Here is a 110361-nt window from a genome sequence, read left to right on the forward strand (position 1 = left end):
GCACCACGATCAGCTGGGCGATGCGCTCGCCCACGTCGATGGTGAAGTCACTCTTGCCGCGGTTCCACACCGAGACGAACAGCTGCCCCTGGTAGTCGGAGTCGATCAGGCCCACCAGGTTGCCCAGCACGATGCCGTGCTTGTGGCCCAGCCCGGAGCGCGGCAGGATCATCGCCGCCAGCTCCGGGTCGTCGAGGTGGATCGCCATGCCGGTCGGCACCAGCTCTGTCTGCCCCGGGGACAGGGTGAGCGGCGCCTCGAGACAGGCCCGCAGGTCGAGACCGGCGGAGCCGTCGGTGGCGTAGTCGGGGCGGGGAATCTCGTGACCCAGTCGCGGGTCGAGCCATTTGACCTCAACGCGATGCATGCTTTTCCTGTCGAATCTGTTGGTAGGTGTCGAGGACCTCGCCGGCCAGCCGCGTCTTGTCGGCGGTGGGCAGGTCGCGCTCGCCGCCCTCCCAGAGGAGGAGCAGCGCATTGTCGGGGGTATCGAAGCCGAGGTGCTCGCCGACCCGGTTGGCACAGACCAGGTCCATGCCCTTGGCGCGGCGCTTGGCCTCGGCATGCTCGGCCAGCCGCTCGGTCTCGGCGGCGAAGCCGATCACGAACGGACGATTATCGCGCGCCGCAACACCCTGAAGGATATCGGGGTTGCGGACCAGTTCGAGGCTCAGGGTCTCGCCCTGCTTCTTGAGTTTGTTGCCGGCAGGCGTGGCGACGCGGTAATCGGCGACCGCCGCGGCGCCGATGAACAGGTCCATGGTCTCGATCGCCTCGACCTCGGCCTGCATCTCGGCGGCCGTCTGCACGTCGACGCGGCTCACGCCGGACGGGGTGGGCAGTGCGGACGGCCCGGCGACCAGGGTGACGTCCGCGCCGCGACGGGCGGCCTCGGCAGCCAGCGCGAACCCCATCCGCCCCGAAGAGCGGTTGGCGATGAAACGGACCGGATCGATCGGCTCGCGGGTTCCCCCGGCGGTAACAACCACCTGCTGGCCGACCAGCTCGCCTGATGCCGCATCCGCCAGCACGGTGGCGGCGATCGCCTCGGGCTCCATCATGCGTCCGGCGCCGGTCTCGCCGCAGGCCTGCGACCCCTCGTCCGGGCCGAGCAGGCGCACGCCGCGTTTGACCAGCACGTCGCGATTGGCCTGGGTGGCCGGGTGTGCCCACATCTGCCGATTCATCGCCGGGGCGAGTTGAACCGGCGCCTCGCTTGCAAGACAAAGCGTGGTCAGCAGGTCGTCGGCCATGCCGGCGGCCAGCCGCGCCATCAGGTCGGCGCTGGCCGGTGCGATGACGATGCGCTCGGCCCAGCGCGCCAACGCGATATGATCCATGCCGGACTCCGCCTCGGCGTCCAGCAACGTGGTGCGCACGGGTTGGCCACTGACGGCCTGGAAGGTCAGCGGAGCGACGAACCGGGTCGCGGACTCGGTCATCACCACGCGCACTTCCGCACCGGCGTCGACCAGGCGACGGACCAGCGTCACGGCCTTGTAGGCCGCGATGCCGCCGGAAACACCGACGAGAATGCGTTGCTTGCTGGATGACGAGGCGTTCATGAGCGCAGTTTACCAGCGCCGACCATTCGACGCTGCGGCGCCCGACACACCCCACCGACCGGAACGACCGATGGCAGAAGCCCCCGAACCGACGACCAAACGCAAACGCCGCCTGCCGCGCTGGGCACGCTGGACACTGGAGGGCATGGTCTTCATCGCCGCCCTGCTGGCAGTCCAGGCCTGGATGGGCCCGGACCTGCCGGAGGGCGAGATCCCCGGCATGAACGTCACGACCCTAGACGGGGACTCGGTGACCATCGGCGGCACAGCACAGGAGCCCGCGGTGGTGGTGTTCTGGGCCACCTGGTGCGGTTACTGCGAGCTGGAAATGCCCTGGCTGGTCGACATGGTCGACGATCACCGCGTCATCACCGTCGCGATGCAGTCGGGCGATGCCGCAACGGTACGCGAGTACCTGGCCGAGAACGATCTGGAGGCCCTGCCGGTGGTCAACGATCCGACCGGCCGACTCGCGAAGAACCTGGGGGTTGGCGTCACGCCGACCTTCCTGTTCTTCGACGAGAACGGACACGTGGCGCACAGCACCACCGGGCTGACCAGCCCCTGGGGCATCCGGCTGCGGCTGTGGTGGCTGGGCCGCGGCTGACCGGTCAGCTCTTCTCGATCGCCTCGAGCAGGTCGTCGAAGGCCGCCTGGAACTGGTCGATGCCCTCGTCGAGCAGCTGGTCGCGTACCGCGCCGTCCATGTCGACACCCAGATCGGCAAGCGCCTCCCAGACCTCGCGATCGTCATCAATGCGCGGCTTCAGGGTCGAGGCGATCTTGCCGTGGTCGGCAAAGGCCTCGAGCGTCGCGTCGGGCACGGTATTGATCGTGCGCGGCGCGATCAGGTTCTCGACGTAGAGCACGTCGGAGTAGGCCGGGTTCTTGGTGCCGGTGCTCGCCCACAGCAGGTACTGAGGCCGGGCACCCAGCTGCTCGAAACGCCGGAAGTCGTCGTTGTTCTCGAACACCTCGAGAAAGTGCTGATAGGCCATGCCGCCGAGTGCCAGTGCCGCGCGGCCCTTGAGCGACTCGGCCCGTTCGCCGCCAATCGCGTCGAGCTTCTTGTCCACCAGGGTGTCGACCCGACTCATGAACAGGCTGGCGACCGCCCGCACCTCGGCCGGCTTGCCGCCATTCTTTTCCAGCTGCTCCAGCCCACGCCGATAGGCGGCGAACACGCGCTTGATCTGGTCAAGCGAGAACAGCAGGGTGACGTTGACGCTCACCCCCGCGGCGATCAGACGCTCGAAGGCCTCGATCCCCTCGACCGTCCCCGGGACCTTGATCAGCACATTGGGCCGGTCGACCAGCTTGCGCAGGTGATGGGCCGCCTCGACCGACTGGGCGGCATCGTGGGCAATGCCCGGGGATTCCTCCCAGGACACCCAGCCGTCCTCGCCGTACGAGGCGTCCCAGACGGGACGCAGCAGATCGCAGGCGCGCTGGATGTCACTGACGACCAGGTGCTCGTAGACCGACTCGATCTCGTCGTAGCGGCGTTTGCACGCGGCCAGGTCGTCCGTGTACAGATCGCTGCCGACAATCGCCTTCTTGAAGATCGACGGATTGGAGGTCACACCCCGGATGCCGTACTCGGCGATCAGTCGCGGCAGGCCATCATCCTCGAGCAGCTTGCGCGAGAGGTTGTCCAGCCACAGGCTCTGGCCCTGCGATTCGTGGAGTTCGGTCAGCGCGTGCGCCGTCATCGTCACTTCCTCCTGGTTGCATTCGCGCGCCGCGCGCGGCGGCGTTTCGAAAAGCTAACAGGAGCTTAGACTCTCAACCGTTGATTGCTCACTGATGGCGGGGGTCGTAAGGCATGGAGGCGCGCATTTCCTCGTAGAACTCGCGCGCCTCGTCGGTCTTCGCCGGCGGGGTATGGATCATCAGCACCAGGTAGAGATCGCCACCGGCAAAACCGCGCTTGGGGATCCGCAGCTTGCGTCCCGACTGCGACCCGGCCGGAATGCTCATGCTGATGCGCTTGCCGTCGGGCAGGGTGACCGGCACCTTGCCGCCCAGCGCCGCCTCCCACGGGGTGACGGGCAGTTCCTGGAGGATGTGATTGCCGTCGACGCGATCGCGATCCTCGTCACGCAACACCAGCTTGAGATAGAGGTCGCCGGCCGGGCCGCCCAGCGGGCTCGGCTCGCCCTGACCGGAGAGGCGGATGCGCCGCCCCGGGGTCGAACCGGCCGGCACGCTGACCTTGAGCGAGCGCGTTCCGCCACGGCCATCGGCCAGCCGAATGGTATGACTGCCGCCCTGGACCAGCAGGTCCAGCGGCACCGGCGCCTCGGCTTCGACATCCTGGCCCTTTGCGCTGCGAGCCCGGCCACCGGCACCACCAGCGCCCGCGCCGCCGAAGCCGCCACCGAAGAACTGGGCAAAGAAATCGGAAAAGCCGCTGCCGGCGAAGTCCTCGGCACCGAAACCGCCACCGAAGCCGCCGGGACCACCGGGGCCGGCACCGAATTCGTCGCCGTCACGGTAGCCCGCGCCCAGGGCATCGTAGCGGGCGCGCTTCTGCTCGTCGCCGAGGACCTCGTAGGCCTCGTTGATCTCCTTGAACTTGTCCTCGGCCTCGTCGCTCTGATTGCGATCCGGGTGGTACTTCTGCGCGAGCTTGCGATAGGCGCGCTTGATCTCGTCCTGCGAGGCGTTGCGCGCCACACCCAATGTTGCGTAATAGTCGTGATATTTCACGCCTGCACTCCTCCGAGTGATGTTCTGTTATCCGCGGCGTCTCGAAAGCCCGCCATGCCTCGGGCGCGCTTTCGGGACGCCCGCGGGAGCGCCTTTTTAAAAGGCGAAAAGCCCGGGGCCGCCGGGCTTTTCGCAGGGTTCCGGGGCCGGGCGGCCGAACCGGATCAGCTGACCTCGATACGTCGCGGCTTGGACGTCTCCGCCTTGGGGATCGTCACGGTCAGCACCCCGTGCTCGGAGCTGGCCTTGATGCCCTCGGCATCCACCTGCTCCGGTAGGGTGAAGCGGCGATAGAAACGGCCGTAGTTCCGCTCGATGCGCGAATAGCCGTCCTGCGACTTCTTCAGCTCCGAATTGCGATCGCCCTTGATCTCGAGCACGCCGTTGTCGGCGGTGATCTCGACCTGCTTGGGATCGATGCCCGGCAGGTCGACGTGCAGCTCGTAGCCGTGCTCGTTTTCCTTGATGTCGACGGCCGGGGCCCAGTCGGCGATCTCCAGCTTACCTTCGTCGCGCCCTTCGGCGAGGTCCGGCTCGAACAGCGAGTTCATCTCGCGGTAGAGCTGGTCGAGCATGCCCCACGGCTGGGTCCGGCTCTGACCTTCTGGCTTGTAACGCACGATAGCCATTGCAACACCTCCCTTCGATGTCTGGTTAATGACCGATCAACGTGTCGTTCATGCCTGTGTATGTAGGTCAGGCGCGGCGATTTTCAAGAGCCTAGGGATTCCCTGAACGCAACGAGGCCCCGCGATGGCGGGGCCTCGTGTCACGCGATAAGACCTGCCGGCGACTCAGCGCTGGCGGGCCTTGAAACGCGGGTTGGTCTTGTTGATGACGTAAACCTTGCCGCGACGACGAACGACTTGGCAGTCCTTGTGTCGCTTCTTGGCCGACTTGAGAGAAGACAGAATTTTCATGGACGCCCCTTTTCGCTAATCCGCTCGGTTCCACATAAAGCGCGGCACTATAGCGGCTTTTCCCGCTCAGGGCAAGCCGTTAGCGCAACCGGTGATTCCCGGGGCGCTGCATTCGCCGCGACTTGCGAGTATCCTCGCGGACCGGAAAAGCCACACGCACGCGGAGCCCGCATGATCGACATCGTGATCGCCACCAACAACGACGGCAAGATGGCCGAATTCGAGGAGATGCGACGGGTGCTGGCCGAAAGCCACCCGACCCTCGTCCGGCTGCGATTCGTCTCCCAGCGCCAGTGGAACGTCGCCTCGCCGGTGGAGGATGCCGACAGCTTTCGCGGTAACGCCCTGATCAAGGCACGCCATACCGCCGCCGAAACGGCCCGTCCGGCGATCGGCGACGATTCGGGGCTGAAGGTCGACGCCCTCGACGGGCGGCCGGGCATCTTCTCCTCGCGTTTCGCCGCTGAGGGCGCGAGCGATGCGGAGAACAACGCCAAGCTGGTCGACGAGCTTGCCAAGCGTCCGGATACGCCGCGCACGGCCCGCTTCGTCTGCGCGCTGGCCTTCGTTCGCGATGCCGAGGATCCCGAACCGATCGTGGTCGAAGGCACCTGGGAAGGCGAGGTGCTCGATGCGCCCCGCGGCGAGCGCGGCTTCGGCTACGACCCGCTGTTCTTCTCGCCGGAGCACGGCATGAGCGTCGGCGAGATGGACCCGGACGAGAAGCACCGCGTCAGTCACCGCGCCCGCGCCCTCCAGCAGCTGATCGAATGTCTGGCCGACGTGGAGCTCGACTGACGCCATGGCCCTGCTGCAGTTCACCGACAACCCGCCGCTTTCCCTCTACATCCACCTGCCCTGGTGTGTCGAGAAATGCCCGTACTGCGACTTCAACTCGCACGGGCTCAAGGGGCGCGACCTGCCCGAGGCCGAGTACGTCGACGCCCTGCTGCGCGACCTCGAGCCCGAACTGCCGCTGACCTGGGGGCGGCCGATCGAGACCATCTTCCTCGGTGGCGGCACCCCGAGCCTGTTCTCGCCCGAGGCGCTCGACCGGCTGATGTCGGGTCTGCGCGCGCTGCTCGACCTGCGGTTCACCCGCGAGGTGACCCTCGAGGTCAACCCGGGCACCGACATGGCATCAAGGCTGGCCGAATACCGGGCGATCGGCTTCAACCGGGTCTCGATCGGGGTACAGAGCTTCAATGACCGCTCGCTCGAACGGCTCGGACGCATCCACGACCGCCGCGCGGCCTGGCGGACCATCGAGGCGGCCCACGATGCCGGGCTCGACAGCTTCAACATCGATCTGATGCACGGCCTGCCGGGTCAGACCGAAGCGGACGGGCTGGCCGACGTCGAAACGGCCCTCTCGCTGGAGCCGCCGCACCTGTCCTGGTATCAGCTGACCATCGAGCCGAACACGGCCTTCGCCTTCAGCCCGCCGGCACTGCCACCCGAGGCCACCCTCGACCGCATCGGCGAGGCGGGCCGGGATAGGTTGATCGGCGCGGGCTACGAACACTACGAGATCTCGGCCTTCGCCCAGCCGGACCATGCCTGTCAGCACAACCTCAACTACTGGCAGTTCGGCGACTATCTCGGTATTGGTGCCGGTGCGCACGGCAAACTGACGCTGCCGGCGGAGAACCGCATCGAGCGGCGCGTGCGCAGCCGCCATCCCAACCAGTATCTGGAACTGGCCGGGCAGTCCGCCAACATCGACGCCCACGACATCAGCCGCCAGGATCTGCCGTTCGAGTTCATGCTCAACGCCCTGCGACTGACCGAGGGCTTTCCGGTCAGCCTGTTCCAGGAGCGCACCGGGATGCCGATCGCGGTGGTGTCGAAGACCCTGCGCGGCCTGGAAGACGACGGCCTGATCGAATGGGACATCCAGACGATCCGGCCGACCGACCAGGGGCTACGCTTTCTCAACGACGTGCTGGGCCGCTTCCTGCCCGACGGCGACTAGCTCGCGCTCAGTCGCCCTTCTTCTGCGGGCGGCGCCAGCCGTCGATCTCGCTCTGGCGCGCTCGGGCAACGGCCAGCCGCCCTTCGGCCACGTTGCGCGTGATGGTCGAGCCGGCGCCCACGGTGACGTCGTCGCCGAGCGTGACCGGCGCGACCAGCTGCGACGCCGAACCGACGAACACCCGGTCACCGATCTCGGTGTGGTGCTTGTTGGCGCCATCGTAGTTGCAGGTGATCGTGCCCGCGCCGAGATTGCAGTCGTCGCCGACCCGCGTGTCACCCACGTAGGACAGATGGTTGACCTTGGAGCGCTCGCCGATGCGCGCGGCCTTCACCTCGACGAAGTTGCCGATCTTCGCGGCCGTGTCGAGCGCGGCACCCGGGCGCAGCCGGGCGTAAGGACCGATCGCATTGTCGCCGGCGGCGACCACACCATCGACATGGCTGAACGCCTCCACGGTCGAGCCGGAGCCGATCTCGCAGTCGCGTAGCACGCAGTGCGGGCCAATTCGCACGTTGTCGCCCAGCCGCACCTCGCCCTCGAACACGCAGCCGACGTCGATCGAGACATCCGTGCCGCACTCGAGCGTGCCACGGATGTCGAGCCGGGTCGGGTCGGCGACCGTGGTGCCGGACAGCGCCAGTGCCTCGGCCTGCCGCTCCTGATAGACCCGCTCCAGGCGGGCCAGCGCGAGCCGGTCGTTGACGCCGGTCACTTCCCAGGCATCCCCGGCGATCACGGCGTCGACCGGCTTGCCTTCGCCCGCGGCCATCTCGACGATGTCGGTCAGGTAGAGCTCGCCCTGGGCGTTGCCGGCCTCGAGGCGATCCAGCCAGCTGACCAGGTCGCCGTAGCGTGCCATCAGGATGCCGGTATTGACCTCCTGGACCTGTCGCTCGGCCTCGGACGCATCCTTCTGCTCGACGATGCGGCGAACGCTGCCGCTCTCGTCGCGCAGGATCCGGCCGTAACCGGTCGGGTCATCCATGTGCACGGTCAGCAGCGAGACCACCGCGTCGGTGGCGGCCAGCTCGCGGAGCGTGTCACCGCCCAGCAACGGCACGTCGGCATACAGCACCAGGACCCGGTCGTCCGCAGCCGCATCCAGTCCCTCGATGCCCAGTTGTACGGCGTGTCCGGTCCCGTTCTGATCGTGCTGCCAGACCCACTGCACCTCCCGGTCGGCCTGCGAGGCGAGCACGGTCTCGCCCTCGTGACCGATCACCACCCGTATGCCGGCGGGATCGAGACCGCTCGCGGTATCCAGGCAGTGTGCCAGCATCGAGCGGCCGGCGATCTCGTGCAGCACCTTCGGGGTCGCCGAGCGCATGCGCGTGCCCTTGCCGGCGGCCAGCACCACGACGTGCAGCTTCCCTTTTGCCGAATCATTCATGTGACGAGTTCCTCGTGTTTCGTGCCGCCCATCGACGGCGGAAACAAAAAAGGAGCCCCGGGGGCCCCTTTCTTTACCGCGTTACGACGCTCGCCTCAGTGGCGGCTCGCACGCATCGACTTGATCCACTTGAGACGTTCTTCCGCCTCGACCATGATCATCTCGGCCGAGGTGAAGTCGAGCTGCCCACGCTGCTCGTACTCCTGAACGTACTCCTCCTCTTCACCCATGCGGGCTTCGAGCTCGTTGGGATCCAGGCTCTTCGCGTCCTCTTCCGTCAGCGCCCAGTCAGCGATGATGCTGACGACGTGGGGCTGGACTTCGACCACCCCGAAACCGACGAAATAGCGCACGATCGAGCCGTCGTCCTGATGCACCCGGACTTCGCCCGGACGCAGTACCGACAACGTCTGCGTGTGGCGGGCGGTCACGCCCATTTCGCCGGCTTCGGTCGGGATGGTGACGAACGTCGCCATCCCGCTGAAGATCGGCTTTTCCATGCTGACGATGTCGACTCGGGTAGTCATAGCCATGGTCGACCTCCGTTATCAGGCCTTCTCAGCCATCTTGTTGGCCTTCTCGACGGCTTCGTCGATGGTGCCAACCATGTAGAACGCCTGCTCCGGCAGGTGGTCGTATTCACCGGCCACGATGCCCTTGAACGCGCGGATGGTCTCCTTCAGCGGCACGTAGCGGCCCGGCGCACCGGTGAACACTTCGGCCACGAAGAACGGCTGCGACAGGTAGCGCTGGATCTTACGAGCACGGGAGACGATCGCCTTGTCGTCGTCGGACAGCTCGTCCATGCCGAGGATGGCGATGATGTCCTTCAGCTCCTTGTAGCGCTGCAGGGTGGTCTGCACGCCGCGAGCGGTGTTGTAGTGCTCTTCACCGACAACCTGCGGGTCGAGCTGGCGACTGGTGGAGTCCAGCGGATCGATCGCCGGGTAGATACCCATGGCGGCGATGTCACGTGCCAGTACGACGGTCGCGTCGAGGTGGGCGAAGGTGGTCGCCGGAGCCGGATCGGTCAGGTCGTCCGCCGGTACGTAGACCGCCTGGACGGAGGTGATCGAACCCGTCTTGGTCGAGGTGATGCGCTCCTGCAGAACGCCCATTTCCTCGGCCAGCGTCGGCTGGTAGCCCACCGCGGCCGGCATACGACCCAGCAGTGCGGAAACCTCGGTACCCGCCAGGGTGTAACGGTAGATGTTGTCGATGAACATCAGGACGTCACGGCCCTCGTCACGGAAGTACTCGGCCATGGTCAGGCCGGTCAGCGCGACGCGCAGACGGTTGCCCGGCGGCTCGTTCATCTGGCCGTAGACCAGGGCGACCTTGTCGAGGACGTTGGAGTCCTTCATCTCGTGGTAGAAGTCGTTGCCCTCACGGGTACGCTCGCCCACGCCGGCAAATACCGAGTAGCCGCTGTGCTCAACCGCGATGTTGCGGATCAGCTCCATCATGTTGACGGTCTTGCCCACGCCGGCGCCGCCGAACAGGCCGACCTTGCCGCCCTTGGCGAACGGGCAGAGCAGGTCGATGACCTTCACGCCGGTCTCCAGCAGCTCGGTACCCGAGGACTGCTCGTCGAAGGTCGGCGCCTTGCGGTGGATGGACCACTTCTCTTCAGTCTCGACGTCACCGGCCTCGTCGATCGGCTCGCCCAGGACATCCATGATGCGACCCAGTGTGCCCTTGCCGACCGGTACCGAGATCGGCTTGCCGGTGTTGCTCACGGCCAGGCCGCGCTTGAGACCGTCGGAGGTGCCCATGGCGATGCCACGAACGATGCCGTCACCGATCTGCTGTTGAACCTCGATCACCAGGCCGTTGTCGTCAACGCGCAGCGCGTCGTAGACGGAAGGCACCTGGTCATGCGGAAATTCGACGTCGATCACCGCCCCGATGATCTCGACAATTTTTCCAGAACTCATGTGTGTTCCTCTTTCAATTCGAAAAATGGGTTGGTGCCGTCGTCACACGGCGGCCGCGCCGGATACGATCTCGGAAATTTCCTGAGTGATCGCCGCCTGACGCGCCTTGTTGTACTGCAGCTTCAGGTCCGTGATCATGTCGCTGGCGTTGTCGGACGCGTTCTTCATCGCGATCCGACGGGCCGACATTTCGCAGGCCACGTTTTCCACGGCTGCGGACACGATCAGGCCGGAGATGTAGCGCTTGAGCACCGCGTCCAGGACGATCTCCGAGTCCGGCTCGTAGATGTAGTCCCAGTGGTGCTTGAGGCTCTCGTCCTCCTGGTACTGAAGCGGTGCGATCTGTTCGACGGTCGGGTTCTGGGTCATCGAGTTGACGAACTCGTTGCGCGCCAGCTCGATGCGATCCACGTCGCCGTTCTCGAACGCTGCCAGTGCGGCGTTGATCGCCTTGCGCATCGCAGCGTAGCTCGGCTTGTCGCCCAGACCGGTCACGGAGGTCAGCACGTTGCCCCCGTAGCGGCGGAAGAACGCACGGCCCTTGCTGCCTACCGGGATGACGTCGACCTCGACACCATTCTTCTCGTATTCACGGATCGTCTCGCCGACGCGCTTAAGCAGGTTGACGTTCAGCCCGCCGCACAGGCCACGATCCGTGGTCACCACGATCATCAGTACGCGCTTTACCTCGCGCTCGACCATCAGGGGATGGCGGTACTCAGGATGCGCGTTGGTGATGTGCCCGACTACCTCGAGAAACTTCTCGGCGTAGGGACGCGTCGCCTCCATCGCTTCCTGGGCGCGCCGCATCTTGGATGCGGCGACCATTTCCATCGCCTTGGTGATCTTGCGCGTGTTCTGAACGCTCTTGATCTTGGTGCGAATCTCTTTGCCTACGGCCATGATTTCGCCCCCCGGTTAATAGACGCCTTTGGCCTTGAAGTCCTCAACGACCTTTTTCAGCTCGGCGGCGATCTCATCGCTGTAGTTGCCTTCGTCACCGATCTTCTTGGCCAGCTCGCCCGCGTTGTCGGACGCGTAGGCGTGCAGGGCGGCTTCGAAGTCGTTGACCTTCTCGACCGGCACGTCATCGAGGAAGCCCTCGTTGGCGGCGGTGAGAGACAGGGCCATCTCGGTGACCGACAACGGCTTGAACTGCGGCTGCTTCATCAGCTCGGTAACGCGCTTGCCGCGCTCCAGCTGCTTGCGGGTCGCCTCGTCGAGATCGGAAGCGAACTGCGAGAACGCCGCCAGCTCACGGTACTGGGCGAGGTCGGTACGGATACCGCCGGCCAGCTTCTTGACCGCCTTGGTCTGCGCCGAGCCACCGACACGGGATACGGAGATGCCCGGGTTGATCGCCGGACGGATGCCCGAGTTGAACAGGTCGGTCTCGAGGAAGATCTGACCGTCGGTGATCGAGATGACGTTGGTCGGAACGAACGCGGAAACGTCGCCGCCCTGGGTCTCGATGATCGGCAGCGCGGTCAGCGAGCCGGTCTTGCCCTTCACTTCGCCGTCGGTGAACTTCTCGACGTAGTCCTCGTTGACGCGCGAAGCACGCTCCAGCAGACGCGAATGCAGGTAGAAGATGTCACCCGGGTAGGCTTCGCGGCCCGGCGGACGACGCAGCAGCAGGGAGATCTGACGGTACGCCCAGGCCTGCTTGGTCAGGTCGTCGTACACGATCAGGGAATCCATGCCGCGGTCGCGGAAGTACTCGCCCATGGTGCAGCCGGCGTAGGCGGCCAGGTACTGCATGGCGGCCGGGTCGGCAGCGCTCGCGGACACGATGATGGTGTATTCCAGGGCACCGTGCTTCTCGAGCTCGCGTACCACGTTGGCCACGGTGGACGCCTTCTGGCCCATCGCGACGTAGACGCAGTAAACGCCCTTGCCCTTCTGGTTGATGATGGTGTCGATCGCGACAGCGGTCTTACCGGTCTGGCGGTCGCCGATGATCAGCTCACGCTGGCCACGGCCGATCGGCACCATCGAGTCGATGGCCTTGATACCGGTCAGGATCGGCTGGTCGACACTCTGACGATCGATAACGCCCGGGGCGATCTTCTCGATCGGGGCGGTGGTCTCGGCGTTCAGCTCGCCACGACCGTCGATCGGCTGACCGAGGGTGTTGACGACGCGACCCAGGAGCTCCTTGCCGGTCGGGACTTCCAGGATGCGCTGGGTGCACTTGACCTGGTCACCTTCCTTCAGGTGCTCGTAGTTGCCGAGAACCACGGCGCCGACGGAGTCGCGCTCGAGGTTCATGGCCACGGCGAAGGAGCCGCCCGGCAGCTCGAGCATTTCGCCCAGCATGGCTTCGCTCAGGCCGTGGATTTTGATGATGCCGTCGCCCACCGAGACGATGGTGCCGACGGTTTGCGCTTCCGCGCCGGCATCGAAGTTTTCGATGCGCTCTTTAATCAGACTGCTGATTTCAGACGGGTTGATCATGGAAGATCTCCTTAGCGACTCATTTGTACGGCAAGATGCTCGAGCTCTCCGCGCATCGATCCGTCGATCACCAGGTCACCGGCGCGGATGATTGCGCCGCCGATGAGGTCTTCGTCGACGGTAGTTTCGAGCTCTACGGTGCGATCGAGTCGCTTGCCGAGCGCTGTTTTGATTTGGTTCGACTGCTCGTCGGTCAGAGGCTTGGCCGAGACGACGGAGGCCACGATGCGGCGTTCCGCCTCAGCGCGCATTTCCTCGAATGCCGCGGCAACTTCCGGCAGCAGGTCGAGGCGATCACGCTCGCCGAGCAGGCGCACGAGGTTGAGCGCCTTCTCGTCGACTTGGTCCTCGACCACCTTGACGAAACCGGCAAGCCGGTCGGCACGAGAGCGCGACTCGTCGCCGAGAAACGCGACCATGTCGGCGTTCTGCGCGACGGCAGACAGCCCGGCAAGCGTCTCGGACCAGTGCTTGGCCTGCGCCGCATCGGCGCAGAGATCGTGCACTGCCTTCGCGTACGAGATGGCGACTGTGGTGTGGTCAGACATAGGGCCTCCGCTTGTCTTAGATCCGAGCGATCAGATCTGAGATCGCGGATTCGTGGTCCTTGTCCGTCACCTCGCGCTTGAGAATGCGCTCGGCGCCGGTCGCGGCCACATCGGCCACCTGGGCACGGAGCTCTTCCTTGGCGCGATTGACCTCGCGGTCGATCTCGGCGTTGGCCTGGGCGACGATGCGCTCGGCCTCGGTCTTGGCGTTGGTACGCGCCTCTTCCAGGATCTGGTTCGAACGCGTGTTCGCCTGAGCGATGATGTCGTTCGCCTTGTCCTTGGCCTCGCGCAGCAGCTCCGAGGAGCGCTCCTGGGCCAGTTTCAGCTCGTGCTTGCCGCGCTCGGAAGCGGACAGGCCGTCAGCGATCTTCTTGCGACGCGCTTCCATCAAGGCGGAAAGCGGCGCCCACAGGTATTTGTTGACCAGCCAGATCATTGCCACGAAGGCGATCAGCTGGGCAACCAGTGTGATCGAAATACTCACAATGTCCCCTCGCGTATCTACGGATTGGGTTTCCGGTCAGCATGACGCGGCGGGATGACCCGCCGCGTCAGCCGGACCATGGTCACGAAGACGCGATTTAGAGGGCGCCGATCGCGCTGGTCAGGGCACCAACGAACGGGTTCGCGAACAGGAACCACATGGCGAACGCGAGGATGATGAACGGGAAGGACTCCATCAGACCTGCGAAGATGAACATGTTGGTCATCAGCTGCGGACGCATCTCCGGCTGACGCGCGATGCCCTCGAGGGTCTTGGAACAGATCAGGCCCCAGCCGATGGCCGAACCCAGGCCGGCGGCGGCAAGGATTACACCAACGCCAACAGCGGTGTAGGCATAGATCGTGGCGAGCATATCGGGGGTCATGGCTTCTTCTCCTAATCAATAAAACAAAGGGTCAAAGGAAACTCGGGTCGGTGTCTCAGTGGTCGTCCTGGGTATGCGCCATACCGATGTAGACGATGGTGAGCACCATGAAAATGAATGCCTGCAGCGTGATGACCAGGATGTGGAAGGCAATCCACGCCATGTCCAGCACGACCTGCAGCGGGAACCAGATGAGCAGGCTGGCACTGATGCTGGCGCCCAGGGTCAGCAGGGCGATCAGCAGGAAGACCAGCTCACCGGCAAACATGTTACCGAACAGACGCAGCGCGAGGCTGATCGGCTTGGCAAGCTCGTCGATCGCGGTCATCACGATGTTGATCGGGATCAGGAACTTGCCGAAGGGGTGGAACAGGAACATCTTGATGTAGCCGCCTAGCCCTTTCACCTTGATGCTGTAGTAGATCGTCAGGATGAAGACGAACAGCGCCATGGCCAGCGTGGTGTTCAGGTCCGTGGTCGGGACGACCTTGAGGTATTCGATGCCGAGGCCCGACGCGATGGCCGGCAGCAGGTCAACCGGGATCAGGTCCATGAAGTTCATGAGCCAGACCCACAGCAGGATGGTCAGGGCCAGCGGGGCGATGATCTTCGGCGCGCGGCTGCCGAACGAGTCGCGGATCTGCTCGTCGACGAACTCCAGGATGCCCTCGGCGGCATTCTGCAATCCGTTGGGGGTCTCCGCACGCAGGCCGCGGCCGATGCGCATGGCGACGAACACGATCAGCGCCCCCAGCAGGATGCTGAAGAACAGCGTGTCGATGTTCAGCTGCCAGAAGCCCTCGCCAACGTGGAGGTTGGTCAGGTGATGCTGGATATATTCAACCGGGCCGCCGCCCGCATTCTCCGTAGCCACTGTCTCTAACTCCTCAAGCTTGAAATCAATCTGTTGTCTGGCGGGTCGGGCGGCCCGAATCCTGACCGCGGGCCGCAAGAACGCCGCCGATCATGGCGACCACGAAGGCCCCGACCATGAAGCGCGCGTCCAGGCCGAACAAACCGAGCCCAACCGCCATCAGGGCAAGCAACGCCACAAAGCGCGTTGCCGCCCCGAGATACATTGTGTTCATGCTCTGCTGCGGTGACTCCACCGCCAGCTCCGTTGCCCGCGCCATCGTCCGGCGCAGCATCCAGGCGAGCACCATGGCAACCGCCACGCCCGCCGCGGCCGAAAGCGCCGCGTGCGGGGAATAAAACCAGGCCGCGACGACGGCGACCGCCAGCACGATCAGCTGAACGGTCAGCACACGTCGCCCGCGACGAGTGATCGCATCGGCCATCCGGCTCATGAGCGATCCGAATCCCGCGGTTCGTCGTCGCGACCGGTGGCCAGCAGGGAGTTGCGCGCATTGCGCATCCCGCCGATGAACCCCAGGGCCCCGACGATCAGCATGAAGATCGGCGCGGTGTCCAGCCAGCTGTCCAGCGCGAACCCGATCACCAGGCCGGCGATCACGCTGGAGGCGAACATGTTGCCCGCACCCACCTGCAGCAGCCCCTTGAAGCGCGACTGCCAGTAGCCACCGCCGGCCTTGCCGCGGCCGGCCTCATCGGGCTTGTTGTGCAAATCGGTCATGTTCGGGGCCCAAAAATTGGCGGCCAGTGTAGCGACTCGCTCCCCGGACGACAAGCAATTATGCCTTGCCTCGCTAAGGAAGCGCCCGCCCGCATGCGCTGCGGCGGAAGTCGGCCCGCGATCAGTCGACCGCCGGGCGCCCCGCATCCGCCGGGCCGGCGAGACGGTCGATCAGACCGTCGAGCTGGTCGAGGCTGTCGAAGGCCAGCGTGACCTTCCCCTTGCCGCGGCGATTGGCCTGGATGCTGACCGGCGTGCCCAGCGCCTCGCCAAGGCGGCGCTCGAGGGCGCGCGTGTCCGGATCGTCGTCGCGGGTTTCCGGCGTGCCCGACTGCTTGAGGTAGCGGCTGACCATCGACTCGACCTGGCGCACGGTCAGGGTGCGGCTCACCACCTTGTCGGCGATGCCGGCCTGCTCCTTTTTCGGCAGGGCGGCGAGGCTGCGGGCGTGCCCGGCCTCGATGCGCCGCTCGCGCAACAGCTTCTGCACCGGCGCAGCCAGGTCGAGCAGCCGCAACGCGTTGCTGACCGCCGGGCGCGACACGCCCAGCACGTCGGCCACCTGTTGATGGGTCAGCTCGAACTCCTTGATCAGACGCTGCATCGCCTGTGCCTGCTCGATCGCGTCGAGGTCCTCGCGTTGCAGGTTCTCGATCAGGGCCATCGCGGCGGCCTGATCGTCATCGATCTCGCGAATCACCGCCGGAATGTGATCAAGCCCCGCCTTCTGGGCCGCACGCCAGCGGCGCTCGCCGGCAATCAGCTCGTACTCGCCGGAACGGCGGCGCACCACCACCGGCTGGATCACGCCCTGGGCGCGAATGGAGTCGGCCAGCTCGGTCAGGGCCGACTCGTCGAAACGCTTGCGCGGCTGGAAGGGGTTGGGGCTGATCAGGTCGACGGCCAGTTCGCGCAGCTGCGCGCCTTCTTCCTGCTCCGGCCGGTCAGCCGTGCCCAGCAGGGCGTCGAGCCCGCGACCCAGTCCCTTTCGTTTCGTGCTCATCGTCTACCCCTGTGTTCCCTGCGCTCAGCGGCGCTCGGTGGCCCGGCCCTGACGCAGCGCCGCGGGCTTGGCCAGCTTGCCGCGCTTGCGCGCCCGCTTGATCAGTTCGCGCGCGACGTCGCCATGGGCCTCGGCCCCGGTCGAGCTCTTGTCGTAGAACATCGCCGGCAGGCCGTGGCTCGGCGCCTCGGCCAGACGCACGTTGCGCGGCACCAGCGCATCGAACACCCGCTCACCGAAATGCTGTCGCAGCTGCTCGCTGACGTCCTGTGCCAGCCGGTTGCGCGCATCATACAAGGTGCGCAGCACCCCGGCGATGCCGAGATCCGGGTTCAGTGCCAGGCGCACCTGCTCGACCGTATCCAGCAGGGCGGAGAGCCCCTCGAGCGCGAAATATTCGCACTGCACCGGAATCAGGATGTCGTCGGCGGCCGCCAGGCTGTTGATCGTCAGGGTGTTGAGTGCCGGCGGGCAGTCGATCAGGACGAAGTCGTAGTCGTCGACCAGGGGCGCCAGTGCCTGGCGCAGCTTGGTCTCGCGGCCGATGCGGGTGACCAGCTGGAATTCCGCGCCGGCCAGGTCGATGGTCGCCGGCAGCAGATCGAAACCGCCCGGGTCGGTGGGCAGAAGCGCCTCCTCGGCGGAAATCTCCTCGAGCAGCACCTGGCCGATGTGCCGCTCGACCGCGTTCTTCTCGTAGCCCGCGCTCACCGTGGCGTTGCCCTGCGGGTCCATGTCGACCAGCAACACGCGCCGACCGAAGGCCTGCAGCGCGGCGGCCAGATTCACCGCGGTGGTGGTCTTGCCGACACCGCCCTTCTGGTTGGTGATCGCGATCACCCAGCTCATGCCACCGCCTCCCGGTCGATCACCAGCAGGTGACGCTCGGCATCGAGACCGGGCACGTCGAGCGCGTGACGGGCCGTGACGGCAAAGCCCTCGGGCAGCGCGCCGATCTCGTCGGCATCCAGCCGCCCCTTCATGGCGAACAGCTGCCCCCCGTCGGCCAGCAGCGGCGCACCCAGGCGAACGAAGTCGGCCAGCGAGGCAAAGGCGCGCGAGATGATGCAATCGAAGCGCGCCTCCGGGTCGAGCTGCTCGACGCGTTCGCGGCGCACGCTCACGTTCGCCAGCCCCAGCTCGCGCCGAGCGGTGGCGGCAAAACGCGTCATCTTGAGATTGGAGTCGACCAAGGTGACCTCACTGTCGGGGCGACAAACCCCGAGGATCATACCCGGTATGCCGGGACCACTGCCAATGTCGAGCAGGCGAGGGCAGACAGGCAGGTGCGGCAGGACCGCCAGCGAATCGAGCAGGTGGCGCGTGACCATGGCCTCGGGGTCGCGCACCGCAGTGAGGTTGTAGGCACGGTTCCAGCGCGCGAGCAACTCGAGGTACTCGATCAGGCGCGCGCCCACGTCCCGATCGATCTCGATGCCGAGCCGGGCCGCGCCGTCGAACAGCTGCCGCTCGAGTCGTTCGCGCTGCTCGCCGGATAGCGCCGCGGGCATGCGGTCAGGCCGAGCGGGCCAGCTGGCCGCGGCGCTTTAAGTGCACCAGCAGCAGGGATACGGCGGCCGGCGTCACGCCCGGGATGCGCGCGGCCTGTCCGACGGTGGCCGGACGCTGGGCGGCCAGCTTGTCGCGCACCTCGTTGGACAGCCCCGCGATGTCGGCGTAGTCGAGATCATCCGGGATCGCCTCCTGCTCCTGCTTGACCGAGCGGGCGACCTCGTCGCGCTGCCGGTCGATGTAGCCGGCATACTTGGCCTCGATCTCGAGCTGCTCGATGACCGCCGGGGCCGGCATGGTCTCGGGTGCCAGCTCGTCGACCGCGGCGATCGCGGCGTAGTCGAGCTCCGGGCGGCGCAGCAGGTCGAGTGCGGTGACGTTGCGCGACACCGACCCCTCGAGCTTGTCGGCGGCCGGGTGCCCCGGGTGGACCCAGATGTCCTTGAGCCGGCCGCGCTCGGCCTCGATCGCCTCCATCTTCTCGTTGAAGGCACGCCAGCGATGCTCGCCGACCAGACCGAGCTCGCGGCCGATCTCGGTCAGGCGCTGGTCGGCATTGTCCTCGCGCAGCATCAGGCGATACTCCGCCCGGCTGGTGAACATGCGATAGGGCTCGAGCGTGCCCTGCGTGGTCAGATCGTCGACCAGCACGCCGAGGTAGGCCTGGTCGCGGCGCAGGGTGAGCGGATCGCGGTCGAGCACGCGCGCCGCGGCGTTGGCGCCGGCCATCAGACCCTGGGCGGCGGCCTCCTCGTAGCCGGTGGTGCCGTTGATCTGCCCGGCGAAGAACAGCCCCTCGATGCCGCGGGTCTCGAGCGTAGGCTTGAGACCGCGCGGATCGAAGAAGTCGTACTCGATCGCATAGCCCGGCCGGGTGATGTGCGCGTTCTCGAAGCCACGGATCGAGCGCACCAACTCCAGCTGCACGTCGAAGGGCAGGCTGGTCGAGATGCCGTTCGGGTAGACCTCGTGGGTATCGAGGCCCTCGGGCTCGACGAAGATCTGGTGCGAGGCCTTGTCGGCGAAGCGGTGGATCTTGTCCTCGATCGACGGGCAGTAACGCGGACCGATGCCCTCGATGTCGCCGGTGAACATCGGCGAGCGGTCCAGTCCACCGCGGATGATCTCGTGGGTGCGCTCGTTGGTGTGCGTGATGAAGCACTCGACCTGGCGCGGATGCTCCTCGGCCGAGCCGAGGAAGGAGAACACCGGCGTCGGGTCGTCGCCCGGCTGCGCCTGCATCACGGAAAAGTCGAGACTGCGACCGTCAAGCCGCGGCGGGGTGCCGGTCTTCAGGCGCGCCACACCCAGGTCGAGCGAGCGCAGCGTGTCGGCCAGCTTCTTCGCCGGCGGATCACCAGCGCGACCGCCCTCGGAGCGCTCCAGCCCGACGTGGATCTGGCCGGCGAGGAAGGTGCCGGCAGTCAGCACCACCGACTCGCCGTAGAACTCGATGCCGCCGGCGGTACGCACGCCGACCACCCGCTCGCCCTCGAGGATCAGGTCGTCGACGCCCTGCTGGAACAGGGTCAGGTGCGGCTGGTTCTCCAGCATGTGGCGCACAGCGGCCTTGTAACGGACGCGGTCGGCCTGGGCACGGGTGGCGCGCACGGCCGGGCCCTTGCGCGCATTGAGGATGCGGAACTGGATGCCGCCGCGGTCGGCAGCGTGGCCCATTGCCCCGCCGAGCGCGTCGATCTCCTTGACCAGGTGGCCCTTGCCGATCCCGCCGATGGCCGGGTTGCAGCTCATCTGACCGAGGGTCTCGATATTGTGGGTGACCAGCAGGGTCTCCACGCCCATGCGCGCGGACGCCAGCGCCGCCTCGGTGCCGGCGTGTCCGCCGCCGATGACGATCACGGGAAATCGATCTGGATAACGCATGGGAACCTCCTGCCGGACCTCCGGCCAATCGACCCGCCGGGATTAAAAACAGAAATGGGCGCGACACCGCTCCCGGGGGCGCGGCAGTATAACGGAAACCGCTGTCAAATCCAGCAGTTATCGAGCCTCGCCACCGGCAACCGCAACCTCGGGATCGCCCCGTTCGAAGGCGCGGCGCAGCCGGCTCACCCCGCCGCGGAAGGCACGCGCGTCGAGACCGGCCCGTTGCATGCGCTCGGCGAGTACCGGCGCGTTCGCCCCGCGCAGGCAGTAGAGCAGATACGAGCGGTCCTTCGGCAGCGACTCGTAACGGCGCGCCAGCTCGTCCGGCGGGAGATTGGTCGCGCCGGGCAGATGCCAGTCGCGAAAGCGACGCGGCGGCTGGCAGTCGATCACCTCGGCATCCGCCGCAATGGTATCGGTCAGGACGTCCGGCTCGATCAGATCCTCCTCGGTCAGGCCGACCAGGTCGATCTCGCGTGCCTCGGCCACCGCCCGCTCCAGGAGACTCGCGTCGAGCTGCTGCTCCTCGCGATCGATCCGCCCGCGACGACTGGCCACCAAGGGCTTGCTCAGCGACAGGGCGCAGAATTCTGGCACCCCCTCGGACAGCTCATAGGTACCGATCCGCCGGGCGAGCTTCATGATCTCGGTCTTGTCGAAGCCGATCAGCGGCCGCAGCACCGGCAGATCGGAGGCCGGATCGATGCTGTTGAGATTCGACAAGGTCTGCGAGGACACCTGCGACAACGCCTCGCCGGTGACCAGGGCCTGGGCGCCGATGCGCCGCGCCACGCCCTCGCCGGCCCGGTACATCAGGCGCTTCAGGACCACCTGCCAGACCTCGCCAGGCAGCCGGGCACGCATGTCGGCGACCACCGGCAGGAAATCGACCACGAACAGCCGCGGCCGGTCACCGATCGCCCACTCCCGGGTGAGATGGTGGGCGATACGCGTGACCATGTTCTCGTGCGTCGCCCCGCCCAGGTTGCAGAAGACGTAGTCGGTGCCCACGCCGCGACGCATGGTGTACCAGTCGGCCACGGCCGAATCGAAGCCGCCAGACATCAGGGTCACCGCCCGGTCCTGCACGCCCAGCGGCACGCCCCCCGGTCCGGGCCGGCGCTGAGTGAACACCCAGGCGCCTTCCTCGACCAGATCGATCTCCACGCGCACATCCGGCTCATCGAGATTGACCGTGCCGAAGGGATTGAGCGCCGCCCCCACCTGCTGCTCGACCTTGCGCGTCGACAGACGCACGCCCCCGTGACGCTTGCAGCGCACGGCGTAGCTCCGGCCACGGATCACGTCGGCAAAACGGGACCGGGCTGCTTCGCACAGGGCCTCCACGGTCGGCTCGATCACCGCGTCGACCGGCGAGTAGGAAGCCACGCCGAAGACATGCTCGATGCGCTCGGCGGCCGCATCGACCTGCGGGGTGCGCAGTAGCAGCCGCCCCTGATCGACACGGATCTCGTTCGGGATGCCGTCGAGAGCCGTCCGCAGGTTGTTGATCAGGATATTGCGGAAACGACGGCGCGTGTGCCAGGACTTGAGCTGCAATTCCGGGGCGGGCCGGATGATGATCAGCTCGGGCGATTCGGAGTGGGGCATGGCGGACAGCGGGGTAAGCGTGAATGAACGGGCCCGGTGACCCCGACATGGGGCCGGGGCGGGGATTTTCAACGAAACCAGGGGAAAGCGTGCGCGCGACTAGACGTCGCCCAGGGCCTCGCGCATGAACGGCGGCGTGGCCAGCAGGCCGCGGTGCAGGTCCGTGCTGTAGAAGCGGGTGGCGATGCCATCGGCCAACGGGCGGATCTCCTCGAGCGAGGCGTCCTTGCGGGCGAGCGTGCCGGTGATCGAGCCGCCGGGGTAGACCGGTTGCGGGAACAGCAGCGAGCGGCGCTCGGCAAAGCCCGCCGCGGCCATGGCGCGGTGGTAATCGATCATCAACGGCATGTGGTAGAACGGCGACTCGCTCTGACCGACCATGATGCCGTCCTCGCGCAGCACGCGGTGGCAGTCGGCAAGGAAGTCCGGGCCGAACAGGCCGGTGCCCGGGCCGATGGGATCGGTGGAATCGACGATGATCACGTCGACGCTTTCCGAGTCGGCATTGCGCATCCAGGCCACCCCGTCCTCGAACCGGAGCGATACGCGCGGGTCGTCGTTACGGGCGGTCAGTTCCGGGAAGAAACGTTCGGCGGCGCGGGTGACCGCCTCGTCGATATCGATCTGGACCACCGACTCGACCTCGACGTGCTTGAGCACCTCGCTCAGGGTGCCGCAGTCGCCGCCACCGATGATGACGACGTTGCGTGGCGCGGCATGGGTCTGCAACGCCGGGTGGGACATCATCTCGTGGTAGATGTAGTTCTCCAGCGAGGAAAGCATGATCACCCCGTCGAGCAGCATCAGGTTGCCCCAGTGCTCGGTACGCCAGACCTCGAGGTGCTGGTAGGGCGTTTGCTCGTCGAGCAGCTTCTCGGTCACGCGGATGCCGAAACGCGCGCCCATCTCCTCGACTGTCTCGTAGACCCACTCGCCGTGCTTGCCGGACATGCCGCCCCCTCGTTTCTGTGATCCGCGCCGGCCCGCCCCGAGCGATGCCGGGCATCAGGCCGATGGCAAATGTGACAGAATACCAGCCGCCCGCCTGTCTCGTGACCCGTCGTGGCCCGGCCCGACTATCCTGCCGGCGCAGACCCCGCGGACGGCGGGTCGTGGTCCGAGGCCACGCGGCGATCCCGGCTTACTGAATCTTGCCGGGACACTCCCGGGTGCCCGGCGCGTCCGGCATCGCAAGACCGCTACACGACATCACACAACCAGAACGGAACAAGACCAACCCTATGAAAACCTGGCAGGACTCCCGACTCACCGCCTTCCTCGTCACTCTCGGCCTCGCCATTATCGGTGCGCTGGCCATCGGCCAGATCTACGACTACCTCGACCAGCGCCCGGCACAGTTTCTCGCCTCAGCCGCGGTCATTCTCGTCATTGCCCTGCTCGCCGCCCGGCTGACCCAGCGCCCCGCCAAGCCGAGCCTGCGCCCCAAGGAGGTCGCCGTCGAACACGATCCGGTGCGCGAGACCGGCACCGTTAAGTGGTTCAACGTCGACAAGGGCTTCGGCTTCATCATCCGCGAGAACGGCGAGGACCTGTTCGTCCACTTCCGCGCCATCAGCGACGGCGGCGCCTCGCGCCTGACCGAAGGCCAGAAGGTCGAGTACCAGATCGGTCAGGGGCGCAAGGGCCCGCAGGCCGAGGAAGTGCTCATCCTCGACTGACCGGCTCGCCGGCCGGCAACGGCTGGCAGCAGGCGGGCAGCGTCTCGCGGATCGAGCGCGCCAGCACGGCGACCGCCTGTGGGCGGGAGAACCGCCTGCGACTGGCCAGCGCGATGTCGCGAGCCGGGATGTCGCGGCCGAAGGGCAGATAACGCACCAGCGTCCGCGTCCCCGTCGCTTCGCTGTTCTCGGTCGAGGCGCAAGGCAGCACGGTGATGCCGGCGCCGCTCGCGACCATCATGCGCATGGTCTCCAGCGACCCGCCTTCGAGCGTGCGTTGCAGGCGGCCGAAGGTCCGGCCATCGTTGCAGCGTGGACAGACCCCCAGCACCTGATCGCGAAAGCAGTGGCCGCGGCCAAGCAGCAGCAGGTCGTGCTCGGCCAGCTGGTCGGGTTCCACGGCATCCTGCTCCGCCAGCGGATGGTCGGCCGGCACGGCGACCGTGAATGGTTCCCGGTAGACCGGCTCGACCGTCACGCCCGGCGCCTCGAACGGCAGCGACAGCACCACCACGTCCAGCTCGCCGTGCTCGAGCTGTTCGGCGAGATCGGCCGTCATCCCCTCGGTGATCTCGATCGGCATCCGCGGGGCCAGTTCGTGCAGGCGGCCGATCAGGTGCGGCAGCAGGTAGGGGCCCACGGTGTGGATCAGCCCGACCCGCAGGGGCGCGGCCAGCGGATCGCGGCGGGTGTGGGCCAGGTCCTCGAGGCGCTCCATCTCGCCAAGCACCCGCTCGGCCTGCTCGATGATCGCCCGACCCTCGGGGGTGACCTGCACCTCCGAACGGCTGGCCCGCTCGAAGATCTGCACCCCCAACGACTCCTCCAGCCGTTTGACTCCGACGCTCAGCGTCGGCTGGCTGACGAAACAGCGAGCGGCGGCGCGGCCGAAGTGCAGCTCGCGCGCGACGGCAACCACGTAGCGGAGTTCGGTCAGTGAGGCCATGCAGAAGGGTTTCTCTTTGCGTCAGCGTGAGGGGCGGGCCATACTCGGAGAATTCTGCCGAGCAGGCTCGGCCGATCGCCGGCAGAATAGCACTGCGGGGCGCATCCGCTTGAAATGCGGCGTCCAGGGATGAACAATTGCCCGACAGGCATTAACAGTCACTGATATTTAGGAGTCATGCCGTGAGCGACAACATCGTCTACGTATCCGATGCGGATTTCGAAGCCCAGGTCATCAACAGCGACCAGCCGGTGCTGGTGGACTTCTGGGCCGAGTGGTGCGGCCCCTGCAAGATGATCTCGCCGATCCTCGACGAAGTCGCTGCCGACTACGCCGGCAAGCTCAAGATCGCCAAGGTCAACATCGACGAGAACCCGGAGACCCCGCGCCAGAACGGCATTCGCGGCATCCCGACCCTGATGCTGTTCAAGAACGGCAAGGTCGAGGGCACCAAGGTCGGCGCCGTCTCCAAGTCGCAGCTGACCGACTTCATCGACTCGGCACTGTAACGACGGGTCACGCCAACCGGCGAGCAGGCGGGGCTGCACGGCCTCGCCCGCATCACGAAAAAAGACCTTGACATGTTTGGCAAGCAGCCGGTTCTGTGCCAAACTCCCGCCAGCTAACGACGACACGCCCCTTCTGTCGTCCGGTCGCACCTCGGCGACCTTCCGATCTCAGCAGTTGATTTCACCCTTCGACATCCCGTTGATTATCCATCTGTGGCCCGCCTGGGTCCCCACGACGAATCCATCCGAATGAACCTAACCGAACTCAAGAGCAAGCCCGTTCCGGAACTCATGGAGCTGGCCCAGTCGATGGGACTGGACAACATCGCCCGGACCCGCAAGCAGGACGTGATCTTTGCCCTGCTCAAGGCGCACGCCAAGACGGGCGAGTCGATCCACGGCGACGGCGTACTGGAAATCCTATCGGACGGATTCGGCTTTCTGCGCAGCGCCGACGGCTCCTACCTCGCCGGCCCGGCCGACATCTACGTCTCGCCCTCGCAGATTCGCCGCTTCAACCTGCAGACCGGCGATACCATCAGCGGCACGATCCGCCCGCCGAAGGACAACGAGCGCTACTTCGCGCTGCTGAAGATCGAGAAGATCAACCTTGAGAAGCCCGAGGCCTCCAAGACCAAGATCCTGTTCGGCGACCTCACGCCGCTGCATGCCGAGAAGCGCATGCGCATGGAGCGCGGCAACGGCTCGACCGAGGACCTGACTGCGCGGATCATCGACATCGTCGCCCCGATCGGCAAGGGCCAGCGCGGCCTGATCGTCGCCCCGCCCAAGGCGGGCAAGACGATGCTCTTGCAGAACATCGCGCAGAGCATCACCGCCAACCACCCCGAGTGCGACCTGATCGTCCTGCTGATCGACGAGCGCCCCGAGGAAGTCACCGAGATGCAGCGCACCGTGCGCGGCGAGGTGGTCGCCTCGACCTTCGACGAGCCGGCCCCGCGCCACGTGCAGGTCGCCGAGATGGTGATCGAGAAGGCCAAGCGCCTGGTCGAGCACAAGCGCGACGTGGTGATCCTGCTCGATTCGATTACCCGTCTGGCGCGCGCCTACAACACCGTCGTGCCGTCCTCGGGCAAGGTGCTGACCGGCGGCGTCGACGCCAACGCCCTGCACCGGCCCAAGCGCTTCTTCGGCGCGGCGCGCAACGTCGAGGAGGGCGGCAGCCTGACCATCCTCGCCACCGCGCTGGTCGACACCGGCTCGAAGATGGACGAGGTGATCTACGAGGAATTCAAGGGCACCGGCAACATGGAGCTCCACCTCGACCGCCGCATCGCGGAAAAGCGCGTCTACCCGGCGATCAACATCAACCGCTCCGGCACCCGTCGCGAGGAGTTGCTCACGGACACCGAGGAACTGCAGAAGATGTGGATCCTGCGCAAGTTCCTCCATCCGATGGGCGAGCTCGAGGCGGTGGAGTTCCTGCTCGACAAGCTGCAGCAGACCAAGACCAACAACGAGTTCTACGACTCGATGCGCCGCGGCTGACACGCCGCCGCCCCGGAACGAGAAACCCCGGCCATGTGCCGGGGTTTTCTTTTGCCTGGGATGCGTTAGCCGCCCTGCAATGCCTCGAGGTCGTCGAGCACCTCCTTGACGTGCTCGTCGGGGTCCACCTTGCGGTAGATCCGCGCGATGTTGCCGTCGGGGCCGATGATGAAGGTCTGACGCTTGGCAAACCTCACCACCAGGAAATCGCTCAGCGCCCCGTAGCGCTCGACCACCTTGCCCTCCGGGTCGGCCAGCAGCGGGAAGGGTAGCTCGTACTTGGCGGCGAATGCGGCATGGCTGGCGACATCGTCCATGCTCACCCCCAGCACCACGGCGTTCTGCGCGATCAGCCGGTTGATGTTGTCGCGGAAGCTGCAGGCCTCGGTGGTGCAGCCGGGGGTGTCGTCCTTGGGGTAGAAGTAGAGCACCACCCAGTCGCCACGATAGTCGGCAAGCGAGCGGGCCTCGCCGTCCTGATCGGGCAGAACGAACCCCGGTGCGGGGTCGCCCACCGACAGGTCGCCGGCCTGGGCCGTGCCGACAAGCAGGAAAGACGCGAGCAGAGGAAGAAAGCGACGCATGAGATGTTCACCGTGACGGGCTATCCGGACACGGAGTAAAGCAGCTTTTTCACCGATGGCCAGTCACGCCATGCGTCGATATGCCAATCAGCCTCGGCCGATCGCCCGCCAGCCGATATCACGGCGGCAGAACCCGCCCTCGAAATGGACCTTGTCGACCCCGGCGTAGGCGGCCTGCTGCGCCGTCTCGACGGTCTCGCCCAGCGCGGTGATGCAGAGCACCCGCCCGCCGTTGGTGACGACACTGCCGTCTTTCTCGGCCGTGCCGGCATGGAAGGCCTTCACGCCTTCGGGCAGCTGGTCGAGGCCGGTGATCACGTCGCCCTTCGAGGAGCTTTCCGGGTAACCGGCCGAGGCCAGCACCACGCCCACGGCCGCATCATTGCGCCACTCGGCGCGGGTCTTGTCGAGCCTGCCGTTGACGCCGGCCTCGACCAGGTCGACCAGGTCGCTGTCCAGGCGCATCAGCACCGGCTGGGTCTCCGGGTCGCCGAAGCGGCAGTTGAACTCGAGCACCTGCGGCTCACCGTCGGAACCGATCATCAGGCCGGCGTAGAGAAAGCCGGTGTAGGGCAGGCCGTCGAGGGCCATGCCCTTTACGGTCGGCTCGATCACCTGCTCCATGACCTTGGCGATCATGGCCTCGTCGAGCACCGGGGCGGGCGAGTAGGCGCCCATGCCGCCGGTATTGGGCCCCTTGTCGCCCGCGTCGCGGGCCTTGTGGTCCTGGCTGGAGGCCATCGGCAGGACGTGTTCGCCGTCCACCATGACGATGAAGCTCGCCTCCTCGCCCTCGAGGAACGACTCGACCACGACGCGCGCACCGGCCGCGCCGAACTGACCACCGAAGATGTCGCGGATGGCCGCCTCGGCCTCCTCGATGCTCTGGGCGACGATCACGCCCTTGCCGGCCGCCAGGCCGTCGGCCTTCACTACCACCGGCGCACCGTGTTCGTGGACGAAGTCGATCGCCGGGGCGGCCGTGTCGAACACCCGGTAGGTGGCCGTGGGGATGCCGTGGCGCTCCATGAAGTCCTTGGCGAAGGCCTTGGAGCCCTCCAGCTGGGCGGCCTTCTGGGTCGGGCCGAAGATGGCGAGACCGGCGTCGCGGAAGGTGTCGACCACACCCTCGACCAGCGGCGCCTCGGGGCCGACCACGGTCAGGTCGACCGCATTGTCGGCAGCAAAGGCGACCAGTTCGGCGACGTTGGTCGCGGAAATCGGCACGTTGCGGCACTTGGCCTCTTCGGCGGTGCCGGGGTTGCCGGGGGCGACGAAGACCGTTTCCACCCGCGCGGACTGGGCGATCTTCCATGCCAGGGCGTGCTCGCGGCCGCCTCCACCGATAACCAGTACCTTCATGTCGTCACCTCTTGCATCGATTCGTCTGGGCGCGGGGCGCTCGGCCCCGGCCGGATGCGGCCTATAATGCCAAAATGCCATCGATCATGCTGTTCGAACCGGAAATCCCGCCCAATACCGGCAACCTGATCCGGCTGTGCGCCAACACCGGCTCGGCGCTGCACCTGGTCGAGCCGCTGGGCTTCTCGCTCTCGGACAAGGCGCTGCGTCGCGCGGGGCTCGACTACCATCAGCTCGCCCACGTGCACCGTCATGCCGATCTCGAGCAGGCGCGTGCCGCGGCGCCCGGGCGGATGCTCGCCTTCTCCACGCGCGGCACCACCCGCTACGACCGGATCGCCTACCGGCCGGACGACGTGCTGCTGTTCGGCCCGGAGACCCGCGGCCTGCCCGACGCGGTGCTCGAGGGGCTGCCGGAATCGCAGCGACTCTACCTGCCGATGGTGCCGGACTCGCGCAGCCTGAACCTCGCCAACGCCGCCGCGGTGGCCTTCTTCGAGGCCTGGCGACAACTCGACTTCACGGGGGCCACATGAGCCAACACTGGGAAATGGCGCCCATCGGCCACATCGAGAGCCCCTATCGCGAGGGGTTCGGCATTCCGCGCCAGTCGGGCATCGTGCCGGCGGCCACCGGCGTCCTCGTCCCTGCCGATGGGTGGAACGAGCCGAGCGCCTGGCAGGGCATCGAGGCGTTCTCGCACCTGTGGCTGGTGTGGGTGTTCCACGCCAAGCGGCGCATGCAGGCGGGCGACAGCAAGGCGGTGCGCCCGCCGCGGCTGGGCGGCAACGAGCGGGTGGGGGTGTTCGCCAGCCGCGCCCCGGTAAGACCCAACCCGATCGGGCTGTCGGTGGTGCGGCTGATCGACGTCCAGCGCGGTGAGGACGGCGTGCGGTTGCATCTCGGCGGGCTCGATCTGCTCGACGGCACCCCGATCCTCGACGTCAAGCCGCACGTGCCTTACGCCGACTGCCCGGCGGACAGTCGCGGCGGCTGGGCGAGCACGCCGCCGGAGCGGCTGGCGGTGATCTGGGGGGCGGCCGAACCGTGGCTGGAACGACTGAGCGCCGATCGGGTGGCGCTGATCGAGCAGACCCTGGCACAGGACCCGCGTCCGGCCTTCCACGACGACCCGGAGCGGGTCTACGGCATGCGGATCGAGGACATCGACGTGCGTTTCGTGGTGCGCGAGCACCGCGCGGAGATCCGGGAGATCGTCCCGGCGGAGCCGGGCGACTGATCAGGTCTCGTCGTGGCCCTGCTCGCGGGAGAGCAGCTCGCTGACCGCCTCGCGCGCCGGCAGTCCCTCGTAGAGGACGCGGTAGACGCACTCGGTGATCGGCAGCTCCTGACCACTCGCCTGCGCCAGCCGGCGTCCCTCGCGCGCAGCGCTGATGCCTTCGACGGCCTGGCCGATCGCGGCGACCGCCGCGTCCACCGACTCGCCGCGCGCCAGACGCAGGCCGAACTGGCGATTGCGGGAGTGGTCGTCGGTACAGGTCAGCACCAGGTCCCCCAGGCCGGCCAGGCCGAAGAAGGTCTCGGCCCGGGCGCCCATCGCCTCGCCCAAGCGCATGATCTCGGCCAGACCCCGGGTGATCAGGGCCGCCCGGGCGTTGGCGCCGAAGCCGAAGCCGTCGGACACGCCGGCGGCGATCGCCAGCACGTTCTTCAGGCCGCCGGCCAGCTCGATGCCGATCACGTCGCTGCTCGGATAGCAGCGGATGTGATCGTTTCGCAGCCCCTCGGCAACCGTCTCGGCCACCCGGCGGTCGCGGCTGCCCACGGCCAGCGCGGCCGGTCGGCCGTGGGCCACCTCGATGGCGAAGGTCGGCCCGGAGACGACCGCGAACGCGACATCGCCGAGCGCATCGGCGACCAGTTCGTCGATCCGCCGCCCGGTGCCCGGTTCGAAACCCTTGGATGCCGTGACGTAGACCGCCGAGCGCGGCAGGGTCTCGCGATGCTCGTCAAGGAATTCGCCCAGGATCTTGGTGGGCAGCACCAGCCAGACCTGCTCGGCACCCTCGACCGCCTCGGCCAGGTCACAGCCGGCCTGCAGCGCGTCGGGGAGGTTCACCCCGGGCAGGTAACGCGGGTTCTGGTGCTGACGGTCGATGGCGGCCGCCTGCTCGCAGTCGCGCGCCCACAGGCGCACCGTTGCGCCGTTGGACGCCAGCAGCCCCGCCAGCGCCGTGCCCCAGGAGCCGGCGCCGAGAACCGCGATCCGTGTGGGTTGCGCCTCGCTCATGCGTCGACGATCAGTTGGGACGGGCGTCGCCGGCACCTTCGGCCTGCGCCGCGCGCTGCTGCTCGTGTTGCGCGTACAGGGCGTCGAAGTTGATCGGCTGCAGGACCATCTGCGGGAAGCCGCCCTTCATCACCAGATCGCCAACCGTCTCGCGGATGTAGGGGAAGATCAGCGTCGGGCAGTAGGCGCCCAGCAGCTGGCGACGGGTGGCGTCGTCGAACCCCTTGATGGTGAACACGCCCGCGTACTCGACCTCGGCGAGATAGATGGTCTTCTCGTCGTGCGTGGCGGTGACGGTGATCGTCAGCTCGGTCTCGAAGGTGTTATCGCTCAGGCGAGTGGCGTTGTTGCCCACCTGGACGTTGATCTCGGGCTTCCAGTCGTCGCGCGTGAAGATGTCCGGCGCCTGCGGCGACTCGAACGACAGGTCCTTGAGATAGACCTTCTGCACGAAGAACTGCTGCTGGTTTTCCTCGCCTGCCTGGCCGTTGCCGGCGGCGTTGTTCTCACCTTCTGCCATGTCGGTGTTTCCTGATCGTCGTAATGGATGGTGTTCAGCGGATGCCGTGCCCGGCGAGCCATTGCGCGAGCTGCGCGGCCGGCAGGGCGCCGGAAAGGCGGTCGATCTCGCGACCGCCGGAGAAGAGGATCATCGTCGGGATGCTGCGGATGCCGAAGCGCGCCGAGACATTCGGTGCCCGCTCGGTCTCGAGCTTGGCGACCACCAGCCGGCCGCGGTAGTCGTTCGCCAACTGGTCGAAGGTGGGCGCCATCATCTTGCACGGCCCGCACCACTCGGCCCAGAAGTCGACCAGCACCGGCAGGTCGTTGCGGCCGACGTGGCGGTCGAAGCCGGCCTCGTCGAGCGTCACCGGCCGGCCGGGAAACAGCGCCTGGCCGCAGCGACCGCAGTTGCCGCCGCCCAGCCGCTCGGCGGGCAGGCGGTTGACCGCCCCGCAGGCGGGGCAGACCACGTGTTTCGAGTCACTCATCGCGGGAAACCCTCTCCTTGATCCCGGTCGTCATGATAGCGCGCCGGGCGAGCAACGGGAGGCTTCAGGCTCCGTCGACGGGCGGCTCGCCAGTGGCGCGGCGGGACTCGAGCTCTACCAGCGGCATCAGCTTGTCGCCGCGATCCAGGGCGGCAAGCTCATCGTAACCGCCGACATGGGTCTCGCCGATGAAGATCTGCGGCACCGTCAACCGCTTGGCCCGCTGGATCATCTCGTCCTTCTTCGCCGCCGACAGCTGGACGTTGATCGACTCGAACTCGAGCCCGCGCTTGTTTAGCAGGCGCTTGGCGAAATGGCAGAACGGGCAGAGCGGACTCTGGTAGACAACGATGGGCGGCTGGTCGACCGCCCGAGAGGTATCGCCGGTCATGAGGCGTCTTACTTGCCCTTGGCGACCGGGTAGTTCTGGCCTTCCCAGGCGATGATGCCCCCGCCGAGATGGCTGACGTTCTCGAAACCGCCCTTGACCAGGATATTCGCCGCCGTCGCCGAGCGGTTGCCCGAGCGGCAGTAGAGCACCACCTCGTCGGGGTTGTCGCTCTTGATGTCACCAAGCTTGTTTTCCAGCTTGCCCAGCGGGATGTGCTGCGCGCCCTTGATGTGGCCCGCCTTCCATTCGTTGTCCTCGCGCACGTCGATCAGGGCCACACCGTCGCGCCCCGCCTTGCGGGCAACCTCGGCGGGATCGAGTGTCTTGAACTTCTGCATGCGTCGCGACAGTTCGTTGCTGATAAGCAGGATGATCAGGACGATCGCCACGGTGGACAGGACCCAGTGGCGAGTGAGGAAATCGATGAAGGATTCCATGAACGGTTCTCGGGGTTCTTCTCGAAAGTCGGAGACGAGGGATGCTGCGCCATACAATGGCCGGGGCGCGCAAAAAATTCAAGGCACCGTCGGCGCAGAGCCGATGCGGTGCCTTGCGGAGAGCAGGCCCGGCATCACCGGGCTTGCCTCGTCTTCAGCAGGCGCGGCGCACGCCCATCTTGGCCAGAATCGAATCCAGCGGGCAGAAACGCGTGATGCCGCTCTGGAACAGGTTCAGTCCGATGAACGCCGTGAACCACAGCCAGGAGACCTGGCTCAGGTCGGCCTGCCCCATGAAGTGGGCGAGTGCCAGCGTGGCCAGAATCATCAGGCCGGCGACGATGCGCACATAACGATCGGTAGTCATGGATGCCCTCCGCGAAATCAGTACAAGAAGGACGCGCCGGAACGATTCGGCGCACCCGAATAGAATTATTTTATTCTATCCTAATTAAGCGGGCAAAAAACTTCCTGCATCATGCCGATCAGGCGCAAGGTCCGCGCATCCGACACCCGGTAGAACACCCGGTTGGCGTCCTTTCGCGACGCCAGGATGCCCTTGTCGCGCAGGATGGCCAGGTGCTGGGAGATGTTGCTCTGCGTGGTCCCGACCGCCTCGACGATCTGCTGCACGCTGAGTTCGTTGTCACCCAGCACGCACAGGATCTTCAGGCGCAGGGGGTGCGACATGGCCTTGAGCGACCGTGAGGCGCGCTCGATGTCCTCGGAGCGGCCCATCAGCCGGGTGGCAGGATATTCCTCGGTTTCCAAATTCATGGCTCGACCCACGTGCTGGTTGTGCGGTGACAGGGCCGGCGAGGTTCCCGATCGGGGATGCCCCTGCCGGACACCGGGCGAAAACCCTTGTTGCTTCCGTATACTACCGCTTTTCCGACATTTTGTTGCAGCGAGCTGTCCGCTCCTGCCCGACGGGCCGTTGCGGACCCTCGCCGAACCACCCGTCATCACCACCGGTCAGGGGGTTTCTTGCCACAGTCATCACGCGCCCAATGCCCCTTGCGCTCGTCGTCGCTCGCCAGCCGTCGCGGCACCGTCGCGCTTTTCTGGCTGGCCCTGTCGGCCATGCCGGCGGCGCTGGCAGCCGAGCCGATCGAAAAGCGCATCGATGCGCAACGTGAGGCGATCGCCTCGACCCAGGCCGAGCGCGATGCCGCTCACGAGGCGCTTTCAGCGCAGAAGAAGCGCCTCGCTTTCCTGGAGAAGAAGACCGCCGAGCTGGACGCCGAGCGACAACAACTCGAGCAGCGCCAACAGACCCTCGACCAGCGAGAGGCACGGCTGCGCGAGGAATTGGCACAACGACGGGCCGAACTCGAACGACGCCTGCGTGCGGCCTACCCCCTGACCCGCGGCAGCGCCCTGCAGACACTCCTGGGCGATGGCGACGCCCTCCAGGCGGAGCGGGACCTGCACTATCTGCGCAACCTGATCCATCCGGTGCAGGAAGCCCGGCGCGCGCTGGAGGCAAAGAGGGCGGAACTGGCCGACAACCGGGAGGCCGTCGCTCGAACCGAGCGCGAACTTGCCGAGGCCGGCGACCGACTGGATGCCCACTACCGAGACGTGCGCGAGAACCTCGACGAGCAGCAACGCCTGCTGGCCCGGCTGGGCGAGACCCTCGACGAACAGCAGCAGTCACTCAAGTCGATGCTGGAACGCAAGCGCCGCCTCGATCGCGAAGTGGCCGCCGCCCGGGCCGCCAGCAAACGGCAGGCAGAGCAGAAGCCGTCGGCAAGCGCGCCGCCCCGTACCGCGGCCGTGAAAACGGATGGCATTCCCGTGACCGGCTCGATCAAGCGCCGCTTCGGCGAATCGCTGCCTCAGGGAAAAATGCGCAACGAGGGGGTCGAATTCCGCGCAGCGGCCGGCACGCCCGTCCGCGCCGTGACCGACGGCCAGGTTGCCTATGCCGGCCCGCTCAAGGGCTGGGGCAACCTGATCATGCTGCGTCACCGGGGTGACTACCTCAGCCTGTACGCACATTGCCGCTCGCTGGCCGTATCGAAGGGGCAGAAGGTCTCCCGGGGCCAGACCCTGTGCGACTCCGGCGTGATCGACGCCAACCGCGAGGGACTGTACGTAGAGGTGCGGCGGGGCAACCGGCCTATCGACCCGAGCCGCTGGCCGGCATGGAAAAAGGCCGTAGGCGGCTGACGGAGCCGCTTCGGGATCACCGCGACCGTCGCCAACCCGCCTGCCATGCCCTATGATTCCCGGGAGCAACCCGCAAGGGGCCGGGGTCGCGGCGCCCCCCCTCACCGTGGCATAGTGGAAGCCTTATGAACCGGGCCCTTGATTGCCCGACGGACGCCCCCACGATGCAGGCAACAAGACATCGCCCGACGGGCGCCTCAAGCCGACGAACATGCCTAGAGAGAACACCATGACCAGCTGGATCCGCAAGGCCTCGAACCTCGGCGTCGCCGCCTTCTTCGGTTTTGCCATTGCCATCGCCATCAACGCCGTGGCCGAACGACCGGCCGAGACCGCCGGTGCCGCCGACGTCCCGCTGGAGCAGCTGCGCACCTACTCCGACGTCCTCGATCGCGTCCGCTCGGACTACGTCGACGACATCAGCGAAAGCCAGCTGATCGAGAATTCCATCCGGGGCATGATCTCCGAGCTCGACCCCCACTCGGGCTACCTCGACGACGAGGAGTTCAAGAGCCTGCGCGAGTCCACCAGCGGCGAGTTCGGCGGGCTGGGCATCCAGGTCGGCATGAAGGACGGCGTGCTCACGGTCATCGCGCCCATCGACGACACTCCCGCCAAGCGCGCCGGTCTCGAGGCGGGCGACAAGATCATCCGCATCAACGACGAACTCACCCAGGACATGGACCTGGAAGAGGCCGTCAAGATCATGCGCGGCAAGCCGGGCACCGACATCGACCTGACCATCGCCCGCGAAGGCGAGAAGAAGCCGCTGGAATTCACCATCACGCGCGCGATCATCAAGACCGAGTCGGTCAAGCACGAGATGCTGGAGCCGGGTCTGGGCTACATCCGCGTGTCGCAGTTCCAGTCACGCACGGTCGAACAGATGCACGACGCCCTCGACGCGCTGGCCGAGGACAACGACGACAAGCCGCTCAAGGGCCTGGTGCTCGACCTGCGCAACAACCCCGGGGGCGTGCTCGACGGCTCGGTGGAAATGGTCGACGCCTTCCTCAACAAGGGGCAGATCGTCTACACCAAGGGCCGGGTCGCGGACGCCAAGATGAGCTTCGAGGCCAGCAATGGCGACCGTCTCGACGGGGCGCCGATGGTCGTGCTGGTCAACGGTGGCTCCGCCTCCGCCTCGGAAATCGTCGCCGGCGCGCTGCAGGACAGCGGCCGCGCGCTTGTCATCGGCGAGCGGACCTTCGGCAAGGGCTCGGTCCAGTCGATCATGCCGCTGGCCAACGGCGGCGCGCTGCGCCTGACGACGGCGCGCTACTACACCCCGAGCGGCCGTTCGATCCAGGCCGAGGGCATCAAGCCCGACGTCACGGTCCACCAGCTCAAGGTCAGCGACATCGAGGAGGTGTTCTCGATCTCCGAGGCCAGCCTCGCCGGCCACCTGACCAACGGCGAGTCCGAGACCGAAGGCGAGAAGCAGAACAAGCCCGAGGCGAAGGAAGACGACGGCGAGCCGCTGGTGATCCGCGACTACCAGCTCTACGAGGCCCTGAACATGCTCAAGGGCATGGTGATCGTCAGCAAGAACGGCAACCGCTGAACACGGCCCGCGACGAGGAGGAAACGACGCAATGGCAAGCAAGGCAATGATCGTGCTGGCCCCCGGGTTCGAGGACCTGGAGGCCATTACCACCATCGACATCCTGCGCCGCGCCGGCGTACAGGTACATACCCTGTCGTTGCGCGAGCACGAGGCATCCGGTTCTCGCGGCGTCACGGTGGTCACGGACAGCAACCTGGGCCTGGTGGACGAGACCAGCACCTACGATGCCATCGTCCTGCCCGGTGGCCAGCCGGGGGCGAACAACCTCGCCGCCGATCAGCGCCTCCTCAAACGCCTGCAGGACCAGTCCGCCGCCGGGCGCTGGATCGCCGCGATCTGTGCCGCACCCAAGGTGCTCGCGGCGGCGGGAGTGCTCAAGGGGCACCGGATCACACATTTCCCGGGCGCGCTCACTGAAGAGGAATCGCGGGGCGTCGAGATCTGCGACGAGGCCGTGGTGGTCGACGGCAACCTGGTCACCGGGCGTGGCCCGGGCGTGGCCCTCGACTTCGCCCTGGCACTGGTCGAGCAGCTCGAGGGCCGCGAGACCCGCGACGAGGTCGAAGCCAAGCTCGCGCGCTGACGAGACCAGGCTCAGCCTAATCACTGCCCACGCCTGCCCCTGCGGCAGGCGTTTTCCGTTGTTGCCCAGGTACCTGCCCGTGTCCCAGCAAGCCCGACCGGAATCGTTCTTCACGCCCGCCAACACCATCGAGCGGGAGCTGGAGGTGAAGAAAAGCCGTTTCATTGCCCGTGCCGGGATGGTGGCTTCTCGCGACGAGGCCCTCGCGTTCGTCGAGAGAACACGTGCCGACTACCCGGATGCGCGTCACCACTGCTGGGCCTATCTGATCGGCAACCCGGCCACGGACGCCAGTGCCGCCATGAACGATGACGGCGAACCCAGCGGCACGGCGGGCAAGCCGATACTCAACGTCATTCAGCACAAGGGAATCGGCGACCTGATCGTGGTGGTCACGCGCTACTTCGGCGGCATCAAGCTGGGAGCCGGCGGCCTGGTACGTGCCTATTCCGGGGCAACCCAGAAAGTGCTGGCCGACCTTCCCCTCACCGAGCACCGCCCGCGACGGGCGTACCGGTTGCGGTTCGACTTTCCCCGCGAGCAGCCGCTGCGCCACTGGGCCGAGCAGCATCAGGCCGAGCTGCTGTCGATCGAGTACGACCAGCAAGTCGGCGCCCGGCTGGCGGTGCCCGAGGAGCATGCCGCGTCATTCGAGGCATTCCTCGGCGCTCAGGGCATCGCCGTCCTGGACCGGACCGACGACTGATTCGAACAACGGACCCGGCAACGAAAAAAGGCCCGGGCTTTCGCCCGGGCCTTCGTCCCTCTCGGCACATCCGTTGTGCCGTTACATCCTTTCAGTGCGTCCTTACTTGTTGGTGAACTCGGGGTACGCTTCCATACCGCACTCGGCCGAGTCGACACCTTCTTCCTCGTCTTCCTCGCTGATGCGCAGACCCATGACGGCCTTGAGGATCAGCCAGACGATCAGGCTGGCGACGAAGACGAAGCCACCGATCAGGGCGAGGCCGGCGAGCTGACCGCCCAGGGTAGCGCTGTCGTTGGACAGCAGCACCGCGAGCACGCCCCAGATGCCGACGACACCGTGGACCGACAGGGCACCGACCGGGTCGTCGATCTTGATCTTCTCGAAGCCGAGGATCGAGAACACGACGATCACGCCACCGATCGCACCGATGATGGTGGACAGCAGGGCAGACGGCGAAGCCGGATCAGCGGTGATCGCGACCAGGCCAGCCAGGGCGCCGTTGAGGACCATGGTCAGGTCAACCTTGCCGAAGGTCAGCTTCGAGACGATCATCGCCGCGACCACGCCACCGGCGGCAGCCAGGTTGGTGTTGGTGAACACCTGGGCAACGGCGTTGGCGGAACCGACGTCGGACACCTTGAGCTCCGAGCCGCCGTTGAAGCCGAACCAGCCCAGCCACAGGATGAACGTACCCAGGGTGGCCAGCGGCAGGTTGGCACCCGGCAGGGCGTTGACCTGGCCGTTCGGGCCGAACTTGCCCTTACGCGGGCCAAGCAGCAGGACACCAGCCAGAGCGGCGACCGCACCAGTGAAGTGGACGATGCCCGAACCGGCGTAGTCGGAGTAACCCAGCTCGCTCAGGATACCGCCACCCCAGCTCCAGTAGCCCTGGATCGGGTAGATCAGCGCGGTCAGGACCACGGTGAAGGCGAGGAAGGCCCACAGCTTCATCCGCTCGGCGACCACACCGGAAACGATCGACATGGCGGTGGCCACAAACACGACCTGGAAGAAGAAGTCGGCCATGTTGGAGTAGTAGATGTCGCCACCACTCGCCGCGACTTCAGCCGCCGTGTTGTCCGCGCCCAGGAAGAACGACAGACCCGGGATGATGCTGGAGACGCCGTCGCTGTACATGATGTTGTAGCCCACCACCATGTACATGATGCAGGCGATCGAGAACAGCGCGATGTTCTTGGTCAGGATCTCGACGGTGCTCTTCGAGCGGACGAGACCGGACTCCAGCATGGTGAAGCCCGCCGCCATCCACATGACGAAGGCACCGGCGATCAGGAAGTAGAACGTATCGAGCGCGTAGCCCAATTCGATGACTTGTGTTTCCACGGTGAAATCCTCCGCTTAAAGGGCGTCCGCGCCGGTCTCGCCGGTGCGAATGCGAATGGCCTCGTCGACGGACGAGACGAAGATCTTGCCGTCACCGATCTTGCCGGTGCTCGCGGCATTGGTGATCACCTCGATCACCTGGTCGGCCAGACCGTCGTCAATAACCATCTCGAGCTTGACCTTGGGCAGGAAGTCGACCACGTACTCCGCGCCCCGGTAGAGCTCGGTGTGGCCTTTCTGCCGACCGAAGCCCTTGACCTCGGTCATCGTGATGCCCTTCACGCCGACGCCGCCGAGCGCTTCGCGCACGTCGTCAAGCTTGAAGGGCTTGATGATTGCAGTAATCAGTTTCATGGATCTCTCCTAGGTGACAGACCGGCCAAAGGGCCGGCCCGTATACCAGTGGTTAGAGGGTTGCTTAGAAGCTCTTGGACCAGCCGACCCAGACCTGCAGGTCATCGTCAGTCGAGACGTAGTTGGTGTCGTCCACGTCAGCCATCTCGAAGCTCATGGTGAACGAACCGAAATCGCCTGCGTCCTTGGCGACCGATGCGGTCCAGTGGCCGTAGTCCATGTCGCCGTAGCCGGCATCACCGTCGTCATCGAAGGTGTAGTAGCCGTAGTACAGGCTGCCGGTGTAGCCGGACTCGCCGAACGGCACGTCAACACCGGCGTAGTAGTACAGGTCACCCTCGGTGAACGGACCATCGTCAGCCTGGCCGTTGACCGTGTACGCCAGACCGGCAGTCAGGTAGCTGTACGTCAGCGAGCCGTAGAGCTCACCGAAGTCGATGTCGCTCGGCGCGTCCGGGTAGGCGTAGTAGACGTAACCAACGTCGTAGCTCAGGTCGCCTACGCTGCCACCGTAGCCGGCGTACAGGTCGATCTCGTAGCTGGTGTCATCGCCGAAGTCGACGGTGGACGCCCAGGTGCCGGCGTAAAGACCGGATTCGTGGGCGTAATCGAGACCGCCCTGAACGGCAGCGCTGTCCTGCGTCTGGGTGACGCCACGGAAAAGGTAGTTGGAAACCACACCGATATTGGCCGAAACCTCGGCGGAGGCCACGGACGGCAGGGTGAGAGCCGACAGGCTAACGGCCGAAGCGATGCTGGTTGCGATAAGGGTCTTTTTCATTTCTCTGTGCTCCATCAAGTGAACGTTCGGGTTCGCCCCTGCAGAAGCATTGGCCGTGCCAACTCCATTTATCACTTTTGTTTCAGTCGGTTATCGCGTTTTTGTCCTGAGCCGCCGAAACCCGTCCACGACCCCCTCCCCAAATTGGGGACGGGATTTTTCCCTACTGCTCCAGCATGGTGCACCGAGATGGGGCATGCAACGCGCAGCCCGCCCCCGTGGGTGAATTTGCATCTGCGGAGGGCATACCCAACAATCGGGAGGCCGTCGACGACGAACCACACCGAGGTAGCCAGATGTCCATCAGCCACACGATCGAAGAGATCTCCCAGCGGATCGAGCAGGCAATGCCCGAAAGCCTGCGCGAGGGGAAGCAGGAGTTCGAGAAGGCGGTGCGCCAGGCCGTCAGCAACGGGTTTTCCCGCATGGATCTGGTCACGCGCGAGGAATTCGACGTCCAGACACAGGTTCTGGCGCGCACGCGCGCGAAGCTGGAGGCGCTGGAACAACGCGTGACCGATCTGGAAAAGCAGCTGGATGGCCGGCACCGCCCGTCGGAGCCGGAAGAGGGCGACATCGCCACCTGACCCGCGCCGTCGCCGCGGACACGGACGCCCGCGCGACACCAGCCACCCCTACCGAGGCATATGGACATGCCCATCGCCAAGATCCACAGCCGGGCGCTGCTCGGCATCGATGCGCCTGCCGTCACGGTCGAGGCGCACGTCGCCCCTGGCCTGCCGGCCTTTACCCTCGTCGGCCTGCCGGAAACCGCCGTACGCGAATCGCGTGACCGTGTTCGGGCCGCAATTCTCTCGTCGGGCTTCGAATTCCCGCCGCGCCGGCTGACCGTCAACCTCGCGCCCGCCGACCTGCCCAAGGAAAGCGCCCGTTTCGATCTGGCCATCGCTCTGGCCATCCTCGCGGCCACCGGCCAACTGCCGGCCTCGGCGAGCGAACGCCTGCGTCAGGTCGAATGCCTGGGCGAACTGTCGCTCGACGGCGCTCTGCGCCCCATTCGCGGCACCCTGTCGGCTGCCCGCGCGGCCCGCGACGCCGGCCGGGAGCTGCTGTTGCCGGCCGAAGGCCGCGCCGAGGCCGAACTGATCCCGCGGGTCGCCGGACGCGCACTCTCACACCTCGCCGAGGCGGTCGGCTATCTGGCCGGCGAGCAGAATCCCGACTGCCTGCGGCATCGCCCGGCGCCACCGAGCGATCCGGCTATAGACGGCGATCTGGCCGACGTGCGCGGCCAGCCACGCGCCAAACGGGCGCTCGCGATCGCGGCAGCCGGCGGACACAATCTGTTGCTGATCGGTCCGCCCGGTGCCGGCAAGAGCATGCTCGCCCAGCGCCTGGCCGGGATACTTCCGCCGCTGACGGAGAACGAATCCCTGGCCGTGGCCGAAGTGGCCGCCGTGAGCCCAAACGGCTTCGACCCGACCCGTTTCGGACGACGGCCGTTCCGTGCACCGCATCATTCCGCCTCGGCGGTCGCGCTGATCGGCGGCGGCTCGCAACCCGGTCCCGGCGAGATTTCGCTGGCTCACCACGGCACGCTGTTTCTCGACGAGCTGCCCGAATTCGACCGCCGCGTGCTCGAGGCCCTGCGCGAACCGATGGAAGTCGGCTCGGTGATGATTTCGCGAGCCGCACGCCAGGCCACCTTCCCGGCCGACTTCCAGCTGATCGCGGCCATGAACCCCTCGCCGCAAGGCACCGAGGTCCACTCGCGTGCCGCTCAGCGCTATCGCGCCAAGGTCTCCGGCCCGCTGCTCGACCGGATCGATATCCATCTGGAGATACCGCGTGTACCGGCCGCCGAGCTCGATCGACCCGCCGAGCCGGGGGAGGACAGCGCCACCATTCGTGAACGGGTGATCAACGCGCGGCGATGCATGCTGAAGCGCCAAGGCGTGGTCAACGCGCAACTCGACGCGCGCGGCGTCGCCGACCAGGTACCCCTGGCCAAGGCAGAGCGCGACATGCTCAACCAGGCGATCGAGAAACTGCAGCTATCCGGGCGGGCCCGCGAGCGCATCCTCAAGCTCGCACGCAGCATCGCCGACTACGACGAACGCACCGCGATCGACAGGAGCGTGCTGGCCGAGGCTATCGGTTACCGAAATCTCGATCGGCTGTTTGCCGGCAGTTAGAGGGTGGCTCAGCCCGGCCGGCGGGCGGTGATGATGGCCCGCCGGGGAGCTGGCAGGCCTTCGCGGGTGCGGGAGGGATCGTCGGGGTCGAGGAAGTCGACCAGCGACTGGCGGTCGCCGAACCAGTCGGTGCGGTGCTGTTCCTCGGCCGTGGTCACGGTCACGTCGACCAGCTCGGGGCGGGTGAAGCCCATGCGCCTGAGCCAGCCGATGACGGCGTCGGGACTGGGCAGGAACCAGACGTTGCGCATGCCGGCATAACGGTCGGCCGGCGTAAGGATGGTGGTGGCGTCGCCCTCGACCACCAGGGTCTCCAGCACCAGTTCGCCGCCGGGGCGCAGGCAGGCCTTGAGTTCGCCGAGGTGCGTAAACGGATCACGGCGGTGGTAGAGCACCCCCATGGAGAAGACGGTGTCGAAACGCGGGCGCTGCGGAAAATGTTCCAGGGTGGTGGGCACGATGCCGGCGCGCGTCTCGCCCAGCAGATGCGCCACGGCATGGAATTGCGCCACGAACACCCAGGTGGGATCGACGCCCAGCGCGAAGTCGGCGCCCGCTCCCAGCATGCGCCAGAGGTGATAACCGTTGCCGCTGCCGATATCCAGCACCCGCCGACCATCAAGTGGCTGGATATGGTCGACCAGCCGGTCCCACTTGAGGTCCGAGCGCCACTCGGTATCGATGGTGACGCCGAACAGCTCGTAGGGCCCCTTGCGCCAAGGGATCAGATCGCGCAACGCGTCCTCCAGCCCGGGCAGGGATTCCTCGGCACAGGCGGTGATCGCGGCACGGTCGAGATGATTGACGGCATCGGCTGGGCGCTCGGGCAGCCGGCCGACGGCGGCCAGCCATCGCGGCCAGTCGCCGTGGTTCACCGCGGCCCAGTCGAAGGTCCGCCAGCCCTCCATCGGCATGCGCCGGGGAAGGTGGCCAAGCGCGGCGCGTGTCTGCCGGGCGATCCGCTCGATGCCGAGCGCGACCGACCGCTCCGTCGTCGCATCCGTCATGGGCCGATCAGAAACGGTAGCCGAGACCGACGGCAAACAGGCCGGTGCGCTCGTCGTAGAACCGGATGTCCGAATCGCGCTCGGACCAGACGCCGTAGGCGTTGACCGACCAGTTCGACCAGCCGAACGGCTCGGCATAGCGCACCCCCGCCATGACACCCATCTGGTTGCCGTCGCGGTATTCGTCGTAGATCGGCTGACGGGCATCGTAGCGGTCGACGCCGTAGTAGCCCGTCATCGAGAACTGCCAGCGCGCGATGTCGAGCTGGGCGGAAAGTTGCGGTCGAAGCAGCCAGCCGCGGTTGGCCGCTCCGTCGGCGTCAAGTCGACGGTATTGCACGCCGGGGGTCAGGCTAAGGTGATCGCTGATGGCAAGCCGGTAATTGAGATCGAAACGGTGTTCGTTGCCGTCACGAGCCAGCCGGCGGCGGTCGGCCGGCGATAGGCCAAGCGCCACGCCCGAGCGTTCCTCGTCGACGTTGCGGCGATAGAGTCGATAGTCCACCGACAGCCCCGTACCGGCAATGCCCGCGAGACCGAGACGCAGGCCCCGGCGGTCGACATCGGTGGCCTCACGCGGCACATCCACCACGAACGGATCCGACCAGGCCTCGCTGTCGGTCACCGTCACGGGGATGACCGCCGCGGTCAGCAATCCGACCCGATCAACCAGATAGCGCGTTCCCAGTTCGAGCGCGATCTCGCCATCGGCGAGCGCCGAACGGGGCGTACCGGCATACAGTGACAGTCGACGCGGCACGAGCGTGTAATCGACCTGCCCGAGCACGCCGCCAATCATGCGCGTCTCGCGGGAAGACAGGCTGTAGAGGGAACCGATACGTTTCTGGTCGCTGGAAACCGCGAGATTCGACCGGCTCGACACCACACCGCCCAGCGGCATGACCTGGCCGGACAGGCCGGTCTCGTCCGCGATGGGGCTGGCATGCGTGGTCTGACTCACGCCGAGCGCCAGGGCGATCGGGGCCAGGGACACGAGGGCCGCTGCCACGTATTTCTCAAACAGTTTCATCGGTTCCGTTCCTGTTGTTCGCTTGCCACAAGGGTCGCGACCGTCCGGCGCGGACGATACAGCTTAGGTAATAAGTCCCCCGCCGCCATGCGGGGTTCCCTCGCGGCAGCGATCAATCGACCTCGGATGTTGTTTTTTCGCATCGTTGCGCCAGCCAGAGACAGAACCCGTAGTGGCGCGACAGCATCACGACCTCATCGAAGCCGGCCGCACGCAGGCGCGCCTCGTGCGTCTCGACCGTCTCGGTGCGCAGCACGTTTTCCAGCGCCTGACGCTTGCCGGCAATCTCGAGTTCCGAGTAGCCGTTGGCTCGCTTGAAATCGTGATGCAGCTCGGTCATCAGCGCCTCGGCACCGGCATCCGCTTCGTGCACCTTTTCTGCCAGCACCAGCACGCCCCCGGGGTGCAGGCCGTCATGGATGCGACCGATCACCGCCGCGCGCGCCTCGGGCTCGACGAACTGCAGCGTGTAGCCCAGCACCGCCATGGAGGCGTTCGTCGGCTCGATCTGGGCCAGGTCGGCACAGACCAGTTCGGTCCGGTAGGGGGACTGGAACGCGGCCAGCTGCGTGCGGGCCCGCTCGATCATCGCCGGCGAATTGTCGACACCGATCAGCTCGACGCCGGCGGGACGCTCGGCCATCCCGGCAAGCGCCGAACGGATCGAGAGCGTCATGGCGCCCAGCGAGCACCCCAGGTCGTAGACACGGGTATGGGGTCGGACGTGCCGGCGGGCGATCGCCGCGACCAGCTCCAGGTTGAAGCGGTAGCCCGGCACCGAGCGGGAAATCATGTCCGGAAAGACGGCCGCGACCGCCGCGTCGAAGCGGAAGGCGGCGGGCGGATGCGGGTCGCGATAGAGATCGTCACGACCACTGGAGACGGGCTGTTCTCGCGAATCCGGCATGACAGGCTCGGGCTGACTTCGGGCCGCGAAGTCTACCGCGACGCGGGCAGGGGTAACAGTCTCAGATCGGACGCTACGGACGCAGGCCCCGGCGGGCGAGTTCCTCGGCCACCGCCTCGGGCGGCCCGCTGAAGACGATCCGCTCGCGCTTGTTGGCCAACTGGTAGTCGTACATCGGATCGTAGTAGTCGACCAGCATGACGCGGATCAGCTCGCGCAGCCCGTCGAGGTCCTCGTGCCCGTACCAGGCGTCGAGCGCCTCCTCGGCCAGGCCACGCACCTGAGCATGGCGGGCGCCGCCCAGACGCTTTGCCACCCGGTCGATCGCACCGAGGATGTGCTCGCGCACACGCGTGCTCGCCCCGTCCGCGTCGGTGGCCAGCACGCGCCGGTAACCGGCCTCGAGATCGATGATGTAATCCTTGAGGCTCTGCTCGACCCGTTCATCGAGTGGCCGCTCGATCACCACCAGCGGCGAGCGCGACATGCGCTCGAACAGGGCCGGCGGCACCTGGCGGGCACCGACCATCTTGCCCTCGTCCTCGACCAGGATGGGTTCGTCGGGCGCGCGATTGCGCAGCCGAAGCAGGTCGATGGCGACCTGGTTCTCGAAATCGATCGGCGTGGGCTGCGGTTCGGGCTCGCGGCCGAAGGCCGAACCCTTGTGGCGGGCGCGGCCCTCGAGGTCGATGTGACGCTCGAATCGGTGCAGGAACGGGGTTTTCCCCACGCCCGTCCGCCCACCGAGCATGATCAGCGGGGCATCGGCCGACTGGGTCTCGATGGCATCGAGCAGGAAGCGCCGCATGGCCTTGTAGCCGCCGGCGATGCGCGGATAGACGATGCCGGTTTCCTCGAACAGCATCCGCTGGGTCAGCCGCGAGCGCAGACCGCCGCGAAAGCAGTACAGCAGTCCCTCGGGGTACGCCTCGGCGAACGCTCGCCATTGGGCGACGCGGCGCGCCTTTTCCTCGGCGTCGACCAACTCGTAGCCGAGCGCGATCGCCGCATCCTGGCCGGCTTCCTTGTAACGGATGCCGACCTGGCGTCGCTCCTCGTCGGTGAGCAGGGGCACGTTTTCCGCGCCCGGGAAGGCGCCCTGCTCGAATTCGACCGGAGCGCGCAGATCCATCAGCGGCCGGTCCTCGAGGAAGACCGAGGCGATATCGGTAAATACCGGCAGGTCGGAGCGACCGTTCACGATGCCTCTCCCTCCTCGAACACCACGCGCGGGCCGTCGGCCTCTTCCCGCATGGTGCCGATCGGTGCGGCATGCAGGCCGGCCTCGGCGAGCATGGCGGCGACCTCGTCGGCGGCATCGGGCCGGACGGCCACCAGCAGCCCGCCGGAGGTCTGCGGATCGCAGACCACGGCGCGGGCGAACTCGCTCATCTCGCCGAGATCCGCGCCATAGCTGGCAAAGTTGCGACCCGTGCCGCCGGGCATCTGGCCGGCGGCGATGTAGTCGGCCACCGACTCGATCAGCGGCAGGGCGGCGACGTCGATTGCCGCACACAAGCCGCTGCCACGGCACAGTTCGAGCAGATGCCCGCCCAGGCCGAAGCCGGTCACGTCGGTCATGGCGGTCACCGCCTCGATCGCGGCCAGATCCCGGCCGATGCGGTTCAGGCGCATCATGCTCTCGGGAGCGAGATCGGCATGCTCCTCACGGAGCACGTCATTCTTCTGCGCGGTGCTCAGCACGCCCACGCCCAGCGGCTTGGTCAAGAACAGCCGGTCACCGGCACGCGCCGTGTCGTTGCGCTTGAGCCGGTCGAGCTCGACCCGACCGGTGACCGCCAGCCCGAAGATGGGCTCGGGGGCGTCGATCGAATGCCCGCCGGCAAGCGTGATGCCCGCATCCAGGCAGGCGCTTCGCCCGCCGTCGATCACCGCCGCGGCAATTTCGGGACCCAGCTTGTCGATCGGCCAGCCGAGAATGGCGATCGCCAGCATCGGTTCGCCCCCCATGGCATAGACGTCGCTGATGGCGTTGGTCGCGGCGATCCGACCGAAAGTGAAGGGGTCGTCGACGATCGGCATGAAGAAATCGGTGGTCGAGATCACCGCACTGCCGTCGCCGAGGTCATAGACCGCGGCGTCGTCGCGGGAGTCGTTGCCGACGATCAGTCGGGCATCCGGCCGGCTCGGTGTCAGGGTCGAGGCAAGCATGTCGTCCAGCAGGGCGGGCGAGATCTTGCAGCCGCAGCCAGCACCGTGGCTGTACTGGGTGAGTCGGACGGGATCGGTCGAATCGGGCATGGTCTTCGGTATCCGTGGTCAAGCGAGCGGCCGAACCGGAGGGTGCGCCGGATCGTTCGGTTCGACGGGCCGCCGGCCCGTTGGTTCAGGGCAGATGCGGGTCGGGCAACGACTCGAACGCCGGCCTGGCGAACCAGTAGCCCTGGAAGAGCTGGACGCCGTACTCGCGCAGAGTCTCGTACTCGGCACGGGTCTCGACGCCCTCGGCGATCAGGCGGATGTCCATCTCCTCGCACATCACCGCCGTCGAACGAACCACTGCCTGGCGGCTCCTGTCGGTGTCGATACCGCGGACCAGGTTGAGGTCGATCTTGACCACGTCGGGCTCGAGTTCGATCAGGTGATTGAGCCCGGCGAAACCCTCGCCGTAGTCGTCGATCGCCCGCAGCAGCCCACGTTCGCGATATTCGTCAAAGATCGACTTGAGATGATTGCGATCGACGATTTCCTCGGCCTCCGTCACCTCGAATATCAGCTTGTGCGGATCGATGCCGTAAATCTCGGCCGCTTCCATGGTCGCGCGAATGCAGGCCTGCGGCTTGTAGACCGCGTTGGGCATGAAGTTGATGCTCAGGCGCGTCTCGATATCGAGTTCGGCGGCCAGTCGAATCGCCGTGATCCGGGCGGCCTGGTCGAAGTAATAGCGATTGCGATCGTTCACCTGCGAGAGCACCGAGCCGGCACCCTCGCCATTGGGCCCGCGCACCAGCGCCTCGTACGCATACACGCCGCCCTGATCGATGTCGACGATGGGCTGGAAAGCCATCGAGAATTCGAAGCCGAGGCTGTTCTTGGCATCCTGAAGGCAGTCCCGGCAGGTAACCTGCCGAACCCCGTCGGGGAAGATCTCGACGTCGTTGAGTTCGGGAACGTGTTCGGACATGGACAGAAACTGCCTTCAGGACCGCGGCAATCGCGCGGATTCGTACCAAGGGGCGTCAGTCTAGCAAAAGCGCGTTGAGCGCCGTGCGCTCCATGATGTAGTCGTCCATGACGTAACCGCCACCGATCGGCAGGCAGTCGCTCGCAATGATCGAGAAGCCGGCACGACCGTAGGCACGGATCGCGGCACGATTGTGACGGTTGACGCGCAACCGGGCGACATCGTGCCCCGCGATGGCAATCTGCCGGCAGGTCGCCTCGATCAGCCAGCGGCCCAGTCCGCAGCCGTGCAGGGCGGGCAGCAGGTAGAGCTTGTCGATGAATGCGGCATCGACCCCTCCCTGCCACGCGGAAAAACCCGCCGGGTACGGCCCCAGATACAGCAGCGAGAACCGGGTTCCCGCTTCTCGTGCCGAGCGCAGTGACGGCAGGGCGTAACCACGGCCGAGCATGTAATGCACCTGCGCGGCACCGATAATGGGCGGGTAGACCTGCCACCAGATGCGTTCGGCCAGCGCGGCGATGGTCGCGAGATCCACGTCAGCAGCGGGCACCAGTTCGATCCCGGCGACGCCAAAGGCGGATGCGGGAAGCGATGCGGTAGTGCTCGCCGCGAACGGAGGGGTCATGCCCGCGCCGAGAGCACCATCTGCTGCAGGGTGTCGTAACCGCGCCGATGCACGAAGCGGTTCATCACGTCGATTGCCGGTCGAAAGCGCGCCTCGCCGTCGCCGGAGGCCTTCTGTTCGGCGGCGCGCATGTCGGCGAACAGCGTCTCCCACTCCGGCACCAGTTCGGCGCGGGGCAGGAACCGGGCCGAGGTATAACCGCTGGTCTCGCCGTTCTTGCGAATCGGTGCGACCCGGGTGAGCACCCAGTAGTGATCGCCGTTCTTGCAGCGATTCTTGACGATGCCGAAGAATTCCTCGTCGGCACGAATCGTCTGCCACATCAGGTAGTAGATCGTGTCGGGGACGTCGGGGTGGCGCAGGATGTTATGCGGCTGACCGATCAGCTCGTCGACCTCGAAGCCGGAGATCTCGGCCAGCGAGCGACTCGCCTGGGTGATTATCCCCTGGCAATCCGTCTTCGACTGCAGCGCCCGGTGACTGCCCAACCCGACCACGCGGCCGGTGACCTGACGAATGTCGATCGGTGGCTGGTACTCCATCGACAGCATGGCGACGCTCCTCCCCAAGAAAAATCGATCGGGTATTAAAGCCCGGAGCCCTTGTCCCTTCAACCAAGCATGACACTTGGGTTAGCTCGATTCACTTGCCGATGCAGAAACTGCCGAATATCTCGCCGAGCAGGTCGTCCGCCGTATAGCGTCCGGTAATCGCTTCCATCGCCGACTGGGCGCGGCGCAGCGACTCGGCCGCCAGTTCGCCGGCACCCAGGTCGAGGGCGCCGGCCGCCTCGACCAGGCTCGCCTGCGCGGCCTCGAGTGCCTCGAGGTGACGACGACGGGCAATGAAGGGATCCTCCGCCCGATCGGACAGCCCGGCAAGCTGACGCAGCTCGTGGCGCAGCGCATCGATGCCCGCGCCGGTGCGCGCACTCAACCGCAAGGTGCCGTTCTCGACCCGCTCGGAGGCGGTGCCGTCGATCAGGTCGATCTTGTTGATCACCGTGAGCAGGGGCTTGTCCGGCAGGCGCTCGAGCGTGTCCTCGTCCTCGGCCGAGCGACCGCGGGCGCCGTCGATCAGCAGCAGGATGAGGTCCGCCCGCTCGACCTCCTCCCAGGCACGTCGAATGCCCTCCTGCTCGATCGGATCCTCGCTCTCGCGCAGGCCAGCGGTGTCGATCACGTGGATCGGCAAGCCATCGAGCATGATTTCCGCCCGCAGGACGTCGCGGGTGGTGCCGGCGATCTCGGTGACGATGGCCCGCGACTCGCCCGCGAGCTGGTTGAGCAGACTCGACTTGCCGGCATTCGGCTGGCCGACGATCACCAGCTGCAACCCTTCGCGCAGTCGCACCCCTTCGCCGGTGCGGCTCAACAGATCGGCCAGTTCGGCGCGGAGATCGGCCAGCTGATCGCGCAGGCGGGTGTCGGAAAGAAAATCGATCTCCTCTTCGGGGAAATCGAGTGCCGCCTCGATATACATGCGCAGGTGGATCAGGTGCTCGACGAAGGCATCGACACGCTCGGAGAACACGCCGGTCAGCGAGCGCCGGGCCGCGGTGGCCGCCTGGGTGGAACCGGCCTCGATCAGATCGGCGACCGCCTCGGCCTGAGCGAGATCCATGCGGCCGTTGAGAAAGGCTCTCTCGGTGAACTCGCCCGGCCGGGCCATGCGCGCCCCGCAGCCGATCATCTCCTCGACGGCGGCATCCAGGAGCACCGGGTTGCCGTGCCCCTGCCACTCGACCACGTCCTCGCCGGTGTAGGAATGCGGTCCGGGAAAGTAGAGGACGATGCCGTCGTCGAGCACCGCGCCGTCGGCGCGGCGTTTCAGATCGGCGTAGTGGGCATGCCGCGGGCGGGGCGCGACGCCCGTCAGGCGCTCGATGATCGCGCCGGCCTCCGGGCCGGACAGACGCACCACCCCGACGCCCGCCCGACCAGCGGCGGTGGCCACGGCGCAGATCGTCTCGACGGGGGGTTGGCTCATCCGGCTCCGCTCGCGTTGGCCGTCAGAAAGGCCGATGTTTCACGGGAAACACCGGTGCCGGTCAGGAGGCCCCTTTCTTGGCCGCCATCTGCTTCTCGACCCGACGGGTGATGATCGCCTGCTGGACGATCGAGAGCAGGTTGTTGACGAACCAGTACAGCACCAGGCCGGCCGGGAAGAAGGCGAAGAAGACCGTGAATACCACCGGCAGCCACTGGAAGATCTTCTTCTGCATCGGATCGACCGGTGCCGGGTTGAGCTTCTGCTGCAGGAACATCGAGGCGCCCATCAGCAGCGGCAGGATGAAGTACGGATCCTTCTGGGTCAGATCGTTGATCCACAGGATCCACGGCGCCTGGCGCAACTCGACCGACTCGACCAGCACCCAGTACAGGGCGATGAAGACCGGGATCTGGATCACGATCGGCAGACAGCCGCCCAGCGGATTGATCTTCTCCTTCTGGTAGAGCTTCATCATCTCCTGCGACAGACGCTGCTTGTCGTCGCCGAAGCGCTCCTTGAGGGCCTGCATCTTGGGCGTGACCGCGCGCATCCGCGCCATCGAGCGGTAGCTGATCGCCGACGGGTACAGGAACAGCAGCTTGATCACCAGGGTGACGAGCACGATCGCCCAGCCCCAGTTGCCGACCCAGTCGTGGAACAGGTCGAGCAGCCAGAAGATCGGTTCGGAGATGAACGTGAGCATGCCGAAATCGACGGTCAGCTCCAGACCCTGCGCCAGCGGCGCGAGGTTCGACTGGATCTTCGGCCCGACGTAGAGGATCGATTCGATCGTCTCGCTCGACTGGGGAGCGACGGTGGTCACCGGCGACATCAGGCCGAGGCTGTAGACGGTAAAGCCGTCGTTGCGGCTCTGCAGGGTGTAGTACTGGTTCACCTGGTCGGCATTGGCCGGCACCCAGGCGCTGAGGAAGTAGTGCTGGATGATCGCGGCCCAGCCGTTCTGCAGATCCTTCTGCAGCTTGAGCTTGCCCATCTCGTCGAGATCGATCTTCTCGTAGGTGATGCGGTCACCGCCCCCGGCCGGCGTGCCCGCGTAGACACCGCCGGTGTAGGTGTACATCAGCTGCATGCCCTGCGAAGACGGCGATCGGGTCAGCTGACGGTACTGCTGGCCACGCCATTCGGCCTGGGTGGTGTTCTCCACCTGGTAGCGCAGGTCGATGGCGTAGGAGCCGCGCTTGAACAGATAGGTCTTGGTGACCTCGATGCCGTCCTGCTCCCAGGTCATCGGCACTTCGAGGACCTCCTGACCGTCGTCGAGCCGATAGACCGGCTTTTCCACCTGGAACTGGGCATGGTGGTCGGGTGCCGGCGCATTCTTCGCGCCGATCAGACCGGACTGGGCGATGTAGGTGAAGCCACTGCGGTCCTGCAGCAGTCGCACCGGCTCGTCCGGCTGGTCGAGCGAGACCGGGTACTCGAGCAGATCCGCCTCGCGGATCACGCCGCCATTGGGATCGATGGCGAGCGACAGGACGTCGGTCTCGACCCGGATGAGGTCGGTCGACGCGCTTGCACCGGACGGCGCGGCCGCGCCGGCAGCGGGAACGTCCGCCTTGTCCACTCCCACCGACGGGCCGCCGGCCGCCGGGCGGTCGGTGGCCGGCTGATCGCCCGACGCCTGGGTCGTCTGGGCGACCGATGCGGCACCGGCCGGCTGCTGATTGTCCTCCAGCCAGGCTTGCCAGAGCAGGATCAGGACGAAACCCAGGGCAATAATCAGGATCAGGCGACGTTGTTCCATGGGAGTCTTTCAGTCTCGCGGTTGGACGGCTTGGTGCCCGTGATGGGCGTCGGCTGGCGAATCGGCGCCATGGTCGGAACCACAGCAGCCGGTCGATCGGGACGGAACGTCCGGTACCGGATCGACACCACCGGCACAGAATGGATGACAGCGACCGAGGCGGCGTAGCGTCAACCAGCCACCCCGCAACGCCCCGTGTTTCGAGAGTGCCTCGACAGCATACTCGGAACAGCTGGGATAGAAACGGCAGGACGGAGGCAAAACCGGGCTGATCAGCAACCGGTACCCCTTGACCAGGAAGATCAGGAGACGGCGCATTTCCGGCTCGCCTTCTGCAGGGCCTGACGCATCTGGCGATGCAGGTCAGGCAGGGTCAGGGCATCGACGCCCGGTTTGGCCAGGACCACGATATCCATGCCCGGCAGATCGGCCCGCGCCAGACGGAACTCCTCGCGGGCGATACGCTTTACCCGGTTGCGTTCATGCGCCAGGCGGACCCGCTTGCGGCTGACGGCCAGCCCCAGACGGGCCTCACCCTCGGGGTTGCAGCGCAGGGCCAGCATCAGATTCGCGGTGTGAATGCGGTCGCGGCCGCGCATCACCCGCTGGTAATCGCGGCCCGAAAGCAGACGCACCGCACGCGGAAACCGGCCGCCAGTGACGGCGGCCGGTTCGGCATTTTCGGCCCGGGCTGAGCGGGCCTCGGGCGGCGCGTCAATCATCTGCCTCAGGCGGACAGGCGCTTGCGACCCTTGGCGCGACGCGCGTTGATGATGGCGCGACCACCACGGGTCTTCATGCGGGCACGGAAGCCGTGGGTACGCTTGCGACGCAGGTTGCTCGGCTGAAAGGTTCTTTTCATGACGACGTCCCAGTGTTGATTCAGGTGTTGATGCGCGGACCGGCCGATCGGTTCGGCCGTCGAGGCCGACTCAGGCGACCCTATCCGCTTGAAAAAGGGGCCGAATACTCTGACGGACCAGGGGGTTTTGTCAAGGCCTGCGTCGATTTGCCGGCTTTCAGGCAGTCGGAAACCCCGCGTTTTTGTCCCGAACCGCCCGAAAATCCACCCGGAATCGCCCGTGTCGCCGTCCGGGAGCATCTTGTGGATAAGATGTCGATCGAGGAGGTGCGATGTTATCATCGCTCCCTTGCCCACGCCGACCGGAACCACGGGAGAACGACCGTCGCCATGCAGCATTTCCCAATGTGGCAGCAATGCATTGATCGCCTCGCCCAGGAGCTGCCGAACGATCAGCTGACCATGTGGATATTTCCGTTGCAGGCCGAGCAGGCCAGCGACGATCAATGGCTGCTGTGGGCGCCGAACCGCTTTGCGGTCGACTGGATCGAGCAGAAGCTTCTGGAACGCATCCGTCTGCACGCACGGGAAATCTCCGGGAAACCCGAACTGGACGTTTCCCTGCGCATCGGCGAGGCCGGCCGCCCCAAGGCCGCCCCGACGCCGCAACCCGCCGAAACCCCCAAGCCCCAGCCACGAAATGCCGCCCCCGCGCCCCCGCAACCCGAGCCGGTGGAGCCGGGCGACAGCGACGAGGAAGGCTTTTCGCACAACCTCAATCGCGGCTTCACCTTCGAGACCTTCGTCCAGGGCAAGTCCAACCAGCTCGCCTGCGCGGCATCGCAACAGGTCGCGGCGAACGCCGGTGCCAGCTACAACCCGCTGCTGATCTACGGCGGTGTCGGTCTGGGCAAGACCCACCTGATGCATGCGGTCGGCAACCAGATCATCGACCAGCAGGGCGATCGGCGCGTGATCTATCTGCACAGCGAACGCTACGTGCAGGAAATGATCACCGCGATCCGCAACAACAACACCGAACAGTTCAAGAATTTCTACCGCGGCATCGACGCGCTGCTGATCGACGACATCCAGTTCTTCGCCACCAAGCCGCGCAGCCAGGAAGAATTCTTCCATACGTTCAACGCGCTGATCGAGCAGGGCAAGCAGATCGTCATGACCTGCGATCGCTACCCGAAGGAGATCGAGGGCCTCGAGGAACGGCTCAAGTCGCGGTTCGGCTGGGGCCTGACGGTGGCGGTCGAACCCCCGGACATGGAAACGCGGGTGGCCATCCTGCACAGCAAGGCCGAACAGTCGGGGATCGACCTCGACTCGGACGTGGCGTTCTTCATCGCGCGACGCATCCAGGCCAACATCCGCGAACTCGAGGGCGCCCTGCGACGGGTGATCGTCACCACGCAGTTCTCCAAGCGACCGATCACGATCGAGTCGACCAAGGACGCGCTCAAGGACATGATCTCGGCCCATGCCAAGATGATCACGCTGGACAACATCCAGCGCACCGTCGCCAAGTACTACAACGTCAAGATCCAGGATCTCACCGGGTCACGCCGCACCCGATCGATCGCCAGACCGCGACAGATCGCGATGGCACTGGCGAAGGAACTGACCAGTCACTCGCTGCCCGAGATTGGCGAATCCTTCGGCGGACGCGACCACACCACGGTGCTGCATGCCGTGCGCAAGATCGAGGAACTGCGCGAGTCGGACAGCAAGATCAGCGACGATTACAACCTGCTCCGGCATACGTTGAACGTCTGAGTCCACCCGTCTGGGGACAACCGGGGAACATGTGCAGGACAGCGGCTGGGAAAACTGTGGATGAAACGACGCAAAACGAGTTTTCCACAAACGGTCCCAATCCGTACACAGCCTGCCCCACGTTGTTCAGTGAATCTATCAAGCGGCGAAACCATCTGATAAAAATGGACTTTTGGCAGTTATCCAAAGGAAAACCGTCGCTTCACATTCATCATCATCAACAGAACAAAAACATCTGTTACTGATTAGAGGAATCGCCAGCCATGCAATTGACCGTCAACCGACCCGACTTGCTGGACGCCATCAACCGGGTGATCGGTGGGGTGGAAAAACGCCAGACCATGCCGATTCTCGGCAACCTCCTGATCGAGGTGGAAAACGATCAGCTCAAGCTCACCGCCACCGACCTCGAGATCCAGCTGGAAAGCGAATGCCCCGCGCAGGTCGGCCAACCGGGTCGGACCACGGTCAACGCACGCAAGCTGCACGACATCGTCCGCGCCATCCCGGCCGAATCGCAGATCGGTCTGCGTCAGGAAGAGGGCTTCGTCATCGTCCAGGCAGGCCAGAGCGTGTTCCGGCTTGCCTGTCTGGCTGCCGACGAATTCCCGCGGATGGAAGGCACCACCGAGGAATACCGGCTGGTCCTGCCTCAGGACCGCCTGCGGTCGCTGCTGGAGCAGACCCAGTTCTCGATGGCCCAACAGGACGTGCGCTACTTCCTCAACGGCCTGCTCTTCGAGGTAAGCCCGGAACGGATCCGTTGCGTGGCCACCGACGGTCACCGTCTCGCCCTGGCCGAGACCCAGACACAGCAATCGGTCGGCGACACGCTGCGCATCATCGTGCCGCGCAAGATGGTCATGGAGCTGATGCGCGCGCTTGATCGGGACGACGAATCGGCGGTCGAACTGATGGTCAGCACCCAGCAGATCGAGTTGAAGCTGGCCCAGCAGCGCATGGTGAGCAAGCTGATCGACGGCCGATTCCCCGACTACGATCGCGTCATCCCGAAGAACAACAGCAAGCAGGTCCACGTCGACCGCGAGACGCTCAAGCAGGTGCTTCAGCGGGCGGCCGTGCTCAATACCGACCGCTTTGCCGGCGCGCATTACCACCTGCAATCGGATCGCCTGGCCATCGAGGCGGTCAACAGCGACCAGGAAACCTCCCGCGAGGAAATCCCGGTTCACTATCACGGCGATGAGCTGAAAATTGCGTTCAATATCAGCTACATGCTTGCCATCCTCTCGCATCTCGACGACATGCAGGTGCGCATGGACTTCGAGACACCCGAATCCAGCGCCCTGATCCAGCCGACCGACGAGGGCGCCGTTCGGACCCGTTACGTCCTGATGCCGATGAAGATCTAAGCGGTCTGACGTGACCCGACTGGCGCACCTGCATGTCGAACGGTTTCGTAACCTCGAGCCGATCGATCTCGAACCCGCCGCCGGTATCAACCTGATCAGCGGGGCCAACGGAGCGGGCAAGACCAGTCTGCTCGAGGCAATTCATACCCTGAGCCTCGGGCGCTCGTTTCGGGGCAACAACCCGGCGGAGCTGATCCGTCACGGCGAGAACGACTTCCTGCTGCGAGCCGAGGTGCACGGTCGTTCGGCCGGCGGCGCCCACCGGCTGGCGCTGCAGCGCGACCGTCGCAGCATGACCCTGCGTATCGACCAGGAGAACGTCACGCGGCTGAGCGAGCTGGCCCGGTTGCTGCCGGTGCTGGCCCTGCATCCGCAATCCGACGATCTGGTGCTGGGCTCGCCGGAATACCGGCGCCGCTTCCTCGACCGGGTCGGGTTCTACGCCCGGCCCGATTTCCATTCGATCCACCGCGACTTCCAGCGTGCGCTCAAGCAACGCAATGCCCTGCTGCGTCGCGGTCGCCAGGAACCGGCCTGGGATCAGCTGTTTCGCGAGACTGCCGGCGCACTCGAAACCGCCCGGCGTGGCGTGCTTGCCGAGCTGGAGGACCGTGTCGACGGTCTGATCGAGCGCATGTTGCCGGGCAGCCGGCTGACACTGCGTTACCTGCCCGGCTACCGCCAGGACCTCGAGCTTGCCGAGGCCCTGGCGCAGGGCGCCGAGCGTGAACGTGACCAGCAGGCCAGCCTGTTCGGCCCTCACCGGGCCGATCTGCGTATCGCGCTGGACGATCACGATGCCCGCCAGGTCGCCTCGCGGGGTCAGATCAAGATGCTGGTGGTACTGCTGCACCTGGCGGTGCTCGATCTCTGGACCAGCGTGCGCGGCGAGCCGGCCGTGGTGCTGTTCGACGACCTGGCCTCGGAGCTCGATGCCGGCAATCGCCGGCGCGTGCTCGACTACCTGGGTGAAAGCGGTCACCAGGTATTCGTCAGCGTGATCGCCCCCGACGCGATCGACGGTGAAGGCGACATAGAGGCCCGTTTCGCGGTCGAAAACGGTCGGGTGGAAAAACGTTGATGCCGGGGTGGCGAAACCAACGGAAGCGGCATTCCGCTTTGCTCAGAGGTTCGGCCCGGAAAATGGTATGATCACAAGGTTTTGAAACACCGTCGGATTGACGGGGAGGAAGCGGCCGCCGGCCGTGTCTCCCCGAACGGCGGGACCGGACTTCGCCGGGCCGCCTCGACAGGAAGGGACACGACGTAAACATGAGCGCCGAAAACAGTTACGACTCCAGCAGCATCAAGGTCCTCAAGGGGCTCGACGCGGTTCGCAAGCGCCCGGGGATGTACATCGGCGATACCGACGACGGCACCGGCCTGCACCACATGGTCTTCGAGGTCGTCGACAACGCGGTCGACGAGTCGCTGGCCGGCCACTGTTCGCAGATCGAGGTCGTGATCCATGCCGACGGCTCGGTGTCGGTCACCGACGACGGCCGCGGCATCCCGACCGAAATGCACGAGGAGGAAGGTCGTTCGGCCGCCGAGGTCATCATGACCGTCCTGCACGCCGGCGGTAAGTTCGACCAGAACAGCTACAAGGTGTCCGGCGGCCTGCACGGCGTGGGCGTCTCGGTGGTCAACGCGCTGTCCGACCGGCTGGATCTCACCATCTGGCGTCAGGGGCGTCGCTTCGTGCAGGAATACCACCTGGGCGAGCCGCAGTACCCGCTCAAGGACGCCGGTCCGACCGACCGCTCGGGCACGCAGATCCGTTTTCTGCCCAGCCAGACGATCTTCACCGACGTCACCTTCCACTACGACATCCTGGCCAAGCGCCTGCGCGAGCTGTCGTTCCTCAACTCGGGCGTCAACATCTCCCTGACCGAGGAACAGACCGGCCGCTCGGACACGTTCTTCTACGAAGGCGGCATCCGCGCGTTCGTCGAGCACCTCAACAAGGACAAGACGCCGATCCACAAGAACGTGATCTACCTTGCCGGCGATCGCGACGAGGTCGGCATCGAGCTCGCCCTGCAGTGGAACGACGCCTACCAGGAAAACCTGTTCTGCTACACGAACAACATCCCGCAGCGTGACGGCGGGACGCACCTGACCGGCTTCCGTACCGCACTGACGCGCACCCTGAACGACTACATGGATCGCAACGGCATCCTGAAGAAGGCCAAGGTCAGTACCACCGGCGAGGACTGGCGCGAAGGCCTGGTGGCGGTGATTTCGGTCAAGGTGCCCGATCCGAAGTTCTCCTCGCAGACCAAGGACAAGCTGGTCTCTTCCGAGGTCAAGACCGCGGTCGAGTCCATGACCGCCGAGCACCTGGCCGATTTCCTCGAGGAAAACCCGCAGGATGCCGAGGCGATCACCTCGAAGATCATCGAGGCGGCGCGTGCCCGCGAGGCCGCACGCCGGGCCCGCGAGATGACCCGCCGTAAGGGTGCGCTCGACATCGCTGGCCTGCCCGGCAAGCTCGCCGACTGCCAGGAGAAGGATCCGGCGCTCTCCGAGCTGTACCTGGTGGAGGGTGACTCCGCGGGCGGCTCGGCCAAGCAGGGCCGGGACCGGCGCACCCAGGCGATCCTGCCGCTCAAGGGCAAGATCCTCAACGTCGAGAAGGCGCGCTTCGACAAGATGCTCTCCTCGGTCGAGGTGGGCACCCTGATCACCGCGCTCGGTTGTGGCATCGGTCGCGAGGATTTCGATCCCGACAAGCTGCGTTACCACCGCATCATCATCATGACCGATGCGGACGTCGACGGCAGTCACATCCGCACGCTGCTGCTGACCTTCTTCTACCGCCAGATGCGCGAACTGGTCGAGCGCGGCCACGTCTACATCGCCCAACCGCCGCTGTACAAGGTCAAGAAGGGCAAGCAGGAGCAGTACCTCAAGGACGATCTCGCCCTGAACCAGTACCTGCTGCAGCAGGCGGTCGACGGCGCGCGCCTGGAGCTGGGCGAGAACATTCCGCCGATCTCCGGCCCGGGGCTCGAGTCGCTGGCGCGCGAGTATCTCTCCGCCCAGGCGATGATCGAGCGCATGGCCAACCGGTTCGACATCAACGCCCTGAAGGCACTGATGCAGATCGGTCGTCTCGACCCGGCAATGATGGACGACGAGTCGCGCCTGGCCGGCTGGCTGGGGCACTTCAACGGCATGCTCAACGCCATCGCCGATCCGGGCGTGGAGTACAGTGTCTCGATGGAGGAAGGCGAGCACGGCCACGTGTTCCGCATCGAGCGGAGCCAGCACGGTGTTTCACATGAAACCACGATCCCGGCCGCCTTCTTCAACGGCAACGAGTACCGCATGCTGGGTGATCTGGGTGAACGACTGGACGGCATGATCACCGAACAGGCCGAGGTCGTTCGCGGCGAGCGTCGCCAGACGATCGAGCGCTTCGAGCAGGCGATCGACTGGCTGATGGCCGAAGGCCGACGCGGCCTCGCGGTACAGCGCTACAAGGGTCTGGGTGAAATGAACCCGGACCAGCTGTGGGAAACCACCATGGACCCCGACACGCGCCGCCTGCTGCAAGTGAAGATCGAGGACGCGGTCGCCGCCGACTCGGTGTTTACCGTGCTGATGGGCGATCTGGTCGAGCCCCGGCGTGACTTCATCGAGAAATTCGCGTTGTCGGCGTCCAACATCGACGTGTAACACGCGACCGGTAAGAATCAACCCAAGCCCGCTGACGCGGGAGGCCAAGGAGGCGTCTGGACCATGGGTATCGCACTGTCGATCATCGTATTCCTGCTGTTGCTGATCCTCATCTGGGGGATCGTGATCTACAACGGCCTGGTGCGGCTTAAGCACAACGTCTCGCAGGCCTGGTCGAACATCGACGTGCTGCTCCGTCAGCGTCACGACGAGCTGCCCAAGCTGGTCGAGACTGCTCGCCAGTACATGCATTACGAGCGCGATACGCTCGAGCGTGTCATGGAGGCGCGTGCGGCGGTCAACGACGCGCAGCAGCGCGGTGATGTTGCCGCCCTGGGCGGTGCCGAGCAGAGCCTGCGCCTGGGGCTGGGCAATCTGTTCGCGGTGGCCGAGGCCTACCCGGAGCTCAAGGCCAACGAAACCTTCCAGCATCTGCAGCAGCGCATTACCGGGCTGGAGAACGAGATCGCCGACCGGCGCGAGTTCTACAACGCCGCGGTCAATACCAACAACATCCGCATCGAGCAGTTCCCCGACGTCATGGTCGCGCAGCTGTTCCGCTTCCGTGCCTTCCGCCTGCTGGAATTCGATCGCAAGACCACGGAAGACGTCGACATGAAGACGCTGTTCGGCTGATCACGCCGGGCGTCCTCCTTCCGTCATTGCCATGCTCGATGCCTTGCGCGACTGGCTGACCGGGCTGGACCCGGGGTTCTATCTCGTCCTCTGGGCGGGATCCGCGATTCTCACCGCCGTCTTTCTCTTTCTCGGCTTTCGCACCCTGATCCGGGCACGGATCATCGCCCATACCCCCACGGCCCGGCTGCGTTCCGCCGCCCAGGGCTTCAACGAGATCGAGGGCACTGGCCTCGCGGTCGACGAGCATCCGCTCTACTCGCCGCTATCGTTCACGCCCTGCCTGTGGTTCGAGATGAGCATCGAGCGACTGGAATCGAGCGGCAAGAACCGCCGGTGGGTGACCGTGGAACGTCGTCGCAGCGACGCGGTCTTTCGGGTCGATGACGATACCGGCGAGGCGTTCGTCGATCCGGATCATGCCCGAGTGATTCCCCATTCGCGGCGACGCTGGCGCGAGCGCGGCGGGCGCCGCAGCTGGTCGACGGGCAGCTTCGTCGGCTTCGGTGGCGAGACCCATCGCTACACCGAGAACCTGCTGCTGCCCGATCACCCGCTCTACGTGCTCGGCTGGCTGGAAACCCGTGGCCACGGCAATATCGGCGGCGGCAAAAGCGATGCCGTCGAACAACGGCGCCTGGACCTGTTGCGCGAATGGAAGACCGACGAGGCGGCGCGACAGCGTTTCGATCTGGATGGTGACGGCGAGATTTCCGAACGCGAGTGGTCGTGGGCGATGCGACTGGCGCGGGCTCAGGCGCAACAGGAAGTGGGCGAGGCCGACCGGGAACGGGCGACCGGAAACAATGTCGTGCACCTGATGCGACGTCCGGACAACGGCGATCCGTTCATCATCTCCGGACTGCCGCAGGAAAATCTGGTGCGTCGCAAGACCTTCAAGGCCGGCGCATTCATCGCCGGCGCGCTGCTGCTGTTCGTCTTCTGGCTGATCGCCCAGGGTACCCGCAGCCTGATCTGAACCGGCCGACCACCTCGGGGGCGGTTTTTGCGAAAATGGCTCCGGATTCATTCAACCGGTCACGTCCAAGGCATCGCCCGATGAACATCGCCAGCTGGAACGTCAATTCCCTCAAGGTCCGCCAACCCCAGGTGCTGCAGTGGCTCGAGGAACAGCCCGATACGCTGCTCGGGCTGCAGGAGCTCAAGCAGCTCGACGAGGCGATCGATCGCGACAAGGTCGAGGCCGCCGGCTATCGAATTATTGCCAACGGCCAGAAGACCTACAATGGCGTCGCCTGGATGTATCCGGCCGACTGGCCCGAGCCCACGGACATCGTCACCGACATCCCGGGGTTCGACGATCCGCAGCGCCGCGTGATCGCCGCGACCTTCGGCGACCTGCGCGTGATCAATCTCTACGTGGTCAACGGCGAGGCGGTCGGTTCCGAGAAGTACCAGTACAAGCTCGACTGGCTTGCGGCGCTGACGCGCTGGCTTGCCGAAGAGGCGGGCCGGTACGACAAGCGAGTGGTGGTGGGCGACTTCAACATCGCACCGGGCGATGCCGACGTCCACGACCCGGAGGCCTGGCGGGAGCGCATCCTCTGTTCCACGCCGGAGCGTGACGCCCTCGACCGGATCCTGGAGACGGGCCTCATCGATGCCTTCCGTCTGTTCGATCAGCCCGAGAATGCCTTCTCGTGGTGGGACTACCGGCAGGCGAATTTCCGTCGCAATCGTGGCCTGCGTATCGATCTGATCCTCATAAGCGAAGCACTGCGCGCGAAAGCCAGTGCCTGCCGGATCGATGTCGAACCGCGCCGCTGGGAGCGGCCCTCCGATCATGCGCCGGTAGTGCTGGAACTCGATCAGGGCACGCCTGCAAGCTGATCTAGTCGTCCGTATCGGCTCCCGGTGGCAGGCAGCCCATCAGCGCCTGCCACTGCTGGATGACGACCTCGCGCTCCTCCTCGAAGTCCTGGGCGTCGACGACCGAGCGGCAGCCCATCAATGCCTGATGATGCCCGGCATCCCGGAGGTTGCGATAGGCCTGCGTCAGTGCCTCGGCCGCCTCGGTGTCGATCAGTCCAGCCTCGTCGAGCGATTCCAGCTGCCGGATGTTGTCCGTGAACGCGAGGATGCCGGGCGATTCGTGGGCGTGGCGAAGCAACAGATACTGCACCAGGAACTCGATATCGGTGATGCCACCGATGTCCCGCTTTAGGTGGAAGAAGCCGGTGGGCGTCCGGGTCTGGTTGTCCCGCATCTTGCGCCGCATGCCGACGACGGCCTCGCGCAGCTGGTCGGTGTCGCGTTGCTGCGTGAGTGCGTCGCGCCGGATGGCGGCGAAAGACTCGCCGACCCGCTCCGTACCGGCGACGAAGCGCGCGCGGCACATCGCCTGTATCTCCCACACCCACGCGTTTTCGGACTGGTATTGCGCGAACGCATTGACCGACGAGACCAGCAGGCCGCCCACGCCGTCGGGGCGCAGTCGCGTGTCGACCTCGTAAAGCACGCCGGCCGGGGTTCGGATACTCAGGGTATGGATGATCTTCTGTGCCAGCCGGGCAAAGAACAGGCTGTTGTCGACCGACTTCTCGCCATTGGTGACCGCTTCGCGGTCGGTGGAATCGTGCAGGAATACCAGGTCGAGATCCGAGCCGTAGCCCAACTCGATCCCGCCCAGCTTGCCGTAGCCGATGATTGCCAGCCCCGGCGTGAACGGGTTGCCGGATGCATCCAGCGCCTGCGGTTGGCCGTGGCGACGTTCGACTTGCGCGCGGGTGCGCTCGTAGACGGCCTCCAGAATGACCTCGGCGATCCAGGTGAGCTGATCGGAAACGCGCATCACCGGCAGGGCGCCGACCACGTCGGCCGCGGCCACCCGCAGGGTCGCCAGTTGCTTGAACCGGCGCAGTTCGTCCAGGCTGCGTTCCTCGTCGTCCGGACACTTGGCCAGCAGTTCGTTCAGCTCGTGCGCCAGTTGGGCCTTGTCGGGCGGTGCGTAGAGCGTTTCCGGATCGATCAGTTCGTCGAGAAGAATGGGATGCTGGGTCAGCAGTTCGGCGATCCACGGGCTTCCGTGCACCAGCCGGACCAGCTGCCGGCGTGCCTGCGGCTGCTCGATCAGCAGGGCCACGTAGACCGAACGACGCAGGATCGCGGCGAGCAGGTCGAGCATGCGCGCGAGCACCGCAACCTGGTCACGGTATTCGCTGATATCGCGCAGCAGGTCCGGCATCAGCTGGTCGAGTCGTTGGGCGACGGTGCCGTTGATGGCCGGGCCTTGCGTGTCACGCCAGGCCGACAGGTGGCGTTCGAGCGTCGCCGGCTCCTCGAAATCGTGGCGTTCGAGAATCGCCACGCGATCCGCCTTGTCACCCAGTCCGTTCCAGACCCGTTCGAGCGGATCCTCGTCGTCGTCACCCTCGTCGGGTAGCCGCAATACCTGGGAAAAATGCCCGTGAATGCGTTCCCGGTGCTGGTCCAGGGCCCAGAGGAAGGAGCCCCAGTCGTCGAATTCCATCGCGATTGCCAGGCGCAGCTGGTCGAACTTGTTGTCCGGCAATGTCTGCGTCTGGTGGTCGTAGAGCATCTGCAGGCGATTCTCGGCGCGGCGCAGGAAGTCGTAGCCCTCGCTCAGGTCGGCCACCGTGTGCGCCTCGAGTTCGCCCATCTCGGCGAGGATCCGCAGCACGGGGATCAGGCGTCGTCCCTGCAGTTCCGGCTCACGCCCCCCGCGCAACAGCTGGAACAGCTGGCCGATGAACTCGATCTCGCGGATGCCGCCGGGACCCAGCTTGATGTTGTTGTGCATGGCCGCATCGGTCATCTCCCGCTCGATCAGCCGCTTCATCTCGCGCAGCTGGCTGAACGCGCCGAAATCGAGATAGCGACGGAAGACGAACGGCCGCAGCATGTTCATCAGTTCGTCACCGGCCGTGAAGTCGCCGGCGATCACGCGCGCCTTGATCCAGGCGTAGCGTTCCCATTCGCGTCCCTGGGTCGCGTAGTAGATTTCCAGGCCGTCGAAGCTCATCGCCAGTGGCCCTTCGTCGCCATTGGGCCGCAGGCGCATGTCGACCCGGAAGACAAAGCCGTGGCCGGTGACCTCGTCGAGCGAACGGATCAGCCGCTGTCCCAGGCGGATGAAGTACTCGGCGTTGCTGAGGGTCTTGCGTCCGTCGGTCTCGCCTTCGCTGGCGTAGGCGAAGATCAGGTCGATGTCCGAGGAGTAGTTGAGTTCGTCCCCGCCGAGCTTGCCCATGCCGACGACGACCAGTCCGACCGGGTTGCCTTCCGGATCGCGCGGCTGGCCGAAGCGTCTCTGCAGGTGGTGTTCGTGATAGACGAGCGCCTCGGCCACACAGAAGTCGGCCAGCCGCGAGAGCGAGCGCAGGGTCGCGTCGGTGTCGTCGATGCCGAGCAGATCCCGCCAGGCGATCAGGATCATTTCCCGGCGTCGCAATCGGCGCAGCTCGCGACCAAAGTCGGTGGCATCCAGTGCCAGTCGCTCTTCGCGGGAACCGGACAAGCCCGAAAACCGCTTCTCGATGCCGTCACCGAGGAATCCGTCGTCGCAGCCGGACAGGACGTAGTCGAGAATGGCCGGTTCGGCGGCGAGACTTTGCTGGATGAACGGGCTGCAACGCAGCACGTAGCGCAACTGTTCCTGATCCACATCGCCGCCGGTCGCGTTGGCGGCCAGTCGATCGATCAGTTCGGCATCGGGGGTGATTTCGTCGAGATCGGACACGGGTTGCTCGGTCGGTAGATGGCTCATTTGTCCGATGATACGCCCGGCCGCTCCGCCTTTGCAGTGATGGCGTCACGGCGGGGCAAAAAAAAGCCCCGGCCTCGCTGGGAGGTCGGGGCCGTCGGCCATTGGATGGGGGTTGCGGGTTACGGGCGAACCAGCACGTACCCGGCATCGACCAGGTCGAGCAGGCGGGCAATGCCCGCGTCCACCGGCTGGGCGGAATCATTCATGTCCGGTGCGTGACCCATCTTGCGCGTGGCGCCGGCGATGGAGTTCTTGCATGCCGAGAAGCGTACGCCCTGCTGGGCCAGCGACTGGATGCGATCGGCCTGCTTGTTGTCCTCGAACAGGAGGGTAATACCCGGGCCGAAGGCAACGACTTCGACATCGATCTGGTCCGGGCCGCCGCGCGCTTTCATCACGTTGTTGGCAACGTTGAGAATCAGGTTCTGGCGAACCGGATCCTTTTCGGTGATCTGCAACACCAGGTGTTCCTGGGCCAACGTGTTACCGCCAACGGCCTCGATGGCCTCCTGGTTGTCGGTATGGGCATGGGCAGTCGTGCCGAAAGCGAGTGCCGCGGCCAGTACCAGGCCGGTGCGATGGAAAAGGGAACGGATGCTCATGGTGAATTCCTCCTTGGGGTTCTCTGATATCCAGTGGGTTATCCGTTTTTTCGGTTTTTTGTTTTCATTTTCAGATGAAATGCTTAACCCGCCGGCCAGCATACGCCGGATTTCCCAAAACCGCAGCCGAACGGTCGGTCAAATATCCGATGGGGGTATCAAGGTCGCTTGGGTTAAACCGACTTTTCCCGATGGACCGGCCAAGCTATTGACCTGACGCTATTTTTTAGCGAACATATCGGCCATCCGATTCGCAGGCCATTCGCCTGCCCCGTCCCCGATTCGCTCCGTTTTCTCCGGAAGCCGGGCGAGAACGTGTTCCGGACGGCCAATCGACCGAACCAATCGTCCATGGGGCACCCTGCCCATGGCGCAGGCGTTGTTGCTTACATGACGTTATTCAAACAGCTAGTGAAAAACCGGCGGGGTCGGGATTTCATCGTCGGTGATCTGCACGGCAGCCGTCCGCTGCTGGAAAAGATTCTGGAAAAGCACGATTTTTCCCCGGATCGCGATCGCGTGATCGCCGTTGGCGATCTGGTCGATTTCGGCGAGGACTCGCTCGGCACCCTGCGTCTGCTGGGCGAATCGTGGTTCTTTTCCGTGGCCGGTAACCACGAGCGCGTGCTGGCCGATCACCGTCTCCCCCTGGCCGAACGCTGCCTCACCGACGCGCAGCGTGCCGACCTCGAGTCCATGGGCTCCGGCTGGCTGCTCGAGTCCTACGACAAGCTCAACGACGACAAGTGGGACGATCTGATCACCGAGGTGATGAACCTCATCAGTCAGATGCCGCTGATGATCCAGGTGGGCAATGGCCCGGCTGCCGTGGGCGTCGTGCACGCCGAACTGCCGTTGTGGGACTGGGACCAGAACATCGCCCGCCTCGAGCGCGTCAAGAAGCTCAACTACTGGGGCACCCCGGGCATCGATACCTCACTCGACCCGCTGCTCTGGGGTCGCTCGCAGCTCAAGGAGGTGCTGGGCGGTCGCAAGCCGGAGCGCAGTGTCGAGGGTATCGACTGGGTGATTGCCGGTCACACCATCACCGATCAGCCGGTGCGCGACGGCAACCGCCTGTGGATCGATTGCGGCGCCTGGGACGAGCGGCCCGGTCGCGGGCTGGTGCTGGTCGAGGTGGGTGACACCCTCGCGGTCAGCTCGCACTACCACGATCCGAGCGTGCGCACCCAGCGTTTCGTCCGCCGCGGTCATCACACCCACAGCGTGATCAGCGCGACGGGTTGATCGGGATGATGGATCTGGATCGGCTGCACTGGCGCGAATTGCGCACCCTGCTCGACGAGGCGCGTGCCGAGCTCGAACGTCGCGAGGCGGGCCCGGTCGACGAGCACACGGCACTGAAGTCGCTGGAGCTGGATTTCAAGCGCCATCGCCGCCGGCAGGAGGAGCGCTTCGATCCGTTCGCCTGAACGGGTTGTCCCGTCTGCCCTGCCCATGAAAAAAGCCCCTCGGTCGAGGGGCTTTTTCGTTGCCGGCGCCGCCGGGTTGCTCAGTGGCGGAAGTGGCGCATGCCGGTGAAGACCATGGCGATGCCATGCTCGTCGGCCGCGTCGATCACCTCCTGATCGCGCATCGAACCGCCCGGCTGGATGACCGCCTTGATGCCCGCCGTTGCCGCCGCGTCGATGCCGTCGCGGAACGGGAAGAAGGCGTCGGATGCCATCACCGAGCCCTTGACCGGCAGGCCGGCATCGGCGGCCTTGATGCCGGCGATGCGTGCCGAGTAGACGCGGCTCATCTGACCGGCGCCCACGCCGATGGTCTGCTCGTCGCTGGCGTAGACGATGGCGTTCGACTTGACGAACTTGCCCACCTGCCAGGCGAACAGCAGGTCGCGGATCTCCGCCTCGTCGGGGCTGCGCTTGGTGACGATCTTCAGGTCCTTTTCGCCGATCACGCCGTGGTCGAAGTCCTGCACCAGCAGCCCGCCGCCGATGCGCTTGAAGTCCATGCCCGGCGCCGGCTTGACCGACCAGTCGTCGATCGCCAGCGCGCGGACGTTCGGTTTGGCGGCCAGTTCGTTTGCCGCCTCGTCGCCGATCTCGGGGGCGATGATCACTTCGACGAACTGTCGATCGATGATCGCGCGTGCCGTGTGCGCGTCCAGCGGACGGTTGAAGGCGATGATGCCGCCGAAGGCCGAGGTCGGGTCGGTGGCGAAGGCACGCTCGTAGGCGGTGGTGATGTCGTCGCTGGTGGACACGCCGCAGGGGTTGGCGTGCTTGACGATCACGCAGGCCGGTCGGTCGAACTGCTTGACACACTCGAGTGCGGCATCGGCATCGGCCAGGTTGTTGAAGGACAGCGGCTTGCCCTGAACGATACGGGCGCGGGCGAGTGTGCCCGGCGCGGCGTCCGGTTCGACGTAGAAGGCGGCGTTCTGGTGCGGGTTCTCGCCGTAGCGCAGGTCCATCGACTTGGTCAGAGGCAGGTGCCAGGTGGGCGCGAACTCGCTGTCGTTGAACTGGCGGCCGAGGTAGTCGGCGATCATGCCGTCGTACTGGGCGGTGTGGCTGAAGGCCGCGCCGGCCAGTCGTTGACGGGTGGCCATGGAAATACCGTCGCCCTGGATTTCCCCAAGCACGGTCTCGTAGTCGGCCGGGTTGACCACGATCGCCACGTCGTTGTGGTTCTTGGCCGCGGCGCGAACCATCGCCGGGCCGCCGATGTCGATGTTCTCGATGGCGGTGGGCAGGTCGCAGTCGGGGTCGGCCACGGTGCGGGCGAACGGGTAGAGGTTGACCACCACCAGGTCGATCGGCGTGATGCCGTGGGTCGCCATCACTTCGTCGTCGGTGCCGCGGCGACCGAGGATGCCGCCGTGGATCAGCGGGTTCAGGGTCTTGACCCGGCCGGCCATGATTTCCGGGAATCCGGTCACGTCGCTGACCTCGCGCACCGGCACGTCGTTCTCCCGCAGCAGGCGGGCGGTGCCGCCGGTGGACAGCAGTTCGACGCCGGCGGCGTGCAGGCCCTGGGCCAGTCCCAGGATTCCGGTCTTGTCGGAAACGCTCAGCAGGGCGCGGCGCGGCTTGACGGCATGATGGCTCATGGGGATATCCGGTTTGTCAGCGATGGATGGCAGCGACCGCCCGCCGTGGGCGAGCGGTGCGGAAACCGCGCATTGTACCCGCTTGCCGGACCCTTGTTGAGTCGCCTCGCTGGCCGCCCGTTCCGATCAGTGCGTCGTCGCGTTGTCGCGCACCACGCTTTCGAACAGGGCCGAGTAGTCATGGTTGCCGTGACCGGCGTAGACCCCTTCCTCGAGCACGTGCTGCAACCCGATCAGCAGGTGGGTGTCGATGCCCTGACCACAGGCGCTTTGCGTGAACAGGCGGATGTCCTTGAGCAGGTGCTTGAGCGGGAAGTTGGCCTTTTCGAAGGAGTGGTCGAGCATGTTGTCGAGCTTCTTGTCGAAGGTGGGCGCATACAGCGCCGACTCGCGCAGCGTGGCCATGAACTTGTCGACGTCGACCCCCTCGCGCTGCACCAGCCCGAGGCTCATCGAGAACGCGGCTGTCAGCGAGCCGATCAGCTGGTTGAAGGCAAGCTTGGCACCGGCGCCGCTGCGAATCGCCCCGAAGTGGGTCGGCGTGCCCAGGGCGCGCAATATCTCGTCCAGCCGATCGACCAGTTCCTCCGAGCCGCCCAGCAGCAGTTGCAGGGTGCCCGTCTTCGCCTGCGGAATCGAGCCGAGCACGGGTGCCTCGAGGTATTCGCCGCCAAGTGCCTCGACGCGGCGGGCGATCTCGGCGGATTCTTCCGGGGCGATGGTGGAGCTGTTGATTACCACGTGATCGCGGATGCCGGCCTCGCCCAGCGAGTCGATCACCTCGCGACAGGCCTGGAAGTCGCTGACCATCAACCAGAGGGTGTCCGCCTGCTCGGCCGTCTCGGCGAGGCTGCCGGTCGTGGTGATGCCCTCGACTTCGCGCGGGTGGCGGTTGTAGCCGACGACCGGCCAGCCCTCTTCGGCCAGCCGGCGAGCCATGGCGGTGCCCATCAGCCCCAGGCCGATCACTCCGATGGTCGTGTTCATGGTGGTGCCCTCTTCGATATTCGTCTGCGGTAGTTCTGACCGCCGCGATCGCCCGGGGCACGTTCCGTCGTCTGGTGGATTGCGGCGGGTATGGGGTTATGCTTGGTCCAGCGGTTGTTCGACTCCCTGTCGCCGCCGGTCGAACACGGGCGCTCGAGTCGTATCGGGCCTCGGTTCGGCTCAAAGAGGCTAGCAGAACCGCGAGGCGGTTGCCGGGGGTCGCGACTCATTCCATTCCACCAAGGAACCGTCATGAGGCAGGATCTCGACAGCCACTGGCGCCGCTGGCTCAACCCGGGGCGGCGCCGTCCCGGCAGCGGCCAGAGCGGTCCCCACGATCAGCCCCGCACTGCGATCGAGCGCGACTACGACCGGGTGCTTTTCTCCACCCCGGTCCGACGCATGGCCGACAAGACCCAGGTGTTCCCGCTCGACCGCTCCGACAGCGTGCGCACCCGGCTGACCCACTCGCACGAGGTGGCCAACCTGGCCCGCTCGGTCGGCATCGACCTGGTGTTCAACCAGGGGATCGCCGACGGTCTGCCCGAGGCGAAACGTGACGTGCCGGCCCTGCTGGCGACCATCGGCCTGGCCCACGATCTGGGCAATCCGCCCTTCGGCCACCAGGGCGAGGATGCGATCGCCCGCTGGTTCGAGATCAATCGTGACGAGGTGCTCGACGACGACCCGGCGTTGACCCCGGCGATGAAGCAGGATTTCCTGCGCTTCGAGGGCAACGCCCAGACGCTGCGCCTCTTGACCAAGCTGCAGTTGATCAACGACGACTACGGCCTGAACCTGACGCTCGCCTCGCTGGCCGCGCTGGTGAAGTACCCGGTGGCCAGCGACCAGACCGACCGCGACCGCGTCACCCACAAGAAGCACGGCTATTTCCAGTCCGAGCGTGCCCTGATGGACGAGGTCTGGGAAGGCACCGGACTCGCGCCCGGCCAGCGTCATCCGCTGACCTGGGTCATGGAGGCCTGTGACGACATCGCCTACTCGGTGCTGGACGCCGAGGATGCGGTCAAGAAGGGGCTGCTGTCGTTTTCCGATACCATCGCCTTCCTGCGCCACGAAGCGCCGGACGACCCGGTGGTTGTGGCGGTCTGCGATGCGGCGGCGGCCGAGCACAAGGCCTATCGCCAGGAGCGCCTCTCGCCGGACGAGCTCAACGACATCTCGATGCAGACCTTCCGCATCCGTGCCATCGGGGCGCTGATGGAGGCGATCGGCGAGGTGTTCATCGAGTCGCTGCCGGCGATGGCCGAGGACGGTTTCGGCCGCGAGCTGGTGGATGCCTCGCGCGGCGGCCCGCTGCTGGCCGCGCTCAAGGCCTGCAACTGGCAGCATGCCTACCGGCACAAGTCGGTGCTGCGCGTCGAGCTGACCGGCCTGACCGTGATCCACGGCCTGATGGATGCCTTCTGGTATGCGATCACCCGTCGCGAAGAGCGTAACGACCCGGCCAGTCCGCGCGCCACGCCGCTTGCCGGTTACCTCTATCAGCGCATCTCCGAGAACTACCGGCGGGTGTTCGAATCGCCGGGCAACCCGATGCCGATCCGCTACCGCGAGGCGCAGTTGCTGACCGACATGATCTCGGGGATGACCGACAGCTTCGCCGTCAGCCTGTACGAGGAGTTCCGCGAGGTCGGCTTCCGCCCTACCACGCAGGCCTGAGGGGCACCCCTCGACGCAGGCCCGTCAACCCAGACACGTACCCGATTTTCCAGGCAGATTTCCAGGCAACCGATGAGCGACACCGAACAACGCCCCAAGCACAGCCCCGACGAGAGTCATTTCTTCGCCTACATCTCGCGGATGAAATACATCTACCGCTGGGGGCTGATGCGCAATACGCGCAGCGAGAACGTCCAGGAACACAGCCTGCAGGTGGCGATGATCGCCCATGCGCTGGCGGTGATCGGCAATCAGGAATTCGGCGAGGACAACGACGTCGGCCGGGTGGTGAGCGTAGCGCTCTATCACGATGCCTCGGAGATCATCACCGGTGATCTGCCCACGCCGGTAAAGTACTTCCGCGAGGACATCCGTGACTCCTACAAGGCGCTCGAAGCGCATGCCGAGCGCAAGCTCGTCGGGCAGCTGCCCGCGGTTCTGCGAGAGTCGTTCGCCGAGGTGATCGAGAGCGCGCGGATCGAGCCCGAGGTGCTGCGTCTGGTCAAGGCGGCCGACTCCCTGTCCGCCTACCTCAAGTGCATCGAGGAGCGCGCCGCTGGCAATCGGGAATTCCGCCGTGCCGAGGAATTCCTCGAGCAGAAGCTCGACGAGATGACCGACCTGCCGTCAGTGGGGTACTTCCGCGAGCATTTCGTCGACGCCTTCTCGCTGACGCTCGACGACCTCAGTCACGACTGAGGCCGTTCTCCGCCTCGGGGGGCCGGGCATCTTCGGTCTCGTCGGCGTAGAAGGGCCGCCGCGAGATCTGGCAGAACGCGCCCTGACGCTTGACGAAGTGGATCGAGCCGGCAACCACCAGCCCGCCGATCACCAGCAGCAACAGGCTGCTCTGCACGTAGCCGAGCGTGACGATGGCGACCCCGACCAGGCCGACATGGCGGGCCTGGATGTGCAGCAGGTCCTCGTGCGGATGCGCCAGGGCGCCGAGGGCGGCCCATTCGATCGCCAGCACGATCAACAGCACCAGCGGCGCGGTGGCCAGATCCGGGTAGAGCACGGCCACCGCGCCGAGGACGATGATGATGCCCAGCACCGCCCACTGGGCCAGCTGCTGGTTGCGCGAGGCCGGCGCGCTGGCCTTGAGGGTTCCCTTGAGGCGCAGCCAGTGCATCAGCCCGGTCAGCCCGGTCCAGACCCCGATGAAGATACCGATCATGGCGGCCAGACGCAGGTCCCAGGCGGCGATGTAGCGCGTGGTCTGCTCCCAGCCGATCAGCCCGAGCAGGGTGATGGTGATGCCACTGCCCACCAGCACGATGGCCGCGCCACGCACCAGGTCGATCAGTCGCGTGTCCTGGTCGCGGTTCGCTTCGTACCACGGTGCGGCCGCGACACCGAAGGCCAGGGCCGCGATGGCCAGCCACGCCTTCCAGGTCGAGCCCGGGAACTCGCCCGAGGTGCCGGGGAAGAGCGCCCCGGCCAGGACGATCAGGATCGCGAGCGGCAGGGCCCACATCCAGACCCGTCGCCGTGACGGATGGGTAAGTGCCGAGAGGGCGATCAGCACCAGGCCGAGAGCGAACCAGCCGGCGTTGTCGATGATCAGTCCGATACCCATCAGTGGGCCTCCCCGTCGTGACGGTGTTCACGCCGCTGCAGCTGCTCCCGGTTCGTTTCCTCGTCGAGCAGTTCCTGCTCGTCGATCTCGTCCTCCGGTTCGGCGTGGACTTCCTGGCGTAGCAGCAGGAAGGCCGTGGCGGCGGCCTGAGCACCGAAGAAGACGGCGACCGTGGAAAGCAGCAGTTCGAGCGCACTCTGCGAGGTGAGCAGGGCGCTGACCGCGGCGACGACCAGGAACCCCGAGAGGGTGGTGACGATCAGCAGCCCGCGGCCGCAGTGCTCGCGTTCGGCCCGCAATGCCCCGGTCAGGCCCAGGGCGAGGGCAAGCAGTACCACGTAGGCGGCAATGGTTGGGTCCATGATCGGCGTGCCTCTGCATCGGGGCCGGTGGCATCACCGGCCGGGTGAACCGCGTCGGGCTCAGTCGCCCTGCTTTTCCAGGAAGGCCTTGGCGTCGAGGGCCGCCATGCAGCCGGTACCCGCCGAGGTGATTGCCTGGCGGTAGACGTGATCCATGACGTCGCCGGCGGCATACACGCCGTCGACCGACGTGGCGGTGGCGTTGCCCTCGGTGCCGCTCTTGACCTTGATGTAGCCGCCGGCCATGTCCAGCTGGCCCTCGAAGATGCCGGTGTTGGGCTGGTGGCCGATGGCGATGAACACGCCCTGGAGTTCGAGGTCGGTGGTCTCGCCGGCCTTGTCCTTGATGCGCAGGCCGTTGACGCCCATCTGGTCGCCGAGCACTTCGTCGACTTCCTGGTTCCAGTGGATCTCCACCGAGCCTTCCTCGGCCTTCTTCATCAGGCGGTCGATCAGGATGTCCTCGGCGCGGAAGCGGTCACGGCGGTGCACCACATGCACCTTCGAGGCGATGTTCGACAGATACAGGGCCTCCTCGACGGCGGTGTTGCCGCCGCCGACCACGGCGACGGTCTGGTTCTTGTAGAAGAAGCCGTCGCAGGTCGCGCAGGCCGATACGCCCTTGCCGCGGAAGGCCTGTTCGGATTCGATCCCGAGGTACTTGGCCGAGGCGCCGGTGGCGATGATCAGCGCATCGCAGGTATAGGTGCCCTGGTCGCCGTTCAGGGTGAACGGGCGGTTCTCGAGATCGGTCGAGTGGATGTGATCGAAGATGATCTCGGTGTCGAACTTCTCGGCGTGCGCCTTCATGCGGTCCATCAGGGCCGGGCCGGTCAGGTCGTTGGGATCACCCGGCCAGTTCTCCACCTCGGTAGTGGTGGTCAGCTGACCGCCCATTTCCATGCCGGTGATCAGGACCGGGTCGAGATTGGCACGAGCGGCGTAGACCGCCGCGCTGTAGCCGGCCGGACCGGAGCCGAGGATGAGCAGTTTGCTGTGGCGGGTGTTGCTTTCGGCCATGGTGAGAAAGAACTCCTGTATTGATTCGGTTTCGGGGGCGCCCGAGGGAATGAAAAGGTGGCTTGCCGGGATGTGGTGACATCGGCCCGGCAACGCAAGCATGCTTTGCCTAGAATGACCCGGTGTTTCGGGTCCGGTGGCGCCTGTTGGTGCGCCGACCGGGTACGTTCAGACTGTAGGATACTCGTCGAAAATTGTTGAGGCCATCGAATGCATTACCAAGGTGAACCGGACTACAAGCACGGCAGCCCGGAGCGGCTCGGCGTCCTGTTGCTCAACCTGGGCACGCCCGACGCGCCCGAGGCGCCGGCGCTGCGCCGCTACCTCAAGCAGTTCCTTTCCGATCCGCGCGTGATCGAGCTGCCGAAGTGGAAGTGGTGGCCGATCCTGCACGGCGTCGTGCTGCGTACCCGGCCGGCCAAGTCCGCCGAGGCCTACCGCTCGGTCTGGGATCATCACGCCGAGGGCTCGCCGCTCCTGACCATCGCCCGCGAACAGCAGAAGGGCCTGCAGGAACGCCTGTCCGAACAGATGGCCGGACCGGTGACCGTGGCGCTGGGCATGCGTTACGGCAACCCGTCGGTGCCCTCGGCCCTGCACGAGCTGCGCGAGGCCGGCTGCCGGCGCGTGGTGGTGCTGCCGCTCTACCCGCAGTACGCCGGGGCGACCACGGCCTCGACCCTGGATGCGGTCTTCGACGAGTTGATGCACTGGCGCTGGGTGCCGGAGCTGCGCACCATCAACCAGTATCACCGGGATCCGGGCTACCTCGACGCGCTCGCGGCCAGCATCCAGGAGCACATCGACGCGCACGGCAAGCCGGACAAGCTGATCATGAGCTACCACGGCGAGCCCAAGCGCTACCTGCTCAACGGCGATCCGTACCACTGCCAGTGCTACGTCACCTCGCGGCTGGTCGCCGAGCGTCTCGGCCTGTCCGAGGACGACTACATGGTCACCTTCCAGTCGCGCTTCGGCCCCGAGGAGTGGCTCAAGCCCTACACCGACGAGACCCTCAAGGCCCTGCCCGGCCAGGGCGTCAAGCACGTCGCGGTGGTCTGCCCGGGCTTCTCTGCCGACTGCCTGGAGACTATCGAGGAGATCGGCGACGAGAACCGCGAGTACTTCGAGGAGGCCGGCGGCGAGACCTACCACTACATCCCGGCACTCAACGAGCGCGCCGATCACCTCGACGGCCTGGCCCGCCTGGTGCGTCAGCACACCCAGGGGTGGGTCGAGCACAGCGAGTTCGATTCGGTCGAGGACCAGCGCGAGCGCGAACGGGTGCGCGAGAACGCGCTCAAGGTCGGCGCCAAGCAGTAAGGGGCGCGACGGTCATGGCTGATACGCGCTCCAGTGGTCCGCTCGCGGGCATTGGCGTGGTGGTGATCGGCGACGAGATCCTCTCGGGTCGCCGCCAGGACCGTCATCTCGCTGCCGTCACCGAGCGGCTGGCCGCGCGAGGACTGGTGGTCGACTGGGCGCAGTTCCTGCCCGACCGCGAGGTCACCATCGTCGACCTGTTGCGCCGCAGTCGCGCCGACGGGGCGACCGTGTTCTGCTTCGGCGGTATCGGTGCGACCCCGGACGATCTCACCCGGGCCTGCGCCGCGACCGCCTTCGGCCGGCCGCTGGTGCGCCACCCGGAGGCGGTGGCCCTGATCGAGGGCCAGTTCGGCGAGCAGGCCTACCCCAAGCGCATCCTGATGGCCGACCTGCCCGAAGGGGCGGTGCTGGTGCCCAATCCGTTCAACCGCGTGCCCGGGTTCTCGCTCGAACGGCATTTCTTCCTGCCCGGCTTCCCCGAGATGGCCCATGCCATGCTCGACGGGATTCTCGCAGGACCGCTGTCTGAGCTCGGTGATGCCGAGTACGTCGAGCGCTCCGTCTGGCTGGTGGATACACCCGAGAGCGAACTGGTCGACCTGATGGAGGCGTTCTGTTCGGCGCACCCGGCATTGCGCCTGTTCAGCCTGCCGGTCCTGTCGGCGGAGCGTCGCCTGCTCGAACTGGGGTTCAAGGGTCCGCAGGACGAGGTCGACCGGGCGATCGTCGCCCTCGAACAGGCGCTTGCCGACCGTCGCATCCCGATGCATGCGGTACGCCCGGGTGGTTGAACTTTCATGCGATCAGCCCTATCTCATCGAATCCGGAGCGTCGGTCGGCCCGCCGCCCGGGCTCATTTGCTCACTTGCCGTGATTCCGTACCCGGAATAGGAGTTCGTCGATGATGAATTTCGTGACAGCCCGCCGCTCGACCGCGCTTGCCGCCGTCGCCCTGCTCGCGGCGATGGTGCTGGTGGTGACGCCGGTCGAGGCGAAGTATCCCGATTTCGCCAAGCTGGCGAAGGAAAACGCCCCGGCGGTGGTCAACATCAATACCGTCACCAAGGGACAGCAGGCGGGTCGGAGCGGTCAGCCGCCGCAGATGCCGAACTTGCCGCCCGGCCCGCTGGGTGACATGTTCCGCGACTTCTTCGAGCAGATGCCGCAACAGCCCATGCCGCGCTCGCGCCCGGCCCAGTCGCTCGGCTCGGGGTTCATCGTCAGCGAGGACGGCTACGTGATCACCAACGCCCACGTGGTGCGCGGCGCCGACGAGATCAGCGTGCGGCTCAACAACCAGCGCGAGTACACCGCCGAGCTGATCGGCGAGGACCCGCGCACGGACATCGCCCTGTTGAAGATCGATGCCGACGACCTGCCGACCGTCGAGATCGGCGATTCCGACGAGGTCGTGGTGGGCGAATGGGTGCTGGCGATTGGCGCACCCTTCGGTCTCGACCAGTCGGCCACGCACGGCATCGTCTCGGCGATCGGTCGTGACCTGCCCAACGAGACCTACGTGCCGTTCATCCAGACCGACGCGCCGGTCAATCCGGGCAACTCGGGCGGCCCGCTGATCAACGCCGACGGCGAGGTGATCGGCGTCAATTCGCAGATCTACACCAACTCGGGCGGCTACATGGGCATCTCGTTCGCGATTCCCATGAACGTCGCCATGAACGTCGCCGACCAGCTCAAGGAGACCGGCCAGGTGCGCCGCGGCTACCTCGGCGTGGTCATCCAGCCGGTCACCGACGAGCTGGCTCGCTCCTTCGGTCTCAAGGATACGCGCGGTGCACTGGTCGCCCAGGTCCAGCCGGACACCCCGGCGGCCGAGGCCGGCATCGAGTCCGGCGACATCATCACCGCCTTCAACGGCAAGCCGATCAAGCGTTCCGGCCAGCTGCCGCGCCTGGTGGGCAGCGCCCCGGTTGGCGAGTCCGCCACCGTGACGGTGATTCGCGACGGCGAAGAAAAGACCTTCGACGTGACCTTGGCCGAGCTCGACGGGGCGATGGCCGCCGGCGGTGGCGCACTGTCGACCTACGGGCTTTCGGTCGTGCCGCTGGAGAAGGACGATCGCGGTTCGCTGGGCGTGCGCTACGGCGTGTCGATCGAATCGATCGAGTCCGGCTCGCCGTTTGCCGGCGCGCTCGAGACCGGTGACGTGATCCTCGAGGTCAATCGCCGGCCGATCCGCAGCGAGAGCGACCTGGCCACGGCGCTCGATGCCGCGCCGGAGAACCGGCCGGTGGCGATCCGCCTGCTGCGCCGGGGCCAGCCGCTGTTCCTCGCGGTCGATCTCGACTGATTCGATCGGAGGAGCCCGGGAACTAAGCCGCGCGGCGGTGATCCCAATCAGTGGCTCCTCAAGGAAGAACCGCTGCCCCGACCGGATGGTCGGGGTTTTTTTATGCCTTCGGGCCGGGATTCTCTAGAATTCGAAGCCTTTCGCAATCCAACCGACCGGACGAGGACATGCGGGTAATCAGTTTCAACGCCAACGGCATCCGTGCCGCGGCGCGCAAGGGCTTCTTCGACTGGCTGGCCACCGCGGATGCCGACGTGGTCTGCATCCAGGAGACCAAGGCCCAGGCCTGGCAGCTGGAGAAGGATCCGACCTTCTGGCCCGAGGGCTACCACTGCCGTTACGTCGATGCCGAGCGCAAGGGCTACAGCGGCGTGGCCATCTACAGCCGCGAGGAGCCGAAATCGGTGACCACCGAGATGGGGCTGGCCGAGTTCGATGCCGAGGGTCGTTACTGCGCCTTCGAGCTCTCGGACATGACGGTCGCCTCGCTCTACCTGCCGTCGGGCTCGGCCGGCGATCACCGGCAGGCCTCCAAGGACCGGTTCCTCGAGGCCTTCCTGCCGATGCTCAACGAATTCCGCGAGAAGGACCGGTCGCTGATCCTCTGCGGCGACTGGAACATCGCCCATCGCGAGATCGACCTGAAGAACTGGCGCAACAACCGCAAGAACTCGGGATTCCTGCCGCACGAGCGGGCCTGGCTCGACCGGGTGTTCGACGACCTGGGGTTCGTCGATGCCCACCGCACCCTCAAGCCCGACGAGGCCGAGTACACCTGGTGGTCGAACCGGGCCAACGCCTGGAACAACAACGTCGGCTGGCGGATCGACTACCAGATCGTCACCCCGGATCTCGAGCCGCGCCTGGCCCAGGTGCAGGTCTATCGCGAGGAGAAGTTCTCCGACCACGCGCCGCTGATCATCGACTACCGTTGATCGGGTCGGGCCCGGCGGAACCCTCGGGCGCGACGGGGATCTGACTTATACTTTTCCTATGCTCCCGGAAGGGGCGCTGTCGCGGAGGTTCCACATGAAACACCTGATCACCATCGTGCTGGCTGCCGCCGGCCTGGCCTTTCTCTCCGGCTGTGCGAGCAGCCTCTCCAGTGACGCCTACTCGCGGGATTCGGCGCGCCAGATGCAGACCGTCTACTACGGCACCGTCCAGAGCATCCGCACGGTGCAGATCGAGGGCACCAAGACGCCGGTGGGCGCGGGCGCCGGTGCGGTCACCGGCGGCATCCTCGGCAGCCAGGTGGGCGGCGGTACCGGCCGTTCGCTGGCTACCGTCGGCGGCGTGGTGCTGGGCGGCCTGGCCGGCGCGGCGGCCGAGGAAGGCGTCACCCGACAGCCGGGCTACGAGATCACCGTGCGTCTCGACAACGGCCGGACGGTCAGCATCGTGCAGGCGGCCGATGTATCCTTCCAGCCCGGCGAGCGCGTCCGCGTGATCGAGGCGCGTGACGGCACCACCCGGGTGACCCGCTGACCCAGAACGAGAACCCAAACGGACGGAGAGACGATGACGGCAACGCCGCGTGGACAGCTATTCGTGATTTCGGCGCCCTCCGGGGCAGGCAAGACCAGCCTGATCAAGGCTCTGCGCGAGCGGCGGCCGGAGCTGGCCCTGTCGGTCTCGCACACCACCCGGCCACGGCGTGACGGCGAGGTCAACGGCGAGCACTATCACTTCGTCGACATCTCCCAGTTCGAGGCCATGCTGGCGCAGGAGGCGTTCGTCGAGCACGCCAAGGTGTTCGACAACTACTACGGCACCAGCAAGGCGGCGATCAGCGAACAGCTGGATCACGGTTACGACCTGATCCTCGAGATCGACTGGCAGGGGGCGGCGCAGGTAAAAAAGCTGTTCCCCGAGGCGATCTTCATCTTCATCCTGCCGCCCAGCACCGCCGAGCTCGAGGCCCGGCTGCGCAATCGCGCCTCGGACGATGACGAGGTGATCGCCCGCCGGCTGGCGGAGGCGCGCCGCGAGATGCAGCAGTGCCACTGGTACGACTACCTGGTGATCAACGACGACTTCGACCGGTCGCTTGAGGAGCTGGATGCGCTGTTCACCGCCGCCATGCTGGAGACCGACCGGCAGCGCGAACGGCACCCGGCGCTGATCGCCGATTTGCTGGGCGAGGTCGACTGAACGTAAACTGTTGATCTCATCCGATCGATAACGAATCGAGACACGGCCCGGCCATCCCCAGGATGACCGGGCCGTCCAACCTGTATACCGAGGCTAAAACACCGATGGCACGCGTAACCGTAGAAGACTGCCTGGACAAGATCCCCAACCGCTTCGAGCTGGTCCTGACCGCCGCGAAGCGCGCTCGCCAGATCGAGCACGGCGCCGAGCCGCTGGTGCCGATGGGCAAGGAAAAGCCCACCGTCATCGCCCTGCGTGAACTGGGCGAGGGCAAGATCGACCGCGCCCGGATCGAGGAGATCGAGAACCAGATCACCCTGTCGCGTTCGGAGATCACCGAGCAGGAGATCCGCGCTGAGCTGGCCCAGTTTGCCGACGAGAGCGCCGAGAGCGGCCGCGCGGCGGCGGCCCCGACTGCCCCCGACGAGGCCTGATCCGGTCGGCCGGTACGGGGTGGACGTGGACAGCGGCCAGACAGGAACGCCGACCGCCGCCCCGTCGGCCGAGTCGCACCTGACCGACGTCTTTTTCGCGCCCCTGGCGCAGCATCTTGCCGAGTATCTCGACTCGGCGGACATCGCCCGCATCCGAACGGCGTTCGAGTTCGGCGCCGAGGCCCACGCCGGCCAGACGCGCAAGAGCGGCGAGCCCTACATCAGTCACCCGATCGCGGTGGCGCACATCCTCGCCGACCTGCGCATGGACGAGGCCACCCTCGTGGCGGCCATCCTCCATGATGTCGTCGAGGACACCGACATCGCCCATGACCAGATCGTGGCCGAGTTCGGCGACGAGGTCGCGCACCTGGTCGACGGCGTCTCGAAGCTGGCCCAGATCCGCTTCAAGTCCAAGGCCGAGGCGCAGGCGGCCAACTTCCGCAAGATGATGATGGCGATGGTCGAGGATGTCCGCGTCATCCTGATCAAGCTCGCCGACCGCCTGCACAACATGCGCACTCTCGGGGTGATGCGTCCGGACAAGCGCCGTCGCATCGCGCGCGAGACGCTCGACATCTACACGCCGATCGCCAACCGCCTCGGCCTCAACGCCATCCGTCACGAGCTCGAGGATCTCGGCTTCGCCTCGCTCCACCCGCTGCGCCACCGCATCCTCAGCGAGGCGGTACGCCGCGCGCGCGGCAATCGCAAGGAAATCGTCGCCGGCATCCAGGAGCGCTTCGAACAGCGCTTCACCCACGAGAGCCTGACCGCCGACATCCTCGCCCGCGAGAAGCGGCCCTACTCGATCTACCGCAAGATGCAGTCGAAACGCCTCTCCTTCCGCGAGGTGTTCGACGTGTTCGCGGTGCGGGTGCTGGTCGAGTCGGTCGACGACTGCTACCGGGCGCTCGGTATCGTGCACAACCTCTACAAGCCGCTGCCCGGTCGCTTCAAGGACTACATCGCGATTCCCAAGGCGAACGGCTACCAGTCGCTGCACACCATCCTGTTCGGCCCGCACGGCATTCCGCTCGAGGTGCAGATCCGCACCCACGAGATGCACCAGTTCGCCGAGTCGGGGATCGCGGCTCACTGGCTCTACAAGGCGCAGGGCGACCACGGCTCGGTCACCCAGACGCGTGCTCGTGAATGGTTGCGCGACCTGCTGGAAATCCAGCAGAAGGCCGGCAACCCGCAGGAATTCCTCGAGTCGGTCAAGGTCGACCTGTTCCCGGACGAGGTCTACGTCTTCACGCCAATGGGCGAGATCATCGAGCTGCCTCGGCGTGCCACCGCGGTGGACTTCGCCTACGCGATCCACACCGACGTCGGCAACACCTGCGTGGCCTGCAAGATCGACCGGCGCTTCGCGCCGTTGTCCACGCCGCTGGAGTCTGGTCAGACCGTCGAGGTGATCACCGCGCCGGGGGCCGTGCCCAATCCGAGCTGGCTGTCGTTCGTGGTCACCGCGCGTGCCCGGGCGAACATCCGCGCCTACCTCAAGCACCTGCAGGATGCCGAGGCCATCCGCCTCGGCCACCGTCTGCTCTCCAAGGCGATGACCGCCGAGGGCTGCGACATCGAGGATCTCGACGAGAGCCGCGTCGACAAGCTCCTGCGTGAATACCACCAGGAAAGCTTCAACGACCTGCTGCGCGAGATCGGTCTCGGCAACCGCATGGCGCCGCTGGTGGTGCGCCTGCTCAAGGCCGAGGCGGGCAAGATCGAGCTGACCGAGCCGGAAGGCGGTCTTCCGCCGGAGCAGGCGCCGGTGATCATCAGCGGCACGGAAGGGCTGGTGGTCAGCTTTGCCGGCTGCTGCCACCCGGTGCCGGGCGACTCGGTGGTCGGTTTCCTGAGTACCGGTCGCGGCATCGTCGTCCACCGCCAGGGCTGCCCCAACGCGGCCGATGCCGGCGAGCACCCCGAGCGCTGGCTGGCGGTCGACTGGGAGCAGCAGCCCTCCGGCGAGTACCAGTCGCAGATCAGCATCCACGCGAACAACGTGCGCGGGGGGCTGGCGCGGATTGCCGCGGCGGTCTCGGATGCCGGCTCGGACATCGACGACGTGCGCTTCGACGATCGCGACGTCAATCTCACCATCATCGACATCACCGTGCGCGTCACCGACCGGACGCATCTGGCCCGGGTGATGCGCTCGATCAAGCAACTGCGTGACGTGGTGCGCGTCTCGCGCCACTGATCATCGCCAACCCTTCGAGGAGTCAGCATGAGCCGACGAGAAATCATCCACAGCGACGACGCCCCGGCCGCGATCGGTCCCTATTCGCAGGCCGTGCGCGTGGGCGACACCGTTTACCTCTCCGGTCAGATCGCGCTCGATCCGGCCAGCATGACGCTGGTCGAGGGTGGCATCGAGGCACAGACCCGGCGCGTGTTCGACAACCTCACCGCCGTCTGCCGGGCCGCCGGTGGCGACCTGGCGGACGTGGTCAAGCTGCAGATCTACCTGCCGGATCTGTCGCACTTCGAGACCGTCAACGGCATCATGAAGGAATACCTCGACGAACCGTTCCCGGCGCGGGCGGCACTGGGTGTGCGCGCCCTGCCCAAGGGCGCCGAGGTCGAGATCGACGGCGTGATGGTCCTGCCGGACTGATCCGGCCCCGCGCGACATCACCCGGCACAAAAAAGGCCCGGCGGTAGCGACCGACCGGGCCTTTTTTGCGTTCGCGGGAGACGCCGTCAGTCGAAGTTGTAGACGATGTTGACCGAGGTGTAGGTGTCGGTGTTCTCGGTGTCGGCCGGCACCTCGGTGTTGTGCTGGACCGTGTAGGAGAGCTTCATCGCCAGCGTTTCGGTCAGGGCGGAAGTCAGGCCGGTGACCGATTCGATCTCAGTGTTGTTCTCGCCGGCCAGCACGGTGACGTCCTGGTTGAACTTGGCGAAGTCGGAGAACTGGTACTCGAAGCCGCTGGCGAGACGCGCGATCAGCGTGGTGTTCCGCTCTCCGGCGTCGGTCTCGGACACGCGCACACCCGGACCGATCTCGGCGTCCCAGTAGCCCTTGTCGGAGATCCACAGCTTGCGACCATAACCGGCCGCCGCGCTGGCCTGGTAGTCGTAGGCCGAGAACTCGTCGCGCGTGCCGCGCAGCGCGCCGAACAGGTAGTCGCGCTCGGTCAGCGAGTAATCGCTCTCGAATTCGCTCAGGATGCGGTCGGCGGTGTCCTCGCCGTCCTCGCTTGCCTGCAGCGCCTCGAGGCGGAATAGGTGCTTCCACGGCTCGCTCTCGTAACCGATCTTGAGCTTGCCGTTGAGGGTCGAGGAGTCGGTGTTGCCGGTGGTAATGGAGGCGCCGAACTCGGTCGAGCCGCTCCAGTTACCGTCACCCTCTTCCTCGGCGAGTACCGGCGAGGCAAACAGGGGGGAGAGGAGCAGCGGGCTTGCGACGAGCAGGGTTCTGGTCTTCATCGGGAAAACTCCGGTAGCAATGAAAGCGGACGGGACATGGCGGCACCGACGCCGTCGGATCGGTATCGCCCATCCCGGGTTCGATGCTTGAGTCGCCCGGCGGTTCAGGTACAAAAATGCCCCGCGTGGGGGCATGGGGTCTCGGCAGGCCGGGGGACAAAGGCGGGAAGACTAGACCGCCGTGACCCGGCTGTAAACAAACCCGAGTGGAAAACTCGGGTTAGCGGGCGGGCGTCAGTGCCCGCCGCCGCGGCAGGGGGGCGAGGCCGGTGCGTCCTGGCGCTCGGCCCATTCCGCGGGGGTGTAGGTGTGCAGGGCCAGCGCGTGCATGCCCTGCTCGAAGGCCGACTTGAGCGGGTCCTGTGTCAGGCGATGACGCTTGATCAGCATCTGCCCCTCGAAGCGATCGCTGACCACCACGACCCGGAAATGGCTCTCGACCCGGTCGCCGGCATGCTGGCCGGACTCGTCGGTGATCTCGAGATGGGTCGGGGCGAGCGCGTCCCGCAGCGTCTCCTCGATCCATTGCGCGCGTGTGGTCATGTCATGCCTCGTGTCGGGATGGGTGGTCGGGTCACAGCAGGCGTACGCCCAGCAGCGGGCGGATGGCCTCGGGCGGCGTCGGTCGACCGATCAGGTAACCCTGGAACGAGTGGCAGCCGAGCGAGTCGAGCAGGTCGCGCTGCTCGGCGGTCTCGACCCCCTCGGCGATGATCTCCAGCGACAGGGCGTTCCCCATCGCGATGATCGCCTTGACGATCTCCAAGTCGTTGCGGTCGCCGAGGATATCGCGGACGAAGCCCTGGTCGATCTTCAACCGGTCGAAGGAAAACCGCTTGAGGTAGCTCAGCGAGGAATAGCCGGTGCCGAAGTCGTCCAGCGCCAGACGCACGCCCAGCTCCCGGACCGCGCTCAGCATGGTGGCCGCCTGCTCCGGGTCATGGACCAGCGCGGTCTCGGTCAGTTCCAGCTCCAGCAGTTCGGGGGACAGCCCCGAGATCTCCAGTGCCCGGGCGACCCGGTCGGCGAAGCACGGGGCGTGCAGCTGCACGCTGGAGACGTTGACCGACACGGTGATCGGTTCACCGGTCTCGCGTCCCCAGCGTGCGGCCTGGCAGGCCGATTCGGTCAACACCCAGCCGCCGACCTCGACGATCAGTCCCGACTGCTCGAGGAAGGGGATGAAATCCTGCGGGCCGCATTGCAGCTGCGGGTCCGGCGCGTCCCAGCGCAGCAGGGCCTCGACGCCGGTCACGGCGAGACCGAGGGCATCCTGCTGGATCTGGTAGACGAGGTGGAAGCGGTCGTTCTCGAGGCTGTCGCGCAGCGCGCCGATCATCGCCGAGCGCCAGATCTGCCGTTCGGACAGCCGCGGGCTGAATTCGGCCAGCGGTTCGCGCTCGTTCTTCTTCGCCTCGAACAACGCCGAATCGGCCTGGCTGAGCAGCTGGGAGATGTGGCGGCTGTGCGTCGGCCAGTAGGCAATGCCGCCGCTGGCGGTCATGTTGAAGTGGCCGCTCTCGAGTTCGAACGAGCGCCGCGTCAGTTCGCGCAGCTCGCGGCCCAGGACCGGCAGCCCGTCCTGCGGCTCGAGGTCGCCGGCGAGGATGGCGAACTCGTCGCCGGCCAGTCGCGCCACCAGCCAGTCCTGCCGTGCGCCGAGCTCGCGCAGGCGGTCGGCCATCTGGCGGATGACCCGGTCGCCCTCGTCGTGGCCGTGACACTCGTTGAGGGTGCGAAAGCGGTCGAGGTCCAGTACCACCACGGCGGCGTGGCGATGGGAGCGGCCGAACTCGTCGAGACGTCGCTGCGCCTCGATCTGGAAGAAACGGCGGTTGTAGAGATGGGTCAGCTCGTCGTGGATCGCCAGGTCCTCGTACTCCGCCTGGGTCCGCAGCTGGGTGGTGATGTCGCGGGCGATCACGATCAGCGCGTGACGCTTGCCGTCGGCGTCGAAGATCGGCTGCTTGAGTGTCTCGAACACCTGCTCGTCGTCTTGGGGGGAGGCGACGACCTCGGTCTCGTTGTGTAGTTCACCGGCCTTCCAGGCCCGCTGATCGGACTGGGCGCAGTGATAGAAGGCGTCGCGGAAGACCGGTTCGGTCAGTTCCGCCAGGGCGTCGTCGTTGCGACCCCACCAGGGCAGGCCCTCGAGGCGGAACAGCTCGAGGGCGGCGCGGTTGGCCAGCAGCCAGCGGCCCTCGGCATCCTTGATGATGATCACGTCGGGACTGGCGTCGATCAGGACGCGGATCAGCCGCTCGTTCTCCGCCAGCTGGGCCTCGGCGCGCTGCTCGCCGGTCACGTCCTGCAGCAGGTGCAGTTCGTGCAATCCGGCATCGGGATCGGGGTGCTTGCCAAGCGGCTGGTGACGGTAGACGCGCTCGGTGCTCGCATGGCTGACCAGACGGGGCGGCGATTCGGTGTCGGCGCCCTCCAGAAGGCTCTCCAGCGGGCCACCCTGCTGTATCGAGCGGGCCGCGCGGTTGATCAGCTGCAACCGGCCTTCGGGATCACGACCGATCAACGGGTCGGGCAATTCCTCGAGCCAGTGGGTGATGTCGTGATGGAGGTCCTTCATCCGATTCTCGATGTCCTCAGCGCTACCGGTCGGCCAGGTAGAGGCGGTTGTCGATCCGTTCCAGCTCGACCGGTTCGAGCCGTTGTCCTTCGCAGGGGCCGGCAGTGCACAGGCCGTCCTCCAGACGGAAATAGGCCTGATGGACATTGCAGCGCAGCTGGCGCTCCCCCTCGTGGGTCTCGAGGAAATCGTGCCGTTCGCGCGACAGCGGCGAGCCGTTGTGCGGGCAGACGTTGCGCCAGGCGCAGACCCGCTCGCCCTCGCGGGTCACGATCAGCGGGGCCGGTCCCTTGGCGCGTCCGCCGGGCCAGACACCGAGGGCATCGACGTCCTCCAGGTCCTCCAGCCGGCACAGCAGCCGCGGGTCGGCCGCCGGATCGTCGGGGCCCAGCCCCGCCAGCCCGGCCTGCGTCAGCTTGCGCTCGACCAGCCGCGCGGCGAATTCCAGCGATTCCAGCGAGCTCGATCCGCGCGAACGGGCGTGGATGAACCCGGCGATCAGCGTATCACCGGCGGCAATGCTGTCCACTACCGTATCGACCGCCCGGGCAGCAACATGAGCGGCCTCGGCCTGATCGGGCAACGACAGCCACGCCCCCGCGCTGCCCCAGCCAAGCACCAGGATCGCCTGCGGTGCCCAGCCGCGGGCCTCGCCGAGGAAGGCCTCCGGGTCGTCGAAGCCGCGCCCCTGGGCGAATGCCTTTGAGAAGAAGATCACGTCGGGGAACGACCACAACTGGTCGAGGTGCTCGCGGTCCTTTTCCACCTCGAGCGAGATCGGCTGGTCGGTGACCTGCGCGCGGACCAGCGCCAGCATGGCGGCGGTCTCGTCGCAGGCGCGCGCTTCGAAGTGCAGCCAGTCGTAGCGCGACGGATCGATCGCCATGAACGATCCCAGGTCGAACTCGGGCAGATCGCGGTAGTGCACGATGGTGCGGCTGCCGGTGGCCCGGTTGGCGGTGATGTAGGAGGTGGGCGCGTGCCCCTCGACGTGGCGGGCATGACGGGTGTCGACGCCGTAGCGGTCCATCAGCTCGGCAATGCGCCGGCCGTCGGGGTCGTCGGCCAGCACGCCGGCGAAGTCGCAGGGATGACCGAACTGGCGCAGCACCCGCAGACTGTTGGCGACGTTGCCGCCCAGCTCGACCCGCTGCGAGAGCGCGCGCTGCTCGCTGTCCTCCTCGGGGTAGTGCTCGAGTTCGTTGATGATGTCCAGCGTGGCGATGCCAACGCCCAGTACGTTCGTCATGGCCGCCCTTCGGAATGTCGGTTGGCCGAAGTGTACGTGTCCCGCGAGCCCTTGGGGAGGGTGATCGGCTCGACATGCCAGTCGTCCCGGGTGGCGACCAGCTGCAGGAATCCCGAGCCGCCGTAGGCGCGCTGGCGTCCGGCGGCACCCGGGTTGAGCACCCAGGGTGTCTCGTCGGTGTCGATGACGCGGCGGTGGGTATGGCCGTAGACGATCGCCCGCGCCTCGGGGTGTCGGCGGCGCAGGCGTTCATGGCGGGTGCGGGCCGGGTTGACCCGGTGGCCGTGCTCGACCACGAGCAGCCCGCCCGGCAGCGCGATCTCGGCCTGTTCGGGCAGCGACTCGAGCAGGCCGTCGTAACCGCCGGGCCATTGTGACGGGGTGTCGTTGTTGCCCCGCACCACGACCACGTGGCCCGAGCGCGGAATGAGCTGGCGCAGCTCGCCGGGGTCGAGCAGGTCGCCGGCGTGGACGATCACGTCGCACTCGGCTAGCAAAGGCAGCAGATCGCAGACCAGCGTGCCGTGCGTGTCGCTGATCAGTCCGAGCGTGACTTGCTCGCTGTCACTGAGATCCATCCCGGTCTTCCGAACAGCCACAGGCTCCCTCCTCTGGCGTCTGGTTTTTCCGATGCCGGCGCCAGTAGGCGGACAGCGTCGCGATCACGAGCACCGTCAGTGCTCCCATGGCCAGCCAGTCGCCCGCCATGGCGTGACCGGCCGGTGCCGATTCCGGCAGCGCCCAGTCGAACTGACGCCACAGGAGATCGAGCGTGATGCCGGCGATCAGGGCGCTGGCGATCACGCTGGCGAGATACAGGCCGATCCGCCGCGTGCCGAAGTGCTGCCTGAGGATGCCGAGCGTGCCGATGTTGGTCGCCGGGCCGGCCAGCAGGAACACCAGCGCCGCGCCCGGCGACATGCCCGCCACCAGAAGACCGGCGGCGATCGGTGTCGAGGCGGTCGCGCAGACGTACATCGGCACGCCGATCACCGCCATCAGCAGGTAGCTGCCCACGATGCCCCAGGGCTGGTCGAAGAACCCCTCCGGGATCAGCACCACGGCGGTGGCGGCGATCGCCAGACCGAAGACCATCCACGGCACGATATCGATCAGCACCTGGCCGAAGGCGTAGTTGAAGCCGTGGGCGAGTCGTTCGCCGGTGCGCGGTACGGCCGGCGCCTCGCTGCCGCAGCAGTCGCCGCTCGTCTCGTCCGGTTTGGTCTCGCAGCAGCCTTCGCTCGCCTGGGCGGGGGTCGACTCGCAGCAGCTGGTCGATGTCTCGCCGCTACAGCAACTGTCGCCGCTGGCGTCGCTCGATACGGTGCCGGCGGCCGGGGTCGTGCCGCCGAAGCGGCCGCTGACCAGGCCGGTGGCGATCGCGCCGATGATCGCGGCGATCGGCCGGGCGATGGCGTAGACCGGGCCGAGCAGGCCGTAGCTGACGCTGATCGAGTCCGGTCCGGTTTCCGGGGTGGCGACGAGGAAGGCCATCGAGGGGGCATTGCCGGCACCCGCCGAGCGCAGGCCGAGTACCGCCGGCACCACGCCGCAGGAGCACAGCGGCAGCGGCGCGCCGATCAGCGAGGCGCGCACCACCGCACCGGTCGATTCGCCCGAGAGGTAGCGGGCGATCGCCAGGCGGTCGGAGAACGCCTTGATCAGCGCGGCGATCACCAGCCCCAGCAGCAGCCAGGGGGCGGCCTCCAGTGTCAGGAACCACAGCTCGTTGAGCCATTGCATCATCGTCGATCTCCGCTTGTGTCACCCGGCCCAAGTTCGATCCGGCGGCAATAGAACCCAGTGTCGCACAAATGCGACAATCTGCCTTCGGACAAGGGCTTAGGTCTCGGGTTTCTCCAGTGCCGCACGCACGGAGCGCCAGGCGCGGCGGCTGATGGCCAGCGGCTCGTCGAGATCGCGGAGATGACAGTGGTGCACGCCGCCTTCGCGCGTCACCGAGACGATCCGGCGCGGGTTGGCGAGGCTGTTGCGGTGCAGTCGCAGCAAGCAGCGGTCGAAGCGGGTTTCCAGCTCGTTGAGACTGGCCTCGATCCACGCCTCGCGGCGGCGGCCGTCGGCCGGGTCGAGGAAATACAGGTGGGTGGCCTTGTCCTCCGCCAGGGCGGCGACGAGGTGCTCGGTGCCCAGGCACAGCTCCTCGCGGCCGAGGCGCACGTTCAGCGTCGGCCGCTCGGCCTGCTGGCAGCGGGTCGGCTGGGCGGCGCGGTCGATCGCCGCGCGCAAAGCCGCCGGTTCGACCGGCTTGAGCAGGTAGCCGGCCGGCGCCGTCTCGCTGGCGGGCAGGGCCCGGTCGGCGTGGGCGGTGGTGTAGATGATCGCCGGCGGTAGGTCGGCCTTGCGCAGCCGGTGGGCGAGACGGATGCCGTCCTCGCCGGGCATCTCGATGTCGAGGAACACCAGGTCCGGCACGTTGCGCATCGCCTCGCAGGCCTCCTCGGCGTTGCCGGCCTCGCCGACCACCTCGACACCGCCCAGCCCGTCGAGCAGCCGGCGCAGCCGCCCGCGTGCCAGCGGCTCGTCGTCGACGATCAGCGCGCGCATCAGGCCGCCCCTCCCGGTTGCGGGATCACCAGCTTGACGCGAAAGCGCCCGTCCACCGGCCCGGCCCGCAGCGAGGCCGCCTCGCCGAACACCAGCGCGAGACGGTCGGCGATGTTTGCCAGCGCCATGCCGTTGCCGTGGCGATCCTCGCCGGGGACCAGATCGTTCTCGATCACCAGACCGACCGAACGCCGTCCGGGCTGGCACTCGATGCGGATCGGCCCGGCGGCCTGCTGGCGCTCGACGCTGTGGCGCACGGCGTTCTCCACCAGCGGCTGCAGGGTCAGCACCGGCAGGCGAATCTCGGGCAGTGGCTCGGGCAGCTGCCAGTCGACGCGCAGGCGGTTGCCCAGTCGCCACTGCTCGAGGTCGAGATAGCGGCGCGCCAGCTCGATCTCCTCGGCAAGCGTGACCCGCTCGTCGGCGGCCAGCGCGGCACGGAACACCCGCGAGAGGTCGAGCACCGCCTGCTCGGCGGCCTCGGGGCGTTCGTGGATCAGCTCGGCGACCGTGTTGAGGCTGTTGAAGAGGAAGTGCGGCCGGATGCGCGCGTGCAGCGCGGACAGCTCGGCTTCGGCCGCGGCGTTGATCTGGCGGGCGTTGGCCAGGTGCAGCGAGAACACCCAGATGCCCAGTAGCCCCACCACCAGCGCGATGGCGAGGTTGTGCAGCACGAAGCGCCCGGCCGTCTCGCCCGGCTCCCAGCCGACCGACAGCAGGGCGGAGAAGGCCACCGCGCTGCTGGCGGCCGTCACCGCGAGCAGCAGGACCACCACCGTCGCCAGCAGCGCGGCCAGCGGAAGGCGTTGCAGCCAGCGGCGGCTCGCGCACAGGAGTGCGACCGTCACCAGCGCGATCCAGGTCACCAGCCACAGCGTGGTGCCGAAGCGGCTCCAGCGCTCGGTGCCCACGCCCGGCACCAGCGAGAGCAGCAGCGACAGGATCACCCCGAGGGCCAGCGTGATCAGGATCACCCGCGCGGTGCAGAACGCCGGCAGCGCGGCGGGCAGCAGCGTGCCGGCGCGGTCGGTGTCCGTGGCGGAGGCGTTGGTGGATTGGACGGGCAAGCGGCGACTCCTTTCGCGTCGGTGGCCTGACGGGGTCTATCTTGCCTCAAGGCAGCAGGCGAATCGATGCGGGTCTCAGGGCGCCGGCGCTGGCTGCGATATACTCGCGCCATTCTCAAGCCGGGCCGGCACGACCGACCCGACGCGAAACCGAATCCGTTCGAGGACCACCATGACCGATCGCGACGACAACCCGGCCACCAAGCTCTGGGGCGGCCGCTTCTCCGAGCCCACCGACGCCTTCGTCGAGGCCTTCACCGCCTCGATCGGCTTCGACCAGCGCCTCTATGACGAGGACATCACCGGTTCGATCGCCCATGCCCGCATGCTGGCGCGCGTCGGCGTGATCACCGAGGACGAGGCCAAGAAGATCGTCCGCGGCCTCGAGGACATCCGTGGCGACATCGAGCGCGGCGACCTCGCCTGGTCGGTGGAGCTCGAGGACGTGCACATGAACATCGAGGCGCGCCTGATCGACCGCATCGGCGACGTCGGCAAGAAGCTGCACACCGGCCGCTCGCGCAACGACCAGGTCGCCACCGACATCCGCCTGTTCATGCGCCGCGCCGTCGACGCGATCATCGAGGAGGCCAACCGCCTGCGCCGCGGCCTGGTGGACCTGGCCGAGGCCGAGGCGGAGACCGTCATGCCCGGCTTCACCCACCTGCAGGTCGCCCAGCCGGTCAGCTTCGGCCACCACCTGCTGGCCTGGCACGACATGCTCGAGCGCGACGTCGAGCGGATGATCGACACCCGCAAGCGCATCAACATCATGCCGCTCGGTTCGGCGGCGCTCGCCGGCACCTCCTACCCGCTCGACCGCGACTGGGTGGCCAAGGAACTCGGCTTCGACGGCATCAGCGAGAACTCGCTCGACGCCGTTTCCGATCGCGACTTCCAGATCGAATTCCTCGCCGCCGCCTCGACGCTGATGATGCACCTGTCGCGCATCAGCGAGGAGCTGGTGCTGTGGACCTCGGCGCAGTTCAACTTCATCGAGCTGCCCGACCGCTTCTGCACCGGCAGCTCGATCATGCCGCAGAAGAAGAACCCCGACGTGCCGGAGCTGGTGCGCGGCAAGACCGGCCGCGTCTACGGCAGCCTGTTCTCCCTGCTTACCCTGATGAAGAGCCAGCCGCTGGCCTACAACAAGGACAACCAGGAGGACAAGGAGCCCATCTTCGACACCGTCGACACCCTGATGGGCTCGCTGCGCGCCTTCGCCGACATGATCCCGGCCATCGTTCCGAACCGCGAGCGCATGCGCGAGGCCGCCCGCCAGGGCTTCTCCACCGCCACGGATCTCGCCGACTACCTCGTCCGCCAGGGCGTGGCCTTCCGCGATGCCCACGAGATCGTCGGCAAGGCCGTGCGCCAGGCCACCGACAAGGGCTGCGATCTGGCCGACCTGTCACTGGTCGAGCTACAGGCGCTTTCGGGCCACATCGGCGAGGACGTCTTCGACGTGCTTACCGTCGAGGGCTCCATGGCTGCTCGCGACCTGCCGGGCGGCACTGCGCCCAAGCGCGTCCGTGCCCGGGCGGTGGCGGCACGGGCGGCGCTAGATGCGTTCAAGATTGCTTGATCCTTTAAATAAGCTCTCCCTGCGTCCTGAATACCAGCGAGACAACAGGTCATTAGCAGGCGGTTCTGGCTCTCATTTAATGAGGCGGATGTCCTTGGGGCGTGCAAAAATCTAAGCGGTCGTCAGTCGACGCTCTAGGTGTTCGGCTTGTTCTTGAGAATTTTTGCGATGAATTCGACGGCAGCGTGGTTGTAAATGCTTGGGGTCGCTTTCGGGATTTTGCCGGTTTCCTTGAATTCGTCTTCTTGCTTTTTGTTGCGAAAATTGTAGGCGGCATAATCCGGATTGTTTTTTATGTCATTCTCTCTTATACAGGCCCATACTTCGTGCCGGCCTGTCTCAGGAACCGCCGACTTGACCTTCTCCGCAAGCTCAAGTGCTGAAAGCGGGTAGTTCTTGGTCAAGTGTTCCTTAACTCTCTTTACGACCTCTACCTGGTCTACAGGGACTACATCGCCTACTAGCTGAAGTGCGGTAGATCCGCCTTTCTCGACAAACTCCCCTTGTTTTATAAACTTTAGCTTTGATGCAAGTGTTTCGTCCACGACCATGATTTGATTTTCATTCTTTTCTATCAGACCGCTTTCAGTATCGAGGATCGCTGCATTCTGAGGGCCCATTCGTCCGATTTTGGACATTAGGTCTAACCAACTTCGGTTGTTCTGCTCTATGCGATGAAATATTATGCTTTCCAGCTCAGCCCCTTGGATTTTTTGCGTTCGCCCTCCGTATCGGTAGTAAATCTCTCCGTTTTTTATTGCTTGGTTTTTCCCCTCATCTTTTCTTGCTATAACTGGCTTCGATGTCGAGGGCTCGATTTTGAAAACACCGAATACTTTTTCGTTTATTTCAAAGCTGGCCTGAGTCCACTCTATTTCGGATGAAAATGTCTCTAGCAGAAATCCGCTGATTTTTTCTGGGTCGATCTTTTGGAACTGATCGATGGATTTCTCAGACATCCCAATTAGTACGCGCGGGGCATCCTTAACCCCAAATATCAAGTGCCCTCCTCTATTGTTGGCGAACGCTGCAAAGTCCCGAAAATAATCTGCTAACGCAGCTAGGCTGAACTGTTCTTTAAACTCCAGTTCTTGCCCTTCTCTGTGGTGAAGTCTTCCACCGTTTAGCCGTAGAAGTTCTCGAATTACGGACTCGTCAATCAAGGTTATGCTCCCGCGATGTTCTTAATTATTCAATGCTGTGCCCTAGTTCTTTGATCGGGGATGCGTTTTTTCCATTGGGCTATCGTAAATTTTAGTCGGTCGATCAGGTCGTCATACGTCAATATGTCGATCACATTTTTAAACTTCCTTCTTATTATTTCAAAGTCCTGATTTTGCTCGTTAGACATTCCCTTCGTTCGCCCCATTATTATTATCGCACCGGGGTTGGTTATTTTTATCTGGAAATCTTTGGGTAGTTCGCTTCTAAAGCGTTCGGTTAGTTTTTGTTCGCCTTTTATTCCCCACTTGTTTAGGTGGAATATGTATTTTTCAATTTGCATTATTGTTCCTGTTAGCTCCCGGAGCGGGATGTGATTGTCGCGGTATGTCCGCTCTGTAATGATGCTCTTGTCGAATGGTTTTTTTATTTCAATAATGTCTGTGTAGCCGGATGAGTCTACAAGTAAGTAGTCTATGCTTCGGTTTTTGTTCTTGTAGAAGTCTTTGACGGGGCTTTCACTGAATACATATAGGTATTTGGGGTAAAGCAGGAGTATAATTTGTATTATCTCTTTTTGCCATTGTTTCTCTGAATATGTTTGCTCTTGATTAAGCATGCCTTGTAGTTTTTTGAGGATTCTTTCGTATTTGGTGGTCTCGAATTCTGACAGGCTGCTGTGAAGATCGTTTCCGACGCGACTTTGTTTTTTGTTCATGTAGCGATGGAAGTCTTCCTCAAAATCGTCTTTTGTTTCGATATAAGACGATATTGTGCTGCTTATCCTTGCTGAGGTGTATTTGTCAAGCTCGTGTTTGTTGGGGAAGTTCTTTACAAGGTGCTCGTATGTTGATTTTGGAATAGCGTCATTCCTTTTTCCGCCAATATAGATCGGCCCTTGAGTGACTTTGTCTAGTTTTCCGAATATTGATATTGACCGTTCGGCTATAAACTTGTTTCGTTTTAGTGTGATGTCCTTGTGAATGTATACGTCACTGTCTACTGACAGTGTTCGCCCCGGGAATCGGTAATAATCTTCCTCAAGCGTCGCTGCTTGAAACACTGCAGGTTCGTCGTAGTTGGAGGGTTCGTTTATTACGTCATTTTTAGTGAAAGTAAATGTTTTCGCTATTGTAACTTGGCCGTGTTCCTCTAAGCTGTCCTCTATCCAGGTGGCGTCCCCATAGGCTCCATCGTAAAATAGGAGGACTCGTTCCTCTTCCTTGTAAAAGTTGATCATATGCTTTTGTAAGCCTGGGTTTGCTTGGTTGCGTTTATTTCCGGAGTTTTCAGTTGGGCGGGCTCATGGCTGGTTTTAGTTCGTCATGTAAAGAACTTTTCTTAGCCACGACACGATCTGATCCAGCTCTTCCGGCAAGATGCCGTGCTCGACCGCGTAGTGCCTCTCGGTGACATTCGTCAGCCCGCAGTCCTGCAGGAACGCGTTGAGCTTGCCCGCAGCGCGCACCGGGATCAGGGTGTCGTGCTCGCCGTGGCCGATGAACACGGGCGGGTTGCGGCCGTCGGTTGGCGGGACGATCTGCTCGGGGGCGGGCAGCCAGGTGGAGAGCATCACGGCGGCCAGCGGCGGGCGCGGCAGGGTCAGCATCAGGCGGTTGGCTAGCACGCCGCCCTGCGAGAAACCGCCGAGGATGTAGGGGTCGTCGCCGACCGTGTCCTGCACCTGCTGCTGCAGGTCGGCGGTGATGCCGGTCAGCGCGTCCCGGTCCACGCCGATGCTGCCGTCGGCCTCCGGCACCAGGTCGAACCAGCTGGGCATGGGCAGCCCGCCGTTGATGGAGACCGACGAGACCGGGGCGTCCGGGCGATGGACCTGCCAGTGGTGGTCATCGAGTGCCACGCGCTGGGCGATCAGGTCGCTGATCGGGGCGAGGTCGTCGCCGTCGGCGCCGAGGCCGTGGAACAGGAACAGGTGCAGCGGTCGGCTCATCGTCCTTCGTCCTTTCTGGAAACGTCGTGTTCGTGTGCCCTATAGTCTCGCACGGCAAATCCGTTGCAACAGGAGCACCCATGGCGGGCGAATTCGATCACCGTGCCGATCGGCGCGACTACCTCCACGGCGAGCTGCGTCGCCGCGAACTGGCCGCCGACCCGGTCGATCAGCTGGCCAACTGGCTGATCGCCGCGCGCGAGGCGGGCAACTTCGATCCCACCGCGATGTGCGTCTCCACCGTCGACGCCGATGGCTGGCCGTCCGCGCGCTACGTGCTGTTGAAGCACTTCGACGCGCGCGGCCTGTGCTTCTACACCGATACCCGCAGCCGCAAGGGGCGGGAGCTCGACGCCAACCCGCGCGCCGCGTTGACCTTCTTCTGGCCGGAGGTCGACCGGCAGGTACGCGTCGCCGGCACGGTCGAGCGCCTGCCCGACGAGGACAACGAGGCCTACTTCCGCCAGCGCCCGCGCGGCTCGCGGCTGGCGGCGATCACCTCCACCCAGAGCGCGGCGATCGAGTCGCGCCAGGCGCTGGAAGCGCGGTTCGAGGCGATGGCCGAGCGCTACCCGGAAGGCGAGGTGCCGCGCAACCCCGCCTGGGGCGGCTACCGCGTGGTGCCGCGCGAGTGGGAGTTCTGGCAGGGCCGGCCGTCGCGACTGCACGACCGCTTCGCCTACGTGCGGGATGGTGACAAGTGGCTCGTGGAGCGATTGATGCCATGACGGACGCCGCCCTCGAACGCGTGCAGATGGAACCGGCCTGGCGCGAGGCGCTCGCACCAATACTGCTCGATACGCCCATGCAGCAGCTGCGCCAGCGGCTGCTCGAACAGGGCAAGCGCGGCACGGTCATCCATCCGAAGCCCGACGAGTGGTTCCGCGCCTTCAACCACACCCCGCTCGACCAGGTGCGGGTGGTGATCCTCGGCCAGGACCCGTATCCCACCCCGGGGCACGCCAACGGGCTGTGCTTCTCGGTGCGCCCGGACGTGCGGCCGCTGCCCAAGTCCCTGCTGAACATCTTCAAGGAGCTCGAGAGCGATCTCGGTATCCGGAACAGCAATGGCGATCTCACCCACTGGGCCGACCAGGGCGTGCTGCTGCTCAACGCCGTGCTCACCGTCGCCTCCGGGCAGCCGGCCTCGCACCAGGGCATGGGCTGGGAGGCGCTGACCGAACGCGCCATCCGCGTGCTCGCCGAGCAGCCGCGCCCGATCGTGTTCGTCTTCTGGGGCGCGCAGGCGCAGAAGAAGGCCGCGCACGTCCACCGCCCCGAGCACCTGGTGATCAAGAGCCCGCACCCCTCGCCGCTGTCCGCCTACCGCGGCTTCTTCGGCTCCAAGCCCTTCTCGCGCATCAACGCCTTCCTCGAATCCCATGGACTGGCGCCGATCGACTGGCGCACCGGGGTCGAATCCGGCTGATCCCCTAGAGCAGGCCCCGCTCGGCCATCGAGATGCAGGGCCGCCCCACCACCACGTGATCCAGCAGGCGCACGTCGATCAGGTTGAGCGCCTCGCGCAGTCGCTCGGTCAGGCGCCGGTCGGCGCTGCTGGGTTCGGCGACGCCGGAGGGATGGTTGTGGGCGAGGATTACCGCCGCGGCGTTGTGGCGCATCACGGCCCGCACCACCTCGCGCGGGTGGACGGCGGCCTGGTCGATGGTGCCGAAGAACAGCCGTTCGAAGGCCAGCACCCGGTGGCGGTTGTCCAGATACAGCACGCCGAAGACCTCCTGGGTCTCGCCGTCCAGCTCGGCCTGCAGGAAGCGGAACACCGCCTGCGGGCTGGCGATGTCCGGCCCGACGCGCAGCTCCTCGGCGAAGTGACGCCGGGCGAGTTCGAGTACCGCCTGCAGCTGGCAGAACTTGGCGTCGCCCAGCCCGCGGGCGCGGGAAAAGTCCTGCCGCGAGGCATTGAGTAGCGCGCTGATCGAGCCGAAGTGCGACAGCAGGTCGCGGGCGAGATCCACGGCCGAGCGGCCGGCGACCCCGGTGCGCAGGAAGATCGCCAGCAGTTCGGCGTCGGACAGGCTCGCCGGCCCTCGGGCCAGCAGGCGTTCGCGTGGCCGCTCGGTGGTCGGCCAGTCGGTGATGGGCATGGTGATTCCCTCCCTGGAATCGTCATGGCAGTTGAATTGTGTTTGCTCAGTCGGGCGGACGCGCCCCCAGCAGGATGCCCTGCGCGCGCCACTGTTCCAGTTGCTCGCCGGCGAAGCCCAGCAGTTCCTCGACCGGGCGGCCGAAGGTCTCGGCCAGCGCGGCCACGATCTCGCGGCCGGTCTGGTCGTCTGCCTCGGTCAGTGCCAGCAGCAGCTGGGCGCTGCCGGGCGTGAGGTTCAGGGCGAACGGCGCGCCGTGTGCGTCGCGATGCAGGGCCAGATGATGCATGCCTGCCGGCGGGATCGCGGGTGTCTCGCCGGCCTCGAGCATCGCGGCGATCCGGTCGACCGGGTACGCGGTCACCAGCAGGCGGACCAGCGAGGAGACCACCGGCTGCCCGGCAAGCAGGTCGCCCTCTGGGTCGAGATCGGCCGGGGCGGGCGCGGCATCCTCGGCCATCAGCTCGAAGCGCGCCAGTTCGTAGGCGGCCAGTTCGCGCTGCCAGTCGGCCAGCTCGGGGTTTTCCTGCAGGAAGGCGCAGAACTCGCCGGGCAGGTCGCGCAGGATCGGCGAGTGGGCCGGGTGGTCGCGGAAGAACGGCCGGGTCAGTGCCAGCCAGTTCGTGTCATCGAGGCTCGCGCGCAGCGCCGGGAAGGCGTTTTCCAGCGTACCGTCGATGTTGTTGAAGAACAGCTTGGCGTACCAGGCCATGCGCTCGGGCTTGCTGCCCGGGGGCGGCGGGTTGGCCTCCGGATCCCGTACGTACCGCGTGAAGGCCTCTTGCGTCTCGCGAAAATCGGCCACCGGATTCCTCGACAAACCTACTGTGCCGTCCGATTGCTGCGTCGCGTGCTCGTTCGCTCCTCGCCTATCTGCCCGATATGTCTCGTCGCTCACTGCGCGGCTCCTTGCACTCGGACGTGCTCGTGACGGTTTTCGAGGAACCCGGACAAGTCAAGCCGCCTTGCTACCCAGCGCCCGCTCGGCGGCGCGACGGATCTGCGCGACCTCGCCCATCAGTTCCTCGAGCGGCGGGATGTCGAAGTCACGTTCCAGGAGCGTCGGCACCGGGCCGACGTGGCGGTAGGTGTGCTCGAGCAGGTCCCATACCGGGGCGCTGACCGGCGCGCCGTGGCTGTCGATGATCAGGTCTTCCTCGACCTGGTGGTGGCCGGCGACGTGCAGGTAGCGCACCCGCTCGGCGGGCATGGCGTCGATAAAGGCATACGGGTCGTAGCCGTGATTGACGCTGTTGACGAAGACGTTGTTGACGTCGAGCAGCAGGTCGCAGCCCGAGCGCTCGAGGATGTTCAAGATGAACGTCCTCTCGTCCATGGTGGATTCCACCGGCGAGTAGTAGGAGACGTTCTCCAGCACCAGCCGACGGCCGAGGCGTTGCTGGACCGTGTCGATGCGCGCGACGACGTGGTCGATCGCCTCCTCGGTGAAGGGGATCGGCATCAGGTCGTAGAGGTGCGCGTTGTCCGAGCAGAACGACAGGTGCTCGCTGTAGAGCGCCGGCTGGTACTCGTCGAGGAACTCGCCCACGGCGTCGACGAACTCGAGGTCGAGCGCCGCTGGGCCGCCGATCGACAGCGACAGGCCGTGGGTGTAGAGCGGGTAGTCCTCGAGCAGGGCCTTGAAGCGTTCCTTGACCGGCCCGCCGAAGCGCAGCCAGTTCTCGGGGGCGACCTCGAGAAAGTCGACGTCGGGGCGTTGTTCCTCGATCTCGCGCATGAGCGGACCGCGACGCAGGCCGATGCCGACGGGAACGTGTTGCGTGACGCTGGGGCTGGCGGATTGGGGGCTCATGGCAGGCCTCCCGGAACGCTGGGTGGCCAACGGCGCGGTGGCGCCATCGGCCGGGGATCTATTGACCATCGACGGGGCGTCGACGGTCGTCGGTCGTGGCTTCGGCCTGGCGGGCCGATGCCGTCACGACGGGATCAGGACTCGCCCTTTTCCTCGTCGCCCGTCTCCTCGTCCATGCTGCTGCCGCACTGGCCGGCACCGCAGGCCATCTCCGCGGTCTGGAAGCTGCCCGCGTGGGTGGACTCGGAAGCGAACGGGTTGCCGTTGGCCGCTGCCATGGCGGTGGAGCCGGCCAGCGCAGTGGCCAGGGCGGTCGAACCGATCAGCAGATGCTTCTTCGATTGCGTTTTCATGTCGTCAGATCCTCTCGTTAGGGTTCGCGCGGTCGGGCCGCGTAGACACTACGACAGCCGGCGCGGCTATCGGTTTCCTGATCATGCACCAGCCGGTGCGGCAATTCCAGAGTGAAACGCTGCGATTTGTTAGCCGCTCCAACTGATTGATTAACCGTCGACCGCAAGGTCGCGCCGCGGCTGGTCGATGCCCTCGGTGCAGACCGGCAGCGTCGGCTCGTCGATGCATTGCTCGGCTGCCTTCAGGCGCTGCTCCAGGTATTCCGGGTAGAAGTCCGGCACGGTCACGCCCTTGAGTTCGTCGACCACCTGCTGGCCGTCCGGGGCGAAGAACATCACCTGCGGTACCAGCTCGACCCCCTGAAAGCGGGCGAACTCGACCGGCGTGTAGGAGGTGCCCTGCCACTGGATTTCCGGGCTGGGCGAGTCGATCTCCACCCGGCGGATGATCAGACGGTCGCTGTAGGCCTCGTCCTCGGCCATGGTCTGCAGGAATTCCTCGTCGACCGTCTGGCAGTAGCTGCAGTAGGTGGCGTGGAAGAACAGCAGCATGGGGATCTGGCGTTCCTGGAGGAGCTCCAGATCACGGGAGACATCGCGCAGGTCGTCCATCATCAGTACCGCGCCTTCGCCCTCTGCCGGCAGTGCTTCCTCGGCCTGGCCCGGCGGTGCGGCCATGCCGAGCAGGAACAGCGAGGCGAACGGGGCCAGCAGCAGCGTGGCAAGTCGGATCGGACGAGTCGGGTCAAACTGGGCGAGCATGGGTGCCTCCGGAATGGGTGGCGGGATTGTATGCGTTTTGGACCATGCGTGGGGGTAACGGTTCCGGCCGGGTCGTGTCCGCAGACGGCATCCGGGTTACCATGGCGACCATCTCGAATGGCCCGGTGGACAGCGCCGGGCCTTCCGGTTCCAGAACGACGAGGATGACAGATGAGCAAGGCATTTTCCGAGGGCCGCGTGCTGCGGATCGCGACCCGGGCCAGCCTATTGGCGCTGTGGCAGGCCGAGTTCGTGGCCGCCGAGCTGAAGAAGCGTAACCCGGGGCTCGAGGTCGAGCTGGTGAAGATGACCACCCGCGGCGACCAGCTGCTCGACAGCCCGCTGTCGAAGATCGGCGGCAAGGCGCTGTTCGTCAAGGAACTCGAGGTCGCCATGCTCGAGGACCGCGCCGACATCGCCGTGCACTCGATGAAGGACGTGCCGATGCAGTTCCCGGACGGGCTGGAGCTGATCGCCATCCTCGAGGGTGATGACCCGCACGACGCGTTCGTTTCCAACAAGTACGGCAATCTCGACGAGATGCCGGCCGGGTCCGTGGTCGGCACCTCCAGCCTGCGTCGCGAGACCCAGGTGCGCGAGCGCTTCCCGGAGCTGGAGGTCAAGACGCTGCGCGGCAACATCCACACCCGCCTGCGCAAGCTCGACGACGGCGAGTACGACGCCATCATCCTCGCCGCCTCGGGCCTCAAGCGCGCCGAGCTGGCCGACCGCATCACGCATCGACTGACCGCCGAAGAGTCGCTGCCGGCCATGGGCCAGGGTGCGCTCGGTATCGAGGCGCGCAGCGACGATGCCGAGGTGCACGCGCTGATCGACCCGCTGGTCGACCAGGACACCACCACCCGCGTCACCGCCGAGCGGGCATTCAACACGCGTCTGAACGGCGGCTGCCAGGTGCCGATCGGCGGCCACGCGCTGCTGGTCGAGGACGACAAGCTGTGGCTGCGCGGCCTGGTCGGCCGCCCGGACGGTTCCGAGACCCTGCGCGACGAGATCACCGGGCCGCGTGCCGAGGCCGAGGCGCTGGGTATCGAGCTGGCCGAGCGCGTGCTGCGCGCGGGTGCCGACAAGATCCTCGCCGAGGTGGGTATCGAGACCGAGGCCCCGAGCCAGGACTGATCCCGTGCCGGCGTCTGCCCCGACAGCCATCCGCGAGGTCTTGCTGACCCGGCCCGAGGGCAGCAACGCCGAGCTGCGCGCGGCGATGGAAGCGGCGCGCCCTGCCGTACTCGATGGTCCTTCGCCGTCGTTGACCCCCTTGCCGCTGCTGGCCATTCGGTCGCTGCCCGGCGGGGGGGAATTGCCACAGGCGCTGGCGGCGATGCGGCCCGAGGATCTGGTCGTGTTCGTCAGCCCGCGCGCGGTGGCAGCCGCCGCCGAGGTGCGCCCGCTGCCCGACTGGCCGGCAGCTCAGGTCGCCGCCGTGGGCGCGGCCACCGGGCGGGCGCTGACGGAGGCCGGTTGCGGCAATGCCCTGCTTCCCGCGGGCTCCGAGGACAGCGAGGGGCTGCTCGAGCGGCTGGACGGGGTGTCGATGACTGGCCGCCGGGTATGGATCATCCGCGGCGAGACCGGTCGCGAGCTGCTCGCCGACACGCTGGCGGCACGCGGTGCCCGCCCCCGATTCGTCGCCGTCTATCGACGCGAGTGCGCGCCGGCTCCCGGCCGTGTGCCGGCCGGCGGCGACCGTCTCTGGATCGTTACCGCACCGCAGGCCCTCGACTGCCTCGCGGCACTGGCTCCGGCAACCGATGACGAATCGTCGGGGCTGCTAGACTCGACTCTGCTGGTGATCAACGACCGGGCGCGCGACCGGGCGCGGGCACTCGGGTTCCGCGGCCCGATCGCGCTGGCCGGCGGGCCGGCCCCGGCCACGCTGGCCGAGGCCGCCTGGAACCTGATCACCGAGCGGCAAACGTCGTTGCGGGCCCGGCCCTGATCCATTTCGCCGGGCTGTCGACCGCACGCACACTGGGGATGCGCAATGGAAAAGAAGCAAGGCGACAAGCAAACCGAGGAGCAGGCCGCCGACAAGCCGACCGAGTCGACGGCATCGACTTCGACCGGGACGTCAGCCAAGGACACGGACACCGGCGCCGGCAAGACGTCGGCAGCGAGCCGGTCGTCCGGGTCGAGCCGCGCCTCGAGCCGGCGTTCGAAGCGCAGCAAGGCAAGTAGCGCCAGCTCGGGTTCGAAGGCTGCCCCGAAAGCCGCCCAGGACGAGAAGACCCAGAGCGACAAGGGCCAGGGCGGAAAGGGCCAGGGCGACAAGAGCCAGGATGACAAGCCCGCGGCCAAGTCGACCACGGCCGGCGAGCAGTCGTCCGCGCAGAACAAGGCGGACGCCAAGGCAGGTGCCGGGGACGCCGGCAAGGGTGCCTCGACGAGCGCCGGCAAGCCGTCCGGCGATGGCGCGTCGCCGCGCCCCGGTTCGGCGATGCCCTGGTTGGTCGCTGCCGTCGTGCTGCTGTTCGTGCTGGCCGGGATTGGCGCCTGGCAGCTGTGGCAGCTCGACCAGGCGCGTCAGGCGCAGGTCGAATCGACCCAGGCCGACCGCGAGGAGCTGGCCGCGCGCATCGACTCCTTGTCCGGCGATATCGCCGATACCCGTGCATCGATCGACACCCTCGAGCAACGTGACGAGGCGATCCGTGACGAGGTCGAGTCCGCCCTGAGCGGGCAGCTCGACAAGCTCGCCGACCGGCAGGACAGCCTCGGCGAACGGGTCGCACGCATCGACGACCGCCTTGCCCGCGGCGAAATCGCCTGGAAGACGGCGGAGGTCGGTTTCCTGCTGACGCGCGCCCAGGAACGCCTGGCCATCGCACGTGATCCGCACGGCGCGAAGCTGGCCCTCGAGCTGGCGGACGAGCGGGTGGCTGCCCTGTCGCGACCGCACTGGCTGCCGCTGCGCTCGGCGATCAGCGATGCGATCGCCTCGATCGAGGACGCCAGTGAAGGGGACCGCGTCGGTCAGGCGCTGGCCCTGCGCCGCCTGGGCGACCGCGTGGACGAATGGCCGCTGGCCGGCCGTGACGCGCCGGCCGACGAGGAGGCGACCGGCGAGACCAGTGCTGCCGCCCCGGCGGCCCCGGCGGACGCTGCCTGGTACGAGAAGGCCTGGGCGGCGACCACCGGCTGGCTGACGAGCCAGGTGAGCGTGACCCGTTCTGATCGGCCGGTGCGCCTGCGCGAGCGGGTGGCCACCGATCGCGAGACGCGTCTGTGGCTGACCGCGGTGCGCGAGGCGCTGCTCTCGCGTGATCGCGAGGCGCTGATGACCACGCTCGACGAGTCGCGCGACTGGATCGAGGCGCACTATGCGGTGGAGGCCTCCGGGCCGGCGGCCGCCCTCGAGGCGATCGAGCGGGTACGCACGCAGTTCACCAGCCGTGAATTCCCCTCGCTGGAGGCGGTGCTGCGGGCCTGGGAACGTGCCTCGGCGCAGGAGAAGGCGCGCGCCGATGACACCGGCAAGGAGGCGCAGTCATGAAACGCGTGATCGTCTGGATCGTCCTGCTGGCCGCCCTGGTGGCGGCGGGCATCTATTTCCTCCCCGACGCGGGTGTGGCGATGATCGAGATCGCCGGCTGGCGCGTCGAGACCACCGCCGTCGGCCTGCTGGTCATGGCGCTGGTCGCCGTGATCGTGCTGCAGGTCCTGTGGCGGCTGCTTGCCGGTGTGCTCCATCTGCCCGCCCGGCTGTCGCGCCGTTCGGCCAAGCAGCGCCGCCGGGCCGCCGACGACAAGCTGCTGCGCGCCTGGGCCGAGCGCCAGCGCGGCCAGTCCGAGGTGGCGCAACGCTATGCGCTGGCGGGTGTCGAGAACGGCAGCCTGCCGCCGATGCACTTCCAGGTGGCGATCGACGCCCTCCTCGACGGGCTGGATCCGTCGCGCAAGGGCGCACCGGGCCACCACCGCGAATCCATCCGCGACGAGGTGGGCGACCTGTACGAGACGGTCGACCGCCGCTTTCCCAAGTTCGCCGAGTTCCTGCGCCTGCATATCGTCCAGCGGCTGATTGCCCTCGGCGAGATCGAGTGGGCCGGCTCGATGCTCGAGCCGCTGATCGAGACCCATCCGCGCGACGAGGCCATCCTGCTGATCCGGGCGCAGCTGCTCGAGATGGCGGGTGACGTCGAGCAGCTGGCGGCCCTGCTGCCGACCCTGCGCCGCATCAAGGACAAGCGCCTGACCGGCGACGAGCTGCTGCGGATCGAGCGGCGCGTGCTGCTGGGACGGATCGATGCGGCGGCCCGCTCGCGCGATGCGGACCTGCTGTCGCGCCTGTGGGCCGAGGCCAACCGGTCGGTGGTCGACAGCGACGCGGTCACCGTGGCCTACGCACAGGCCCTGGTGCGTGTCGGCGCTGCCAACGCGGCTGCCCGGGTGCTGGAAAAGCGCCTGGCGCGCACGCTCGAGGCCGCCACCCTGCAGGCCTGGGCCGAGGTGCCTCACGGGGACCCGGCCGAGGCGCGCCGCCGGCTGATGAAGGTGGTGCCCGACGACTGGGCCGAGCCGGCCGAGGCCGCCGACGTCGGTCGACCCCGCGAGCGGGCGGCCTTCGCCTACGCGATGGCCCGGCTGGCGCTGGCCGAGTCCGATCCGGGCAATGCCCAGATGTGGATCGGCCGGCTGGGGCCGCTTGACCAGGACCTGCGCTACCTTGCGGTCGCCGCCCGGGTGCATGCGCGCCTGCGCGACAGCAGCGAGGCGGCCGTTCTCTACGAGCGGGCACTGGCACGTGCCGGCCTCGAGGGCCAGGTGATCCCGCCGGAGCCGGCGGTCGCCGATGACCGCTGAGGTGACCCGGGAGCACCGGGCCGCCCTGGGCGATCTGCGGCGCTTTCTCGACTACCTCGAGGCGCGCGGTGAGCTGGTGCGCGTCAGCGAACCCGTCGATCCCGACCAGGAGATGACGGTGCTGGCCGACCGCGTGTTGCGCGCCGGCGGCCCGGCCCTGCTGATCGAGCGTCCTGCCGGTTTCGATACCCCGGTGCTGCTCAATCTGTTCGGCACCGCCGAGCGGGTCGCACTGGGCATGGGTGGCCAGGGGCTGGCGGATCTGCGCGAGATCGGCCGGCTGCTCGCCTTTCTCAAGGAGCCGGATCCGCCCGCAGGGCTCAAGGAGGCGTGGCGCAACCTGCCGATCTTCAAGAAGGTGCTCGACATGGCGCCCCGGCAGGTGAAGAAGGCGCCGGTGCAGGAGGTGGTGCTCGAGGGCGAGGAGATCGACCTGTCTCGCTGGCCGGTGCAGACCTGTTGGCCGGAAGACGCCGCGCCGCTGATCACCTGGGGACTGACGACCACCCGCGGCCGGCCGCGCAAGGGCGGCGGGATCGAGGCCGACCCCGAGGACGCGGCCGCCTCCGGGCGCGAGCGGCTCAACATGGGCATCTATCGCCAACAGGTGATCGGCCGCAACCGGGTGATCATGCGCTGGCTGGCGCATCGCGGCGGTGCGCTCGATTTCGCCCACTGGCAACAGACCCATCCGGGCGAACCCTTCCCGGTGGCCGTGACGCTGGGTGCCGATCCGGCCACGATTCTCGGCGCGGTCACGCCGGTGCCCGACACCCTGTCCGAATACGCCTTTGCCGGCCTGTTGCGCGGCGAGCGCACCCGCCTGGTCAAGTGCCTGTCGCATGACCTGCTGGTGCCGGCCAATGCCGAGATCGTGCTGGAGGGCTTCATCCACCCCGACGACACGGCCGTCGAGGGTCCCTACGGCGATCACACCGGCTACTACAACGAGACCGAGACCTTCCCGGTGATGACCATCGAGCGCATCACCCACCGCCGGGACCCGATCTACCACAGCACCCACACCGGCCGTCCGCCCGACGAGCCGGCCATCCTCGGGGTGGCACTGAACGAGGTGTTCGTGCCGCTGATCCAGAAGCAGTTCCCCGAGATCGTCGACTTCTACCTGCCGCCGGAGGGCTGCTCCTACCGCATGGCGGTGGTGTCGATGAAGAAGCAGTACGCCGGGCATGCCAAGCGCGTGATGATGGGGGTGTGGAGCTTCCTGCGCCAGTTCATGTACACCAAGTTCGTGATCGTGGTGGACGACGACGTCGATGCGCGATCGTGGGAAGACGTGATCTGGGCGATGACCACCCGCATGGACCCGGTGCGCGATACCACGCTGGTCGAGCACACGCCGATCGACTACCTCGATTTCGCCTCGCCGGTCTCGGGGCTGGGCGGCAAGATGGGGATGGATGCGACCTCGAAGTGGCCGGGCGAGACCGACCGCGAGTGGGGACGCCCGATCCGGCCCGATCCGGACGCGCAGGCGGCGATGAGCGAGGTGTTCGAGTCGGTGATGGCGCGAGCGGCCGCGGCGCGCGGCGAGGGCTAGCGGCTCAGTCGCCGGCCGCTTCCGTCGGGGCGAGCACGCAACGGTTGCGACCCTGCTCCTTGGCCTGGTAGAGCGCGTCGTCCGCCCGGCTGAAGACCGTTTCCATTTCCTCGTCGGGGGCAAAGGTCGCCAGCCCGCAGGAGGCGGTGACGCTGATCTCCCGTTCGCGCGAGCGCAGCTTGGTGCGCGCGAGCTTCTCGCGGATACGATCCACCACCTTGAGCGCGTCCTCGCCGCTGGCGCCCGGGAGCAGCATCACGAACTCCTCGCCGCCGAAGCGGGCGATCATGTCGACGTCGCGGATGAGCTTGTTGAATGTCTTCGCGACGATGATCAGGGTCTTGTCGCCGGCCTGGTGGCCCAGCTGGTCGTTGATGTCCTTGAAGTGGTCCAGGTCCCAGATGGCGAGTGTCAGCGGCGCGCCGTCGCGACGCATCCGCGCGATCTCCAGTCGGGTGCGGTGGTCGAAGGCGAGCCGGTTGGGCAGGCCGGTGAGATTGTCGCGGAACAGCTTCGCCTCGCTCTGCTTGAGCTGTTCCTCGAGGATGCGGGTCTGGCCCTCGAGCTGGGCGAGTCGTTCGCGCAGCCGCTGGTTGTCCGCCTCGATGTCTTCCTGGCGGCGCTCCTCGCCCTGCTGGAAGGACTGTATCTGCTGGCGGATACGCGTGATCCGTTCGCGGACGGCGAGCTTTAGTCCACCCAGATCATCGGCCGATTCCACTTCGGCATCGATATCGTCGACCTGCCGCCGGAGATTGTCGTCGAGCTTGAGGCGGGCGCTGCGCTGTTCGGCCAGATCGTCGCTCTGCAGCTGCGTGTGCTGGTCGATGTCGGCCAGCGCCTCGGTGACCTGCTCGAGAAAGCGGGTCAGCTCCGACTTCTCCTTCTCGATCGCCTGACGCATGTCGTTGATCAGCGTCGCGGTGCGATCGATCAGGATGCTGGGCAGGGTCTGGTCGCTGGGATCGTCGATGGTCGAGATCAGGCGGGCGCGCCGGCCCTCGAGCGAGTCGACGAAGGCGATCCGGTCGAGCAGCAGCGGCAGCACCTCGCGGACGTGCGATGCCGTGCCGTTGTGCGTGCCGTGACTGGCCGGCGCGGCGTCGCTGGTCTCGATCGGGTTTTCCGGCTCGCTCTTCGCTTCCTGTTCGCGGATGCGCCGTGCCAGGTCCTCGACGTCGTCCCGCAGCCGGCCGACCTCGAAGGCATGGTCGTCCTGCTTGCGGGCCTTGTCGCGGATGCGGCTGGCGGCATCGGCCAGCGCGGGGTAGGCCTTGTCGACGGCGAACAGGACGCGCGACAGGGTCAGCTTGAGCAGCCCGCCCAGTTCCTGGTCGTGCTCCTCCAGTCGCCCGAGCTCGCCCAGCATCTGCTCGTAGCGTTCGCGGTAGTCTTCACCCTCGGGCGTCGACGGGGTCGGTTCCTCGGCCATCAGTCCTTGTCTCCTTCACGCATTCCCTGCGACGTTCGGCGTGCCGTGTCGGCCGGGTCCGTTTCCCGGCCGGTCGGTTCGTGCCACCGCACCGATGGTAGCGCGATGCTCATGGCGACGGGAACATGATCCGAACCGCCAATCGGCCTGGCCTCGGTGCCGCGGATGTCGAGCGACTGGCTGACGGCGATATGGTCGATGGCCCGCTGCGGGCGCCAGCGCGGGTAGGTCAGTGGTGGGCGGGTCGGCAGTTTCAGCCCGTTCTCGATGCACCATTGCTGCATGCCGGGGTCGTCCGGTTCGCAGTTGAAGTCGGCCATCACCACCACGTACCCGGGCACGTCGCAGAGCACGCCGAGCTGGTCGAACTGCCAGTCGCGGGCGCGCCGGCTCAGCGCCAGGTGGGTGTCGATCACGCGCAGCGGGTGGCCGTCCCAGAGGAAGTCGGCCACCAGGGCGCCGCGGCCCGGCATCCGCCCGGGCAGCGGGCACTGGTCGACCTGGATCGGCTGGATGCGGCTGATCAGGCCCAGCGCGTGCTTGCCGAACTGGCCCAGGTCG

At 66.3% G+C, this 110361-nt stretch carries 115 protein-coding genes and 1 pseudogene (2 of these 116 running past the window's edge); 42 read left to right on the top strand and 74 right to left on the bottom strand.

Annotation, left to right across the window (positions count from 1 at the left end):
* Together dut and coaBC are read right to left on the bottom strand one after the other, a co-directional pair.
* On the bottom strand, positions 1–367 hold the 5' portion of the coding sequence (gene dut / locus AWR35_RS05090; protein ID WP_058574868.1) for a dUTP diphosphatase. Its footprint begins 89 nt before the window's first position; 367 of the gene's 456 nt are visible here — the first part of the coding sequence; the start codon lies at positions 365–367; the stop codon falls past the left edge of the window.
* On the bottom strand, positions 354–1565 hold the full coding sequence (coaBC, locus tag AWR35_RS05095) for a bifunctional phosphopantothenoylcysteine decarboxylase/phosphopantothenate--cysteine ligase CoaBC (RefSeq protein ID WP_058574869.1): 1212 nt from the start codon (positions 1563–1565) through the stop codon (positions 354–356). Before coaBC ends, dut begins: the two co-directional genes overlap by 14 nt.
* A gap of 70 nt (positions 1566–1635) precedes the next feature.
* Between coaBC and AWR35_RS05100 the strand changes: the two genes are divergently transcribed.
* Complete coding sequence (locus AWR35_RS05100; protein WP_058574870.1) at positions 1636–2172, top strand: redoxin domain-containing protein; 537 nt, start codon at positions 1636–1638, stop codon at positions 2170–2172.
* A gap of 4 nt (positions 2173–2176) precedes the next feature.
* Here AWR35_RS05100 and tal read toward each other — a convergent pair whose 3' ends face one another.
* From tal to ykgO, 4 genes are all read right to left on the bottom strand, one after another.
* Entirely contained in the window at positions 2177–3277 is a 1101-nt protein-coding gene (gene tal / locus AWR35_RS05105; RefSeq protein WP_058574871.1) for a transaldolase, read from the bottom strand.
* A gap of 88 nt (positions 3278–3365) precedes the next feature.
* Positions 3366–4277: a DnaJ C-terminal domain-containing protein gene (locus AWR35_RS05110; RefSeq protein ID WP_058574872.1), complete on the bottom strand. Its 912-nt coding sequence runs from the start codon at positions 4275–4277 to the stop codon at positions 3366–3368.
* 164 nt (positions 4278–4441) lie between these two features.
* A complete protein-coding gene (locus AWR35_RS05115; RefSeq protein ID WP_058574873.1) occupies positions 4442–4906 on the bottom strand; it encodes an Hsp20/alpha crystallin family protein in 465 nt (154 codons plus the stop codon).
* A 165-nt stretch (positions 4907–5071) separates the two neighbouring features.
* A complete protein-coding gene (gene ykgO / locus AWR35_RS05120; RefSeq protein ID WP_058574874.1) occupies positions 5072–5197 on the bottom strand; it encodes a type B 50S ribosomal protein L36 in 126 nt (41 codons plus the stop codon).
* Between the two features lie 171 nt (positions 5198–5368).
* On the opposite strand from ykgO, the gene rdgB reads away from it, so the two are divergent.
* Positions 5369–5995 carry an RdgB/HAM1 family non-canonical purine NTP pyrophosphatase gene (rdgB, locus tag AWR35_RS05125; protein ID WP_058574875.1) on the top strand — a complete coding sequence of 209 codons (627 nt, stop codon included), beginning with the start codon at positions 5369–5371 and terminating at the stop codon, positions 5993–5995.
* A gap of 4 nt (positions 5996–5999) precedes the next feature.
* Entirely contained in the window at positions 6000–7172 is a 1173-nt protein-coding gene (hemW, locus tag AWR35_RS05130; RefSeq protein ID WP_156413939.1) for a radical SAM family heme chaperone HemW, read from the top strand.
* Between the two features lie 7 nt (positions 7173–7179).
* On the opposite strand, the gene glmU is transcribed toward hemW, so the two are convergent.
* The 17 genes from glmU to speE form a co-directional block, all read right to left on the bottom strand.
* The gene (gene glmU / locus AWR35_RS05135) at positions 7180–8565 is read right to left on the bottom strand and encodes a bifunctional UDP-N-acetylglucosamine diphosphorylase/glucosamine-1-phosphate N-acetyltransferase GlmU (RefSeq protein ID WP_058574876.1); all 1386 of its coding nucleotides are present in this window, start codon (positions 8563–8565) and stop codon (positions 7180–7182) included.
* Between the two features lie 95 nt (positions 8566–8660).
* The gene (atpC, locus tag AWR35_RS05140) at positions 8661–9098 is read right to left on the bottom strand and encodes an ATP synthase F1 subunit epsilon (RefSeq protein ID WP_058574877.1); all 438 of its coding nucleotides are present in this window, start codon (positions 9096–9098) and stop codon (positions 8661–8663) included.
* Positions 9099–9113: 15 nt separating this feature from the next.
* Complete coding sequence (atpD, locus tag AWR35_RS05145) at positions 9114–10502, bottom strand: F0F1 ATP synthase subunit beta (protein ID WP_058574878.1); 1389 nt, start codon at positions 10500–10502, stop codon at positions 9114–9116.
* Between the two features lie 42 nt (positions 10503–10544).
* Entirely contained in the window at positions 10545–11405 is an 861-nt protein-coding gene (gene atpG / locus AWR35_RS05150) for a F0F1 ATP synthase subunit gamma (RefSeq protein ID WP_058574879.1), read from the bottom strand.
* A gap of 15 nt (positions 11406–11420) precedes the next feature.
* On the bottom strand, positions 11421–12959 hold the full coding sequence (atpA, locus tag AWR35_RS05155) for a F0F1 ATP synthase subunit alpha (protein ID WP_058574880.1): 1539 nt from the start codon (positions 12957–12959) through the stop codon (positions 11421–11423).
* An 11-nt stretch (positions 12960–12970) separates the two neighbouring features.
* A complete protein-coding gene (locus tag AWR35_RS05160) occupies positions 12971–13507 on the bottom strand; it encodes a F0F1 ATP synthase subunit delta (protein WP_058574881.1) in 537 nt (178 codons plus the stop codon).
* Positions 13508–13523: 16 nt separating this feature from the next.
* Positions 13524–13994 carry a F0F1 ATP synthase subunit B gene (locus tag AWR35_RS05165; protein WP_058574882.1) on the bottom strand — a complete coding sequence of 157 codons (471 nt, stop codon included), beginning with the start codon at positions 13992–13994 and terminating at the stop codon, positions 13524–13526.
* Positions 13995–14091: 97 nt separating this feature from the next.
* A complete protein-coding gene (gene atpE, locus AWR35_RS05170; RefSeq protein ID WP_058574883.1) occupies positions 14092–14379 on the bottom strand; it encodes a F0F1 ATP synthase subunit C in 288 nt (95 codons plus the stop codon).
* Positions 14380–14434: 55 nt separating this feature from the next.
* On the bottom strand, positions 14435–15253 hold the full coding sequence (gene atpB, locus AWR35_RS05175; RefSeq protein ID WP_058574884.1) for a F0F1 ATP synthase subunit A: 819 nt from the start codon (positions 15251–15253) through the stop codon (positions 14435–14437).
* 25 nt (positions 15254–15278) lie between these two features.
* Positions 15279–15686 carry an ATP synthase subunit I gene (locus AWR35_RS05180; RefSeq protein ID WP_058574885.1) on the bottom strand — a complete coding sequence of 136 codons (408 nt, stop codon included), beginning with the start codon at positions 15684–15686 and terminating at the stop codon, positions 15279–15281.
* On the bottom strand, positions 15683–15973 hold the full coding sequence (locus AWR35_RS05185) for an AtpZ/AtpI family protein (protein ID WP_058574886.1): 291 nt from the start codon (positions 15971–15973) through the stop codon (positions 15683–15685). Before AWR35_RS05185 ends, AWR35_RS05180 begins: the two co-directional genes overlap by 4 nt.
* Before the next feature lie 121 nt (positions 15974–16094).
* A complete protein-coding gene (locus AWR35_RS05190) occupies positions 16095–16976 on the bottom strand; it encodes a ParB/RepB/Spo0J family partition protein (protein ID WP_058574887.1) in 882 nt (293 codons plus the stop codon).
* Positions 16977–17000: 24 nt separating this feature from the next.
* Entirely contained in the window at positions 17001–17825 is an 825-nt protein-coding gene (locus AWR35_RS05195; protein WP_058574888.1) for an AAA family ATPase, read from the bottom strand.
* Entirely contained in the window at positions 17822–18487 is a 666-nt protein-coding gene (gene rsmG, locus AWR35_RS05200; protein ID WP_058574889.1) for a 16S rRNA (guanine(527)-N(7))-methyltransferase RsmG, read from the bottom strand. The genes AWR35_RS05195 and rsmG overlap by 4 nt, the downstream gene beginning before the upstream one ends.
* A 4-nt stretch (positions 18488–18491) precedes the next feature.
* Positions 18492–20372, bottom strand: a complete 1881-nt coding sequence (mnmG, locus tag AWR35_RS05205; RefSeq protein ID WP_058574890.1) for a tRNA uridine-5-carboxymethylaminomethyl(34) synthesis enzyme MnmG — start codon at positions 20370–20372, stop codon at positions 18492–18494.
* 117 nt (positions 20373–20489) lie between these two features.
* Positions 20490–21986, bottom strand: coding sequence for a THUMP domain-containing protein (locus tag AWR35_RS05210; protein ID WP_058574891.1), 1497 nt, complete (start codon positions 21984–21986; stop codon positions 20490–20492).
* 99 nt (positions 21987–22085) lie between these two features.
* On the bottom strand, positions 22086–22937 hold the full coding sequence (gene speE, locus AWR35_RS05215) for a polyamine aminopropyltransferase (protein ID WP_058574892.1): 852 nt from the start codon (positions 22935–22937) through the stop codon (positions 22086–22088).
* 521 nt (positions 22938–23458) lie between these two features.
* Between speE and AWR35_RS10910 the strand changes: the two genes are divergently transcribed.
* Entirely contained in the window at positions 23459–23665 is a 207-nt protein-coding gene (locus tag AWR35_RS10910) for a cold-shock protein (RefSeq protein ID WP_058575250.1), read from the top strand.
* Here AWR35_RS10910 and AWR35_RS05225 read toward each other — a convergent pair.
* Positions 23652–24611 (bottom strand): LysR substrate-binding domain-containing protein, encoded by a 960-nt coding sequence (locus tag AWR35_RS05225; RefSeq protein WP_058574893.1) that lies wholly within the window; start codon positions 24609–24611, stop codon positions 23652–23654. The genes AWR35_RS10910 and AWR35_RS05225 overlap by 14 nt on opposite strands.
* Positions 24612–24793: 182 nt before the next feature.
* On the opposite strand from AWR35_RS05225, the gene trxA reads away from it, so the two are divergent.
* Complete coding sequence (gene trxA / locus AWR35_RS05230; protein WP_058574894.1) at positions 24794–25120, top strand: thioredoxin TrxA; 327 nt, start codon at positions 24794–24796, stop codon at positions 25118–25120.
* A 249-nt stretch (positions 25121–25369) separates the two neighbouring features.
* Entirely contained in the window at positions 25370–26629 is a 1260-nt protein-coding gene (rho, locus tag AWR35_RS05235) for a transcription termination factor Rho (protein ID WP_058574895.1), read from the top strand.
* A gap of 65 nt (positions 26630–26694) precedes the next feature.
* Here rho and AWR35_RS05240 read toward each other — a convergent pair whose 3' ends face one another.
* Together AWR35_RS05240 and purD are read right to left on the bottom strand one after the other, a co-directional pair.
* Positions 26695–27213, bottom strand: a complete 519-nt coding sequence (locus AWR35_RS05240; protein ID WP_058574896.1) for a peroxiredoxin — start codon at positions 27211–27213, stop codon at positions 26695–26697.
* Between the two features lie 87 nt (positions 27214–27300).
* The gene (gene purD, locus AWR35_RS05245) at positions 27301–28575 is read right to left on the bottom strand and encodes a phosphoribosylamine--glycine ligase (protein ID WP_058574897.1); all 1275 of its coding nucleotides are present in this window, start codon (positions 28573–28575) and stop codon (positions 27301–27303) included.
* A 74-nt stretch (positions 28576–28649) separates the two neighbouring features.
* On the opposite strand from purD, the gene AWR35_RS05250 reads away from it, so the two are divergent.
* Together AWR35_RS05250 and tsaA are read left to right on the top strand one after the other, a co-directional pair.
* Complete coding sequence (locus tag AWR35_RS05250) at positions 28650–29111, top strand: tRNA (cytidine(34)-2'-O)-methyltransferase (RefSeq protein WP_058574898.1); 462 nt, start codon at positions 28650–28652, stop codon at positions 29109–29111.
* Positions 29108–29815: a tRNA (N6-threonylcarbamoyladenosine(37)-N6)-methyltransferase TrmO gene (gene tsaA, locus AWR35_RS05255; RefSeq protein WP_197408136.1), complete on the top strand. Its 708-nt coding sequence runs from the start codon at positions 29108–29110 to the stop codon at positions 29813–29815. Before AWR35_RS05250 ends, tsaA begins: the two co-directional genes overlap by 4 nt.
* On the opposite strand, the gene AWR35_RS05260 is transcribed toward tsaA, so the two are convergent.
* The 7 genes from AWR35_RS05260 to AWR35_RS05290 all read right to left on the bottom strand — a co-directional run bounded on the left by AWR35_RS05260 (position 29816) and on the right by AWR35_RS05290 (position 33423).
* The gene (locus AWR35_RS05260; RefSeq protein WP_058574900.1) at positions 29816–30826 is read right to left on the bottom strand and encodes an NAD(P)H-dependent glycerol-3-phosphate dehydrogenase; all 1011 of its coding nucleotides are present in this window, start codon (positions 30824–30826) and stop codon (positions 29816–29818) included.
* A gap of 10 nt (positions 30827–30836) precedes the next feature.
* A complete protein-coding gene (gene secB, locus AWR35_RS05265; protein ID WP_058574901.1) occupies positions 30837–31346 on the bottom strand; it encodes a protein-export chaperone SecB in 510 nt (169 codons plus the stop codon).
* Between the two features lie 34 nt (positions 31347–31380).
* On the bottom strand, positions 31381–31818 hold the full coding sequence (gene trxC / locus AWR35_RS05270) for a thioredoxin TrxC (protein ID WP_058574902.1): 438 nt from the start codon (positions 31816–31818) through the stop codon (positions 31381–31383).
* Positions 31819–31882: 64 nt separating this feature from the next.
* The gene (gene grxC / locus AWR35_RS05275) at positions 31883–32209 is read right to left on the bottom strand and encodes a glutaredoxin 3 (RefSeq protein ID WP_058574903.1); all 327 of its coding nucleotides are present in this window, start codon (positions 32207–32209) and stop codon (positions 31883–31885) included.
* A gap of 8 nt (positions 32210–32217) precedes the next feature.
* Entirely contained in the window at positions 32218–32646 is a 429-nt protein-coding gene (locus AWR35_RS05280) for a rhodanese-like domain-containing protein (RefSeq protein WP_058574904.1), read from the bottom strand.
* 154 nt (positions 32647–32800) lie between these two features.
* On the bottom strand, positions 32801–33013 hold the full coding sequence (locus AWR35_RS05285; RefSeq protein WP_058574905.1) for a DUF2892 domain-containing protein: 213 nt from the start codon (positions 33011–33013) through the stop codon (positions 32801–32803).
* A gap of 80 nt (positions 33014–33093) precedes the next feature.
* A complete protein-coding gene (locus tag AWR35_RS05290) occupies positions 33094–33423 on the bottom strand; it encodes a metalloregulator ArsR/SmtB family transcription factor (protein ID WP_058574906.1) in 330 nt (109 codons plus the stop codon).
* Positions 33424–33633: 210 nt separating this feature from the next.
* On the opposite strand from AWR35_RS05290, the gene AWR35_RS05295 reads away from it, so the two are divergent.
* From AWR35_RS05295 to AWR35_RS05310, 4 genes are all read left to right on the top strand, one after another.
* Entirely contained in the window at positions 33634–34821 is a 1188-nt protein-coding gene (locus AWR35_RS05295; protein WP_197408137.1) for a peptidoglycan DD-metalloendopeptidase family protein, read from the top strand.
* Between the two features lie 229 nt (positions 34822–35050).
* Positions 35051–36385, top strand: a complete 1335-nt coding sequence (locus AWR35_RS05300; RefSeq protein ID WP_058574908.1) for a S41 family peptidase — start codon at positions 35051–35053, stop codon at positions 36383–36385.
* A 31-nt stretch (positions 36386–36416) separates the two neighbouring features.
* Positions 36417–36971 (top strand): DJ-1 family glyoxalase III, encoded by a 555-nt coding sequence (locus tag AWR35_RS05305; RefSeq protein ID WP_058574909.1) that lies wholly within the window; start codon positions 36417–36419, stop codon positions 36969–36971.
* Between the two features lie 79 nt (positions 36972–37050).
* Complete coding sequence (locus AWR35_RS05310) at positions 37051–37677, top strand: YigZ family protein (RefSeq protein WP_058574910.1); 627 nt, start codon at positions 37051–37053, stop codon at positions 37675–37677.
* Positions 37678–37779: 102 nt separating this feature from the next.
* On the opposite strand, the gene AWR35_RS05315 is transcribed toward AWR35_RS05310, so the two are convergent.
* The 3 genes from AWR35_RS05315 to AWR35_RS05325 form a co-directional block, all read right to left on the bottom strand.
* Positions 37780–39024 carry an ammonium transporter gene (locus tag AWR35_RS05315; protein WP_058574911.1) on the bottom strand — a complete coding sequence of 415 codons (1245 nt, stop codon included), beginning with the start codon at positions 39022–39024 and terminating at the stop codon, positions 37780–37782.
* A gap of 15 nt (positions 39025–39039) precedes the next feature.
* Positions 39040–39378 (bottom strand): P-II family nitrogen regulator, encoded by a 339-nt coding sequence (locus AWR35_RS05320; protein ID WP_058574912.1) that lies wholly within the window; start codon positions 39376–39378, stop codon positions 39040–39042.
* Positions 39379–39442: 64 nt separating this feature from the next.
* Entirely contained in the window at positions 39443–40159 is a 717-nt protein-coding gene (locus AWR35_RS05325; RefSeq protein ID WP_058574913.1) for a TorF family putative porin, read from the bottom strand.
* A 296-nt stretch (positions 40160–40455) separates the two neighbouring features.
* Between AWR35_RS05325 and AWR35_RS05330 the strand changes: the two genes are divergently transcribed.
* On the top strand, positions 40456–40746 hold the full coding sequence (locus AWR35_RS05330) for an accessory factor UbiK family protein (protein ID WP_058574914.1): 291 nt from the start codon (positions 40456–40458) through the stop codon (positions 40744–40746).
* A 66-nt stretch (positions 40747–40812) separates the two neighbouring features.
* The gene (locus tag AWR35_RS05335) at positions 40813–42315 is read left to right on the top strand and encodes a YifB family Mg chelatase-like AAA ATPase (protein WP_058575251.1); all 1503 of its coding nucleotides are present in this window, start codon (positions 40813–40815) and stop codon (positions 42313–42315) included.
* Positions 42316–42323: 8 nt separating this feature from the next.
* On the opposite strand, the gene cmoB is transcribed toward AWR35_RS05335, so the two are convergent.
* The 13 genes and pseudogenes from cmoB to rpmH all read right to left on the bottom strand — a co-directional run bounded on the left by cmoB (position 42324) and on the right by rpmH (position 53651).
* Positions 42324–43322: a tRNA 5-methoxyuridine(34)/uridine 5-oxyacetic acid(34) synthase CmoB gene (gene cmoB, locus AWR35_RS05340; RefSeq protein ID WP_058574915.1), complete on the bottom strand. Its 999-nt coding sequence runs from the start codon at positions 43320–43322 to the stop codon at positions 42324–42326.
* A gap of 7 nt (positions 43323–43329) precedes the next feature.
* Positions 43330–44352 carry a DUF2860 family protein gene (locus AWR35_RS05345; protein ID WP_058574916.1) on the bottom strand — a complete coding sequence of 341 codons (1023 nt, stop codon included), beginning with the start codon at positions 44350–44352 and terminating at the stop codon, positions 43330–43332.
* A 112-nt stretch (positions 44353–44464) separates the two neighbouring features.
* Positions 44465–45259 carry a carboxy-S-adenosyl-L-methionine synthase CmoA gene (gene cmoA / locus AWR35_RS05350; protein ID WP_058574917.1) on the bottom strand — a complete coding sequence of 265 codons (795 nt, stop codon included), beginning with the start codon at positions 45257–45259 and terminating at the stop codon, positions 44465–44467.
* A gap of 73 nt (positions 45260–45332) precedes the next feature.
* Positions 45333–46460, bottom strand: a complete 1128-nt coding sequence (gene mnmH, locus AWR35_RS05355) for a tRNA 2-selenouridine(34) synthase MnmH (RefSeq protein WP_058574918.1) — start codon at positions 46458–46460, stop codon at positions 45333–45335.
* Entirely contained in the window at positions 46457–47521 is a 1065-nt protein-coding gene (selD, locus tag AWR35_RS05360; RefSeq protein ID WP_058574919.1) for a selenide, water dikinase SelD, read from the bottom strand. The genes mnmH and selD overlap by 4 nt, the downstream gene beginning before the upstream one ends.
* Positions 47522–47606: 85 nt before the next feature.
* Complete coding sequence (locus AWR35_RS05365) at positions 47607–48404, bottom strand: EAL domain-containing protein (protein ID WP_058574920.1); 798 nt, start codon at positions 48402–48404, stop codon at positions 47607–47609.
* 55 nt (positions 48405–48459) lie between these two features.
* Entirely contained in the window at positions 48460–48957 is a 498-nt protein-coding gene (locus tag AWR35_RS05370; protein ID WP_197408138.1) for a GNAT family N-acetyltransferase, read from the bottom strand.
* 71 nt (positions 48958–49028) lie between these two features.
* Entirely contained in the window at positions 49029–49583 is a 555-nt protein-coding gene (locus AWR35_RS05375; RefSeq protein ID WP_058574922.1) for a PAS domain S-box protein, read from the bottom strand.
* 91 nt (positions 49584–49674) lie between these two features.
* Entirely contained in the window at positions 49675–51021 is a 1347-nt protein-coding gene (mnmE, locus tag AWR35_RS05380; protein WP_058574923.1) for a tRNA uridine-5-carboxymethylaminomethyl(34) synthesis GTPase MnmE, read from the bottom strand.
* A gap of 61 nt (positions 51022–51082) precedes the next feature.
* The gene (gene yidC, locus AWR35_RS05385) at positions 51083–52789 is read right to left on the bottom strand and encodes a membrane protein insertase YidC (RefSeq protein ID WP_058574924.1); all 1707 of its coding nucleotides are present in this window, start codon (positions 52787–52789) and stop codon (positions 51083–51085) included.
* 99 nt (positions 52790–52888) lie between these two features.
* Positions 52889–53107: pseudogene (gene yidD, locus AWR35_RS10610) on the bottom strand (membrane protein insertion efficiency factor YidD); the annotation flags it as partial.
* On the bottom strand, positions 53092–53511 hold the full coding sequence (rnpA, locus tag AWR35_RS05390) for a ribonuclease P protein component (RefSeq protein ID WP_058574925.1): 420 nt from the start codon (positions 53509–53511) through the stop codon (positions 53092–53094). The gene rnpA and the pseudogene yidD, both read right to left, overlap by 16 nt.
* A gap of 5 nt (positions 53512–53516) precedes the next feature.
* Positions 53517–53651, bottom strand: a complete 135-nt coding sequence (rpmH, locus tag AWR35_RS05395; RefSeq protein ID WP_058574926.1) for a 50S ribosomal protein L34 — start codon at positions 53649–53651, stop codon at positions 53517–53519.
* A 330-nt stretch (positions 53652–53981) separates the two neighbouring features.
* Between rpmH and dnaA the strand changes: the two genes are divergently transcribed.
* The 7 genes from dnaA (at position 53982) to xth (ending at position 62920) form a co-directional block, all read left to right on the top strand.
* Entirely contained in the window at positions 53982–55376 is a 1395-nt protein-coding gene (dnaA, locus tag AWR35_RS05400) for a chromosomal replication initiator protein DnaA (protein ID WP_058574927.1), read from the top strand.
* Between the two features lie 263 nt (positions 55377–55639).
* A complete protein-coding gene (dnaN, locus tag AWR35_RS05405) occupies positions 55640–56749 on the top strand; it encodes a DNA polymerase III subunit beta (protein WP_058574928.1) in 1110 nt (369 codons plus the stop codon).
* A gap of 10 nt (positions 56750–56759) precedes the next feature.
* The gene (gene recF, locus AWR35_RS05410; RefSeq protein ID WP_058574929.1) at positions 56760–57830 is read left to right on the top strand and encodes a DNA replication/repair protein RecF; all 1071 of its coding nucleotides are present in this window, start codon (positions 56760–56762) and stop codon (positions 57828–57830) included.
* A 191-nt stretch (positions 57831–58021) separates the two neighbouring features.
* A complete protein-coding gene (gyrB, locus tag AWR35_RS05415) occupies positions 58022–60433 on the top strand; it encodes a DNA topoisomerase (ATP-hydrolyzing) subunit B (protein ID WP_058574930.1) in 2412 nt (803 codons plus the stop codon).
* 63 nt (positions 60434–60496) lie between these two features.
* Positions 60497–61069, top strand: coding sequence for a LemA family protein (locus tag AWR35_RS05420; protein WP_058574931.1), 573 nt, complete (start codon positions 60497–60499; stop codon positions 61067–61069).
* Between the two features lie 31 nt (positions 61070–61100).
* Positions 61101–62048 carry a GIDE domain-containing protein gene (locus tag AWR35_RS05425; RefSeq protein WP_058574932.1) on the top strand — a complete coding sequence of 316 codons (948 nt, stop codon included), beginning with the start codon at positions 61101–61103 and terminating at the stop codon, positions 62046–62048.
* An 80-nt stretch (positions 62049–62128) separates the two neighbouring features.
* Positions 62129–62920: an exodeoxyribonuclease III gene (gene xth, locus AWR35_RS05430; RefSeq protein WP_058574933.1), complete on the top strand. Its 792-nt coding sequence runs from the start codon at positions 62129–62131 to the stop codon at positions 62918–62920.
* Position 62921: 1 nt separating this feature from the next.
* Here xth and glnE read toward each other — a convergent pair whose 3' ends face one another.
* Both glnE and AWR35_RS05440 read right to left on the bottom strand, forming a co-directional pair.
* On the bottom strand, positions 62922–65789 hold the full coding sequence (gene glnE, locus AWR35_RS05435; RefSeq protein WP_058574934.1) for a bifunctional [glutamate--ammonia ligase]-adenylyl-L-tyrosine phosphorylase/[glutamate--ammonia-ligase] adenylyltransferase: 2868 nt from the start codon (positions 65787–65789) through the stop codon (positions 62922–62924).
* A gap of 146 nt (positions 65790–65935) precedes the next feature.
* Positions 65936–66418 carry a DsrE family protein gene (locus AWR35_RS05440; RefSeq protein WP_058574935.1) on the bottom strand — a complete coding sequence of 161 codons (483 nt, stop codon included), beginning with the start codon at positions 66416–66418 and terminating at the stop codon, positions 65936–65938.
* 390 nt (positions 66419–66808) lie between these two features.
* Here AWR35_RS05440 and AWR35_RS05445 point away from each other — a divergent pair, with 390 nt between their 5' ends.
* Both AWR35_RS05445 and AWR35_RS05450 read left to right on the top strand, forming a co-directional pair.
* Complete coding sequence (locus AWR35_RS05445) at positions 66809–67666, top strand: metallophosphoesterase (RefSeq protein WP_197408139.1); 858 nt, start codon at positions 66809–66811, stop codon at positions 67664–67666.
* Positions 67667–67671: 5 nt separating this feature from the next.
* Positions 67672–67851 carry a hypothetical protein gene (locus AWR35_RS05450; protein WP_058574937.1) on the top strand — a complete coding sequence of 60 codons (180 nt, stop codon included), beginning with the start codon at positions 67672–67674 and terminating at the stop codon, positions 67849–67851.
* A gap of 80 nt (positions 67852–67931) precedes the next feature.
* On the opposite strand, the gene purH is transcribed toward AWR35_RS05450, so the two are convergent.
* Positions 67932–69494 (bottom strand): bifunctional phosphoribosylaminoimidazolecarboxamide formyltransferase/IMP cyclohydrolase, encoded by a 1563-nt coding sequence (gene purH, locus AWR35_RS05455; protein ID WP_058574938.1) that lies wholly within the window; start codon positions 69492–69494, stop codon positions 67932–67934.
* A gap of 126 nt (positions 69495–69620) precedes the next feature.
* A complete protein-coding gene (locus tag AWR35_RS05460; protein WP_058574939.1) occupies positions 69621–70481 on the bottom strand; it encodes an NAD(P)-dependent oxidoreductase in 861 nt (286 codons plus the stop codon).
* Between the two features lie 252 nt (positions 70482–70733).
* Here AWR35_RS05460 and dgt point away from each other — a divergent pair, with 252 nt between their 5' ends.
* Together dgt and yfbR are read left to right on the top strand one after the other, a co-directional pair.
* Positions 70734–72164 carry a dGTP triphosphohydrolase gene (dgt, locus tag AWR35_RS05465; RefSeq protein WP_058574940.1) on the top strand — a complete coding sequence of 477 codons (1431 nt, stop codon included), beginning with the start codon at positions 70734–70736 and terminating at the stop codon, positions 72162–72164.
* A 72-nt stretch (positions 72165–72236) separates the two neighbouring features.
* A complete protein-coding gene (gene yfbR / locus AWR35_RS05470; protein WP_058574941.1) occupies positions 72237–72863 on the top strand; it encodes a 5'-deoxynucleotidase in 627 nt (208 codons plus the stop codon).
* Here the strand turns inward: yfbR and AWR35_RS05475 are convergent.
* Genes AWR35_RS05475 through trxB form a run of 3 tightly spaced genes read right to left on the bottom strand, consistent with a single transcriptional unit; the run spans position 72850 to position 75125 of the window.
* Entirely contained in the window at positions 72850–73743 is an 894-nt protein-coding gene (locus AWR35_RS05475) for an NAD(P)(+) transhydrogenase (Re/Si-specific) subunit beta (protein WP_058574942.1), read from the bottom strand. The genes yfbR and AWR35_RS05475 overlap by 14 nt on opposite strands.
* Complete coding sequence (locus AWR35_RS05480) at positions 73743–74105, bottom strand: hypothetical protein (RefSeq protein ID WP_058574943.1); 363 nt, start codon at positions 74103–74105, stop codon at positions 73743–73745. Before AWR35_RS05480 ends, AWR35_RS05475 begins: the two co-directional genes overlap by 1 nt.
* A gap of 60 nt (positions 74106–74165) precedes the next feature.
* The gene (trxB, locus tag AWR35_RS05485; RefSeq protein ID WP_058574944.1) at positions 74166–75125 is read right to left on the bottom strand and encodes a thioredoxin-disulfide reductase; all 960 of its coding nucleotides are present in this window, start codon (positions 75123–75125) and stop codon (positions 74166–74168) included.
* 210 nt (positions 75126–75335) lie between these two features.
* Between trxB and hemH the strand changes: the two genes are divergently transcribed.
* The 9 genes from hemH to AWR35_RS05530 all read left to right on the top strand — a co-directional run bounded on the left by hemH (position 75336) and on the right by AWR35_RS05530 (position 83976).
* Complete coding sequence (gene hemH, locus AWR35_RS05490; protein ID WP_058574945.1) at positions 75336–76448, top strand: ferrochelatase; 1113 nt, start codon at positions 75336–75338, stop codon at positions 76446–76448.
* A gap of 14 nt (positions 76449–76462) precedes the next feature.
* Positions 76463–77242: a competence/damage-inducible protein A gene (locus AWR35_RS05495; protein WP_058574946.1), complete on the top strand. Its 780-nt coding sequence runs from the start codon at positions 76463–76465 to the stop codon at positions 77240–77242.
* Positions 77243–77355: 113 nt separating this feature from the next.
* Positions 77356–78762, top strand: coding sequence for a DegQ family serine endoprotease (locus tag AWR35_RS05500; protein ID WP_058575252.1), 1407 nt, complete (start codon positions 77356–77358; stop codon positions 78760–78762).
* 167 nt (positions 78763–78929) lie between these two features.
* Positions 78930–79697 (top strand): exodeoxyribonuclease III, encoded by a 768-nt coding sequence (locus tag AWR35_RS05505; protein ID WP_058574947.1) that lies wholly within the window; start codon positions 78930–78932, stop codon positions 79695–79697.
* Between the two features lie 94 nt (positions 79698–79791).
* Positions 79792–80250, top strand: a complete 459-nt coding sequence (locus AWR35_RS05510; RefSeq protein ID WP_058574948.1) for a glycine zipper 2TM domain-containing protein — start codon at positions 79792–79794, stop codon at positions 80248–80250.
* 33 nt (positions 80251–80283) lie between these two features.
* Complete coding sequence (gmk, locus tag AWR35_RS05515) at positions 80284–80916, top strand: guanylate kinase (protein WP_058574949.1); 633 nt, start codon at positions 80284–80286, stop codon at positions 80914–80916.
* Positions 80917–81020: 104 nt separating this feature from the next.
* Positions 81021–81350, top strand: a complete 330-nt coding sequence (gene rpoZ / locus AWR35_RS05520; protein ID WP_058574950.1) for a DNA-directed RNA polymerase subunit omega — start codon at positions 81021–81023, stop codon at positions 81348–81350.
* Positions 81351–81369: 19 nt separating this feature from the next.
* Positions 81370–83559: a bifunctional (p)ppGpp synthetase/guanosine-3',5'-bis(diphosphate) 3'-pyrophosphohydrolase gene (locus AWR35_RS05525; RefSeq protein WP_058574951.1), complete on the top strand. Its 2190-nt coding sequence runs from the start codon at positions 81370–81372 to the stop codon at positions 83557–83559.
* A 27-nt stretch (positions 83560–83586) separates the two neighbouring features.
* Positions 83587–83976, top strand: a complete 390-nt coding sequence (locus AWR35_RS05530; protein ID WP_058574952.1) for a RidA family protein — start codon at positions 83587–83589, stop codon at positions 83974–83976.
* 86 nt (positions 83977–84062) lie between these two features.
* Here AWR35_RS05530 and AWR35_RS05535 read toward each other — a convergent pair whose 3' ends face one another.
* The 8 genes from AWR35_RS05535 to AWR35_RS05570 all read right to left on the bottom strand — a co-directional run bounded on the left by AWR35_RS05535 (position 84063) and on the right by AWR35_RS05570 (position 92253).
* Positions 84063–84791: a DUF481 domain-containing protein gene (locus tag AWR35_RS05535; protein WP_058574953.1), complete on the bottom strand. Its 729-nt coding sequence runs from the start codon at positions 84789–84791 to the stop codon at positions 84063–84065.
* Positions 84792–85025: 234 nt separating this feature from the next.
* Positions 85026–85334: a BolA/IbaG family iron-sulfur metabolism protein gene (locus AWR35_RS05540; protein WP_058574954.1), complete on the bottom strand. Its 309-nt coding sequence runs from the start codon at positions 85332–85334 to the stop codon at positions 85026–85028.
* Positions 85335–85365: 31 nt separating this feature from the next.
* Complete coding sequence (locus tag AWR35_RS05545) at positions 85366–87372, bottom strand: GGDEF domain-containing phosphodiesterase (protein WP_058574955.1); 2007 nt, start codon at positions 87370–87372, stop codon at positions 85366–85368.
* A 22-nt stretch (positions 87373–87394) separates the two neighbouring features.
* Entirely contained in the window at positions 87395–88621 is a 1227-nt protein-coding gene (locus AWR35_RS05550) for a PfkB family carbohydrate kinase (protein ID WP_066185080.1), read from the bottom strand.
* Complete coding sequence (locus AWR35_RS05555; RefSeq protein WP_058574956.1) at positions 88618–89199, bottom strand: YfcE family phosphodiesterase; 582 nt, start codon at positions 89197–89199, stop codon at positions 88618–88620. Before AWR35_RS05555 ends, AWR35_RS05550 begins: the two co-directional genes overlap by 4 nt.
* A complete protein-coding gene (locus AWR35_RS05560; RefSeq protein ID WP_058574957.1) occupies positions 89186–90367 on the bottom strand; it encodes an SO_0444 family Cu/Zn efflux transporter in 1182 nt (393 codons plus the stop codon). The genes AWR35_RS05555 and AWR35_RS05560 overlap by 14 nt, the downstream gene beginning before the upstream one ends.
* Positions 90368–90463: 96 nt before the next feature.
* Complete coding sequence (locus tag AWR35_RS05565; protein WP_058574958.1) at positions 90464–91186, bottom strand: LytTR family DNA-binding domain-containing protein; 723 nt, start codon at positions 91184–91186, stop codon at positions 90464–90466.
* Positions 91186–92253, bottom strand: a complete 1068-nt coding sequence (locus tag AWR35_RS05570; RefSeq protein WP_058574959.1) for a histidine kinase — start codon at positions 92251–92253, stop codon at positions 91186–91188. The genes AWR35_RS05565 and AWR35_RS05570 overlap by 1 nt, the downstream gene beginning before the upstream one ends.
* Before the next feature lie 172 nt (positions 92254–92425).
* On the opposite strand from AWR35_RS05570, the gene argH reads away from it, so the two are divergent.
* Positions 92426–93838: an argininosuccinate lyase gene (argH, locus tag AWR35_RS05575; protein ID WP_058574960.1), complete on the top strand. Its 1413-nt coding sequence runs from the start codon at positions 92426–92428 to the stop codon at positions 93836–93838.
* 134 nt (positions 93839–93972) lie between these two features.
* On the opposite strand, the gene AWR35_RS05580 is transcribed toward argH, so the two are convergent.
* The 3 genes from AWR35_RS05580 to AWR35_RS05590 form a co-directional block, all read right to left on the bottom strand.
* The gene (locus AWR35_RS05580; protein ID WP_197408141.1) at positions 93973–95001 is read right to left on the bottom strand and encodes an ATP-binding protein; all 1029 of its coding nucleotides are present in this window, start codon (positions 94999–95001) and stop codon (positions 93973–93975) included.
* A gap of 29 nt (positions 95002–95030) precedes the next feature.
* The gene (locus AWR35_RS05585; RefSeq protein WP_058574962.1) at positions 95031–96239 is read right to left on the bottom strand and encodes a Shedu immune nuclease family protein; all 1209 of its coding nucleotides are present in this window, start codon (positions 96237–96239) and stop codon (positions 95031–95033) included.
* A 75-nt stretch (positions 96240–96314) separates the two neighbouring features.
* On the bottom strand, positions 96315–96950 hold the full coding sequence (locus tag AWR35_RS05590; protein ID WP_058574963.1) for an alpha/beta fold hydrolase: 636 nt from the start codon (positions 96948–96950) through the stop codon (positions 96315–96317).
* Between the two features lie 80 nt (positions 96951–97030).
* Between AWR35_RS05590 and pdxH the strand changes: the two genes are divergently transcribed.
* Positions 97031–97678, top strand: a complete 648-nt coding sequence (pdxH, locus tag AWR35_RS05595; RefSeq protein ID WP_058574964.1) for a pyridoxamine 5'-phosphate oxidase — start codon at positions 97031–97033, stop codon at positions 97676–97678.
* The gene (locus AWR35_RS05600) at positions 97675–98379 is read left to right on the top strand and encodes a uracil-DNA glycosylase (RefSeq protein WP_058574965.1); all 705 of its coding nucleotides are present in this window, start codon (positions 97675–97677) and stop codon (positions 98377–98379) included. The genes pdxH and AWR35_RS05600 overlap by 4 nt, the downstream gene beginning before the upstream one ends.
* Positions 98380–98383: 4 nt before the next feature.
* Here AWR35_RS05600 and radC read toward each other — a convergent pair whose 3' ends face one another.
* From radC to AWR35_RS05625, 5 genes are all read right to left on the bottom strand, one after another.
* Positions 98384–99055: a DNA repair protein RadC gene (gene radC / locus AWR35_RS05605; RefSeq protein WP_058574966.1), complete on the bottom strand. Its 672-nt coding sequence runs from the start codon at positions 99053–99055 to the stop codon at positions 98384–98386.
* A gap of 46 nt (positions 99056–99101) precedes the next feature.
* Positions 99102–99953, bottom strand: a complete 852-nt coding sequence (locus AWR35_RS05610) for a putative DNA-binding domain-containing protein (RefSeq protein WP_082663931.1) — start codon at positions 99951–99953, stop codon at positions 99102–99104.
* A 57-nt stretch (positions 99954–100010) separates the two neighbouring features.
* Complete coding sequence (locus AWR35_RS05615; protein ID WP_058574968.1) at positions 100011–100868, bottom strand: DUF692 domain-containing protein; 858 nt, start codon at positions 100866–100868, stop codon at positions 100011–100013.
* A gap of 134 nt (positions 100869–101002) precedes the next feature.
* A complete protein-coding gene (locus tag AWR35_RS05620) occupies positions 101003–101221 on the bottom strand; it encodes a hypothetical protein (protein WP_058574969.1) in 219 nt (72 codons plus the stop codon).
* A 150-nt stretch (positions 101222–101371) separates the two neighbouring features.
* Entirely contained in the window at positions 101372–101983 is a 612-nt protein-coding gene (locus tag AWR35_RS05625) for a thioredoxin family protein (protein ID WP_058574970.1), read from the bottom strand.
* Positions 101984–102154: 171 nt separating this feature from the next.
* On the opposite strand from AWR35_RS05625, the gene hemC reads away from it, so the two are divergent.
* From hemC to ubiD, 5 genes are read left to right on the top strand one after another with little or no spacing between them, the layout of a single operon-like run.
* The gene (gene hemC, locus AWR35_RS05630) at positions 102155–103123 is read left to right on the top strand and encodes a hydroxymethylbilane synthase (protein ID WP_058574971.1); all 969 of its coding nucleotides are present in this window, start codon (positions 102155–102157) and stop codon (positions 103121–103123) included.
* Between the two features lie 4 nt (positions 103124–103127).
* A complete protein-coding gene (locus AWR35_RS05635) occupies positions 103128–103943 on the top strand; it encodes a uroporphyrinogen-III synthase (RefSeq protein WP_058574972.1) in 816 nt (271 codons plus the stop codon).
* Positions 103944–103988: 45 nt separating this feature from the next.
* Positions 103989–105497, top strand: a complete 1509-nt coding sequence (locus tag AWR35_RS05640) for a uroporphyrinogen-III C-methyltransferase (protein ID WP_058574973.1) — start codon at positions 103989–103991, stop codon at positions 105495–105497.
* On the top strand, positions 105494–106807 hold the full coding sequence (locus tag AWR35_RS05645; RefSeq protein ID WP_058574974.1) for a heme biosynthesis HemY N-terminal domain-containing protein: 1314 nt from the start codon (positions 105494–105496) through the stop codon (positions 106805–106807). The genes AWR35_RS05640 and AWR35_RS05645 overlap by 4 nt, the downstream gene beginning before the upstream one ends.
* Positions 106797–108368 carry a 4-hydroxy-3-polyprenylbenzoate decarboxylase gene (gene ubiD, locus AWR35_RS05650; protein WP_058574975.1) on the top strand — a complete coding sequence of 524 codons (1572 nt, stop codon included), beginning with the start codon at positions 106797–106799 and terminating at the stop codon, positions 108366–108368. The genes AWR35_RS05645 and ubiD overlap by 11 nt, the downstream gene beginning before the upstream one ends.
* A gap of 4 nt (positions 108369–108372) precedes the next feature.
* Here ubiD and AWR35_RS05655 read toward each other — a convergent pair whose 3' ends face one another.
* Both AWR35_RS05655 and AWR35_RS05660 read right to left on the bottom strand, forming a co-directional pair.
* The gene (locus AWR35_RS05655; RefSeq protein WP_058574976.1) at positions 108373–109800 is read right to left on the bottom strand and encodes a GGDEF domain-containing protein; all 1428 of its coding nucleotides are present in this window, start codon (positions 109798–109800) and stop codon (positions 108373–108375) included.
* Positions 109800–110361: the 3' portion of an endonuclease/exonuclease/phosphatase family protein gene (locus AWR35_RS05660; protein ID WP_058574977.1), read on the bottom strand. Its footprint extends 353 nt past the window's final position; the window shows 562 of its 915 coding nt (coding positions 354–915); its start codon lies off the right edge, out of view; it ends in the stop codon at positions 109800–109802. The genes AWR35_RS05655 and AWR35_RS05660 overlap by 1 nt, the downstream gene beginning before the upstream one ends.

This window comes from Guyparkeria sp. WRN-7, from assembly GCF_001641825.1.
GTDB lineage: Bacteria > Pseudomonadota > Gammaproteobacteria > Halothiobacillales > Halothiobacillaceae > Guyparkeria.

What these genes read in the sequence shown, in the direction of transcription:
- coaBC (WP_058574869.1), bottom strand. Translation starts at nt 1,565, where the DNA reads ATGAACGCCTCGTCATCCAGCAAGCAACGCATTCTCGTCGGTGTTTCC.
- AWR35_RS05100 (WP_058574870.1), top strand. Translation starts at nt 1,636, where the DNA reads ATGGCAGAAGCCCCCGAACCGACGACCAAACGCAAACGCCGCCTGCCG.
- tal (WP_058574871.1), bottom strand. Translation starts at nt 3,277, where the DNA reads ATGACGGCGCACGCGCTGACCGAACTCCACGAATCGCAGGGCCAGAGC.
- AWR35_RS05115 (WP_058574873.1), bottom strand. Translation starts at nt 4,906, where the DNA reads ATGGCTATCGTGCGTTACAAGCCAGAAGGTCAGAGCCGGACCCAGCCG.
- ykgO (WP_058574874.1), bottom strand. Translation starts at nt 5,197, where the DNA reads ATGAAAATTCTGTCTTCTCTCAAGTCGGCCAAGAAGCGACACAAGGAC.
- rdgB (WP_058574875.1), top strand. Translation starts at nt 5,369, where the DNA reads ATGATCGACATCGTGATCGCCACCAACAACGACGGCAAGATGGCCGAA.
- hemW (WP_156413939.1), top strand. Translation starts at nt 6,000, where the DNA reads ATGGCCCTGCTGCAGTTCACCGACAACCCGCCGCTTTCCCTCTACATC.
- glmU (WP_058574876.1), bottom strand. Translation starts at nt 8,565, where the DNA reads ATGAATGATTCGGCAAAAGGGAAGCTGCACGTCGTGGTGCTGGCCGCC.
- atpC (WP_058574877.1), bottom strand. Translation starts at nt 9,098, where the DNA reads ATGGCTATGACTACCCGAGTCGACATCGTCAGCATGGAAAAGCCGATC.
- atpD (WP_058574878.1), bottom strand. Translation starts at nt 10,502, where the DNA reads ATGAGTTCTGGAAAAATTGTCGAGATCATCGGGGCGGTGATCGACGTC.
- atpG (WP_058574879.1), bottom strand. Translation starts at nt 11,405, where the DNA reads ATGGCCGTAGGCAAAGAGATTCGCACCAAGATCAAGAGCGTTCAGAAC.
- atpA (WP_058574880.1), bottom strand. Translation starts at nt 12,959, where the DNA reads ATGATCAACCCGTCTGAAATCAGCAGTCTGATTAAAGAGCGCATCGAA.
- AWR35_RS05160 (WP_058574881.1), bottom strand. Translation starts at nt 13,507, where the DNA reads ATGTCTGACCACACCACAGTCGCCATCTCGTACGCGAAGGCAGTGCAC.
- atpE (WP_058574883.1), bottom strand. Translation starts at nt 14,379, where the DNA reads ATGACCCCCGATATGCTCGCCACGATCTATGCCTACACCGCTGTTGGC.
- AWR35_RS05180 (WP_058574885.1), bottom strand. Translation starts at nt 15,686, where the DNA reads ATGAGCCGGATGGCCGATGCGATCACTCGTCGCGGGCGACGTGTGCTG.
- AWR35_RS05185 (WP_058574886.1), bottom strand. Translation starts at nt 15,973, where the DNA reads ATGACCGATTTGCACAACAAGCCCGATGAGGCCGGCCGCGGCAAGGCC.
- AWR35_RS05190 (WP_058574887.1), bottom strand. Translation starts at nt 16,976, where the DNA reads ATGAGCACGAAACGAAAGGGACTGGGTCGCGGGCTCGACGCCCTGCTG.
- AWR35_RS05195 (WP_058574888.1), bottom strand. Translation starts at nt 17,825, where the DNA reads ATGAGCTGGGTGATCGCGATCACCAACCAGAAGGGCGGTGTCGGCAAG.
- rsmG (WP_058574889.1), bottom strand. Translation starts at nt 18,487, where the DNA reads ATGCCCGCGGCGCTATCCGGCGAGCAGCGCGAACGACTCGAGCGGCAG.
- mnmG (WP_058574890.1), bottom strand. Translation starts at nt 20,372, where the DNA reads ATGCGTTATCCAGATCGATTTCCCGTGATCGTCATCGGCGGCGGACAC.
- AWR35_RS05210 (WP_058574891.1), bottom strand. Translation starts at nt 21,986, where the DNA reads ATGCCCCACTCCGAATCGCCCGAGCTGATCATCATCCGGCCCGCCCCG.
- speE (WP_058574892.1), bottom strand. Translation starts at nt 22,937, where the DNA reads ATGTCCGGCAAGCACGGCGAGTGGGTCTACGAGACAGTCGAGGAGATG.
- AWR35_RS05225 (WP_058574893.1), bottom strand. Translation starts at nt 24,611, where the DNA reads ATGGCCTCACTGACCGAACTCCGCTACGTGGTTGCCGTCGCGCGCGAG.
- rho (WP_058574895.1), top strand. Translation starts at nt 25,370, where the DNA reads ATGAACCTAACCGAACTCAAGAGCAAGCCCGTTCCGGAACTCATGGAG.
- AWR35_RS05240 (WP_058574896.1), bottom strand. Translation starts at nt 27,213, where the DNA reads ATGCGTCGCTTTCTTCCTCTGCTCGCGTCTTTCCTGCTTGTCGGCACG.
- purD (WP_058574897.1), bottom strand. Translation starts at nt 28,575, where the DNA reads ATGAAGGTACTGGTTATCGGTGGAGGCGGCCGCGAGCACGCCCTGGCA.
- AWR35_RS05250 (WP_058574898.1), top strand. Translation starts at nt 28,650, where the DNA reads ATGCCATCGATCATGCTGTTCGAACCGGAAATCCCGCCCAATACCGGC.
- tsaA (WP_197408136.1), top strand. Translation starts at nt 29,108, where the DNA reads ATGAGCCAACACTGGGAAATGGCGCCCATCGGCCACATCGAGAGCCCC.
- AWR35_RS05260 (WP_058574900.1), bottom strand. Translation starts at nt 30,826, where the DNA reads ATGAGCGAGGCGCAACCCACACGGATCGCGGTTCTCGGCGCCGGCTCC.
- secB (WP_058574901.1), bottom strand. Translation starts at nt 31,346, where the DNA reads ATGGCAGAAGGTGAGAACAACGCCGCCGGCAACGGCCAGGCAGGCGAG.
- trxC (WP_058574902.1), bottom strand. Translation starts at nt 31,818, where the DNA reads ATGAGTGACTCGAAACACGTGGTCTGCCCCGCCTGCGGGGCGGTCAAC.
- grxC (WP_058574903.1), bottom strand. Translation starts at nt 32,209, where the DNA reads ATGACCGGCGATACCTCTCGGGCGGTCGACCAGCCGCCCATCGTTGTC.
- AWR35_RS05280 (WP_058574904.1), bottom strand. Translation starts at nt 32,646, where the DNA reads ATGGAATCCTTCATCGATTTCCTCACTCGCCACTGGGTCCTGTCCACC.
- AWR35_RS05285 (WP_058574905.1), bottom strand. Translation starts at nt 33,013, where the DNA reads ATGACTACCGATCGTTATGTGCGCATCGTCGCCGGCCTGATGATTCTG.
- AWR35_RS05290 (WP_058574906.1), bottom strand. Translation starts at nt 33,423, where the DNA reads ATGAATTTGGAAACCGAGGAATATCCTGCCACCCGGCTGATGGGCCGC.
- AWR35_RS05300 (WP_058574908.1), top strand. Translation starts at nt 35,051, where the DNA reads ATGACCAGCTGGATCCGCAAGGCCTCGAACCTCGGCGTCGCCGCCTTC.
- AWR35_RS05305 (WP_058574909.1), top strand. Translation starts at nt 36,417, where the DNA reads ATGGCAAGCAAGGCAATGATCGTGCTGGCCCCCGGGTTCGAGGACCTG.
- AWR35_RS05320 (WP_058574912.1), bottom strand. Translation starts at nt 39,378, where the DNA reads ATGAAACTGATTACTGCAATCATCAAGCCCTTCAAGCTTGACGACGTG.
- AWR35_RS05325 (WP_058574913.1), bottom strand. Translation starts at nt 40,159, where the DNA reads ATGAAAAAGACCCTTATCGCAACCAGCATCGCTTCGGCCGTTAGCCTG.
- AWR35_RS05330 (WP_058574914.1), top strand. Translation starts at nt 40,456, where the DNA reads ATGTCCATCAGCCACACGATCGAAGAGATCTCCCAGCGGATCGAGCAG.
- AWR35_RS05335 (WP_058575251.1), top strand. Translation starts at nt 40,813, where the DNA reads ATGCCCATCGCCAAGATCCACAGCCGGGCGCTGCTCGGCATCGATGCG.
- cmoB (WP_058574915.1), bottom strand. Translation starts at nt 43,322, where the DNA reads ATGACGGATGCGACGACGGAGCGGTCGGTCGCGCTCGGCATCGAGCGG.
- AWR35_RS05345 (WP_058574916.1), bottom strand. Translation starts at nt 44,352, where the DNA reads ATGAAACTGTTTGAGAAATACGTGGCAGCGGCCCTCGTGTCCCTGGCC.
- cmoA (WP_058574917.1), bottom strand. Translation starts at nt 45,259, where the DNA reads ATGCCGGATTCGCGAGAACAGCCCGTCTCCAGTGGTCGTGACGATCTC.
- selD (WP_058574919.1), bottom strand. Translation starts at nt 47,521, where the DNA reads ATGCCCGATTCGACCGATCCCGTCCGACTCACCCAGTACAGCCACGGT.
- AWR35_RS05365 (WP_058574920.1), bottom strand. Translation starts at nt 48,404, where the DNA reads ATGTCCGAACACGTTCCCGAACTCAACGACGTCGAGATCTTCCCCGAC.
- AWR35_RS05375 (WP_058574922.1), bottom strand. Translation starts at nt 49,583, where the DNA reads ATGCTGTCGATGGAGTACCAGCCACCGATCGACATTCGTCAGGTCACC.
- mnmE (WP_058574923.1), bottom strand. Translation starts at nt 51,021, where the DNA reads ATGAGCCAACCCCCCGTCGAGACGATCTGCGCCGTGGCCACCGCCGCT.
- yidC (WP_058574924.1), bottom strand. Translation starts at nt 52,789, where the DNA reads ATGGAACAACGTCGCCTGATCCTGATTATTGCCCTGGGTTTCGTCCTG.
- rnpA (WP_058574925.1), bottom strand. Translation starts at nt 53,511, where the DNA reads ATGATTGACGCGCCGCCCGAGGCCCGCTCAGCCCGGGCCGAAAATGCC.
- rpmH (WP_058574926.1), bottom strand. Translation starts at nt 53,651, where the DNA reads ATGAAAAGAACCTTTCAGCCGAGCAACCTGCGTCGCAAGCGTACCCAC.
- dnaA (WP_058574927.1), top strand. Translation starts at nt 53,982, where the DNA reads ATGCAGCATTTCCCAATGTGGCAGCAATGCATTGATCGCCTCGCCCAG.
- dnaN (WP_058574928.1), top strand. Translation starts at nt 55,640, where the DNA reads ATGCAATTGACCGTCAACCGACCCGACTTGCTGGACGCCATCAACCGG.
- gyrB (WP_058574930.1), top strand. Translation starts at nt 58,022, where the DNA reads ATGAGCGCCGAAAACAGTTACGACTCCAGCAGCATCAAGGTCCTCAAG.
- AWR35_RS05420 (WP_058574931.1), top strand. Translation starts at nt 60,497, where the DNA reads ATGGGTATCGCACTGTCGATCATCGTATTCCTGCTGTTGCTGATCCTC.
- AWR35_RS05425 (WP_058574932.1), top strand. Translation starts at nt 61,101, where the DNA reads ATGCTCGATGCCTTGCGCGACTGGCTGACCGGGCTGGACCCGGGGTTC.
- xth (WP_058574933.1), top strand. Translation starts at nt 62,129, where the DNA reads ATGAACATCGCCAGCTGGAACGTCAATTCCCTCAAGGTCCGCCAACCC.
- AWR35_RS05440 (WP_058574935.1), bottom strand. Translation starts at nt 66,418, where the DNA reads ATGAGCATCCGTTCCCTTTTCCATCGCACCGGCCTGGTACTGGCCGCG.
- AWR35_RS05445 (WP_197408139.1), top strand. Translation starts at nt 66,809, where the DNA reads ATGACGTTATTCAAACAGCTAGTGAAAAACCGGCGGGGTCGGGATTTC.
- AWR35_RS05450 (WP_058574937.1), top strand. Translation starts at nt 67,672, where the DNA reads ATGATGGATCTGGATCGGCTGCACTGGCGCGAATTGCGCACCCTGCTC.
- purH (WP_058574938.1), bottom strand. Translation starts at nt 69,494, where the DNA reads ATGAGCCATCATGCCGTCAAGCCGCGCCGCGCCCTGCTGAGCGTTTCC.
- AWR35_RS05460 (WP_058574939.1), bottom strand. Translation starts at nt 70,481, where the DNA reads ATGAACACGACCATCGGAGTGATCGGCCTGGGGCTGATGGGCACCGCC.
- dgt (WP_058574940.1), top strand. Translation starts at nt 70,734, where the DNA reads ATGAGGCAGGATCTCGACAGCCACTGGCGCCGCTGGCTCAACCCGGGG.
- yfbR (WP_058574941.1), top strand. Translation starts at nt 72,237, where the DNA reads ATGAGCGACACCGAACAACGCCCCAAGCACAGCCCCGACGAGAGTCAT.
- AWR35_RS05475 (WP_058574942.1), bottom strand. Translation starts at nt 73,743, where the DNA reads ATGGGTATCGGACTGATCATCGACAACGCCGGCTGGTTCGCTCTCGGC.
- AWR35_RS05480 (WP_058574943.1), bottom strand. Translation starts at nt 74,105, where the DNA reads ATGGACCCAACCATTGCCGCCTACGTGGTACTGCTTGCCCTCGCCCTG.
- trxB (WP_058574944.1), bottom strand. Translation starts at nt 75,125, where the DNA reads ATGGCCGAAAGCAACACCCGCCACAGCAAACTGCTCATCCTCGGCTCC.
- hemH (WP_058574945.1), top strand. Translation starts at nt 75,336, where the DNA reads ATGCATTACCAAGGTGAACCGGACTACAAGCACGGCAGCCCGGAGCGG.
- AWR35_RS05495 (WP_058574946.1), top strand. Translation starts at nt 76,463, where the DNA reads ATGGCTGATACGCGCTCCAGTGGTCCGCTCGCGGGCATTGGCGTGGTG.
- AWR35_RS05500 (WP_058575252.1), top strand. Translation starts at nt 77,356, where the DNA reads ATGAATTTCGTGACAGCCCGCCGCTCGACCGCGCTTGCCGCCGTCGCC.
- AWR35_RS05505 (WP_058574947.1), top strand. Translation starts at nt 78,930, where the DNA reads ATGCGGGTAATCAGTTTCAACGCCAACGGCATCCGTGCCGCGGCGCGC.
- AWR35_RS05510 (WP_058574948.1), top strand. Translation starts at nt 79,792, where the DNA reads ATGAAACACCTGATCACCATCGTGCTGGCTGCCGCCGGCCTGGCCTTT.
- gmk (WP_058574949.1), top strand. Translation starts at nt 80,284, where the DNA reads ATGACGGCAACGCCGCGTGGACAGCTATTCGTGATTTCGGCGCCCTCC.
- rpoZ (WP_058574950.1), top strand. Translation starts at nt 81,021, where the DNA reads ATGGCACGCGTAACCGTAGAAGACTGCCTGGACAAGATCCCCAACCGC.
- AWR35_RS05530 (WP_058574952.1), top strand. Translation starts at nt 83,587, where the DNA reads ATGAGCCGACGAGAAATCATCCACAGCGACGACGCCCCGGCCGCGATC.
- AWR35_RS05535 (WP_058574953.1), bottom strand. Translation starts at nt 84,791, where the DNA reads ATGAAGACCAGAACCCTGCTCGTCGCAAGCCCGCTGCTCCTCTCCCCC.
- AWR35_RS05540 (WP_058574954.1), bottom strand. Translation starts at nt 85,334, where the DNA reads ATGACCACACGCGCGCAATGGATCGAGGAGACGCTGCGGGACGCGCTC.
- AWR35_RS05545 (WP_058574955.1), bottom strand. Translation starts at nt 87,372, where the DNA reads ATGAAGGACCTCCATCACGACATCACCCACTGGCTCGAGGAATTGCCC.
- AWR35_RS05550 (WP_066185080.1), bottom strand. Translation starts at nt 88,621, where the DNA reads ATGACGAACGTACTGGGCGTTGGCATCGCCACGCTGGACATCATCAAC.
- AWR35_RS05555 (WP_058574956.1), bottom strand. Translation starts at nt 89,199, where the DNA reads ATGGATCTCAGTGACAGCGAGCAAGTCACGCTCGGACTGATCAGCGAC.
- AWR35_RS05560 (WP_058574957.1), bottom strand. Translation starts at nt 90,367, where the DNA reads ATGATGCAATGGCTCAACGAGCTGTGGTTCCTGACACTGGAGGCCGCC.
- AWR35_RS05565 (WP_058574958.1), bottom strand. Translation starts at nt 91,186, where the DNA reads ATGCGCGCGCTGATCGTCGACGACGAGCCGCTGGCACGCGGGCGGCTG.
- argH (WP_058574960.1), top strand. Translation starts at nt 92,426, where the DNA reads ATGACCGATCGCGACGACAACCCGGCCACCAAGCTCTGGGGCGGCCGC.
- AWR35_RS05585 (WP_058574962.1), bottom strand. Translation starts at nt 96,239, where the DNA reads ATGATCAACTTTTACAAGGAAGAGGAACGAGTCCTCCTATTTTACGAT.
- AWR35_RS05590 (WP_058574963.1), bottom strand. Translation starts at nt 96,950, where the DNA reads ATGAGCCGACCGCTGCACCTGTTCCTGTTCCACGGCCTCGGCGCCGAC.
- pdxH (WP_058574964.1), top strand. Translation starts at nt 97,031, where the DNA reads ATGGCGGGCGAATTCGATCACCGTGCCGATCGGCGCGACTACCTCCAC.
- AWR35_RS05600 (WP_058574965.1), top strand. Translation starts at nt 97,675, where the DNA reads ATGACGGACGCCGCCCTCGAACGCGTGCAGATGGAACCGGCCTGGCGC.
- radC (WP_058574966.1), bottom strand. Translation starts at nt 99,055, where the DNA reads ATGCCCATCACCGACTGGCCGACCACCGAGCGGCCACGCGAACGCCTG.
- AWR35_RS05615 (WP_058574968.1), bottom strand. Translation starts at nt 100,868, where the DNA reads ATGAGCCCCCAATCCGCCAGCCCCAGCGTCACGCAACACGTTCCCGTC.
- AWR35_RS05620 (WP_058574969.1), bottom strand. Translation starts at nt 101,221, where the DNA reads ATGAAAACGCAATCGAAGAAGCATCTGCTGATCGGTTCGACCGCCCTG.
- AWR35_RS05625 (WP_058574970.1), bottom strand. Translation starts at nt 101,983, where the DNA reads ATGCTCGCCCAGTTTGACCCGACTCGTCCGATCCGACTTGCCACGCTG.
- hemC (WP_058574971.1), top strand. Translation starts at nt 102,155, where the DNA reads ATGAGCAAGGCATTTTCCGAGGGCCGCGTGCTGCGGATCGCGACCCGG.
- AWR35_RS05640 (WP_058574973.1), top strand. Translation starts at nt 103,989, where the DNA reads ATGGAAAAGAAGCAAGGCGACAAGCAAACCGAGGAGCAGGCCGCCGAC.
- AWR35_RS05645 (WP_058574974.1), top strand. Translation starts at nt 105,494, where the DNA reads ATGAAACGCGTGATCGTCTGGATCGTCCTGCTGGCCGCCCTGGTGGCG.
- ubiD (WP_058574975.1), top strand. Translation starts at nt 106,797, where the DNA reads ATGACCGCTGAGGTGACCCGGGAGCACCGGGCCGCCCTGGGCGATCTG.
- AWR35_RS05655 (WP_058574976.1), bottom strand. Translation starts at nt 109,800, where the DNA reads ATGGCCGAGGAACCGACCCCGTCGACGCCCGAGGGTGAAGACTACCGC.